We start from the raw sequence: 115,343 nt of genomic DNA, 5'->3' as shown, positions 1-115,343 counted from the left end.
TCCATGCAGGATTTCGGTCGCGAACAGGCGGCTCTCACGCGGCATATCGCGCGACATTTGCACCTTGCGCGACACATAGGTCAGGATCTCGTCCAGCGGATCGCCGTCCGCTGACATATCACGCAGTGGCTGCACCCACACCTCAAGCAGGCTTTCCAAAAGCTCTGCATAGATCGCGTCTTTGCCGTTGAAGTAGTAAACCACGTTCTGCTTGGACAGCCCGGCAGCTTTAGCAACTTGTTCTAACGTCGCGCCACGCAACCCTTTTTCCGAGAACACGTCCAGCGCAGCCTCAAATATCGCCTGCCGCTTTTCCAACTGATTGCGCGTCTTGCGCGCTGTTGTCCCCGCCCGCGCCATTACGCGTCCCCATGCTTTTCAACGCCACGCAGAAGCAGGTCTTTCACCGCCGTTTTGGACTCGACCCACTGGCGGTTCGTCAGCTCGACCCCTTCGTTCAACGTAGTAATCTGGTGGGTAAAATCTGCATAGTGCTGTGTCGTCGCCCAGATCGCATAGAGCAGATGACGCGCACTAATCGGGCGGATCTTTCCGTGTTCAATCCATGCCTCGATCACCACAATCCGATCTTCGGTCCAAGACCGCAGTTCGTCTTCCAGATAATCCTGCACAATCGGCGCGCGCTGAATGATTTCATTCGCCCAGACCTTCGAGCCATAGGGCCGCGTGCGCGCCAGATCCAGCTTCGTGTCGATATAGTCGCCCAGCGCTTGAATCGGGTCATTGTCGATGGTGATGCTGTCGGCCGCCGCACGCCAGATATCAAAGATCTCGCCCACCACGCGTCGATACAGAAGCTCTTTGGTCTCAAAATAATAGACCACGTTCGACTTCGGAATGCCCGCCTGCGCCGCGATCCTGCTGATCGAGGCTCCGGCATATCCGAACTCGGCAAACACGCGTTCAGCAGCGGTTAGAATCCGCGCCGTCACCTCTTGCCGATTGCGGCTTTGAATGCCTTCTGTCGCCATACTTACGTCAACACTTCACACCTAAGTTCTGCGTAGAATTAACGCAGTTCTTTACCTTTTCGCACGAGATTTCGTCAGAAAACAGAACAATTCGCACGATCGGTCAGAAAAATGTTGACCGATCGTGCAGAAATCATCCAGCCTAATGATCAAGACGGAATCTAAATTCCGCGAACACATTCATGTGTACCCAAAGGGAGATGAATATGACCAATCGCAAAAACCTGCGCATCAATCCTGATCGGCTGTGGGACAGCCTGATGGAGATGGCAAAGATTGGCCCCGGCATCGCGGGCGGCAACAATCGCCAAACCCTGACCGATGAAGACGCCGAGGGCCGCGCGCTGTTTCAGACATGGTGCGAAGCCGCGGGCATGACCATGGGCGTGGATACGATGGGCAATATGTTTGCCACCCGCCCCGGCGAAGACCCCGACGCCCTTCCCGTCTATATGGGGTCGCACCTAGATACCCAGCCCACTGGCGGCAAATATGACGGCGTTTTGGGCGTGCTGGGCGGGCTGGAAGCCGTCCGCACGATGAACGACCTGAACGTCAAAACAAAACATCCGATTGTCATCGCCAACTGGACCAACGAAGAAGGTACGCGCTTTGCGCCGGCCATGCTGGCCTCGGGCGTGTTCGCGGGCAAACACACGCAAGACTGGGCCTACGATCGCGAAGATGCCGAGGGCAAAAAGTTCGGCGATGAGCTGAAGCGCATCGGCTGGGTTGGTGACGAAGAAGTCGGCGCGCGCAAGATGCACGCAATGTTCGAGCTACACATCGAACAAGGCCCCATTCTGGAGGCCGAAGGCAAAGACATCGGCGTTGTCACTCATGGTCAAGGTCTTAACTGGCTGGAAGTGACCATTGTGGGCAAGGAAAGCCACACGGGTTCGACCCCTATGCCGATGCGGATCAACGCAGGGCGCGGTTTGGCGCTGATCACCGAACTGGTCCACGAGATCGCGATGAAGCACCAACCCAACGCAGTGGGGGCCATCGGACATATCGACGTCTATCCAAACTCGCGCAACATCATCCCCGGCAAGGTCGTCTGCACCGTCGATTTCCGCTCGCACCTGCAAGAGGTGATCGACGCAATGATCGCCGAGTTTGACGAACGCGCGCCGAAGCTTTGCGAAGGTATCGGCGTTGAGATGAGCTGGGAAATGGTCGGCACCTTCGACCCGCCCGCCTTTGACGAGACCTGCGTGAAAGCGGTCCGCGATGCTGCGGAAGAGCTAGGCTATAGCCACATGGATATCGTCTCCGGCGCGGGCCACGACGCCTGCTGGATCAACGAGGTTTACCCAACCGCGATGATCATGTGCCCCTGTGTGGATGGTCTAAGCCACAACGAGGCCGAGGATATTTCCAAGGAATGGGCAGCGGCGGGCGCGGATGTGCTGATGCATGCGGTGTTGGAAACGGCGGAGATTGTGGAGTGATTTTGCGAATAGATGTCGGGAAGGTTTCCTCGTGGAAGGACTTTCATGACCTGTTTGCACGCGAACTTGGTTTTCCGGAGCTCTATGGTCGGAACATGGATGCTTGGATTGACTGCATGACCTCTTTGGACGACCCAGAATACGGGCTAACGGCTACGCATGTAGAGCCAGGAAAAACAGTTACGCTCTATATTGAGAATGCTGCCAAACTGAAATCTGCCCAACCTCAGATTTGGGATGCGCTGACCGAGTGCTCGACGTTCGTGAATTTAAGTCGGATAGACGTTGATCTGCCACCAGTACTGTCGCTGGCATTTCAGATTTAGGGAGAGACAAAATGACCAAAGTCATCAAAAACGGAACCGTCGTCACGGCGGACCTCACTTATAAAGCAGACGTCCTTGTCGAAAACGGCAAGATCATCGAGATCGGGCCGGACCTGAAGGGCGACGAAGTGCTCGACGCCACAGGGTGCTATGTCATGCCCGGCGGGATCGACCCGCACACGCACCTCGAAATGCCGTTCATGGGCACCTATTCCTCGGACGATTTCGAAAGTGGGACGCGGGCGGCGTTGGCGGGCGGCACCACGATGGTCGTGGATTTTGCCCTTCCCAACCAAGGCGAAAGCCTGCTGGACGCGCTGAAACGGTGGGATAACAAATCGACCCGCGCGAACTGCGACTACTCCTTCCACATGGCCGTAACATGGTGGGGTGAACAAGTGTTTGACGACATGAAAACCGTTGTGCAGGAGCGCGGCATAAACACATTCAAGCACTTCCTCGCTTATAAAGGCGCGCTGATGGTGAATGACGACGAGCTTTTCGCCTCGTTCAACCGTCTGGCGGAACTCGGCGCGACCCCGATGGTCCATGCAGAAAACGGCGACGTGGTGGCGGAACTGTCGGCCAAACTGCTGGCCGAGGGCAATACCGGGCCAGAAGCACATGCCTATTCGCGCCCCTCTCAAGTCGAAGGTGAAGCCACAAACCGCGCGATCATGATCGCAGACATGGCCGGCGCGCCGCTGTATGTGGTGCATGTGTCCTGCGAGGAAAGCCACGAAGCCATCCGGCGTGCCCGCATGCAGGGCAAGCGCGTTTGGGGCGAGCCGCTGATCCAGCATTTGACGCTGGATGAAAGCGAGTATTTCAACAAGGATTGGGACCACGCCGCGCGCCGCGTGATGTCTCCGCCTTTCCGCAACAAGCAGCACCAAGACAGCCTGTGGGCCGGTCTGCAATCGGGCAGCCTGTCTGTGGTTGCCACCGATCACTGCGCCTTCACGACCGAACAGAAACGCTATGGCGTGGGCGACTTCACCAAGATCCCGAACGGGACGGGTGGGCTTGAGGATCGGATGCCGATGCTTTGGACCAATGGCGTGGCCACGGGCCGCCTAACGATGAACGAATTTGTCGCCGTGACCTCGACCAACATCGCGAAGATCCTGAACTGCTACCCGAAGAAGGGCGCAGTGCTGGTAGGCGCGGATGCGGACCTTGTGGTTTGGGATCCTGAAAAGGAAAAGACCATCGCCGCGGACAGCCAGCAATCGGCCATCGACTACAACGTGTTTGAAGGTCACAAGGTCAAAGGCCTGCCACGCTTCACGCTTTCTCGCGGACAGGTCGCTGTGCATGACGGCGAAATCCGCACGCAAGAAGGCCACGGCAAGTTCGTCGAGCGCGAACCGAATGCCACCGTCAACACAGCGCTGTCGAAGTGGAAAGAGCTGACGGCTCCGCAACCAGTCAAACGCACCGGCATTCCGGCAACAGGGGTCTGACATTGACTACAGAAACGGCGATCAAGGCCGAGAATCTCTCGCTGACCTTTCAGACCAATGACGGGCCGGTACATGCGTTGAAGGACGTGTCTCTTGATATCAACAAGGGCGACTTCGTCAGCTTCATCGGCCCGTCGGGCTGTGGGAAAACCACATTTTTGCGCTGCATGGCGGATCTCGAAGAGCCCACAGGCGGCTCGATCACCGTCAATGGCGTGTCTGCGCGCGAGGCGCGCAAATCGCGCGCCTATGGCTATGTGTTCCAGCATGCCGGCCTGTATCCATGGCGCACGATTGGCAAGAATGTCCGCCTGCCGCTTGAAATCATGGGCTACCCAAAAGAAGACCAAGACGAACGGATCAAGCGCGTGTTGGAGCTGGTTGACCTGGCGGGCTTTGAAAAGAAGTTCCCGTGGCAATTGTCGGGCGGCATGCAGCAACGGGCCTCGATCGCCCGTGCGCTGGCCTTTGATGCGGATATTCTGTTGATGGACGAACCGTTCGGTGCGCTGGACGAGATCGTGCGCGATCACCTGAACGAGCAGCTTTTGCAGCTTTGGGCCAAGACCGAAAAGACGATTGCGTTTGTCACCCACTCGATCCCCGAGGCCGTGTATCTGTCGACCAAGATCGTGGTTATGTCACCGCGCCCCGGTCGGATTTCGGACGTGATCGAAAATCCGCTGCCCAAAGACCGACCCTTGGACATTCGCGACACGCAAGAGTTTCTGGACGTTGCCCACAGGGTCCGCGAAGGGCTGCGCGCGGGGCATTCCTATGACTAAAACCGCGCTTTCAGTTCTAACGGTTTTGGCGGCAATCGTCGTCATCTGGTATCTGGCGGTCGCACCGATGAACATTCGCGTGGCGCTGGATCAGGCTGACCGGGCAGGTGAAACCGTCACGCCAGAAACACCCGTAGAACGGCGCGAGGTGTCCAGCTGGACGCTGATGGCAAAGAACAGCAGCCATATCGCGGCGGGTTATGATCTGGACCGGCCAAGGCTGCCGACCCCGACGCAAGTCGGAAAAGAGCTTTGGAAAACCACGGGTGCAATGGTTCTGAAAGGTCGCACATGGTCTAAGCGTTCGTTGATCTATCACGGATGGGTCACGCTTCAATCGACCTTCTGGGGGTTCCTTCTGGGCACCACCATTGGGATCATCGGGGCCATCGCGATCGTGCAATCCCGCGTGATTGAGATGTCCGTGATGCCCTGGGCCATCATCTCGCAAGCGGTTCCGATTGTTGCCCTTGCCCCAATGATAATTGTGCTGTCGTCCCAAGTCGGGATCGAAGGGCGCGGCTTTCCGAAAGCGCTGATCTCATCCTACCTGTGTTTCTTTCCTGTACTCGTCGGGATGGTCAAAGGTCTGCGCTCGCCAACCGGAGAGCAGTTGGACCTTCTGAAAACCTATAGTGCATCCGGTGTGCAACGTTTCCTAAAGCTGCGGCTGCCTGCTTCCCTGCCCTATCTGTTCACATCGCTGAAGATCGGGATTGCGGCAGCACTTGTCGGAGCCATCGTTGGCGAGCTTCCAACAGGAGCCATCAGCGGTCTTGGCGCCCGCATTCTGATCGGGGATCAATTCGGCACCCCGCTTGCCATCTGGTCCGCTCTCTTCGCGGCCGCCATTCTGGCAGGCGTGCTTGTCACACTGATTGATCGGACCCAGCATGTTCTTCTTCGCAAAATGGGGATGCGCTCATGAGCTGGTTGATAATTGCCCTTATCTTTTGGCTGGCCGCATGGGCTGCGAATGTTGCGATGGTGCGCTCAAAATGGGCCGACACGACGCTGGTGCGCTATCTGGTGCCAATCATCTTCGGCTTGACGCTCATCGTCGCGTGGGAGGCCTTGGTTCATGCCTTCAATGTCTCCGCCGCAATTCTTCCCGCCCCGTCTGACGTTGCAGAAACCTTTGCCAAGTCGACCGGCATGTTGTGGGAGGACTTCAAACAAACCGTCCTGAAGGGAGCGCTCCGCGGCTATTTCATCGGTGCGGCGGCAGCCTTTCTTGTCGCTATCCTGATCGACAAGTCGCCCTTCTTGACCCGTGGGCTTCTGCCTATCGGGAACTTCGTCGCAGCTCTTCCCATCGTCGGCGTCGCCCCCATTCTGGTCAGCTGGTTCGGCTTTGATTGGCATTCGAAAGCGGCCGTGGTGGTTGTGATGGTCTTCTTCCCAGTGCTTGTGAACACAGTTCAAGGTTTGCGCGAAACCGATGCGATGATGCGCGACCTGATGAAAACCTATGCGGCTGGCTATTTCTCGACCCTGATCAAGCTGCGCATTCCGGCAGCAATGCCATTCATCTTCAACGGATTGAAAGTTGCCGCGACCTTGGCGCTTATCGGTGCTATCGTGGCGGAGTATTTCGGATCCCCAACCCGCGGCATGGGGTTTCGCATTTCCACAGGCGTCGGCAGCCTGTCCATCGATTTGGTATGGGCTGAAATTGCCGTCGCAGCATTGGCAGGCACAGCGTTTTACGGCGCGGTGGCCTGGATAGAAAAGAAGGTGACGTTCTGGCACCCATCCCAAAGAGGCTGAGTAAACACAACAAAACAAACTAAAAAATGCATTCAACAAGGAGAGAGACATGAAACTCACATCGATGATCAGCGCAGCAGTGCTGGCAGCATCGTCCAGCATGGCAATGGCCGCGGACGAGGTGAAGCTGCAACTGAAATGGGTCACGCAAGCGCAATTTGCGGGCTACTATGTGGCGTTGGAAAACGGCTTCTACACCGAAGAAGATCTGAACGTGACCGTCCTACCCGGTGGTCCGGACATCGCCCCCACGCAGGTGATTGCTGGTGGTGGTGCCGACGTGATTGTTGAATGGATGCCCGCAGCTTTGGCTGCCCGCGAAAAAGGCTTGCCCTTGGTGAACATCGCACAGCCCTTCGCCTCTTCTGGCATGATGCTGACCTGCTGGGGGGACGTTGGAATTTCGTCGCCTGCCGACCTTGCCAACCGCACCCTGGGTGTCTGGTTCTTCGGCAATGAATTCCCATTCATGAGCTGGATGTCACAGCTGGGCATTGCGACGGACGGAGCCAGCGAAACAGGCGTCGAAGTCCTGAAGCAAGGCTTCAACGTCGATCCCCTGCTTCAGCGTCAGGCCGACTGCATCTCGACCATGACTTACAACGAATACTGGCAGGTCATCGATTCCGGTGTAGCGCCAGAAGAGCTTGTGACCTTCAAGTATGAAGACCAGGGCGTCGCCACGTTGGAAGACGGTCTTTACGTCATGGAAGAAAACCTTGGCGATGCCGCCTTCACCGACAAGATGGAGCGCTTCGTGCGCGCCTCGATGAAAGGTTGGAAATGGGCCGAAGAAAACCCGGAAGATGCGGCTATGATCGTTCTGGAATATGATGAAACCGGTGCGCAAACCGAAAAGCATCAGGTTCGCATGATGGGCGAGATTGCCAAGCTGACCGCAGGCTCGGACGGCGCATTGGACGAAGCTGCCTACGCACGCACCGTTGCGACGCTGCTGGGTGGCGGATCGGACCCAGTGATTACGGCTGAGCCATCAGGTGCTTGGACCAGTGCCATTACGGATGCTGCGCTGAAGTAATTCGCTGATATAGAAAAGAAAACGGCGCGCCAATCTGGTGCGCCGTTTGCGTATGGGCAGCTTGTCAGTTGCTTGGTACCCGCGGCCGGACTCGAACCGGCACGGCCTATCCGGCCTAGAGATTTTAAGTCTCCTGTGTCTACCATTCCACCACGCGGGCAAAGCGCTCTTTTCCTAGCGCCAAAGATCGGAAGGGGCAACGGCAGATCACACAGAAGTGCCATCTTCCTTCACGGCTTGCATCGCTACATGGGTTGAGCTTTGCGCCACATTGGGCAGAGAGCTGATTTTCTCGCCCAGAACCCGGCGATAATCGCGCATGTCCTGCGTGCGCACTTTCAGCAGATAATCGAAATGGGCCGCCAACATATAGCATTCTTCGACTTCAGGAATAGCCACAACACCTTCGTTGAAGGCGTTCAGTGCAGCCTCACGCGTGTCGGAAAGCTTCACCTCAACAAACGCGACATGGTCGCGCCCCATTCGAATGGGATCTACTTGGGCGCGGTATCCGGTGATTACGCCGGATTTCTCCAATTTTTTCAGGCGGGCTTGAGTGGGCGATTTTGACAGGCCGATCTGGCTGGCCAGTTCGGTGATCGATATCCGCCCGTCCGCAGACAGAATGTCCAGAATCAAGCGATCAAAGCGGTCAAATTCCATTCACTTTTTCCTGTCATTTTAGCTCTTTTAAGTCTCTTTGACTTTCATAGATCATTTCTTCGGTATTTTCGACCCATAAAATTGCGCTATTATGGTGATAACGATAACAGAAGGATTTCAGTATGCCCAAAGACCTGAGACAGCTGATCGACGACCTTGCCTATACGAACGAGGAGACGCACATTGCAGACCTCGTCCGCGACGCCAATCTGTCGAACACAGATCGTGCTCGCATTTCGGCCAGCGGCGCCTTGTTGGTTCAGGCCATCCGCGAATCCTCTGATCCCGGCCTGATGGAAGTTTTTCTGGCGGAGTATGGCCTGTCCACCGACGAAGGCATCGCGCTGATGTGTCTGGCTGAAGCCCTTTTGCGCGTCCCGGATGCCGAGACCATCGACGCGTTAATCGAAGACAAGATCGCACCGTCAGATTGGGGCAAACATTTGGGTCGGTCGTCGTCCTCCCTTGTAAACGCATCCACGTGGGCGCTTCTTCTGACCGGCAAGGTGCTGGAAGATCGTGAGCCGGGCATTGCTGGCGCTTTGCGCGGTGCCGTCAAACGACTTGGCGAACCCGTCATCCGCACGGCGGTTGGCCGCGCCATGAAGGAAATGGGCAGCCAGTTCGTGCTGGGTGAAACCATCGGGGCCGCCATGAAGCGCGGATCAAAGATGGAGGAAAAGGGATTCACCTATTCCTATGACATGCTGGGGGAAGCGGCGCTGACCGACAGCGACGCGCGCCGGTATCAAATGGCGTATGCAAAAGCGATTTCTGAGATTGCAGGGGCTTGCACATCCGATGACATCCGTTCAAACCCCGGCATTTCGGTGAAACTGTCCGCGCTTTTCGCACGGTACGAACGTGGTCAGCACAAGCGCGTCATGGAAACCCTTGTTCCACGCGTGTCCGCGCTGGCGCAGCTGGCTAAGTCCGCAGGAATGGGGTTCAACATCGACGCGGAAGAAGCAGATCGCCTTCAGATTTCCTTGGACGTGATCGAAAAGGTTCTGGAAGACCCCGCATTGGCTGGCTGGGACGGGTTCGGCGTTGTGGTACAAGCCTATGGCCACCGCGCGGGCGCCGTGATCGACTGGCTGCATGAAACGGCGGAACGTCTGGATCGCAAGATCATGGTCCGTCTGGTGAAAGGCGCCTATTGGGACAGCGAGATCAAGCGCGCGCAGGTCGAAGGGCTAGAGGGCTTCCCCGTTTTCACCCGCAAAGTTGCCACCGATGTCAGCTATATCGCCAACGCCAAGAAACTGCTTGGCCTGACCGACCGGATCTATCCGCAATTCGCCACCCATAACGCCCACACTGCTGCAGCCATTCTGGACATCGCGCAGACCTCTGGCATAGACACGCAAGCCTATGAATTCCAGCGCCTGCATGGCATGGGCGAACGCCTTCATCAGATCATCATGGATGCAAACAACACGCGCTGCCGCATCTATGCCCCCGTCGGGGCCCATCGTGACCTGTTGGCCTATCTGGTGCGTAGGCTGTTGGAGAACGGCGCGAACAGTTCTTTCGTGAACCAGATTGTCGACGAAAGCGTGACACCAGAAGAGGTCGCCGCCTGCCCGTTTGACGCGCTTGCCTTGGAGGCACCACATGTTCCCACCGGGCCCGAGCTTTTCGGCGCGCGCAAGAACTCGATGGGATTGGATCTGACCTATGATCCGCATCTGGAACAGATTGAAACCGCGCGTGGTACATTTGCTAAGGCTAGCTTTGAAGCCGCCCCTCTGATCTCTGGCACACCCAAAGGCGGCCCTGTCGTCACGGTCAAGAACCCCTCGACCCACTCTGCGATCGGTCAAATCACATGGGCCAGCGCGGCAGATGTGGAAACGGCCCTGTCCTCTGCCAAGCAATGGGATGCCGGTGCTGGCGAGCGGGCCGAAGTGCTGAACCGCGCCGCGGATTTGTACGAAGAGAACCTTGGCCTCTTCTTTGCACTTCTGTCGCGCGAGGCAGGGAAAATCTGGCTGGATTGCATGGGGGAACTGCGTGAAGCAGTTGATTTCCTACGATATTATGCCAGCCGCGCTCAGGACCATACACGTGATCCGGTTGGTCTGTTTACTTGTATTTCACCCTGGAATTTCCCGCTGGCGATTTTCACCGGACAGATTGCTGGCGCATTGGCCACGGGCAACGGCGTCCTTGCAAAACCCGCCGAACAAACAGGCTTGATCGCCCATGCCGCGGTGAATCTTCTGCATGAAGCCGGCGTTCCGAAAGATGTGCTTCAATTGTTGCCCGGCGATGGCGCGACGGTTGGCGCTGCATTGACCTCTGATCAACGGATCGGAGGCGTTGCCTTCACAGGGTCAACCGAAACCGCGCAAATCATCCGCCGCGCCATGGCGGCGAACATGGCCCCGTCGGCGCCGCTGATCGCAGAAACAGGCGGGTTAAACGCGATGATCGTCGACAGTACCGCCCTGCCCGAACAAGCCGTGCGCGATATCGTGGCCTCAAGCTTCCAGTCAGCGGGACAGCGATGCTCGGCTCTGCGCTGCCTCTATGTGCAGGAAGATGTGGCCGAAGCCGTCACGGAAATGCTGATCGGCGCAATGAACGAGTTGAAGCAGGACGATCCATGGTACCTGCACACCGATCTTGGCCCAGTGATTGATGACGAGGCGTTTCAGGGCATTAAAACCTATGTAGACGCAGCCCGTACTGAGGGGCGCATTGCGCATGAACTAACAGCCCCAGAAGGCGGCTATTTCGTTGCGCCGACCCTTGTGCGCGTATCCGGCATCGAAGACATGAAACGCGAGATCTTCGGCCCGGTCCTGCACCTTGCCACCTTCAAAGCCGACGAGCTGGATCAGGTGATTGATGATATCAATGCCACTGGGTACGGCCTGACCTTCGGTCTGCACACGCGCATTGACGACAGGGTGCAGCATGTCTGCGATCGCATGCATGTGGGCAACGCCTATGTGAACCGCAATCAGATCGGCGCTATCGTGGGCTCTCAGCCCTTTGGCGGGGAAGGCCTGTCTGGCACCGGCCCCAAGGCGGGTGGACCAATGTATATGGATCGGTTCTGCAAAGCGGATGCAGCCCCACAAGCTGCGCCTGCTGACAAGGTTGCAGCCCCACCCGTTCCGGTACTGGAAACCGAGATCGCAGCCATCAACTGCGATGTCACCTTGTCCTCGGAACGTCTGCCGGGACCGACAGGAGAACTGAACCAGCTCTCGGTCCACCCGCGCGCGCCCTTCCTGTGCATGGGTCCTGGGCAAGCCAATGCGGAGGCGCAGAAAAAGGCGATTGAACAGCTTGGCGGCACCGCCGTTCTTGCACCGAATGCCGCTACAAAAAATGCCGGAACCATTCAGGGGATCGGCGGCGTTGTGTTTTGGGGGGACGAAGGCTCCGCAAGGCAGATCGTGACGGCTTTAGCCAATCGACCGGGGGCTATTCTTCCGTTGATCACTGGCGCGCCGACTGCTGAAACGGTGACCCATGAACGCCATCTTTGCGTCGACACGACCGCATCAGGCGGCAATGCGGAGCTGTTGATGCTGGCCCAAACCAAAGCCTGACGGGCCTTTGGCTTGACCCGGTGGCATGCATCGGGTCAAGTCAGCGCATGTTTCCATTACGCGATCACAATCCTTCGGAACGTCGCCCGGTCGTCACGTATGGCCTGTTGGCGGCGAACACTCTGGTTTTTCTGTTTATGCTGCCGCTCTACGGCAGCTCTGCCGCGTCCGAGATCTTTGTCAGTTACGGCATGATCCCAGCGCGCCTGTCGCAGGGCGCAGAGCTGGAAACGCTTATAACATCCATGTTCCTGCATGGCGGCTTCATGCATTTCGCAGGCAATATGCTATTTTTGTGGATCTTCGGCGACAACCTTGAAGACATGTTGGGACATGTCAAATTCCTTCTGTTCTATCTGGCAACCGGCATTGCAGCGGCACTGTTGCAATATGTGACCGACCCCAGCAGTGCGGTTCCGATGATTGGCGCGTCGGGGGCAATTGCCGGCGTTATGGGGGGATACTTACTGCTGTTTCCAAAAGCGCGTGTGGATGTGCTGTTCATCATTGTGATCATCATCAGGGTTATTCCAATCCCTGCTTGGGCCGCACTGCTGGTATGGTTTGGATTGCAACTTTTCAATGGCGTAGCATCCTTCGGGGCAGAAGGAGGCGGGGTGGCCCATTGGGCGCATGCAGGTGGCTTTATCGCTGGCTTTGCAATTGTGCTTCCGCTTTGGCTTCGATTGGGAGCACAAAGATTTTGGGAACGCACAGACGGGCATCCCGATCATCCAGAAGCCAAATACAAGCTCACCCGATCCAGCATTCCCCGGACCGGGCGTCGTAGACGGTAGTCAAGTTGTGCTTAGGGGCCGACGGACATTACGGAAATGGCATCTCCAATGTTCTGAGCAAATCCCGGGATATTCGACGTAACCAGCCAGGCAGAAACGGATCCGACGCCGGCAACAATGGCGGTCAAAACCACCCAATCGACTGTAATTGCGCCTTCCTCTTCAGAAATGAAAAGTGCAAAGCGGCGAGAGATATGTGACATTGTGCTCATGGCCCATTTTATTCGCGACGTTTGCGGCACGAATGTGTCATGGTTGGGGAAATTTAGGCTCAGATCCTATTTGCTTGAGTCACTACGAACCAATCCAGTGAATTTCTCAAATACTGGTTCGTTTCCAGCAACAATACTGCCGCTGTCCAGAATCGACTCGCCTTCAAACGGGGCAACCATGCCACCGGCTTCGCGCACAATCAGCAGGCCCGCTGCAATATCCCAGGCATTGAGGCTGCGTTCCCAATAGCCGTCATAACGGCCAGCGGCGACATAGGCCAAATCCAATGCAGCCGATCCAAAACGGCGCACACCGGCACAGGCAGGCAAGATACGTGCCAAATCCTGCAGCGTTTCAGGAAGGTCTGAGCGACCACCAAACGGCAGACCTGTTGCAAAGATGCATTCGATCAAGCGTGAACGGCCTGATACACGCAGGCGGCTTTGGTTCAACCAAGCGCCTTCGCCCCTTTCGGCATAGAACATCTCGTCCTTGGCGGCATCATAAACCACACCAGCGATAATTTCGCCTTTGTGTTCCAACGCAATCGAGATTGCCCAGTGCGGTAGTCCATGCAAGAAGTTCGTGGTGCCATCCAACGGATCGACAATCCAACGGCGTGTTGGGTCTTTGCCTTCTGCCGCACCACCTTCTTCGGCCAACCAGCCATAGTTCGGGCGGGCTTCCATAAGTTCTTCACGGATGATCTGTTCCGCAGAGATGTCGGCTTTCGATACGAAGTCACCAGCGCCTTTCATCGAAACCTGAAGGTTCTCGACCTCGCGAAAGTCTTTCACAAGGCTGCGGCCAGCTTTGCGGGCTGCCTTGATCATCACGTTCAGATTTGCACTGCCTTGCATTGGAAAGGACTCCTGATGTTTCAAACGGCGCGTATACGCCTGTGCGCCTTGTTTGCCAAGACTGAAAGGACGTCAGTTGCGCTGAAGTTTCACGGGTTCAGACCTACACAGACGGATCATATGCGCCATAAAGGGCACCATGGTATCTTCATCCCGGGTTGCGGCATACATTTGCTTGCGCAGGCCACCTTCGGTCAGGGGCTTGGTGATGAAATCCGCATTGTCTTTCACGTCCCCCAAAACCCAATCTGGCAGCACCGCGACGCCGCGCCCAGCCGCTACCAGCATCAGGATTACTTCGGTCATTTCAACTTGCCTGATCCCACGCGGTTCAATGCGTTCTGGGGTGAGCAATCCGGTAAACACATCAATCTTCGAACGTTCTACCGGATAGGTCAGCAGCAGCTCTTGTTCAAAATCTTCCGCAACGATGAAATCCTCCCTCGCTAATCGATGCGCGGATGAGGCAACAAACCGGGGCTCATACGCGAAGAGTGGAGAAAAGGTGATCCCCGGCACCTCAACCGGATCGGATGAGATCACGAAATCAACTTCCTCGCGGCGCAAAGCTTCGATCGCGTCAAAGGCAAGGCGCTGGCGAATATCCAGATCCACGTCGGGCCATGCATGGCGCAGCTTATCAAGCACCGGAAAGAGCCAATCGAAACAGGCATGACACTCAATGGCGATGTGTAACCTGCCAGAGCGCCCTGATTTCAAAGCCCTGAATTCCTCTTCCAGCCGGTCAATTTCGGGCAACACCTGCTCGGCCAGCCGCAGCAGCTTCATCCCTGCAGGGCTAAGGCGCATGGGCTTGGTGCGTCGGTGGAACAATTCCATACCGACTTGTTCTTCCAGCCCTTTGATCTGGTGGCTCAGCGCCGACTGGGTGATGTGCAAAATATCCGCTGCGCGGGCCAGAGACCCCGATTGGTGAATGGCTCGCATTGTGCGCAAGTGCCGGAATTCAATATACATGCACACACCTCATGTTTAATGTGAGTATTATGAATTTGTCTCACAATCGAAGATGAGGCACAAGAGGGCCAAATCGCCATATGTCCGCCGAGGGTGCCATGACCACGCCAAGTATCTCATTCGAATTCTTTCCCCCGCAATCGCTGGACGCTTCGTTCCGGCTTTGGGAAACCGTTCGTCAGCTAGCGCCGCTGGACCCTAACTTTGTATCCGTCACCTACGGAGCGGGCGGAACCACGCGGGAGCTTACCCATGACGCGGTTGGCACGATCCACAAGCATTACGGTCTAAACGTTGCAGCACACCTGACTTGCGTTGAAGCCACGCGAGATGAAACCCTGGCAATCGCAAAAAGCTATGCCGAGGTCGGCGTGAAAGAGATTGTCGCCCTGCGTGGCGATGCACCGAAAGGCGCAGATCGTTTCATTCCCCGCGAAGACGGGTTTGCGAACTCGGTCGAGCTTATCGAAGCGCTCGCCACCACTGGTGATTTCCACATTCGTGTTGGCGCTTATCCTGATCCGCATCCTGAAGCGTCGGATATGGATGCTGACGTCGAATGGCTGAAACGCAAAGTGGACGCCGGTGCTGGATCGGCCATCACTCAATTCTTTTTCGAGGCCGAGACCTTCTTCCGTTTCCGCGACAAATGCGAACAAGCTGGCATTGATGTACCGATCATTCCGGGCATTCTGCCCATTGAAAACTGGAAGGGCGTGCGCAAGTTTGCTGAACGCTGTGGCACCAACATCCCCAAATGGCTGGATGATGCATTCGTAAAGGCGGAGCGGGATGATCGCACCGATCTTTTAGCCACTGCCCTGTGTACAGAGCTTTGTTCCGATCTGATTGATGAAGGTGTGCACGACCTTCATTTCTATACGCTGAACAAACCCACTCTGACGCGTGATGTGGCCCATGCGCTGGGCGTCACGCCGCAAATCAGCCTGGCAAATGTCGCCTGATATCAGTTTATTGCAGCGGCACCCACTTTGTGACCTAGCGTAAGTCTTGCACCTTGGGGTGCCGCCCTTAGCCTTCCCGAGCATCAGATCGGAAAGGCCTCCTTATGAGCATCATCGCAACCTCATACGAACAGCTGCCAACATTGGACGTCACCACGTCCATGTCTGGGTTGGATTTCATGCAAGGGATCTTGGACGGGACCATCTCTGGGCCGCCGATTGGGGCCACTTTGAACTACCACCTTCATGCGGTCGAGGATGGGAAAGTCAGCTTTCGTGGAACGCCGCTTTTTGAGCATTGCAACCCAATGGGCACGGTACATGGCGGCTGGTACGGGACACTTCTGGACAGCGCCATGGCTTGCGCAGTTATGACCCGCGTGCCGAAAGGCTCGGTCTATACGACCTTGGAATACAAGGTGAATATCCTGCGCCCCATTCCGCGTGGCACGTTGATCGAGGCCAACGGGCACATCCAACACGCTGGCCGTTCAACCGGAATATCGAACGGAGAAATCCGAGGCGTCGAGGACGGGAAGCTTTACGCCACCGGCTCGACCACCTGTATCATTATGAAGGCGACTTAAAGCGCCAAGGACTGCACGGTCACGGTTTCAATTGCCCCATAGCCGTTGAACCGGGTGACCGTTGCAAGGCTGTAGGCTCCCATACCTGCCAGCAGTAGATAGTCTTCTTCAGCCAAGTCTGAGGGCAGCGACAATGGGTCAGGCAATTGGTCGATTGAATCGCAGGTCGGCCCAAACACCGTGCGCTTTTCTTGTTCGCCCTCATGCGGATCACCATCCGCGCGCACTGTTTTCAAGCGATCAGGAACACCAATAGACGGCGCTTCTGACAATGCGCCGTAAATCCCATCATTCAGATAGATCGCACCATCTTCGCGGATGGCTTTGACACAAGTGGCAAGGCTGAACGCTTCGGCCACCATGGCCCGACCCGGTTCGCAAACCAGTTCCGGCGCATCATCTCCGAACTCGATCACGACGGCAGCATGAATGGCATGGAATATTGCCTCGAGGTCTGGTGCAACTCCGCGGTTGGCGGCGAATCCACCTCCAACGTTCAGGCGACGCAACTTGATCCCTGCCTGCTGTGCCACCTTGGCACACTGGGATATGTAAGCCACCCATGCAGACGGTTCGGCACATTGCGTTCCGGGATGGAACGTCATCGATGGGATAAATCCAGCGGCCTTAACTTGTTCAAGCAGTGAAACAGCCAAATCGGGATCAGCACCAAACTTCGCCCCGAAGTTATAGGCAGCCCCTTCAATCGGAAGGGCCAATCGTACAGAGATCTCAACGCCTTCCGGCGGCACTTGCGCGATCAGCTTTTCAAGCTCGCGGGTGCTGTCTACGGAATAGGAACGGACGTTTAGGGACACGGCCTCGGCGATCTCAGCGCGCGATCGGACGGGATTGTTGTAATGCATCTCGACATCACGAGACACGGCGCGCAGTGCCTGCATCTCAGCCGGGCTTGCCACATCAAAGGCCTGCAGCCCTGCTGTGACAAGGTTCTCAAGCACCATCGGCGTATCGTTGGCTTTCACTGCATAGGTCACCAATCCGTCAAACCCGGCGATGAAACGACGTGCAGTGGCCTGCAATACGGCGGGTGCAAAATACATGACGGGCTGCATGGGGCGCTCTGTCTTCAGATGAGACAGCGGTGTCAGCCAGATTGAGGGTTGCCTGCTCATTGCTATTTTCCGTGATCCTGTTGTCGCTAAACTAAGAATCACAACTCGCGCCGTCGATTTCCAGTGGCACTCCGGTCAATATGTCGCTTATATATCGTCAAATTGAACGAGAGATCAGACAAATGGACGACACGGACCGAGAATTACTTGTCCAACTTGAAAGCAATGCGCGCCTTCCAGTCGCCACGCTGGCCCGACGACTGGGGCTTGCGCGGTCTACGGTACAAGCCCGCATCGAGCGTCTGGAAGAAAAGGGGATTATCGCGGGATATGCCCTTCGGCTGGGGGACGCTGCGCGCAGTGATCGTATCCGTGCCACCGTCCTGATCTCGATCGAGCCACGCTCAACCCCCGCAGTATTGGCACGCCTGAAAACTCTGACACAGGTCGAAGCTGCCCATACTGCGTCAGGTCGTTGGGATATGGTGTTGCAACTGGCAGCCCCTTCAACGGCACTTTTGGATGAAGTTCTCGATGCGATAGGGGAAATTGACGGCGTTAAAGGATCGGAAAGTCTGATCCACCTCTCGACGCGGATCGACCGGTTGGGCTAAGACTGTCCCAATATTGATTATTGCATTTCAAGGGGACTGATTGTGAACTCCACCGCCTCGACGACCTTTAAAACCGCCCCGATTGATGGCCAAGTGCCGGGAACTTCAGGATTGCGCAAGAAGGTCGCCGTGTTCTCCGAGCCGGGCTATCTGGAAACCTATACGCAGGCCACCTTCAACGCCATTGAACCGGCTGGAAAGACGCTGGTACTGGGCGGTGACGGGCGCTATTTCAATCGTCCCGCGATGGCCACGATCTTGCGCATGGCTGCGGCCAATCAGGTTGCACGGGTGATCGTTGGGCAGAATGGTATATTGTCCACCCCTGCCGCCAGCCATTTGATCCGAAAACGCAATGCCGATGGCGGCTTGATCCTGTCTGCCAGCCACAATCCCGGCGGCCCAGACGGAGATTTCGGGCTGAAATACAACATCGCAAATGGCGGCCCAGCGCCCGAAGCCGTCACGGACGCAATCGTCGCCTGCGCACAAGATATCGACGCCTACCACATCACCGACGCTGCCGCACCGTCCCTATCAGAATGCGGCGAAGCAACTCTGGGCAACATGGTGGTTGAGGTTGTCGATCCCGTTGCGGACTACGCATCCTTGATGGAAGAGCTGTTTGATTTCAATGCTATCCGCAAAATGATCGCGGACGGATTCACCCTACGATTTGACGCGATGCACGCGGTCACTGGTCCTTATGCCACTGAAATTCTGGAACGCCGCTTGGGCGCCCCAACTGGTAGCGTTGTGAACGGCAATCCCAGTGAGGATTTCGGCGGCGGGCACCCTGACCCGAACCCTGTGTGGGCAAAAGAGCTTTTTGATCATCTTCATGGGCCGGATGCGCCGGATTTCGGCGCGGCATCCGACGGGGATGGAGACCGCAATATGATTGTCGGAAACGGCATCTATGTTGCCCCCTCTGACAGCTTGGCTGTTCTGGCTGCAAACGCCCATCTTGCGCCGGGCTACGCCCAAGGGATTGCAGGGGTTGCACGATCCATGCCGACATCTGCTGCATCAGATCGTGTGGCGGAAAAGCTTGGGGTTGAAGCGTTCCAGACCCCAACCGGGTGGAAGTTCTTTGGCAATTTGCTGGACGCTGGCCGCGCCACATTGTGTGGCGAGGAAAGCGCAGGCACCGGATCAGATCACGTACGTGAAAAAGATGGGCTTTGGGCGGTACTTCTGTGGCTGAACATCTTGGCGGTGCGCGGCGAAGGTGTTGCCCAGATCCTGAAGGAGCATTGGCAGACTTATGGCCGCGACTACTATTCACGGCATGACTATGAAGGACTGGACTCCAAATCGGCTAATCACTTGATGTCAGAACTAAAATCCAGACTGTCCACCCTGCCCGGACAATCGGCCGCTGGATTGACCCTTACCGGTTCCGAAGATTTTGCCTATACCGATCCGATTGATGGCTCCCTTACCACGGGCCAAGGTGTAATCTTGGCATATGAAGGCGGTGCGCGGGCCATGCTAAGGCTGTCGGGCACAGGAACTGAAGGTGCGACTTTACGGGTCTATTTGGAACAATACGTAGATCCGACCGGTGATCTGACGCGTGATGCACAAGAAGCGCTGTCAAAAGTGATTACCGCAACTTCACAGTTTGCCGGCATTCAAGACCTGCTTGGACGCACGGCCCCAGATGTCATCAGCTAAAGTGCTGCAAATCTGCGTCCTTTGATCGCAATTTTGGTTTCAAAGCCTTATTTTCTTGCATTTACAGCTCTGTTTGGGGGATAGGTTAATCAATTGTTAAAACTTCGCTTCGCGCGGTCTTCCTTGCTTGCTATGACCGCAGAAATCTGTTTCTGCCACTCCGCGCGTTTGCGACCGAAGATCCTGATGGGCAGCAGTTGACCTGGGCTGTGCCCTTTGGGTGGGGTGGAGGCTCAAATGGCGCGTCGTTCTTCTTTATCAACTGACCTTAGGCTCAGTTCGCTGTCCCGATATGCCATCGGTGCTGTACTCGCTGCTCCCATTGCTGGATCAGCAATTGCGCAACCTACCTTCGAACAAGTTGATCCCTTCCCCAGCACTGTCGGATCCCCGATCGCCGAAGCACACGGGATATCCGGCAACGGTCAGGTTGTTGTCGGCACAGCCTCTTCCGGAACGGTGACAGAAACGGCGTTCATATTCGTCAATGGCACACTGACCGCATTGGACCCATCGGGCTCGATGCCGCGTAGCGTTGCTTATGATGCAAGCGAAGACGGTTCGGTTGTCATCGGGGATATGGATCTTTCCGGCGGCGGTGGAACACGCGCTTTCGTCTGGACACAAGCCACCGGAATGGTCGCCGCACCGCCGATGTTGGGCGGGAATAGCGAAGCCAATGCCGTCAGCGGAAATGGACGGATTATTGTCGGGCAAATGAGCTCGGGCGCCTTGCCGCAACGAGCCTTTGTTTGGGATCGGATCAGTGGCAGCGTGACAGATATCGGGACTTTGCGGACCGACCTTGCCGGTTTTGCGCGTGCAAACGGAGTGAACGGAGACGGTAGCGTTGTTGTAGGCGGCGCGGCTGCCAGTTCAGCATTTCACGCCTTCCGCTGGACCCAGTCTGGCGGGATGGAAGATTTGGGGACAATCGGTGGAGTAAACGGGTTCAGCGAAGCATTGGCCGTCAGCAAAGACGGAACCACTGTGGTCGGTCGTTCAGCCACCCCACTTCCCGTCGACAACCGGGCCTTCCGCTGGACACGCGCCACAGGCATGCAGCATCTGGTCGCGCCTGATGAAGCTGATCGTCGGGAAACCCGCGCAACCGCTGTTAGTGAGGATGGCAGCTATGTTGCTGGCTTCACCATTGGACAATCACCGAAACAGTTCAAGGCCATCCGCTGGGACGCAAACGGCGACGGTTTGTATATTGGCGACCTGACAACAAACAATGATGGCAACGCACGTGCCACTGGCATCAGTGATGACGGAAGTATCGTCGTTGGCATGTCCACAACAGATACAAGCAGCAACATGCGCGCCTTCATCTGGCGTGAGAACCGTAAAAACCCCACAACACCAACAACGGGCACCATGCTTGACCATGTGAACACCCTTAAGCAGGTGACCACGGGTGCCGCACAGCAGGCGGCAGGTGTCTCAATGCTTGCCGAACAATCGCAGTTCGTACTGGGACAAGAGGTAACAGGGGCAGCGGGCGGTGCATCCGACGGCTTCCTGTCTTCCAGCGGCAAAGGCCGGTCTCCGATTTCGTTGCGCATTGCCGCAGGTGCAAGCCATTCACCAGACGGCAAAGAGCTGATTATCGGCGGCCTGTCAGGCTCGACCCGCATTGCCCAGAGTCTGACCTTCGGCGGATATCTTGGTCTTGGCACAGATCGCGATGAACTGGCTGACTTTGGCATCGACGGCAATTTCACTGCGCTAGGGCTTTACCTGCGTGGCGGTCAGATCGGTGCCGAGGGGCTAAGCTGGAAAGTTGCGGCCTCGCAGGTGGCAGCTGATGTGACAATCACCCGCGCCACGGCGCTGGCCAATACAGAACGCGGGACTGGTGACAGCTCTATGCGTGCTCGCTCGGCTTCAGTCGAGCTTGGCTATGGCTTCACACAGGGCAATATGATGATCACCCCCTATGCGCGTCTGGCACGGACCGTGTCAAAGCGCGATGGATATGTTGAGACCTCGAACGCAGCCTTCCCTGTAAGCTATGACGACTACGAGATTTCTGAAACCACAGCGACCATCGGGGCCAATATTGGCACAACAATCGGAGATAACGGGTTTTTGACCATGTCTGCGGGTGTCGAATGGGATCTGTCGCGCAAAGCGGGTGATGTCACCGGAACAAGCGACATTCCCGGAATGACCGACTTTTCCATCGCCGGTCCAGAACTGGAGCATGAACAGCGCCTCTTTGCCGAGGCACGTTATGTTCACCAATTGGGGAATGGCCGTGCTTATGACGTAGGCCTCGGACTGCGCCAAACCGCCTATGCTGAAAAGCCAAGCGTGATGGCGACAATTGGCTACACGATGAGCTTCTAAACACAGCTTGCCAAACAAGAAACGCCCGGAAACTCTCCGGGCGTTCTTACGATTTGGAGTTAGCTCATCACCTCAGTACAGGTTCCACGCCCCCAACCTGACTTGGCCCCAGAGGCCGAGAAGTCAAAATCGCCATTTTCAAGATTCATATTGTAGTGCAGCGTGTAGCTGTAGTCATCGCTGAACATTAGGAACGTGATCGAGTCGAGGCCGGGATAAACGCTGGCCTCTTTTTGCTCGCCGTCCATGATAATATGGCCAGCCTTGCCGTCGTGGAGCGTGACCAAAGTCACCGCCATTTCGGGCAGCGCTCCTTTCGGAACCTCGCAGTTATAGGTACGTTCCTGTGCCAGTGCCATTGAGGGGGTGAAGGCCAGAAGAAGAAGTGCTTTTTTCATGAGTTTTCGCTTGTTGATCCGGTTTTCTTTTCGGACAGCATAGATTGATCCGTCGCGTGGGCCGCACTGCTAAGGGTTGAATATGGCATCAATTTGTCGAAACTCCTTCCAACCCTTTCCAAAGTCCATCCTTCTTCTTTGATGCACCACGCATCACTTAAAGACGTTTTTGCGCATCCTGAGGCTTGCGAACGATGCCGGGGTTTCCCTTTGGCGCCCACTTGGGTAAACGGTCTTTGATTTATAGGATTTGGGACGACCACCATGGCCATGGACAAGACCTTCGACGCAGCCTCTGCCGAAGCACGCATATATAAGACCTGGGAAGAGGCTGGCGCCTTCAAGGCCGGCGCGAATGCCAAGCCGGGGGCTGACAGCTTCACCATCATGATCCCGCCGCCCAATGTGACGGGTGCGCTGCACCTTGGCCATGCGTTCAATAACACGCTGCAGGACATTCTGATCCGTTGGCACCGCATGCGCGGCTTCGACACGCTGTGGCAGCCCGGTCAGGACCACGCGGGCATCGCCACCCAGCTTCAGGTCGAAAAGATGCTGGCCGAGACGCAGCAGCCCGGTCGCCGTGATCTGGGCCGCGAGAAGTTTCTTGAGAAGGTCTGGGAGTGGAAAGGCGAATACGGCTCGACCATCATTGAACAGCTGAAACGTCTGGGCTCCACCTGCGACTGGTCGCGCAACGCCTTCACCATGGCCGGTGCGCCGGGCGATCCGCGCGTCGGGCACGAAAACTCGGCCAACTTCCACGACGCCGTTCTGAAGGTCTTCGTCGACATGTACGACAAGGGGCTGATCTATCGCGGCAAGCGTCTGGTCAACTGGGACCCGCATTTCGAAACCGCGATTTCCGATCTGGAGGTCGAGAACATCGAGACCCCCGGCCATATGTGGCACTTCAAATACCCGCTGGCCGGTGGCGCGACCTACACTTACGTCGAGAAGGACGAGGATGGGAATATCACGCTTGAAGAAGAGCGCGACTATATCTCGATCGCGACGACCCGCCCGGAAACCATGCTGGGCGATGGCGCGGTTGCCGTGCACCCCGATGACGAACGCTATGCGCCAATCGTGGGCAAGCTTTGCGAAATCCCCGTGGGCCCGAAAGAGCATCGCCGCCTGATCCCCATCATCACCGACGAATATCCGGATATGAATTTCGGCTCGGGCGCGGTGAAAATTACCGGCGCGCATGACTTCAACGACTATCAGGTCGCCAAGCGCGGCGGCATCCCGATGTATTCGCTGATGGATACACGCGGCGCGATGCGGGCCGATGGTCGCGCTTACGCGGAAGAGGCCGAAATTGCCCAGCGCATTGCGAATGGCGAAGAGGATTTCGACGAGGCAAAAATCGCTGCGATGAACCTTGTGCCGGATGAGTATCGCGGTCTGGACCGGTTCGAGGCCCGCAAGCTGGTGGTCGATCAGATCACCGCTGAGGGTCTGGCCGTGATGCATGACGTCACGCGGACCGAGAAGGATGACGAAGGGAACGAGACCCGGATCACCGAGACCGTGCCTTACGTCGAAAACAAACCGATCATGCAGCCCTTCGGCGACCGTTCGAAAGTCGTCATCGAGCCGATGCTGACCGACCAATGGTTCGTGGACGCCGAGAAAATCGCTGGCCCCGCGCTGGACGCCGTGCGAAATGGCGACGTGAAAATCCTGCCCGAAAGCGGCGAGAAGACCTTCTATCACTGGCTGGAAAACATCGAGCCGTGGTGTATTTCCCGCCAGCTCTGGTGGGGCCATCAGGTGCCGGTGTGGTATGGGCCGAAAGTCATCGATAGCACTGAAACACAGTACGATAAGGTTGACGACCAGCTCATTAATCCACGCGAAGTTAAGACCAAATACTTGGATTATTCGCAACCTGTCGCCTTCTGTGCTCCCGATTGGGAAACTGCATGGCAAAAGGCTAACGAAGAATACTATTCACAGTTCGAAAGCGATAGCTTTGGCGGCGGTGGCTTCTCCGAAGTTGATCAAGACGCATTCAGATGTTTCTCCGACGTCGGAGACGAAGGTCACTGGGAAGGACAAGCATACATTTGTTTCTACCGCGACCCCGACGTGCTGGACACATGGTTCTCGTCCGGCCTCTGGCCCTTCGGCACGCTGGGCTGGCCGCAGAACACGGACGAGCTTAACCGCTTCTTCCCCGGTGACGTGCTGATCACTGGTCAGGATATCCTGTTCTTCTGGGTCGCGCGCATGATGATGATGTCTCAGGCTGTCTGTCACAAGAACCCGTTTCACACGGTCTATCTGCACGGGCTTGTCCGTGACGAGAAGGGCAAGAAAATGTCCAAGACCACGGGCAATGTGATCGACCCGCTCGAGATCATTGACGAATACGGCGCGGATGCTTTGCGGTTTACCAACACCGCCATGGCCTCGATCGGGGGCGTGTTGAAAATGTCCAAGGATCGTGTCGCCGGATACCGGAATTTCGGCACCAAACTTTGGAATGCGGCAAGATTTGCCGAAATGAACGACTGTAAACCGGTCGCGGATTTCGACCCGAAAAGCCCGACGCAGACGGTGAACCGCTGGATCATCTCGGAAACCGCGAAAATCCGCGAGGATGTGGACGCAGCCCTGATCGCCTACCGTTTCAACGACGCAGCCCATGGTTTGTATGCCTATGTCTGGGGCAAAGTTTGCGACTGGTATGTCGAATTCTCGAAGCCGCTATTGAACTCGGAAGACGAGGCTGTTTTGGCCGAAACTCGCGCGACTATGGCATGGGTCATCGATCAGTGTCTGATCATGCTGCACCCGATCATGCCATTTGTGACGGAAGAGCTGTGGGGTCAGATCGCCGAGCGTCCAAAGATGCTGATCCACGCTGATTGGCCGACTTACGGCGATGAGCTGTTGGACGAAGCCGCTGCGCGCGAAATGAACTGGGTGATTTCGCTGATCGAAAACATCCGCTCGGCCCGTTCGCAGATGCATGTTCCCGCCGGTCTTAAAATCCCGGTTATCCAGCAAGAACTGGATGCAGCTGGTCGTACCGCGCTGGACAACAACCAAGCGCTGGTGATGCGCATGGCTCGCGTGGACTCGATCACGGAAATGGCGGAGTTGCCCAAGGGCTGCATCACGGTCGCTGTCGCAGGTGGCATCTTCGCCCTGCCCTTGGCCGAGATCATCGACGTGGACGAAGAGATTGCGCGGCTTGAGAAGTCGTTGGGTAAGCTGGCCAAAGAATTGGGCGGTCTGCGCGGGCGGTTGAAGAACCCAAAATTCGCGGAAAACGCGCCACCCGAGGTGTTGGCCGAGACTCAGGCGAACCTTGCCGCCCGCGAAGAGGAAGAGGCGACGCTGAACGCCGCGCTCGATCGACTGAAAGAAATCTAAAGGACAGGCCGGGGCGACCCGGCCTTTTCTTTTGTGCGGGGTGTTATGGCACCAGCCGCTCAACGGCGCGCATCATCCCCATGGATTTGTCATAGACCAGCGTCAGCACCCGGCGCATCGGTGGGGTTTTGGCGGCCTGCACAGCCACCTGCGGCAACCGCGTGGCGGCCCCGGCGGCAGCGGCAGTGACAAGAAAACTGCGTCGGTTCATCTGGGGCATAGTGTGCCCTCCACTTGTTAAGAACCATTCTTAACTAATCACGATCCGCCTGATTTCAACCTTGCCGACCTCCGCGCGCCCTGCTCTAACCAACATATGACCAAGACCCATGCCCGCCTGACCCCGCTTGCCGACAGCCTTCCCGCAACCGTGCCCTTCGTCGGCCCCGAAACGCAGGAACGCGCCCGTAGACGCGAATTTGCTGCGCGTTTGGGCGCGAATGAGAACACCTTTGGCCTTTCGCCCAACGCCATCGCCGCGATGGCAGATGCCGCACGCGACGTCTGGATGTATGGCGACCCAGAGAACCATGATTTGCGGCAGGCGCTCGCTGCGCATCACCGTATTTCAGCCGAGAACATCATGGTTGGCGAAGGCATCGACGGGCTGTTGGGATATTTGGTGCGGCTGTTGATTGGACCGGGCGACAAGGTTGTCACCTCGCAAGGCGCCTATCCGACCTTCAACTATCATGTGGCTGGATTTGGCGGAGCGCTGGAAACGGTACCCTACAAGGGTGACCATGAAGACCCAGAGGCTTTGACTGCCAAGGCTGCCGAGGTGGGTGCGAAGCTTGTCTACATTGCCAATCCAGACAACCCGATGGGCACATGGCATGATGCTGCAACGATCCAGCGGATGATCGACAGCGTGCCTGAAGGGTGTCTGCTGGTCTTGGATGAAGCCTATGTCGAGTTTGCCCCTGAAGGCACCGCGCCTGCATTGAACACGGACGACCCCCGCGTGATCCGAATGCGCACGTTTTCAAAAGCTTACGGCATGGCAGGCGCACGCGTAGGCTATGCGATTGGCACGTCCGACCTGATCACCGCCTTCCACAAAATCCGCAACCATTTCGGCATGTGCCGCATTAGCCAAGCTGGCGCATTAGCGGCACTTGAGGATCAAACCTATCTGCGCGAAACCGTCCAAAACGTGTCTGATGCCCGCGCGCGGATCGATGAAATCGCGCGTGAGAACGGCCTGAGCACCCTGCCCTCGGCCACGAACTTTGTTGCGGTGGATTGTGGAAAAGATGCTGAGTTTGCCAAGGCTGTTCTGGATCAGCTCATCGCACAGGATGTGTTTGTCAGAATGCCTTTTGCCGACCCACAAAACCGCTGCATCCGAATTTCTGCGGGGACCGCTGAAGAACTGGACGTCTTCGCAAAAGCGCTTCCATTGGCATTGAAAGCTGCCCGCGCTTAAGCCTGCGCGATTACATCAGCAGCGGCGGACAACGCTCCGGCCCCTTGGGGAATATCCAGCGCCGTCAATCCGGACTGAATGGCCGACAAAGCGCCCATCACCATTGCGGCGTTCAGATGTCCCATATGGCCCAAACGAAAGAACCCGTCGCCTTTTGGGTCATCTGGGGTCGACATCCCCAGGCCAATTCCAAGGGTTACACCCGTGTTCTGCTCGGTCCAGTTGCGAAGGGCCGTTCCGTTTGGCGCTCCGATCTGCAGAGAGGTCACCGCGTTGGAGCGGTGCATCGGATCAACTACATTCATTTGCAGCGGTCCCTCTGCCCCCCATGCATCGAAGGCGGCCCAAATGGCGCGGGCCAGATGAGCATGGCGGGACCAAACTTTCTCGACCCCGCCCTCTTCTTCGATCATCTTCAAAGCTTCGCGCAATCCAAATAAATGGTGCGTCGGCGCGGTGCCTCCGAAGTACTGATAGAAGATCTCGGGTTTGGCACGCGGTGCCCAGTCCCAATACCGCGACACGCGTGGAAGCTTGTCGCGAACGGCGGCGGCCTTGTCACTGAAGAACACAAACCCCATTCCGGGCGGGACCATCAGCCCCTTTTGCGAGGCCGCGACGGCCACGTCCACACCCCATGCATCCATCTCGAACCGGTCACAGCCAAGCGAGGCAATGCAATCGACCATCAACAGCGCTGGGTGGCCCGCCGCGTCGATCGCTGCGCGTACGACCTCAACATCATTCAGGATCGAAGTCGAAGTATCCACATGCGTCAGCAAAACGGCTTTCAATTCGTGCGTAATATCCGCGCGCAAAAGCTCTTCCACCCGGCTGGGATCAACAGGCGTTTTCAAACCAAACTCTTCGATCACAGTGTTGACGCCCAACGCCGAAGCCATTTCGTGCCAGCCATGGCCAAATCGTCCGGTACAAAGCGAAAGAACCTTTTCGCCCGCCGCCAGCGTGTTCGACAAAGCTGCCTCCCACGCACCATGGCCATTGGCGACATAGATCACAGCATGGTGCCGTGTTCTGGCGACTGATTTCAGCCCGCCAATCAAGCCGGGCATCATGTCCACAACCTCGCCCGCATAGATATTGGGCGCGGCGCGATGCATCGCTTGCAATACCCGATCCGGCATGACGGACGGACCAGGAATAGCAAGATGGGTGCGGCCATGTGATAGCGTCATGGGAAGCCTTCATTGTTCTCAAGCCATAAGCGGTAAAGCGACAGACCGATTGCGTCAACGGGGTCAGGACGCCCCCTTCTTGTTTGTAGCGCTCTGACAAGTTACATCCCGGTAAGAGCCTTTCACTGGGTTTGGGTCAGCACCGGACAGGAACCGAATGTTCAAATCACTGTTTGCCGAGATCAAGAGGCGCGAGCGTGCGTGGAAACACGGGTTCGGGATGGATATCTCGACCCCGGAAGGGCGGCGTGCAGCACGTCGCCACAATAACCTTGTGGATCATGCATTCCTTCGCCGCGTGTTGCCGAACCGCTATCAGCTTTCCGATGACGCATGGCGTTCAAACCAACCTGATCCAGTGCATTTTCCGGCGCTTGAAAAAATCGGGATCAAGACCGTGATCAACCTGCGTGGGGCGGACAAGTATTCGTATTACCTGTTCGAGGTCGAAGCCTGCCAGGACTTTGGCATGAAGCTTATCGACCACCCCCTGCTGGCACGCGTGTTGGGCACGGCGGAGGAATATCTTGAGCTTCTCGACATCATGCAAACGGCCGAAAAACCCTTTCTGATCCACTGTAAATCCGGTGCAGATCGGACAGGCATAGCCTCGGCCCTTTATCTTTTGGATCAATGCGGTGCGAGTTTGGACGAGGCGCGCGCGCAACTGTCTTTGAAATACGCGCATCAACGTTGGTCGAAAGCTGGTATTTTGGACGCGTTGATCGAAGCTTACGCAACGCATTGTGAAACTGATCCAATTTCCATTCGGGACTGGTTCGCAAATCACTATGACCCGGACGCCATCACACAGGCCTTTCAAGCCGAACGGAAGAAGCGATGACCTCAGACACGGCCAAAACCGACCAGAAAGAGATGATCCGCTGGCTTTGGAAGGGCTACATGCGCGCCTATCGGTTGCCGCTGATGCTGGCGATGCTTCTGATGCTGGCAGAAGGTCTGGCCCTGGGCGGCCTGAGTTACATGATCAAACCGATGTTCGATGTGGCGTTTTCATCGGGCAGTACGACCTCGATCATTTGGGTGGCCGTGGTCGTAGCAGGTATCTTCATTGTCCGCGCCTTTGCCGCATTCGGCCACCGCGTCCTGATGGTGCATGTCGGCCAACGTGTCGGGGCCAATCTTCAGTCGGATATGGTGGCCCATATGCTGACATTGGACAGCAACTATTTCCGCGACAACTCACCCGGCACGCTGATGGAGCGGGTGCGCGGGGATGCCCAAGCCATCGCCACTATCTGGGAGGTCGTCCTGGCCGCCGTCGCCCGCGATGTCGTTTCTTTGCTTGCGCTTCTGGGTGTTGCCCTGTCGATCGATTGGCTTTGGGTGGTGGTCGCTGTGGCAGCGGCCCCCTTGTTGACCTATCCAATGGGCATTTTGCAAAAACGCGTACGCAGAACGACGACAGACAGCCGATCTGCTGCGGCGCAAATCTCGACCCGACTGGACGAGATCTTTCACGGCATCAACTCGATCAAACTTTCCGGCACGGAACGTCACGAACAATCGCGCGTAGATCGCGAGATCAGCGCCTTCGCAAAGACCCACCTGCAAAGCCAAGCCAACCAAGGGGCGATTGTCGCCATGGTCGACATTATTGCTGCGGTCGGCTTCTTCGGCGTGCTGGTGTATGGTGGGCTTCAGATCAATTCCGGCGTGAAGACTGTGGGCGAGTTCATGAGTTTTTTCACGGCCATGGCGCTGGTCTTTGATCCCTTGCGTAACTTGGGCAAGGTCTCGGGCGGGTGGCAAGCCGCGATTGCCAGCCTGACGCGCATTCGCGACGTGTTTGCCCAGCGCCCAACAATTCTGTCCCCCGCCAAACCGGCAGCCCTTCCCGCCAAGGCAAGTGCTGCTGATATTGTTTTGAAAGACGTGAACTTTGCCTATGGCGACACGCCGATCCTGCGCGGAACGTCGTTGGTCGCGGAGGCCGGGAAAACCACTGCGCTGGTCGGTGCTTCCGGCGCTGGCAAGAGTACGATCTTCAACTTGCTGACCCGGTTGGCCGATGCAAAGTCAGGTGAGGTCTCGGTTGGTGGGGCAGATGTCGCAAGCCTGCCACTGGATCAGTTGCGCGGTCTGTTTTCGGTAGTCAGTCAGGAAGCCCTTCTGTTTGACGAAACCCTGCGTGACAACATCCTGATGGGGCGCAAAGGCGTGGATGAGAAAGCCATGAAACATGCGCTGGATACGGCCCATGTTTCCGATTTCTTACCGCGCATGCCAGACGGGTTGGACAGCCCGGCCGGCCCACGGGGTTCAAACCTGTCAGGTGGACAACGGCAACGGATTGCAATTGCCCGCGCGGTACTACGCGACGCGCCTGTTTTGTTGCTGGACGAAGCGACATCGGCACTGGACGCCAAGTCAGAGAAGCTGGTGCAAGAAGCCCTGGATACGCTGTCAAAAGGTCGCACGACTTTGGTGATCGCACACCGCCTGTCCACCGTCCGGGATGCCGACAAAATCGTCGTGATGGATCAGGGCCGTGTGGTCGATCAGGGGACCCATGATGAGCTCTTGGCCCGTGGTGGGCTCTATGCGCAGCTCTATAACCTTCAGTTTCAAGACGGCTCAGGCGGAGCGCAACACAGCATTGGGCAAAATGAAAGCACGCCTGCCATGCCCGCTGAACGCCCCACCCCAGACCGCTGGTCCTTCCGCCGGCTATTCACCGGTGGGTTTTGGGGCCGCAAACGCGACTGATCCTTTTTACCGCCGCATCACGCACCTATATTGGTCCGGCGACAGGAGACCATGATGACCGATCGAACCGTCCTAAAGATCAGCGGCAGCGACCGCGAAAGCTTCCTGCAGGGGCTGGTCACTAACGATATTGCACGGCTTAAAGACGGGCTGGTCTATGCGGCGCTTTTGACGCCGCAGGGCAAGTATCTGGCGGACTTTTTTATGGTCCCAGCGGATGACGCCATCTTGATCGACGTGGCGACTTCACTGGCTAAATCGCTGGCTCAGCGGTTGTCTATGTACAAGTTGCGCGCGGATGTGGCGATCGAAGCCACCGAGATCACGCCTGCATTGGGGCTTGGGGATACGCCCGACGGCGCCTTTGCTGACCCCCGCCATCCCGAGCTAGGCTGGCGTGCCTATGACGGACGTGACGGGGAAACGCGCGTGGATTGGAAGGCGCTCCATGTCGCGCATCTGATCCCCCAAACTGGGATCGAACTGACGCCTGACACTTACATCCTTGAATCAGGCTTTGAGCGCCTTAACGGTGTCGATTTTAAAAAAGGCTGCTATGTCGGGCAAGAGGTCACCGCCCGGATGAAGCACAAGACCGAGTTGAAGAAAGGATTGGCGTTGGTGTCAATCGACGGCGCAGCCCCCGCTGGCGCGCCCATCACGCGCGACGGAAAGCCGGTCGGTACGCTCTTTACACAATCGGGGGGGCAGGCCATCGCCTATCTTCGATTTGATCGCGCGGGTACAGGCATGAAGGCCGACGACGCAGAAGTGTCGTGGTCGGCTCAGGCGTAGCGCCACTTCCCCTGCCCAATTCCATCCAGCGTATATGCACCAACCCCATAGCGTATTAGGCGAAGGGTCGGATGACCGACCGCAGCTGTCATCCGACGCACCTGGCGGTTTTTGCCTTCGGTGATCTTCAATTCAATCCAGCTGTCCGGCACGGATTTTCGCACACGGATGGGGGGATTACGCATCCATAGGCCCGCTGGTTCGTCCATTTGCCGAACCTTCGCAGGTCGCGTGCGCCCATCTTTCAGATCAACGCCATCGCGCAAAGCTTGCAACGCGGCCTCGTCCGGAATGCCTTCGACCTGAACCCAGTAAGTTTTCGCAAGCTTATGCTTCGGATTTGCAAGTTTCGCCTGAAGCTTGCCATCATCTGTCAGCACCAGCAGCCCTTCGCTGTCACGATCAAGGCGCCCAGCTGCATAGACACCCGGCAGATCAATGTAGTCTGACAGGGTTTTCCGGTCGCTGCCTTCAGTCCCTTTATCAGTGAACTGGGACAACACGTTGTATGGCTTATTGAACAGGATCGTGGTCATTGCGATCGCCTTTGGACATGATCAACCGGCACGCGGTTTGGCCGAGTCGATTACTTCGGCAGAACCTCAATAATCCGAGGAAGTTGTTTTTCCAACCACCCAATCCGACCATCATTCATGACCATGGCCAGTACGGATTGACGAGCATCTGATACAAACAGCATCGCGCTCCACATCGTGTTGGAGCCGTTGTGAAACAACACATCCCCGTCGTCACGCGGCAAGATCACCCAGCCCAGCGCATAGCTATCTTTCACTGGCGTCACCAATCGCGCACAGCTTTCTTTCGACAGGAAACTCGGGTTAACACCTGTACACTGGTTCAAGTGCGCGGCGCCCCAGTGCATCAGATCCGATAAGGAAGGATGAACAGTGCCCGCCGGCCCCATCCAAGCAGGGTTGTCAGCCGTACCGGCTGGGTTCACAGGCCATGAAAACCCAAGCAAGCGGCGGTGCCCCCAAGCATCCTCCACCCCGTCAGGCGCTCCGAACCCTAGGGTGGCTAACCCAAGTGGACTGGCGATTTCTGCGCGGATCAATTCCTCCCAGCTTTTGCCTGTCACCTGCTCGGCCACCAATCCAGCCAGCACATATCCCGTGTTGGAGTATTCGAAGGATGGGTCTGCGTTCTTGAGCGGCTCGGACCAAAGCTGCCGCATCAACGCCAACCGCGCTTTGGATGAGTCTTCAGGTAACCCGTCCCGGCGCGCATTTGCCGGCAATCCAGCAGTATGGCTTAGTAAACCCGACAAACGGATGCTCTGCCAGTCCGTGTGCATCTCGGCCTGAAACGCAGGCAGCAAATCACCAACGGGTGCGTCAATGTCCAACACGCCCTCATCATGCAACCGCAATATCATCGCAGATGTCATCGACTTGGTCAGCGACCCAATATGCCAGCGGGACTCAACAGACACCTGACCTTCCCGTATGTAACGGGGGCCTGCTGTAACGATCTGAGGGGGCTCACCCAATCTTTGAAACCCAACACCAATTGCACGGCCGCGTTCTTGCTGGAGTGATTTGACGAGAGCATCAAGCTTAGTAGTTTCACCAATCATGGATGCCTCTTGCGCGGTCGAAGCCTTGTTCAAAGTTAGAAAGCAGACCGCTGAGAGAGCTGACAAAATCCAAACTATGCGTTTCATCGGTCAATTCTCTGCGGCCAGCACGATTAAACAATAAAAAACGTGCCCAGCATTCCGCATGGGCACGTTTTAAATGGTCATCGCTGGGGCGCGGATCAAGCGCGCTCGGAATATTCCATCGTTTCGGTGTTCACGACGATCGCTTCGCCTTGACCAACAAACGGCGGCACCGAAATCCGCACACCATTGTCCAACAGCGCTGGCTTAAAGCTGTTGGCGGCTGTTTGGCCTTTCACAACCGGCTCGGTCTCTTCGATCGTGCAAGTGACTTTCTGCGGCAAAGTCGCGTTCAGCGCCTCGGTATCGTAAAACTCGACCACGATGGTCATGCCATCCTGCAAAAACGGGCGGCGTTCGCCCAGAAGATCGGCTGGGATCTGGTTTTGCTCGTAGGTTTCGGTGTCCATGAAGATGAGCATGCCGTCATCTTCGTAAAGGAACTGCTGGTCTTTCTGCTCAAGACGCACACGCTCTACTTTGTCGGCAGAACGGAAACGTTCGTTCAGCTTGGAGCCGTTGCGCAGGTTCTTCATCTCGACCTGTGCAAACGCGCCGCCTTTACCCGGCTTCACGTGGTCGACTTTGACCGCAGCCCAAAGGCCACCATTATGTTCCAGCACGTTGCCGGGACGAATTTCATTACCGTTGATCTTGGGCATATCCTGAAACCTTCGCAAAAGGTTGAAATTTGTTGGTTTGAACCTATATCTTGGCGGTCTCTATCTGACAAGACGAGCGTGAAACGACCAAGTTATGTAACAGCCATGCAACAGGCGCATGGCAGCCATGTAATTAGGGGGATACCGAATCGCTCGGAAACTGCCATATTGGCCGCTACGCCAAAAACCGCAAGAGCAAGAATAATAAAGGACGACCATGCTGGACTCCGTAGACGGTACTGCTTTCAATAACGAACAAGGCAATCGCGCGCGCAAACTGTTTGCTGCTGTCGTATTGGCTGCCTTGGATGATGCTATCGCTGACGATAAAAAGTACGGCAATGGCCCGGATCAGATTGCCCGCTGGGCGCGTTCGCGCGACGGCCGTGAGGTTCTGAGCTGCGCTGGCATCGACCCGAACGAACGTGTTGTTGGTGGCTTGATGGACTTTGTGTCCAAAGGCGTCCGCACGTCGGTTGCGCTGAGCCGCGAAGAGAGTGAGCGTCGTAACGCCGCCACCGCAGAAGCTGCATAAGCTTTTCTAACCATATTCCATGAATTGCGCGTCCCTTGGGGCGCGTTTTTCGTCCGGTGACATGTGATGGTCGGTTCAGGGCTGGAGCCAGCCCAGAAAACCGCCTAATGATTTGGCCATGACCAAATCGATCATGATACAGGGCGCGGGCTCGAACGTTGGAAAATCTCTGCTTGTGGCAGGTATCGCGCGTGCAGCCGTGAAACGTGGGCTCAGCGTGGCCCCTTTTAAACCGCAGAACATGTCCAACAACGCAGCCGTGACCGTCGATGGGGGCGAAATCGGACGCGCCCAAGCGCTTCAGGCGCGGGCCTGCCGACTGGATCCGGTTGTGGATATGAACCCCGTGCTTCTGAAGCCCGAGACCGATACGGGCGCGCAGGTCATCGTACAGGGCAAACGCTTTGCCACAATGAAAGCGCGCGACTATGGCAAGGCGAAGGCCGATTTGATGCCGCGTGTGCTGGAGAGCTTTCACAGGCTTCGTTCACAACATGATCTTGTGTTGGTCGAGGGCGCTGGTAGCCCTGCCGAGATCAACCTGCGTGCAGGCGACATCGCCAATATGGGCTTTGCAGAAGCTGCGGATATTCCCGTCGTCCTAGCCGGTGACATTGACCGAGGGGGCGTGATTGCGCAACTGGTCGGTACGCACGCCGTCCTTCCTGAAGGTGACCGCACCCGCATCAAAGCTTTCTTGGTCAATAAGTTCCGGGGTGACCCCACATTGTTTGCGGATGGAGCGGCCGAGATTGCCCGCCTGACCGGTTGGACCGATCTGGGCACCCTGCCCTGGTTTACCGATGCGTGGCGCCTGCCTGCTGAAGACGTGATGGACATCACAACCCGCAAAGGGGGCCAATTCAAGGTGGCTGTTCCGCGCCTGAACCGGATTGCCAATTTCGATGACCTTGATCCGTTGGTGAATGAACCAGATGTCACGGTCGAAATCATAGAACCCGGCCGCCCCCTGCCCGGCGATGCAGATTTGGTCCTTATCCCCGGATCGAAATCCACCATCGCGGATCTGGCCGATTTCCGGGCCCAGGGATGGGACATTGATCTAAGCGCGCATATTCGGCGGGGCGGTCATGTCATGGGAATTTGCGGCGGATATCAGATGCTCGGGAAAGAGATCATCGACGCCGACGGGATCGAGGGCCCTGCCGCACAGGTGCCGGGATTGGGGCACCTTGACGTCGTGACCCATCTGGAACCGCGCAAAACGTTGGCCCTGACGCAAGCCATCCACTTGCCGTCCGATGAGGCCGTTGAAGGGTATGAAATCCATCTTGGGCGCACCGAAGGATCGGACACAGACCGCGCTTGGTTGTCCGTTCAGGGCCGTCCAGAAGGCGCGAGCAATTGCGATGGGCGTGTTCTGGGGTGTTATCTGCACGGCCTGTTTGCGGCAGATGGCTTCCGTCGGCATTTCCTAAGGGGATTGGGCGCAAAGGTCTCTGACACAAGTTTCGACACACAGATTGAAGCCAGTCTGGATGCGCTCGCCGATCATCTGGAAACGCATTTGGATTTAGACGCGCTATTGGCTCTGGCCCGCTGATAGGGCGAAGTCATGCGCCCGCGTTATTAAGATATCTTGCCGCGTTTCGTCTTTCCCCTGTCTCAGAAAAAGTCGAAACGCTTTAGTCGAACTTCTCGATTGAAAGGGCACGTGTCACCTCGCGGCGCACCATACGGCGCACGGCTTGCGTGATCTTGACCCCCATCTGACCCTGCAGTTCATCACGAACAATACGCGATACGATCTCTTGCAAATGGTCTTCGTCAATAAAGTCAGTATCGTCGTCTACGATTTCGGCTTTCGGAGCAGAGTCAGGAACCAATACCGTAACAGTCTCTTCGGCGATCGTTTCAGTGTTCAAGGCGCCTTCAGCTTCCAGCTCAACCGAGCTTTCATCTTCTTCGGCCTCATCAAAGGCATTGTCTGTGTCTGCAATGACTGCTTCGACGGCGGCGTCCAGATCATTTTCCTGTTCGGCCACTTCTTCTAGGTCATCCGTTTCACTGGGTACCTCTACCAACTCGGCTTCCACAGCTTCAATTAGCTGTGCCTCTAGAGTGTCGGCGATCTCGGCATCAGTGTTGGCAATGTCGGCGTCCAAGTCGGCAACCTCAGCTTCCAAAATATCTTCAGAAGCGTCCAGACTTTGCTCTTCTTGCAGATCAACCGCCGTGTCTTCGGACAGATCTTCATCCTCAGTACGAGTCAGCCGTTGATGTAGGAAAGCGACCTGCGCGGTTTCGCCCACACTGTCATCATCCCAATTGTCTTCATAATCTACCGGAGGATCGTTCGAAACGACGGATGTACCAGGCCCGGACTGCAACTCAGCGTTGCCACCGAAGGTTTCAGCCAACTCTCCGATAAGCTTGCCCTGATCGACTTCTTGAAGGTCCGTTTCCAGATCTTCGTGCCCAAGCTTCTCAACAGGAATGTCCCGCCCGTCATACGCGCGCTTGTTCTCGGCCCCAGCCTTATCCCCATCATATACGCGGAACGCCGGAGTCAGGATCAGCTTATTATCCGCCGTTCCTTGGGCATCCGCTCCGTCAGCTTTGTCTGTTTGACCTGCTGAGATGAGTTCACGGATCGAGGACAGAACATCTTCGATTTCTGCGTTCGAGACCGGGTCCGACATAAGGTGTTTCCTGTTTAACTGCACACACTAGCCGGTTATCCGGCGTTTCTGACTGACAGATTAGCCAGTTCAGACTGCCCAGACAACAGCCGGAAATGGAAACAAGCTGTGGATGTTGGAGCAAAACCCCAATCACACCGCGAAACGAACGATCGTTTACTTCTTGCCCAGTGCTTCCAGCACAAGGTCCAAACGCTTGCCCTGTGGGCTAACGCGATGAATCGGCGCCGATTTCACGGTGTTGTAATACGCTTCGGGATCATAAGTGACGACGCCAAGATTCAGATGCTCTGCCGTCAACAGACCCATCGCGGACAGCAACGAATAGACCGCAAAGTATTGATTCGACTGCGCCGTGATGCGCGAGGCTTCTGCATTCAGAAGTTCTTGTTCCGCATTCAACACATCCAAGGTCGTACGGGAACCAAGCGACGCTTCTTCACGCGCACCGCGCAATGCCACTCGGCTTGCACGAATTTGTCGGTCGGTCGCCTGCAGCGATGCAGATGCAATCGCCAACTGCGCCCAAGCGTTTGCCACCCCTTGGTCGACGGCTAAACGGGTCTGATGCAGTCCCGCCCGTGCGGCTTCGGATTGGGCAATGGCTTTACGGTATTCAGCCGACAGGCGGCCACCAGCGTAGATCGTACCTTGAAGGGCCACCCCAACTGAATGGGAATACAGATCTTCGGTATTCAACTGCCCATTTTGAAAACGAGTGGCTCCGTCCTGTGTCCAAGACGACTGAGCCTGCCCGACAAGCGAAGGCTTCATCGCCTTCTTCGAAATCTGAATACCCAGATCTGAAGCTGCAACATTGTGTTGCGCGGCCAGAATGTTCGGATGGCGTTCGCGCGCAATCGCTTGTGCCGCTTCAACGGTTTTGGCGGTCATGGGTGGTGCGGGCGGCGCAGACAACGTATGGGGATAGCCGCCGGTCACAGCCTTATATTCTTCGCGCGCAATCTCAAGATTTCCGCGGGCGGACGCTTCGTTCGCACGGGCTGCCGCAAGGCGGGCACGCGCCAGCGCGACATCTGTCTGGGTCACTTCCCCCACTTCGAAACGATCATTCGCCGCGCGCAGTTCTTGCGTCAGTACCCGGACCGAATTGCCCTGCAGCTGTGCATTTTCAACAGCAGAACGCACATCAAGATAGGCTTTCACAGCACGCAGAAGCACTTGCTGCTCTACTCCGACAAGGCTATCGCGCGTCGCAAGCACCAACTGTTTCTGAAGCTCGATCGCACTCTGACTGCGTCCAAAATCGAAGATCAAGATATTAGCCGTTAACGTCGCCGAAGTACGCCATCCCGCATTGTTCGGGATGCCTGCATCTGGATCCGAAAACCCATGGTTCAAAGCGTAAGTCAGCGACGGGCGCAGCGCTGAACGGGCAATCGCCACATCTTCATCCGCAGCGCGCAAGGTTGCACGGTTTTGCTCCAGAAGCCCACTGTTTTTGTAAGCCGACGCCATCGCGTCAGACAGGCTTTCTGCCATCGCTGCAGAGGACATGACCAAGGCGCAGGTCGTGGCTGCGGTCAATCTGGTCAGTTTTGCTTTCACTCCAGCACTCATAGCGCTCTCCTGCCTAAAATGACTTGCCCAATACAATGCCCCTGATCAAAGCGCGAATTCGCGAGGAGCCTCAAACCCAGTTACAACAGGTGCGCCAGCGCTAAATCCATGCCGCCACACCATTTCTCCGTCGATCTTATACCCGATTTTCGCAGTTCCCAACATACCTTCTGCAAAGATACAGGCCATGCGGCCACCATCTTTAAGTTGATTTAGTATCTGGGATGGTACGGATTCAACCGCCCCTTGCACCATAATCACGTCATACGGGCCGTTCTTTTCATTGCCTTCAGCCAGCGGGCCAGCAACAACAGCAACGTTGTCGACCCCCTGCGCAGACAGAATTTCCTGCGCTTCATTGGCGCGGCTTTCATCTTCTTCCACCGCAATCACGAAATCCGACAAGCTGGCCAGAATTGCTGCGCTATATCCAAGACCGCAGCCCAGATCCAACACCAGCTCATCTGGCTGAATATCCAGCGCATCCAACATCTTAGCAAGGGTGCGCGGCTCCAGGATCACACGGTTATCATCCAGCGCGATGTTCTCACCGACATAAGCCGCCTCGCGCTTTCCATCAGGCACATATTCCTCGCGTGCAATGGACAACATCGCATCAATGATCGGGAATTTTGTCACATCCGAGGGACGAACCTGCGTGTCCACCATAATGGTGCGGCGTGCGGCGAAATCTGTCATGGCTGGCCTATGTTTCTGAGGTCGTTGGTTTCTCTTGCCATAGTTATCATTTGGCGGCAATCCCACAAGGCTTTGGGGTATGATTGGTCGCACCGGCAACCGATTTGCAAAGCATGTGTCAGAAAATCACACAACTGACTGCGAAACCGGGCTGGACATCCCCCCAAGACCCGCGCTAGAGAACCCCCACACCACGGATGGCGAGTTGGCGGAGTGGTGACGCAGCGGATTGCAAATCCGTGTACACCGGTTCGATTCCGGTACTCGCCTCCACTAATTTCCCCCAACCCCTTATTAAAAATGAATAGTTCTGCAACCCTTCATTTCAAATACGCCATCTACCCACCCAAAATACCACAGGCCAAAAGCACCGAACTGAAGCGCCCGTTCCTAGTTTCTCATTTCAATAAACCACGCCAAACATTCATGTGAGAAAACTGTCTGCATCTTCAGTCACAAGATTTTTTGATTGCAACTAGACTAGCTCAATCTATTAAACCAACTGAGCAGTCGACAAACGATCCGCATGAGAGTTTGGAAATTTTGGATTCTTGAGATAGCTCGCAGCAACTTCATCGTTTGCAGCTGACGAAATGCGATCGATAGTTGTGTCTTTCCCGAGCGAGGTTGTTGATAAGTTCAAGAACCTGCTAGCCCTACGCATTACTCCCTCTTTATCAGGTAGGGTTGCGACGAAGCGATACCGCTTCGAACCATTCAGGTTTGGTTTAAGTCCGTCTGTACAATGCTGCATTGTCTCAACAAACGATGTATGGGGAGAACGGATCCCGTACAAAACTCATCGCCCAATTCTGGGATGAACTAAGGGGCCAAATGACCTTTTGCACATCATGGTTAGCGAGGACCATTGCCAAGAATTTCAGGAGGTGTAGGAAAATCTGACCTTTCACAATTGATCTATGTAGCGCCGAAGTGACGCAGAAAACGAACACTTAGTTGAAGATAAAATCTACCATTTGCTTGAGTTCAATCTACCTCGACTAGCTAACTGAGTCCTCGGTGACCTAAACTCACTTTTATGGTATTGTTTCAACCTTGGCTGTCGCATTCTCAGGACTTCACCGTACGGCTACCAACTATGGAAAGTTAAACAATCTCTGCCGGAAGGAGGTGAACATCTATTTGCTGGACGCTCCTCTATTGCTTCTAAACTCAATCGCTAAATATATATCAAAGACTACCAACGCATTGTTCGGGTACGATTTTTTCATTGCTTACAGCCAAAGTGATGGATCGGACTATGCAAAGTCACTTCATTCTGCGCTCAGCAAGGACTTTACGGTACATTTCGATATCGAAGACTATCACGCCGGAAACAACCTAGATCTATTAACAAAAGTCAGAGTTAAGAACTCCAGCCATTTGTTAGTTGTTGCTACGCCCGCGGCCCTTTCCGATTCAATCTGGGTCAAGAAGGAAACCGACCAGTTTCTGAAAATGGGAAAGATACCACTAATTGTAGACGTGGATGGATCCGTCGAAGAAGCCCTTCGCGCTCCGAACAACGATCGTCTAAGTGGTTGGGTACACAGCGAGATGATAAAGCAAAGCGATGGGGGAATAATTGACCCCATTCTAAAAATTCAAGACAGTAGCGGGTTACATTCAAACGGTTACCGGGCCGCAGATGTGGACGTGGTCCATGCGATCAAAGCGTCGTTCAAAGGAGCACGTATTGAACAGCGACGCTTGCGTATCGTCACAATTACGTCTGTCGTGTTGTTCGCGATGCTGCTGGTAACTGCATGGATGGCAAATACAGCATATCGGCAGTTGGTATCTTCGCTTGAAAGCAACTCTGAGGTCTCGGCAGTCGCTGCTATCAGTCTGACGGAACAGGGTCATATGCCTGAAGCTCTATCCAGGGCTAAAGATGCCTTACCAAAACCTGATGAATGGATACAAGCATACGACCCACTAGCGATATCGGCGGCCATTGCAGTTTTCAATGGTTTAGCAATCGGTTCGTCAGAAGAAATGAAGTTTCATATTAAGGACGCCGACACAAATTCAACTGGCGAACTGCTTGCTACAGTTGAGGTCGATTTTACGGAAGGAGGACGCAATTCGCCACGCTGGGGCAGACTTTGGTCGATGCAAACAGGCGCCCTTATCAATCAAGTTCAACTTCCGCGAAATACATCTTTTGCCGTAGAAGTCATCTCGGACCAAGACGCCTCACTTTACGGAGGGTTCGCTGGGGAACTTCTACTCTGGGATTTCGACACCGATACCGTCGAGACTTTTAGCACAAATCTAAATCTGACGGCGATTGAAGAAATTGTCTCAAAAGATGGCCTAGGCTTGGTCGGCGTTGCGAGCTCCAGGGGTGTCGACATTATTGATGTTGAATCTCGGCAGAGCGTTGGACATACATTTAGCAGATACGATACCGGGATGTCAGGAAAGCCGGATCATTCCTTCGACCTGCACCCGAATGGGACAGTCTTGGCAGCGCAGACCAAAACTGGTGTAGCTGTATTCAATTTCATCGAAGATGAGTTACTGTGCAACATTCATGAAGGCGATATCCATATTGTTTCTTTACGATTTTCGCCAAGCGGAAAACGACTGGGATTAATCGCTGACGACGGGGGTTTCTTCATTGCAGACTTCAACGTTGCAGAAGGCTGTTCGGAAATTCGCCCGTTGACACTTCCTGCAACAAAGGGCGCGTTCTTGTGTGGCCAGTATCCGGTACAGAAAGAAAGGCTCTCCTTCGTGGACAAAAGGCCCTGGGTCCTAAAAGTTACAAACGAACAGTATCGCCAGGAAGATTTGCATTGTGCGAGTTTGGTTGATTGGGAGCAGCAGAAAACTGTTTCTTCATCATTGTTGGGCCGTGACATGGCGACAATTGGGCGAAAATTCTTGGAGATTGATGATCCTCATCCTGCACAACGAGATCTTTCGTATTTGGGCCTGTTGGATAACATAATTGTAACTGATGGGCTTGACGTCTTCAGCTATCGACGGGAGCTCCCTAAAGGTTTCTTTATTCGAAAAAGATGGCTTCGTCTCGACATTGCGCAAGAGGCTGGAAATAAAGAGGTTCCCACTTCGCCAGCTCTAGATACCCGACCGAAAACATCAAATTCGAGCAACAGAAGTTGGGACTGTGTGGGCTATGCGTCCGGCAGAGACGCCGAAACTGTTGCAGTATCGAAAAGTGGTCGATTTGTCGTTGTGGCTGACCGATATGCACTTCGGATGCATGATCGCAAGACATGTGCCAGGATCGGAACGTGGCCGATTGATGGGCAGCAATCAGTCGAGTTTTCGAATGATGAAAGCGCGATCCTTGTAGGAGTTGGCCATCAGACCCTGCAATTACCTTTGCCTACGTCTTTGGATAGCGAGAACCTGGCTACGCGGTTACAAGCAGCACTGTCAAAAATTCGCTAATCAGAGAACAGGCTCGCTACATCATCTTGATATGGTAACCGAAATGCTTGGTTCCAATAGAAAGCACAGAGTTGTCCGCTTTTATGAACATCCCAGGTACTCGCAATATTAGCCTGACCATCATTGCGTGAACCAATATCTCACCCTCAGTGATGAATCCTGTCCGTAGGGTCGCCGTAGTGAATATAGTCAGCCCAATCTACATCTGAAACTTTAAAGGCTTCTTGCCGGCCGCGCATAACTGCTTCTCCGACAGCTCTACCGTCTAGAATGTACGTGTAAAATCCAATTGAGAAAGCCTTTGCTGCGGCATCGCCAACAGGCCAATAGGTACCAATAAAGTGATGCACGCCGCCCGACATAGACGCTTCTGCAAGACCGATGTTTCGTTCCATTCGGTTTGCAATCGTAGGCTCGGATTTGTTCGACCCATTGCGACCGCTTCTGATCCGTCCAGTTTCACATGCATTGAAGATTAACATGCGTGGTAAATTTTCAATGCCCGACAGGTCGTGACCCGTAACAACTTTATCGCCAGCGCATATCAAACCACTGCCTTCTCGGTTGGCTGGATCGTAAAAGGCATGGCCTGCAAAATGAACGATATCATGCTTTCGTGCTTGCAGCTCCTCAAGAACGCGTTCTCGTGTTGCTTCATCCTGCCCTAGAATGACAATGCCGACATCCGGTCGAGCTTGCAGCGCTCTCCGGACGTGGCCACCTTCTGACCTAGCGCCGGGCAAGTCGCATGTTGGATCGACAATCAACAACACGCTGAACTCCTGTTTTTTGTCATTAATTGAGGGATTAGCAATCTTTCTAGAAGTTAAGAAACGTCGACTAAATGACATTCTTGTAGCCGGGAAAGCCAGCTCAGGAAATGACATCGATTCCCACGGTACGATTGATGCGCCTGCGTCGTGCCACAGAACGATCGGCGGCCCATGATGATGCGCTTGTGCTAGCTCGGTCACCACATGCTCTCCAAGCAGAAATGTTGCTAGATTGACCCCTTCCTTGAAACCGATTGGAGTAGCGCCATTGAATTGATGAATGTGCTGCTGCAACAACGTGAGATCGACGGACCTGCGAACCGTAGTAGCTCCAGCTGGTGCGTTGGGGGGTATGTGAATCAGCTCCAACTCCACCCTGTTCGTTGTTTTTTGGGGAAATTCGCCCATCCTGATAAATAGATTGGACGCGTCTTCTGACAGCTCCATCATAACGCGGCTCGCTGCAACAAGATCATCAACGCGTGTTGACGTAAGACTCCAGCTGTAACTTTTGAGTCCTTTCTGCAGCATCGCGCGTTCGATTTCAGTGCGCAAATCCAGGCAATTGAATACAGAGAAGTCGCAGACATGTAGTTTTAGAGATGTTGTTGTTTTCGCATGCTCCGCATACTCTGATATTAATCCCGCTAGATAGTACCAAATCACGTCATGAGATGAAAAACCCGACCCAAGACCGATCGGGACCGTCGCAACATCAATCACCCCTTCATCAGCCAACCATTTTCCAAGCAGTTTTCCGACTTGCCACAGATCTTGTGGACGACGTTGAGAAATCGGACCAAGTCCTACAAATGCAATGCGGTCGGCGAGAAGGTCACTTGTTGTTGTATCGTGGGAAATAACCTGGCCCAAATGGCCGCCCAATGCACCCGCACGATACAGTTCCATAATCTCGCCTTCTAGCACGCCATCTAGCGTCGAGAAGGCCATCTTTGGGGCTATATCTTCGAAAAGGCCGATTATGTACAGGTCGGTCTCTACATTTGCCAAGTTTCCGCAAACGAGTTCGACAGAGATGTGGAAGTTTTGGCCAGTCATGTATGCACCTCTTACCTCAGCGAAGCATTGGTTGAACAATCAGGAGGCTCGGAACCAACGATTATGGCAAGCTGCTGTGCAAACACGCGCATCTCTTGGCGAACGTTCTCAAGCTCTATGTGAAAGGCAGTATGGTCGCTCCAACCCGCTTGATCAACATGCGCAATGGGCACTACTTGCAAGCTATATGCCTTAGCTAGCCGAAGACCAGTTTCCAATTCAAAGTCGCCGTAGGCTGTGTGCCACCTAGTCAGGAAAGGTCGCAAACCTTCGTTAAGGACGCGAATTGTCACAAGCCCAAGACTGTCAGGGCTATGTCCGATGTCCGGGCCGGCCTCCTTAAGTATCTCGCGTGTAATTCCAAACAAGGAATGCAACGAAGTAAGTGTCTCTCGAACTGATCCGGAACTGGGTGTGAGCGTTTGAGTCGAAATTCTCGTACTGAATTCGGGATAGAGTTTCCATCCCGCCTCTTGCTCTGCACGGCCAATGTCAACTGTGACCCCGCCAAGACCGAAGGGCAGGCTAATGTTAAGCTGTGAAATACGTCCGGGCACCTGAATTCTCCTCGGCTAGCCGTGTTCCGAGCGATCCTGAGCACCACTCTCATTGATGATATGGTCCCGGTTCCGTATCGTCCGGGCCACCCGTCCCAATCCTGTCAGAGTTAATCCAATTACTTCGGCCATACTGCGCGCATTAAATAGTTGTTGGTTTTCCTCGATGCTTAATCCGTTTTTTCTTGAAATCTCGCGGATCCCAAACTTACCAAAAATGTTAGCACGGTTATAAAACAGATCGTCAGTTTTCCCTTGTTCGACAAGCGCAGACGCAACCCCTCCAGAGGCCCAGAATGCTTCCAGTTCAATCGTATTCTTGCCCTCAATCGCCGCAATTACCTGGCTACTCGCACCACCGAAATGCCGGGTTACGTACAAAGGAAGTCCTGCAGTAAAGCAAAGCGCGGCCTCTTCAACGATCCCCGCGCAAAATCCACTTGAACCGCGAACGCGACCACCGATGCAGAGCCGCGCATTTGATCGCCTAGTGAGCTCAATGCGCGCCTGGGTAAGCGCATTTGCCTCTGCGATAAACTCGCTCATCTTACTGATTCCGTCTTGCGCCTCTACAGGAGGCATCTCGATGATCTTCAATACATCCCGATAGCGCTCTCGGAGGTCTTCAGGGATGCTCGTTCTGCGAGGCCAAGGTACAACGTTCGTCATTGGGATTTTCCCAAACATTGAGCCCGATTGTTGACTTTGATAATCCACTACCATCCGCATAACCTCGGCCATAACTCCATCTTCTCGCCAGTCATGTCCAAATGCGACATGACCACCTTGCGCCAAAACAGCCCGGGAGATATCACGCACACTGCGGTTCACTTCTCGCTTCGTGTAACCATTATCCTTTGCATCCTGGCTTTCCGAGATCGAAATGGAGAGGGTCAAACCCCGAAGCGGGTCGGTTTTCTTATATGGATCTCTCATCACAGCTTTCACTCCAGCCCTCCGACCATCAAGGTTTCGGGTGTCGTTAGTCGTAATTCTCCTGAGTACGAGGTCGCGAACGCATTGGCTGCCAACCTCTCAGCTTTGTGCAGCTGAGGATCTGGGTAAACAATTGTAGTTTGTGTGCCTTGTTCGGTGTCAGCGCAGGCAACTTTAATTGAGAGCATAGTTGGAAGGCGGGGCAAGATCTTTGTGTGGCTTCGACTTAGTATGTTTTGGCGAAAAAGATCTTCGACCAGCCGAGAGTGCATTCGCGCCTTCAATCCCTCTCGCAAAGCAATAAATACAACGCGATATAGATTGCCATCCGGTACACGAATGGTGGGAGCCCTGTCGAAATTAAACTGGCTGCTTGGTTCAATAAGACTATGGCGCAAGTCCACCACAATGTAGGGGGTGGAATATTCCTCAGCCCATAAGATTTCTTGGCGACACCAAGGGCGCAGCTCGTAGTTCGTGCTCCGCAAAACTATCATAATTGAATCCCGAACTCCTTCTTCAAGAACTTCACGCCAGTTCGATCCGATGGGAATATCCTGAGCATCATAGAACTTGGCAAACCCAGGAAGCTCCATGATTAGTCGCGAAAGTGCATCGGCAAATGGCTGTCCATCCAGTTTGGCATGACTTACGAAGAATATGATTTTGCCACCCATCTTTGCGCCACTACTGACGATTTGTAAGGCGAGGTGGATTGCAATGAGGCTTGCGATGACAGGACGCACGGCTTGTTCACCCAAACTTTCGCTTGCAAGAGACTGTGGCCAGCTGTCCGACGATGACATCTGAAAGAACTTGTCTAGTGAGCCATCAAGATCCAAAACAAGCAGACCTTGCGTTTCAGGCGATTGCTGGTTGAGAGTAGAGATGTAATCCGCCAGTCGACTTAGCCACTCCACCATTGACGTGTCATTCAATATGTCTCGGCTAACCAAAACGATATTGAGAGTATGTAGAGCGCTGGCCAACATAACCGCCGGCGGTTCAGGAGGCGTTTTCAGGAACTCACGTACAGGAACTCCGGTATCCGGTGCTCCCGCAAGGTAACCTGAGCCACCACCTTGAAATGCGTCGACAAAAGCTTTGCGGTAATCATTAGATTCCTGGTTTTTGCCACTTAAGAATATCGAAACCTGTAGGGGTGTTGAAAGCATGGGGTCTTGTTTCAATCCTTTAGCTGTTTCGATCTCAATTCTATCACAGTTTACGATCGCTCGCCGCTTACACACGCAGATGACAGAATCGCGCTTGAGCGAAGCGTCCCCGAGCGCTCAAATAGTTCGTCTGAAACTGAAATTTATTCCATTTTTGCTATTGAGCCAAATCGTTGTTGGGGCCGTCTACTAACGCGTCCAAAGCTTCCTGCCCGACCACCTTTAACAGGGTGCCTCGCGAGAATTCCTGTAGCGCACTAACTTTTTCAAAATACGGAATTACCTGAAGTTCGCCATTCTGTGATCCGGTTGCGATCAAAACACGGCCATTTTGATCTTTGGCGATATCAAGTGCAAAAATACTACTGGAGTGGCCAGGCATAACAGACAATGGTTTACCGTCTTCCATATCCCAGACAATTAAACGCTCATCAACTGAGACGGTCACAGCCGTCTGACCAGCTGGTGAAAGTCGAACGCCTGTCAAAGCAGATCGGTGTGGCCCGAGCAGCTGCACCACTTTACCGGTCTTAAGATTTTCAATGCGTCCGGACCAATCCGACGCGCCGGTTATTAGTTTTTCGTTGTCAGTGGAAAAATGCAGTGACGTGATCGAGCCAACGTGCCCCGTCACGAGCCCTTTAAACTTGGAATTTTCACCGTCGATTTCAAATAGGCGCACGACACAGTCTTGACCGGCTGCGGCTAAGAGTTTGCCATCTTTGGAAAACGCAAGTTCATTCAAGCGCGGCGGCTCGTTCGCGCATTGATCCGGCAGCAGTTCTGGATTCACCTGCTTGATCACAATTGGTGCCCCACAGCTTGGCTGCAGGCCATCAGCTGAAAGCGCGCAGATACGAAATCCAAAACTGTTCGTGTTTCCAGTGCTATCCAACACCGCGACTGCGACTGCGCTGCCTTCAGGGTGGACGGCAACAGGGCGTCGGCTCAGATCATCATCAAATTCGTCTACACTCAGATCCAGTGTGATGCTCTGAAGCTGACCTTCATCGCCTGTTGGCTTCCATAGCTGAACTTGTGGCGTGACGAGAGAAGCCGCGATATGGCCCGACATTTCGCCCACCGCAAGGTCAATAATTTCAGGCACGATGCCATCGAAGTTACGTGGCACCTCCAATAGCTGAACAGGGCCTTCTGCTGACTTTATGTAAACATCGTTTCGATCCGTGAAGGCAATCCAGCCAGCGTTAGGCCCAAATGCGAGATTGCGAATGGCGCGATGCCTTCGATCTGGATTGGAGCTTTCAAATCTGAAGCTAAACTTCTCGTCCGTTCCAAGAGACGCAAAAGGGGACCAGATACGCGCAGTATTGTCGTGCCCAGCACTGACAAGATACTGCCCTGTGGGATCAAAGCGTACAGTGCGTGTTGGAGGAGTGTGACCGCGGAAGGTTGAGAGCGGTTTCCAGTTCTCAGCATCAAAAACTTTGATCGCCCCATCCCATACAATGACCGCCATGTAGGTGCCGAGTTGATCAAAATTAACATCCCAGACATCACTATCGAACCAGATTCTTGGACCAAGTTCCACCGGCACAAACCCTAGAGCATTGCCTGGAGTTGGGCGGTAGGCCCACATCACTGCGGTGTCATCATTGCCAGCACTTACAAAGTATTCTCCACCAGGCCGAAAGCTTATGGCCTTGACAGCTTGTCCACTTACATGTCCGTTACCGTCGCAAACGCGGTCTGACCCAGAAATCTTTATTGCTGAAAGACAAACCATCCCGTTCTCAAGGCCAACGCCCAAAAGTGTCCCATCATCATTCAACCCAACCGAGTAGACAGGCGCTTGATGACGGATTTCAGTGTGGAGCTTCCATCCCTCCAGTCCATCCTGCGCAGAATTGCCCCAAACACGAACAGTACCATCCAGGGATCCTGCTGCCAAAGTATTCCCATCGGTGGAAAAAGAGACATCCAACACTGAAGCAGATGCATCCGGATCAGGGCCCGCGTATAGCTCAAGAACAGAACCAGTGTTGAGGTCAACCATCGCCACAGCGCCACGCCAAGTTCCAACGGCAACGGTATGCCCATCCGGAGCAACGCGCATTGATCTCCCTGCTTTGCGTTCGGGTTTTGTCAAGCTGTCCGCGAGACTGATCACGGTATCAGGTTTGGAAGAGTTCGACATCGACCAGATGCTCAGCTCCGGGACGTGCGTCCAAGTAATGATCTGCTCACCATCTCTGGCAAAATCTGCAGCGTATACATCACCATCCCTGCCCGATCCCAGCTGCAGACGCTGACGTTCAAAAGTATGGAAGTTTGCTAGCCAGAGTTTATTCTTAGCCAACGTCATCGTGTCTTCGCCCACACTGGCGGCACGTGCTGAGTTGATTACACCGATCCCCAGTGCGATAGTTTCAACAGGATTCTGGTCAAGTTCGCTAGGGTTTAGCGCTGCGACAGCATTCGCAACATTCGCGCGGTTCTTCTGCTCGGCCGCATCTTTTCGTTGCTCTTCCAACTCAAGACGCGCATGCGTGCTTCTAAGTTCAAGTGCTACTTTTGTCCTCTCGTCCTTTAGATCCTCATTAAAACTATAGGCTCCAAAACCGATCAGGCTGACCGTGGCAGCAGCCGCAACCCATGTCCTTCTGTTTGCGGCATTCATCGATTTATTCATAAAATCAAGAGTTCCCGCAAAGGTCACAGGTAGTGATCCCTTTGATGAAACACGCCCAGTTTCAGTATTAACCTCGTCTAAATACCGCCTTGCCCAAGCCCCATTTGGTCTGGAGCTGCGATCATTCCACCAACCGGCATAACGCTTCAGTTCAGCTCCACGGAACAAACCGTCTCCCATAAGGCGCGCCCGCCAGCCACCTGGTTTGTTCAACAACTCTTTACGACGTTGAGTTCGGCGAGCGATCTCCTTAAGAAACTGTCCGTTTTTTAGCTCTTTGGGTAACCATCTCTCCTGAAGGCGTCGCCACAATCGAAGAACGCATTCATGTGTAACGTCAATTTTGGGATTGTCAGTTCCGTCCAACTTGCCATCGCAGCGAAGATACCCAGTTTCGCCCTCAGCAAATCTGCGAACGAGTGCGACTGTTTTGTCGACAGGTTCGTTGATAATTTCTGCTAGTTCGTGCAGATCCAGCGCATTTCGGATATCGCGGCCTTGGCTTGACACATTTGTCAGCGCACAAAACGCCCGAGCAGTGACTCGTTTTAGATCCTTCGGAAGGTCCCGATAAATCGCATCCAATCTGTATGACATTGCCTCGCGCAGCGCGGACCGCGGTTCGCCTATGGATATCCGGCTCGAGATATTAAACTCTGCGGTGAAATCATCAAGGCCGATGATTGGAGCCTTATCTGGATCCGCTTGCTTTTTCTTACTATAGAGCAACCTAAGAGCGTGCTGCATCAACGGTAGCTTATCCATCTCCCTTTCAAGATCGTTCAGAATACGGACAGTCAACAATGGTTCGACCTCCCCCCCAAACAACCGGATTGGACCTTCAATGGCCTCCTGAAGCTGAAAGCGATCTAATGTGGGCGTGAGGAACTGGCTTTGGTTGATAGCTTCCGTCAATCCAGGATAGCGTGCACAGCGTGACAATTCTTCGGTGCGCACAGTGATAATCACAAATATGCGTCCAGCTGCTTTGGCGGTCTTAAGCAAAACATCTACAAAGCGTGCTGCCTCGTGGCGGTCTCGTTGCGCAAAACGAAACAGCTCTTCAAACTGATCTACCAGAATGGCTACTGGGCGATCTTTCAAGGTGGACATCTTGTCCGCTGCTAGGTTCAGATTACTTGATGCATTTTCTATGCTGCTATGGAAGTAGGCTGCAAGTTCATCAACTTCGGTTTGCTGCTTGGCATCCAACTCGTTCATCGCATCGCCAAGAACAATTCCACGTGCAAGTCCGCAAACCAATCGCGAAATCGGTTCATTTCCAGGGGAAAAGTCACAGATCACCCAATCGGATCCATACCCATGCAGAAAGCCGGATTCGAGTGCATTAAAAAGCCCGGTGCGGGCAAGCGAAGATTTTCCGCAGCCGGAGGGGCCCGTCACACATAGAAAATGAGATTCACTCAGTTTCTCCAACATTGCATCGATATGGTCGTCTCGACCAAAAAAGATGTCGTACTGATGACGTGAAAAGGACGCGAGACCTGGATAGGGTGTATCACTTAGTACCGCTTCCATTGATCAAGCCCCAGTATCAGTTGGCGATGAACCGATTCCGAGACTGTTGAGAAAAGCGTACACAGCTTTCGCATCCACTCCTTTGCGGACATCGATGCGCTGCACCCCAGGAGCACGTGGGCAAGGCGGATCCTCGCGACGAGCAGCGTCACCAATTGCCAGCTTGCAAACCTCCAACCTGTTGGTGCCGCTGAGTTTCCAGAACTGCCGAAAATGTGCTGTTGCACGTTTCTGGGCGCCTGGCTGACGACCATAAACTACAAGAATGGCATCGTGGTCATGAACGGCCTGCTTCATTCCAACGTGATCCGGATTATCCATAATGCTTTCACCGATCCCAACATGCTGTCCTAGAAGGTCAGCAAGAAGATCGAACCGGTCGCGGTCGCTTGGATCGAAATCGATCGCAATAACTTTACGCTCGCCATCTGGCATGTGTTTGCGCATGTCTCCTCGACGCAAAAGAGTCGCTGCCTTTGCCCGTGCTTCCTCAAGGTGCTTGACCAGAAACCCCTCGAAATCTTCGACGGTTGAGGACTGATAACCACAGTTATCCAAGAACTCACGATGAGCGGCGTCACAATCAGAAGGATCAACTGAAGGGCGCAACAGAATATGTGGCACCTTACCTGCACGGAGCGCTCCTTGGCATTGTGCCATTACCAACGGCCTGCCTGAGTTCAGTAAATCTGGCCTCCCCGGCGTACTACCAACGATCTGAGCAAAGTGACTACAGGATCTTATGAGCTCGACCAAATCCTCAAATGACCAGTTTTTAACTAGGTTCTCGTCGGTCAAATCAAAATGAGCGACAGTAAATCCTTTTGCTTCGATTGCGAGTTTTAGCCGGTTCGTGAGCTTTGCCTCTTCAGCTGTAGGGCTGGCGAGAAACAGATCGAAGTTTTCAGCAGAATCACCTTCTGGGAGGGATAGCGCTTCAATTGTGCTGGCCCCGCCGTTCCTGCCATCGACCTTTTCATTTTCTGATGCCAGAACCCGATTAGCATGATGACGTATAGCGACCTCTAGTTCGTGTACCTTCTGGTCGAATGCTGCTCTATTCTCGGAAATACTGGGAACAGGATAAGCAAGTCGTTTGGGATGCCCTCCATCCATTTCCCAAAAGAGTATTGCTAACTTGTCTTTACCTAATAGTTCACCGAGATCGTACAGTCGTGAATCCTGTATTTCGTGCCAATCCTTGAGAATTTCTACGACAATAATCGTCTTGTTTAACTCCACAAGAAGCCGAACCTCCCTTTCGCATTCTTCTGAAAGAACAAATGCTTCAGACATAAAAAGGACAGCTAGATCACAGCTATTGATCGCTTCGGCAACAGCGTCCGGGATGATATCCCCGCCGACGATCATACCATCTCGGTCGCGCAAAAACTGGTATGGGCTTCGAGTGTTACGAGCTCCTAAATTCTGTTCTATTGAGGCGTATAACTCGCCTAGCCAACTTGTTCTTAAGTTGGCATACTCTCGAATATCATCTTGCGCATAACTGCAAAAAATCTTTGCTTTTCTCATGGTGGGAAGGCCTTATTGGCTAGGAAAACACAATACTGCTCGCCCTCAGATTCCACTATGTAATAGTCGAGTACTATCTCAAATCTTGTTTCATTTCAACTTTGGGGCGGCATCCCAACGCACACAATGCCATTTCTGCGTGAACTTGCTTAAATCTCGCGCCACGTACTTTCGTGGTAGTCCTAATGCCTTAGAGGGCGAATTTCCGGCGCCAGTCCTTGGTTCCGAAACCAGGCAATGTCACGGTACATAGCGCACCGAACCTGGGAATCGTAGCCGATATCAAATGCAGCGCAGACTCTACTCTAGTCAGAAGCAAGATTAGGACGAGTCTAGCCAGGAACTGCCGTTGATCATAAGCTTTGTCCACTGCAGTGCAGACCGTTAGATCAGCCGTTCACTGCAAATGCCAATTTAAAGGCTTTATGAATTCAAGGTTCTATCTACACGAAAAGACAATCGGTTTTCCTCAAAACAGCAAACCAATTCAATGCCTTGTTCTTTGCCCCTGGGTTCTACTCTTAAAAACATTGTCAGCTTCTGATTTCTTTCGCAGTATTTCTGAAACGATCCGATCAACACTGACTTCCGAGATGCCGTCTTGGAGATCAATAAATTGAATATTGTGCAGAGAATCTGGCATCCAATCCAAATTCGCACCTGGCAATAGGACTGGAATTATCAAAGGATCCTGAGGGTCTTTATGGTCTAGAATATCGTCTAGATACTTAGATGCCTCAGGTGATGGCGAACTTCCAACACAGTACAAAATCGACGATATCGTACTCAACACGTCAGCTACTGCTTCTTGAACTCTGCTTCCAGGTTGTAAACTCCACTGGTCTAACCAAACCTTAACACCCCTACTTTCAACCCTGTGCGCGAGTTCACGGACGAACTTCGAGTCCTTGTGGTTATACGAAATGAAGACGTCAAATCGCAAATCTCTGGTGAGTGTTAGGGCTTCTTTTTCTCTCCCAACTACTGCCAAAAGTGTTGCTAAGTCCCTTTTGGTGTTGTCAGGGAAGACGTAGCCTTCTGGCCATCGCTCCTTAACAGCCGACATGAATGCGTCAAGAAGAATTATCTCCGCCTTTTGGACATCGCCTTTTTCGAGTAGGATTCCTGCGACAGTCATCAGTTGCATAACAATCGCAGGTGAATCACGCAGATCTCTTCGTGACAAAGGTCGCTCATACCACTCAAGTGCGTCATCCAAGCGGCCCATCTCATGATATGTCTTCGCAATGTTGTTCTGAGCTATCAAGACCGAAAAATGGGTGCTCGACCTACTCACCATCGAGTTCGAGTGAGACTGCTCTTCGAATACTAAAAGTGCGCGCTTATACCATTCGAGCGCGTCGTCTAGTCGACCCATCTCACGACAAGTATCCGCGATATTGTTGTACGTTGCCAACATAACTGGATCGTCGCTTCGCCCCCCCATCTTAGATTGCTCCAACGAGCGCTGGTACCATTGAAGCGCATCTTCAAATTGGCCCATTTCACGATGGATACCCGCGATGTTGTTGTACGTCGCAAAAATGGCTGGATCGTCGCGACGACCCCGTATCTCAGATTGCTCCAACGAGTGCCGGTACCATTGAAGCGCATCTTCCAAACGGCCCATTTCACGATAGATACCCGCGATGTTGTTGTACGTTGCTAATATGGCTCGATCGCCGCTTCGCCCCCCAATCTCAGAATGCTCCAAAGAGCGCCGATACCATTGAAGCGCATCTTCCAAACGGCCCATTTCACGATGGATACCCGCGATGTTGTTGTAAGTTGCTAAAATAGCTGGATCGTCGCGAAGACCCCGTATTTCAGATTGCTCCAACGAGTACTCGTACCAATAAAGCGCGTCATCGAAGTGGCCCAGTTCCCGATGGATGCCCGCAATATTGTTGTACGTTGCCAACATGGCGGGATCGTCACGACGCCCAGTTCTCTCATATTGCACCAATGAGCGCTCATACCATTGAAGCGCGTCGTCTAAACGGCCCATTTCACGATACATGCCTGCAAGACGCCGCATAGTGGAGTTCAACGTCGGGTGATCCGGCCCAAGCACATGATGATAAATATCAATAGCTTGAAGAAAGAAAATCTCCGCATCTAAATATCTCTGTCGGCGGGACAAAAATGTAGCTCCCTCAGACAAAGCCTCTGCAGCCTCGATAGAGTTACCGTTTTCGTTTTTTACTTGATCAATCAATCGTTCAATGGACGCATCATCAAGTGTACCATCGGACGAAAATGCTGAGCGGAGTAGTTTAGCATATCGATCAGAACTATCCGGATCGATGATTTGACGCGCTCCGCGAAAATCGCTTTCCAACAAGTCTGCAACATTCTGTAGATAAAATCCTGGAAATTCTGGATCAGTCGTTCCCTGGGTAACAACTGGTAAGGGCTCTCCGAAGCTGAATTTTGTGATATATGGTATTTTCGTTAGCTCCAGAATCTTTCGCGGGTTCATATCCTTCGGGAGCCAATCCTCGTAGAATGGTTTCAGATCCTTTGCGAATCGCGCCATCCACATCTGCGCATCATCGACTTCATCCCTTCCATCGAATTTTCCCGGCAATGGCAGCACCGCTAAGGGTGCTCTAGGAACGGACAGGTCTCGACGTGCTTTCTGAGCGCCCGTAACGACTTGAATGCCCCGAGATAAGCTCTGCTCATTGGCAGTAAAGGCAAGGACTAGGATGTCGGGAAGGTAAATTGTACAAACACCGCCAGCATCGGTGATGCCGGTTCGGCTGTCTACCAGAACAAAGTCATAATTCGATTTCCATTCTTCTCTCCATTGATCCAACAAAGTGCCGCCGCCCCCTTCCGCAAAGAAAGTGTTCCAGGAAAAGCTTCCTACAAGATCAACGTAGTCTGGTGCTTGATCGCCACTTTGAAGCAGATCAATCTGCTCACCATCTGGCATCCTGACCTTGGTGATGTATGACTGCCACGTGGCTTTTGGGTTCTTCTTAACTTCACATAGTAGATGTATAAGTCCTTGGTGACGATCGACAGATAAGTTTTGATATTTTTCAAAGTAGCGATGCAGCCCTGGGGCCTCTAAATCCCAATCCATTACCAACACGCGCTTACCCATTTTCGCGAGCAGCACAGCGATATTCGCTAGCGCAAAAGTACGCCCGACACCGCCTTTATAGGAGTAAAAGGTAACAATACGGTTCATACGATCGGCAGACTCAGCGATGGAAGAGTAACTTGAGATTCCATTTTAATCTTGAATGCCCCTTCGAATTGCTCGTGCGCAATCGTCTCCCATGAAGGATTATATGGGGGCACTTTTCCCATTGCCGTTTCGATTGAGTCGCACAGTTTCGTTCTCATCTGCTCTGCCATCTTTTCCTGACTCTCGCTATCTGGCCGCATGAAAGGATTTGCAAAGCAGTGGAGAGGCTCGGACTGCATTGCTTGAACTTCAGCAGGGAAACAATTGCCATCATCAATGGTAACGGGAACTATCACTCCCCAAGGGTTAGCGGCGCATCTCAAGTTTCCGCTTTTTTCCCTTTCGTGCATAAGGGCAAGTTCCAAACGACACCATTCGCTCTGGAAATAGCCTCTACTCAGTACTGCAACCATGACCTTGGAGCGTGACAAACTCATGGCAAGATGGTTCGGCCACGGAGCGCCATCATCAATTGTCTCGTCCAAAAACACACTCATGCCACCCAATCGAGGACGTAAGAGTGAGCTGAGCGCGCGCGCAAAATTGTCTCGCGTCCACCGCACCCAATCGGCATCTGACCGCCTATAACTAATGAATATATCGTGCTCGTAGTCGGCCATGTTTCAGATTTTGACTCCAGTTTTCATTCCTGCGCCCCACTGTCTATTAGTTTATGAAGACAAACAAATCATCGGCCTACATCAGCCGCAGCCTGTCGCACCCATGACGAAAAATTGGCGCCACCATTCTGAGTCTTGTAGCAATACAATCCGGCATAGCGGGACAACCTAATCACATTTGTGTCGTGCGGCTTAACCCAAGTGGCAGGAAGATCCACCGCCTGGGTGTAATCTTCATACCTCATCCATTTTCCATTCTCGATCTCCGCTACGCGTACCACGCCAGCCGCGTTGTAGACGCCCATGTAATCGAGAGGGTTAGGCCCCTCATGGGAAACATATCCTTGCTGGTTTCCCATAGGACTAATCTTCACAGCCAACAACCCGTTCCCTTTGATCACCGATCTTGCCAGCTCGTAGCGAACCCACCGACGCTCGTAGGTTTCAGCTCCGACAAGAACGCAAGTCACGGAAGTATTTTTTATCTCCTCGCGGATAAGGCTTTTGAGAGCATCTGGCCCTGTTCGCCTGGAGCTCTCCCAAATACTTCCATCAAAGAAGCCTTCCGACTCGCGCGTGTTTTCATGGTTGTATCGCCACGAGTTTCGAACCTGGTTCACCTTCCAAATGTCGTTTTGGTAATGGAATGAAAAGAAGACCCTGCGCTTGACGGTTTGAAAGGGCGTAGCCCCGAAAAAACTAGCCATTCAAACCCCGCAAAAAATCAACGAGGCGACCGCACCCAAAGACAGGAAAATCGCCATATAAAACCAGCTCACCGACCACGAAAGCGCCAGCTGAAGAACTGAAGACGTATCCTTCATGAACGGGGTTGCCTCAAGGGAATAGGCTTCGACGTCTTCTCCCTTCCGGACATGATCATAGAGCTTCCGATAGGCCCGCTCGAGGCGCAAATACTGTGCGTCCATGAGCCAAAAGATGATCATCGGAAATGTGGCTGCAACAGCATAGTATGGCGAGGGTGTTTCGACAGTGGCTAATACGGCAACAGCTGCGCTCCCAAACGTTGCGGCAAGTGCTTTGAGGGTAAACGAGTTTGCCCCCATCCTGGTTATCACGCCTTGCAGCATTGTTAGGTGAGCAATCCGAACACTCTCGTCGTGGCCTTCTACATTTCCCATTTTTCTCAAGAGCTTTAAGTATTGTTTCAATTCTGGCGTGCAATCAATATTGATACTACTCCTGCAAACTGAGACTTCCAGCAAAATCTGCGAAAGACTACAACTGCTCCGCTTCTAAGCCACTATCATCTTGCTTTCGCAGCGAATTACCGCCTTCCGCCCTTTTTCTAATGAAGCGAATGGCCTTTTCCGGGCTTTCATCTTACCCTCACGATGCTGCGTTCGCAGCTCAAATAGCCGCCATTCGCTGCAGTTGCAAACCTGAGGATCATCGAACTCACTTGTCGCAGGTTGCGGAGACACTCCCCGCAACCTCCAATCTAGTGGTCGTTATTCATTCGACATCTTTGTCAGCCCGTTGGCTGGCGTAGGCTTTGAGCATCATTTCCGTGTACTCAACGGTGCATTTAGTGTGCTCACCCAACCCGGGCCAAGCAAAGGGCAATTCCCGCAGACCTACATGTTGATCAACATTTATCCCGAGATGTGCTGCAACCGCGAGTGCAGAAATAGGTTCCTTGTTCTCCGGCCAAAGGTCTTCATCGAAGGTGATAGATACATCGTTGTCATCATGGACGAAGATATCTGCGAATAATGCCCCCAAGCGCTCGCTTACATTCAAGGCATCCTCGACGAGAGCGCTTCGTATCAATAAAGTCACCTTTTCTGAATCGAGCTCCAGCTTCAGCCGTGTATCAGCAACATCGACCACTAGCTCGGGCCTACCATGTATCTCTTTGTCAGCAATTGGTTCCGGCTGTGTATCTTGTTCTTCAAGCCACCAGGGAGTGTTGAAGATGTTAAGCGGAGAGGCGTCGCAACGTGGGCAATGCCAAAGACTCTTGGCGATCTGTTCACCAGTTATCGAAGTATCGCAATGCAAGCAGAACCACTTATCTGACTCAGCACCGTTAATGGGATGACGGACTCGACCGTCTTTGTCAGGCTTGGTGGAACGTCTTGGCCAATCTGATGCGATCCCCGCACGAACCTGTTCTGCACGCTTGACTGCGATGTTGAGCGCTTCTTGCTGAAATGTCGTTTCATAGACTGGAGCCTCATGCTCAATCTGTTTTGCGATCTCTAGACGAGGTTCCCCGTTTGGAGCTTCAGGTACATGAAGGTGCCAACCTGTCCCATGCATATGAACATCGCCCATTGAAACTGAGATAGTGTATTCGTGCTTACCAATGGTGCCGTGCTGAACATCTGTCTCGAAGATTGAGTCTCCAATAAATGACCCTAATTCAGGTCCACCAGCTTCATCGCCGGGCAGTGCTTCGACGAGCAAGCTTTCAATGGCAGAGACATGCTCCTTTGTTGGGGTCCAACCGGCTCGTTGTGCCTTAGTAACGTCGTTCCAGTGTGAAAAGCCCAGCACTTCAGCAACCGTATCACGCGCTTTGTGGAGAGGTACCTGTTGAGCTCGCGCGTAGCGTTTAGACAGTTCTTTCAGTTTCTTAAGGTAGTATGTCGGTTTCATGATCCATATCCGAACTGGATCCGAAAAGGTGCCCGCTGCTTATCGGACCCTGCCAACGGCATGGTATCCAAAAAATCAATTCGCGTTGCTTTGCTTCGCATGGCGGGCACACCGGCCTACGCGCTAGGCCAAGTACATAATTGCCCGCTCGACCAAAAAGGTCAAGCGGCCCACTCCGGATATTGGGAATACCGTCGAATGCAGCGGCGCAGCTTCTCGCAAGCGGACGTTGGCCAATCTTTCGTTTTCGATGCCAGTATTCTTCGGTGTCTCAGCGCGGTCGAGCGTTCTGAACAAAACATTTCATTGGATAATCTGTTCGGAGTCGCGACGGGCTTGGGCGTCGAAAGTTGGCAGTTTTTGAAGTGACTGCCAACAAGTTGGCTAACCCGGAATTTGTTCCGCCTCACTTAGGTGAGAAGCAATATTTGCAGACTGCGCAAAACTAAACGCTGGTGGAAGTGCGTTGCCAATCATCAGTGCCAAAGATTGTTTCCGTATATCCGCAGGGAAGACATAATCCTCTGGGAAGGATTGCAGAAGGGCTGCTTCACGGGGCGTGATAGCCCGGTTTTGATCTGGGTGAAGGAATCTTCCTTTTGAAGGGTTCAAACAACCACCAGTTATAGTCGTGGAAATCGTGTCCCATCGCAACCGGCCGTAAACATCATTGAAACCGATCTTTTCGTCTTTGTGGCAGTCCAAAGTATATTCTGCTGGCAAGTCTTTTCGACTACCACCGTCTTTCGGTGTCAGCGAAATACGCTTCATAATGGGATCGCTGTGCTTGGCAACAATTTTGTGGATGGGATCAGTCGTATCTTCCGGAGTAGGTAGGTGAGAGATAGCATCACGTACTGTGGTTTCCTCTTCAAAGCCTTCAGCAACCGAGATCGCCCCCAGCCGAGATCCAACCATTACAAGCCGTCGTCGACTTTGTGGCACACCGTAGTTCTTTACGTTCACTACCTGGACGTCGATCCAATATCCCATAGCCTTGAGCTTCTTAACTATCTGTTTGAACAGATAGTAGTCGGCCAAACCAGGAACATTCTCCATCATCAGTGTAAGTGGCTTCAGCTCTTCTACAAAACGGAAGTACTCTACGACCAACTGATTTCTCGGATCCCGAACGCTAGCCTTTTTGTTTAGCTTGCGTACACTGGAAAAACCTTGGCAGGGCGGGCATCCCGCAAGAAGATGCAGCGGCGCTCCCCCCAACATCCGTTTAACTTCTGAAATGTCTATCGTTCGAATGTCCTGCTCAATCAGGCTAGCCTCAGGATGGTTCAACCTGAAAGCGCGAGCAGGCTCCGCCTCCAGCTCAACCGCTACCTTTGTTTGAAAGCCAGCTTTTCGCATGCCCTCCGTAAGACCACCGCAGCCTGCGAAAAGGTCTATGCTATTGTATCTTAAGTCAGCCATTGGCTGGGTCCTTTAGGCTTTCAGAGAAGTGCTGCCCAAACTTACCAGAAAGCTCTCTGGGATAGTCTGCAACGCCCCAGCCGGATAGATTCGACAGAGTTGCTCCGATAATGGCTCCACAAAACGGGTCGCTCAGTTTCGTAACCCTACTAAATTCGAGATGATCATATCGAAGAGCAGCCTTGGGTAATGCTTCTGCAGGAGCGTCCGGCAACGGAACATCGATAGATGACAGACTGTGTGAATTTGCTCGGTAGTTACGCAGGGTGATTTCCAGGTCATTTTTTAAAGGAACTAATGGGATCAGAAATGATCGCCCCGGCAAAACGTTCAGCGGTTCACCATTAGTCAATGAGGATACACCAGGTTTAAGCTTCTTTCTTATTTCGCCAAGTTTTTTGAATCGTTTTGCACGCTCCCGCAATCCTTGGTTCTGATCATTCAGAAGCTCAAGTTTAACAACAGCTAATTTTCCGTCTGTTTTGTTCCAGAACTTAGCCAAGTCACAGGGTGGCGTTAGAACAAGAAACAGCTCCGACCCGTCTCCGTCTTTAGGCAAGATAATATCCCCGCCTCTTACAACATTGTCTGCTGGTCTATGGTACAGCCGATATGACCACAGCTGTTCCATTATCTTTATGTCGTTTTCGTCAAGTTCTTGGGGGTCACCACCATCATGCTCCAACTCTAGTGACGCAATGTCCGTTTTGATAACTTCCGCTACTATTTCTAGAAGTTCCGAAGACACCTCTTCTGATAATACCTGTTCATCAATAAGCTGTCGAAACTTGTCGCTACTCTTTACCTTCTCTTTGAGTTTTTCACCGATCATTTCCTTTAGATCGGCATCGATCGGATCATTGTCTTGAGCCGCGAGTATCTTGACTACCTTGTCGAGATCCAAGGCTGACAATTTGTGAAGCACTCCATCGAGGCTTCTATTCACAGATGACCTGAGAGATGAACCGAACTTGAAGGAAAAGTTGTTGGCATGCTTCTCTTCCAGCAATTCTTTCAGTTTTTGGTGCTGGCTAGCGCCATCCGTTTCTTTGTCGAGTAGCTCGATACGAGATGAATACTCGCTCAGCCCTTCTTCGAGTACCGCGCGAATTTCCTCATCTTTATCGGCACCTGTAAAAATGATTACATGAGCATGAGAATTCTCGAGAATGAACTTCAACTCACTCACTTGATCTACTTCGTCACCGTACTCCCAATCAAACACAATCAAGTCGGATCGGTACTTTCCTTCCTCGAATGCTCGCTTAAAGAACTCAGGTAGCCGAAAGCCAGCCACGCTCCAAACAGGCTCTTGATTCTCGTCACGTTGGTCGACAAGGGTATCACACAGCTCTTTCAAAGGGTGATCTTTGTCCCAATCCTGTGCAGTCAGAACCTTAAGAGCTGCTCCTGAGAAATAACTGTGAGATTGTAAATTTGCATCGACCGCTGGCAACATGAAGCCGTCGTCGATGATGCAGATATTCGTTCCGATCATATCACTTTTCTTTTTGGTACTTTGTTGAAATCCAACATAAATTGAGCTCCGTGGAACTCTCCGTCCCGCAACTTCGGGCTCTCAAGGCATAAGATATCGCCTTTCATGTCCTGCATGTAATGCTTGCTGATATATAGCCCCAACCCACTCCTTGGAACCTTCATGCTGTAGCCTGCAAGGAAGAGATGCGGCAAAATCGCTTCATGGATGCCAGGCCCATCGTCTGCAAACAAAATGGATCTATTTTCCTCGTCGACTTGAATTGAAATTCTGCGCCTACGAATATCCTCCGACTCAAGCCAGTAGCAGGCGTTGTCGAGCAAGTTCGAAAAAACCTGAACGACAGCTCCATATCGCGTGTAAACATCGAAGGACTTAGTCTGGTCGAAATCGATCGTGATATCGCGCTTAGCGAGCCGGCTACGATAGTTGTCGATCGCAAGACCAACCGCATTTATGACCGGAAACTCTCTACGTTTCTCTCCTCGTAGAGCCATAACTGGGGAAAGCCTCTTCAACTCGTTTCTCAGCGAAGACGACGTGTCCTTTAGCTGTTCCAACTTTTCTCGATCTGGCGTTTTCTTTTTCAGAACTTCGTTGATGCCATAAAAGAAGCTTGTAGTAATTTTATTGATCTCATGTATCGAAGCACCAATTGCCAACCCATACCCAGCTTGTTCCGTCAGCATCTCTTGCTGTTCGGTAATCAGGTCCAAGCTTTGTTGGAGATTGCGAAGCGAACGAGTCAAGTTACGATGGCCGTCAACTCGCTCCTCGGGAGTTTTTCCAATGGTCTCCAAAATGGCAAATGGATCTTCATCCACAGGATAATTTGTATCAATGCTCTTGTGTACAGTAAGCGACTGCTTTGCATAGTCTCGGAGCGCACTGGGAGTCCTGACCACATCTTTGGTAAGCGACGTGTACTCGTCTCGTTTAGCAATGAACTGGTTCTCAACGACGGTTTTTAAAACCGAGCGGATGAGTTCGACAAAATCCGCATTCGCCTCATTTTCAATCATGCCTTCACGATTGGTTTTATCGGTCAAGGCCAGGTTAGTCGCTTGGTCAATCTCGACGTTGCCAAACAAGTTATAGTAGGAGAGTAGCTTGCCCTTCTTGATATGTTCTTTTGAAAGTCGCAGCCAATCAACGTCAGCTCCCCATTCCGCAGGAAAAACGTTAATACCATCACGATAAATCGAGATACCACCAAATCGATCCAACCTTTTAGTGAAAGCGTCCTTGTCCGGACCCGTTATCCACGGGCTCACGCGGTACCAAACATTGAGACTTAAGAAGAACGCCCCACATTCGGTTCTTTCGCCTTCACGGCCTCGCCAAAAGCCTTTGTTTGCGGCCTTGAGATCATAGACTTCACTAATCTCGCTCTCTGGCATTGGCACGCTTTTGGGCGGTTTGAAGGTCAAAGTGTAGTCGAGTTTACCGAAGTCATCTACAAGCCCAACGAATTCGAAAACTGGTGTCGGATCACTAGGCGCCTGATCTTCTAAATCGGGAACTTGAGGGACTAACAGTTTGGCTTCGAAAGCGGACTGCGCTGCCTTTGGGTTGGGGTTTGGAGACCTTAACTGATTAATCGAGCGACTAAGGTCGGAAACCTTTTCTTGATCCCAGCGGAAGCCGTCGCGCCCCCCAAAAATCACTATTCGTGTGCCGGAACCAGAATCTCCGTAGTCGCGACTTTCTGGCCGGCGAGAGAGACCGACGCCAATCTCTGAAAGATCAACACCACGATCAGAGTAACGGTCAAACTGATCCCAATCGATAGATAGTACAAACTCATAATCATTGTTTGCCGTTTTTGTTGTCAGCTCTAAGAACCGACCAAGGCGATGTGTGGCAAACCGACCAACCCCTTTTTCGCCGAGCGGAATTCGACCTTTATTGGCCCTCTTTATTTCGGCGACAATCCCTTCAAACTGCGGAAGAGCTCCGCGCTCAGCAGCTTTTGCCCGTTCCAGTTTTAGACGTTCCTTAATATTTGTCTTAAGCGTTGAAGCAGGACGCAACCACCCTTTTTCGATGGTGTTTCGGTCCATGCCTATACCATCGTCCTCAATGACGATCACAGGCCCTTCGTAGCCCCCAAACTGGTAATCGGGAGACGTATCCTGAGGCAGAAAATCAGAATTCTCGATGGTCACTTTGCAATGCGTGGCGTGTGCATCATATGCGTTCTTGATCAGCTCGAGAATCCCCACCTTTTCGGAAGCTATTAGCTGCTCACCTAAGACACGGATCAAGTGGGCATCCGAGGTGAAGTTCAGTTGGACATTACCGTCGAGACAGATCTCATCCAGCAGCTTGCTAGGTATTTTCCGAACCGCGTTCTGATAATTGTAGTGAGGATTGTCTGCTTCTCTTAACTTACCGTCTTCATCCTTGTGGGGTACAGGCGACCCAAACGGCTTAAATGAAGCAATTTCTACAAAGAAGTGTTCAGGGTTCTGCTTGTCTTCAAAGGGCTCTTTTTCGATAACACCATAACCGAAGAACTCGCCTTTACCCCCATCTGCCTGCGGCTCATAGTAGACAAACTCCAACGGCAGTTCGTTAAATTGGCTGGCGTATGATTTCTTGGAAGTGGCAGGAAAGTGATAGAATTTCCCAATAAAATCATTGTACTCGCTTCGATTCTCACGATGCTGGGTAAGTACCAAACAAGGCCTGCGTTCAGTCATCTATTTAGACCCTCAAATTCATCATTCCGAGCCAAATGGGTTTGCAAGTCGCCCAAAAGCACCAGACTGGCCCGAACGTCGCTAAAATAAATCATTCAACAAAGCCCCGTATCCACCTTGCTGCAAATGCGCAGTTCCGCATCGAGGCAATTTAGCAATCTTAAGTATGTCTCGAGACTAGGTGTCACTGCCCCCGTCTCGATGTCAGATATCGAAGACTGAGCAACATTGGACAGGCGCGCTACTTCCAATTGCGTCATGCCCACTGCCTTCCTGTGCTGCTTGAGAGCCTGCCCCGCGTGCTCTATGCCGTTGATCAAAGGCAACTTTCGGTTGTCCATGACCATTGTTTAAGACAATCCATCAAAGTACACAATATAGCTTAGAGAGGATTCACTCGCTTGGATTGATCTTACTACTGGGTTGATCGCCCCCCCCCAAACAGCTTGGGTGCACTTTGTTCGGTAGCATCCAAAGTTGATAGCTGGCGGCGAGCAGCTTCATAAACAGAGCTGACGGCTTTCCGCCACTTAGCCGGCAAAACGGTGTGTAGAGCTTCTCCCAGCGCCTCGAAAGCGCGGCCTTGGAGAATATGGTCGCCACCATCGGCGATACAAACAGTTCCAGATCGGACGCGATTTGGCGGCTTGGCTGGGCCTAACGCCGCTCAACACGTCCAGTGGAGGCAAAGATCGTCTCGGACGGATCACCAAGAAGGTTGAGCGATATATCAGAAGGCTGCTCATCAATGGGATGACGGCGAGTGCACTGATGGCCAAGGACAAGCCAGAGAAGGCCGACATCTGGACAGCAAAGTTACTGGACGAGAAGCCCTTCCGTCTCGCCACCGTCGCGAAGGCGAAAAAATCAGCTCGGATCATCTGGGCAATGTTGACAAACAAGAGCAGTACCAGCAACCGATCACCTGATCCTGCTCCGAGATGCAAGACGCTTGGTGTGATGATGTGGAACGAAGTCAACCAAGAGTAAGGACATTCCGACCGCGGTCGCGGCCTTCTGAGGTCGATTACTGAACTTGTCTATAGACTTTGAATGACCGCATTCAGAGATCGGACCAGTTGCTCTCGCAATTGCGGCGAAGGGCAGCATTCCGCCCAAGATGACCAAAGCTGTTTGCCGACCCAAATCAATCCTTCAACAAAGAATTCTGCTGCGACACAGCGTCCCCAATGTATTCCTTAGCCGGATACTGAGATGTTGATGTTCAGCGCTTGAACTCTAGGTGCTGCTTTGGTGCGTTCGTCTTTCCGTCGTTAGATTATCCCGACCCAAAAATGGCTTGGTCTAATTGAACGCTATGATGTTTCGTTGATTTTGTGTTGTAGTGCGTCGCTTGTGAAACACCCAAAACAGCGACTGCAGTATCTCCAACCGAACCTAATCCCTGTTAACCTTGCGCCATCGTTCATTTTCGTTCACCTTCACAATACCTTACGGCAGCGGTTCCAATTCCGGCACAGCACCTTTACACGACAAAAATTTATTGGTGGACAGAATGCAAAAATGGATTTTTTCCGGAGAGCAACTCAGAGAGATATCAGAGAACAATCTATACCATTCTCCAAAAGTAAACGAGTATTTGGGAAGTGAGCGAAAGCTGCTTCTTTTAAGCTCGAAAGGAATGGGTAAAACCCATCTATTGCGAAAGAAGAGGGCAGAACTTTCCAACTCTGCAAAAGGTCGATCTGCGGTTTTTATTCCGAGATCTTCAGGAAGCGATGTTGATCGACAAAGTACCCTCCCAATGAATAAGGGTCCAAAGTTCTGGGGTCAGATTAAACAGGTTGATTGGGCCATCCTTTGGGAGATCTCAATCGCACTGTCAGTTCTAATAAACATAGATCAATCGGTGGAGAACGAACGGAGCGATTATGTGCTCAGGTTGGTAGACATCGCAGACAATGAGGACATCCCCAATGAAGTTTCCGAGTTGATTTTCCAAAGACTTGAAGGTGAAAACCCCAAGCTTGCAAACCCAACATTCATTCTGAACTGCCTATTGAGCCTCGAAAGCACACCGAGGCAACGCCTTATGAGTGTAGTCCAGAACTTGGTTCTGCAACTCTATAGTAACTATGTTTCTTCCGCGGTCTACGTTTTCATCGACAGCTTTGACCAAACTCTGTCTGATACCCTAATCGGAGAGATCGATCTATGGGTCAATGGTCAAACTGGGTTGGCGATTGCAGCCTACAATATTTTCGTGAACTGCAACCATATTCGTGTCTTTACATCCATTCGGCAAGAGGCATGGAACCATTTCGAGCACGAGAACAAGCAAGTTATTGAATCGTTTAGTACGCGCCTTGAATACTCCAAGCAGGAGTTGAAAGGCCTCATCAACCATCTTGCGCATCATTATGAAGGCGTTGCGAATTTGGATGGATTTCTTGGCACCGCGAAGAAAGGTGTTGTAAGAAACTTTGGAGTTTGCGAAGCGACGGGAGAATATCTCGAAGAGCAAGCTTTCGAATACCTTTTCAGGCACAGCTTGGGGACGCCCAGATCCTTATTGAATTTGATGAGTAGTGTTTCTTCAGAATGCGATCGCTCTCTTGCTCCTGACAAATATGAAAAACTCCTAAGAAAGGAAGTTAATCTTAAGTCGGGTACTATTGCGGAGACCAAGATCGAGTCAGAAATGGCGCACTTTCTGCGGTTTCTAGATTCCAAGGAGCGTCGAGCCCGTTTCTTTTCGCTGATTCATGGAAATATTCTAAGTTTGAACGAGTTGAAACGAATTTCTGATACTTTAGAGTTCGATGGGAGTGCCGCGCACCCATTTTGCGAGCTCTACAACCTCGGTCTTCTTGGAGTTTTGAAGAGGGATACCGACGGAGACATCATCCAGCATTTCAAAAGCCCACTCGAGTTTGATTGGCGCTTGGAGGGATGCCTGCCGAGGTCAAAATACTTCCTGCTTCACCCATCGTTTGAAGCATTCCTATCAAATACATACCGATTGGATGTTGAGCCTTCAGTTATTGTTTCCGACGGAGCTGACTGGCCAGCAAGCTGGGACGCCGAAATATCTAGACGTACGGTGAAGCTTTTTGTGTCGTATTCAAGGAAAGATCGAGAGCTTCGGGACGCAGTCATTTCTTCCGTATCACTTGTGTTGGGAAAAGAGGGCATTCGTCATGAGTATTGGATCGACGATCATGAGATAGAAGGCGGTGATTCCATCAATGGCGAGATAAGTAGAGGTATTGAATGGTCTGATTTCATGATTTCATTAATTACCGAGAATTACTTGAGCTCCCCATGGTGTATGTCCGAGTTTGAAGCGATGCACGTTGAGCAGCTTAACGGCGAGCAGAAAACGCTGCTACCTTTCTTGTTTGATGGAGTAGAAAGGGAAAGACTTGGCGCATTAATGAACGGGAAATCGACACCCGAAATTGAAGATTACGAGCCGTCAAGCCTTATAAAAATCGGACATGCAATTAGAAAACATAGTATGAAATGGAGAAAGGGCAATTAATAGTCTTGCTCTCCGTACACAATCCTCATCCATTGCGTGGCATTGGAGATTAACGCCTCATTGACCGCCAGCATGTCCTTTAGAAACTCATCGCATTCGGGAAGTTCTATCATGATGTCTTGAGGGAATGCTGCCTTCAATATTTTGAAATCGGAAGTATATCTGCTCTAAATCTTGATCACCAATTCCTAAGATGCGGGCGTACTCCTTTGTATAAAGCCATGGTCAACATCGAAGAATGGACGAGACACTGTATCTCCAATCGACGATACTTTGTTCTGGATTGGCGCCCGCTCCCCCCGGAAACCATCGATCCACTAGAGCAGGGGCCAGTTATTCGTCAAACAGTCAAACAGTTCCACTCAGGTGGGGCTGATCATTGTGCCATCATCCTTTTCCAGATTTCGGCTAAAGGACACTCCAACCTCTAGCCAGCTCTGCGTGAACGGGATCGGGCCTGGCTGATCCATTTTTGTCTCTCTTTCGGTATTCGCTTCCTACTGGACCTGTCACGGTTTGATGCCGCTCCTTTGGTGCAGTAAATGCTATGAAAGGAGCGGCATCAAACCGTGACAGGTCCATATCCAAGCGATCTAGGCAAACCTTGCCTCGCTTTTTCATCTTGCCATTTGAGTAGCGCCTCCCCGAGCTCGCGTGCCACGGGATCATCACTCGCTTGGAGCTCTCTAATAACTTCAGATGCCAATGTGCTTTCCTGAATTACCAATTGTTGAATTCGAACCACTTAAATCAATTTTAACCATTAATCGTACCGGTTTGAAAAGCCGCTTCTAATTGCACCATGTCAACTGATTAGGCTGTCACCCACACAAGCGCTGAAAAGCGCTAAACAAAGAAGGGGCACATTTGATAGAGACAACAACAATAACCTCAATCTCAACCCGGATTTAATCCAATGAGAAACGGAGACCATGGGGCGCGAAATACCCGCATGCAGAGGGTCGCTCAGAAGGACCCGCTAGAAAGCAGCGGCAGCCGTCAGCCGTACTGCGCCAAACGATCCTTCGACTGAACTTGATAAGTTCAGTACTCAATCAGCGCCATCGATAAAGCCAAGGTTGGGCACGATCTCTATGCCTCTCTCCAAATTGCAAGAAACCCCGAGCCCTACGACGAGTATTTATTGCATATTCTTCCTATAGTTGTGTAAGGCACTAGAGACGAAAGCAAGGTCATAGTTGAAGTTAGCAGGAAGTTTTTCGATGCGCACAAAAACCCAAGTTTACGTTTACACAGACGACGATGGAAACGAACGCTGGCTTGATGTGGACACCATGCGACGTTGGGCTGAAAGCAACTTAGAACTCACTAGGATCGCTATCGATAGCAGCCGTGTCGAAGAGCTCATATCGTCTGGAGACCTTGATAAGGAGCAAATACGAAAAAACATCGAAACGGGACACCCAAAGCCGGTTCTGATTTGCTTAGATCTAGTGAAAGAAGGATATCAAATCGTCGATGGAAACCACTCATACGTCACCTCTGCGCTTGCCGCAGGTTTAGCAAAGCAAATGGGAATACATAAAGAGCAGCATTCTGGTGTAGATGGTTGGGCGCTTACCCCTGACCAATGGCGACCCTTCCTAATCTCGCGCCAGATACAAAGTACTCAACAGAATGCTCAGACTTGATTTGCATGCGCTCCTTGCTCTTCAGCGGATAGTTGCCTCGATGGGTATTAACCATCGCGAGGGCAACCCTCTGTTGCTTAAACCAATAGCGGCAAGCCATCTGTACAAATGAAATCGTTACTCGAATACATTCAAAACCTCTATCCCGCCCCCTCCAAACGTTAAACAACTACACAATCGAGTAACAGCGAACCGTTATTCTTTGTTTTTCCCGCAAGAAACTCAGCCAAAGCGCGCGGCAGTCCGCCATCAATCTCCATGATTGCCGCCCGCTCCTCCGACAGATCCTCCTCCAATGGCAAAGGTTCCTTTGCGAGAGAGTGAGCCTGCGGCAACTGCGGCATTTGCGGCAAATCAAATCGCTGACTGGTGTGCTTCGACGCCGCAATAGAGCGAGACCCGCGAGGGGTGACGATCTCCTCCGCGTTTTCAAAAAGAGCTCTGATAAATTCGTGCGTTGGATTGGTCACTTGGCACCTGCCCTACGCACCACGTGCCAGAATGTCTTGCTATTGGCCCCATCGATGACTTGCGTCCCACTCCCTCGAACCAACCAGCCGTGAGCTTCAAGCTTCTGAATGCATTGCGACAAGGTATTTCCATCGCGTAAGTGCCCTGGTCCTTTCTTCATCAGTGTGCGTTTATCGATAAACTCTTCAGCCCAATTGCCTTCGAGCCAACACCGAATGGTTTCGGCGTCGCATAGGTTCTGATCAGGCCTCCCTGTATCTGTTATCCGAAGCATCTCAGACAGATACCATTCCATGATGGCAATGCCGTTCTCCATTACACGCAAGGAAACCTCGTCAGCCTCTTCGTCAGCAAAAACGCTCTGAATCCCAGCGAGACGAGCTGCCATTTCGGGGACCTTTGCCGCAAACCCAGACAAGTATTCGAAGGCGCCGCCCGCACCGGAAGCGCGCTCAACTCGATTGTAAAACACTTCCAGAGCCACGCGGGCCTCGCCTGATAGCTTGAGATGCTTTGGGTTAAGCTCTGAGCGTGTTCCTAGGTGTAAAGGCATTTCCAACTGCAAGAGACCTCCGACGCGCGTGTTAAAACGCTCCAAATGCCTTTGCGCCTGATCCTGCTGTTCTCTCTGTGCTGTATCTTTACAGATTATCCTCGACCCAATCTTGCTGTTCGGCCAAGCGATGAGCACCCGCGAGAGCAATCCTTGATCTTTCATCGTCGGATCGCCAACCACGTGCTGAGCAACACCAGGTTGTATCATCAGATGAAGTGAGACGCGTTTTCCACAAAGCCAGACGGGTTCTGCTGATGCTCTGCTTCGGCTCAAAGGTGCTCCATCCCAAAGTTTAGAGAATCCCGCAGCTGTCTTCAGGGCATTCTCCCGCTTCATACTGTGCCCACCAAAGAATTGCCCCCCTTCGTCAGTCATTACAGCTACGGATGGAGTTCCGTTCTCCAGCTGGCGGAAAAGCCCTTCAATCGTTGGATCGCTTATTCGTATAGCCGGAAATAGAGGTGGTTCTGGAGGGAGATCCGCGCGCTCCTTGTCGTGATCGGTTTCGATGACATCAAAGTCACTTGGTGTTGAGCGACGCCGGCGTTTCTGAAACTCAAGCTTTTCAGCTTCATGTTCTCGTATTTCACGGTGGAACACACGCACGCGTTCTTTGTCGATACGATCGATTTCAGACGTCGCCAAAGAGTCACAAGCAGACTTGCGTTCGCCTGATTGGGCCACCGTTAAGAAGAAACAGCTCAACGGCACGACGCCTTGAAGCGATTCCACATCTGCAATCGCTTGAGTTGCCACGCTCGCAACCGTCAGAATGCTTTGCATCGCGATCGCATCTGGCGCTTGTGTTAATGTCGAAATCGCTTGAACTGGGTTCGCGAAAGGACCAAGCGCATGGCTTGGAATGGGTTCGGCATCCCGCAACTCTCCAAACAATGGGGTGGGAGCCTCCCCATTTTGTTTGAAGGCATAGCTTTCCCATTTGCTCGACTTAGAAGCCTGCATTATTTCTCTCCGATAGTGTTTGGAATTGAGCTCTCCGAGCTCAGCCTGTTCTTATAGTAACCGCCTAGTTATTCGCTTGCGGAAACGGGGTCTGGCGAACTCTCGACCAAACCACTGAGTTTCATCAGGCGACCTCAGCAAGCCTGTTCTCCCAGATCTCGATTTCTGAGAGTTTCCAACGGGTGCATCCAGGCGACAGGCTTACAGCGCGCGGAAAACCGGAGTTCGATCGATGCCACCGCCACACTGTCTGGCGAGAGACGCTGAAGCGAACGGCAAGATCTGTGTCAGATAGAAACGTTTCATTCATGGATTTCACCTCTTGTTACTGATGAACCTAATATCGAAGGCATTTGCTCGATTTTCAAAGTAATAGAAATGCGCGCTATTTAATTTCCCGGAGTTCCTTCCTGTTTCGATAATGCCTTTCGAGATACTTCGCGCGGCTTTCTTCTTGGGCGAGGCCCTGCTTTTTAGCCACCTGACGCGCCGCTTCAAGAATGCTTACACCCTCTGCACACAAAATCCGCATTTCATCGAGCGCTGTCGCATATTTTCGCCAAGGAGGCCTTGGTCCTGGCGGACGGCCTTTCTGTTTCTTTGCGGGTTCAAGAGCTCTGATGAGATCGTGAGTTTCCGATAGTTCCCTGGTTTGAATTTGCGCGGTCTCGAAGAACTTCTGAAACCTCTCCCGTTGGACTTCGTCCGGGCTTTCCATTCCATCTCTCAGATTATGCCAGTTGCCGAGGAACTCCCGAAACTTGGGTGGGATTTCAAACCCTTCAAACTTGTATTTCTCCAATCCGAGTTCTTCAAAAAGACGCGCACGCACAGCTTCGTAATCACCCGAAACTTTGAGCCTATCGATCTCCACTAAAGCAGCCCGCATTGCAGCAGCGTGCTCAGGATCGCAACGCGGAAGGCTGGGAGCGTCGATTTTGCTGGCCCACAAATCCTGCTCGATATTCAATTCGTCCACATTGGCCAAATAGTAGTTTGCTGATTTCAATAGTTCATTGATACCCATGCCTTAGCCCCGGCCGAATTGATTATTTGATTTTGATTGGTGGTCGCCCTGCAAAAACAATGCCCAGGCTTCCATCATGCCTTTGCGCTTCACTAGCTGATCTGACCGGTCGTAAGCTTGTTGAACTTTCGTGCCAACTTTGTGCGCCAATGCAATTTCCGCCATGTCACCGTCAAACTGAGTACATTCAGCAACCCAAGTCCGAAACGTTGATCTAAGACCATGAGGAACGGCGGGACGACCGTGCTGCGCATCTAGATAGCCCCCCTCCCCTTCGCGCATGTCAGCTGCATGAATTTTTCGCATCACTGCGGCGAGCGAAGCATCCGACATGGGACCGCCTCGGGGCGCCAAAAACACAAGCGGGTTGTTCGTTTCTCGCGGCAACTCACTCAGTATCCTGAGGGCTTGGGCAGAAAGCGGCACGCGGTGAGGTTTGCCCGACGGAGGAATTTTAGACGATTGTCGACCTGGTTGTATCGTCCACAACCCTTTTTCTAAGTCCATCTCATCCCAGGTTGCGAACCGAACTGCGCCAGTGCGTGCAGCGGTCAGGGCTTGGAACTCTAAGGCGCGCGCGCTGGTGCCCGACCGAGCTTGCAACGCCCGAAACCAACGCGACGCATCATCTAAGCGCAGAGCCGGATAATTCTTGGCACCGGTGAGTTTCGTCGGCGCAGGCAAAACCATGTCGAGATTGCCACGCCACCTTGCGGGATTCTCGCCGCTTCGATAGCCGGCCACTGTGGCGTAATCCAACACACGCTCAATACGTTGACGAACTTTTGAGGCTGTTTCCGTCTTCTCTGTCCAAATCGGGCGAAGCGTTTCTAAGACATCCTGCAGCGACACATCCGTAACGGCTATTGCACCCAGCGTCGGAATTGCATGTCTTTTGAGTGATGCCTTCCATTGTTTGCGATGAAGGTGACTGTTAAATTCAACGGTCTTTTCTTCGGCGTAGCGTTCAACGGCTTCGGCGAAAGTGAGCAGCTTTCGACGCGCTGCCTGTCGCTCTGCGATTGGGTCCACACCATTGCGCAAAAGCTCACGTGCTTCGCGCGCATAGTCACGCGCCTTGGCCAAGGGAACGTCAGGATAGGGTCCGAGGCCTGCCTCGCGCCGCCTTCCGTTGTGTCGATAGCGAAAAACCCACGACCTTGCACCGGTGCTGGTGACTTGAAGCGCAAGTCCGGCGACACCCCCAACCGCATGCACGCCTGGCTTCGTCAGCCGCTTAACTTCTAAGGGTGCTAATTCTTTGGCTCTTTTCGGCACGGACCGTTCCTTGTTCAATTTGGGAATCGAACCGGTGCCCAAATTTTCTATCCCACTCATACCCACCCAAAAGGATGTGATATATTGCTATTTCATGCGACAGGCCGAGACAAGGGAAATCCGGCAACACCCTGTAAATAAAACATAAAGAGACAAATTGCGACAGCGGTGCATTAGCGGTACTCGCCTCCAAACTTCATAACAACTTTCCAGTGAAGTATTTTCACGCGTTCGCTGGCGGCTGGGTCGTCCTCGGTCTGGGCGGCATTGGGGCAATCCGGAAACCTCAGATGCTCGCGTGTCGAAACCAAAGCGAACATCTTTTTGACCAGGGGCCGAGAATGCGTCGCCTTTGGACTGCCCCCTTGGACGCTAAGTCAGCCAGGATCACGGAAAGAGCGCAACCGCCAGCATTGATTAACGTCTGGTGCGTCAATCAATACTTGGTTTGTCTGTACAACTGGGTGGTCGCTTCAAGACTTGGTGCGTTTTGGGCCTTTTGGCTTGTTGCGCTTTGGCGCGGCTTTCCCACCAGCGGCTAGTGCGCGGGCTTTGTTCTTTTTGCTGTTGGGCTTCCCGGCAGGCGGGAGCGGACCTTTTGGCTTGCCCCCTTTACGCGCTTTATGGTCCTGACCTGCGTCATGCTTCGGGCGCTTGGGGGAGGCGTCTGCTTGCGAGCCACCTGCGTCCGTCGTATCATAACGCGGCTTCGGTTTTCCGGATTTTGGTCCAGAGCCTGAACGCTTCTCATATGATCCGGATTTCCCCTTACGTTCGAACTTATCTTGTCGAGGTTTACCACCGGGTTTGCGATTTTTGCCGGGGCCAGCGGGACCCTTGCGACCGCCTCCTGAGGTCTCAAACGCGGGCGGCTCGGCCAGTTGAGTGACAACCGCGCCCTCTTCCAGCGTCATATCCACTCCGATATTCTTCAGGAACTTCTTGGCGCTCGCTTCAAGGATCTGTACGTAAGACTGGTCGAATTTTACACGGATCGCACCGACGTCTTCGCGGCTCAAACCTCCGGCCTTGCACAGCATCGGCAAAAGGCGACGAGGTTCAGCCCCCGCATCCCGCCCAACTGAAATCGAGAACCAAACAGACTTGCCGAACTCTTTGCGCTCAGGGCGAGCTTCCACATCTGCAAGGTCTTCAGGCGCGGAACGAGTCATCCGATACATCCGCAAATACGCGGCGGCAATTTGCTCTGCCGAGAACTTCTCTTGCAGTTTTTCGATCGTCGCACGTTCTGTTTCTTCGATCTGCGCATCCCAATCGGGATCCGCCAGCATCCGATCCTCATCACGGGCTTTGACGGCTTCAGCCGACGGGGCGTTGCCCCATTCTGCTTTCAGCTTGGCCCAGCCCAAGATACGCTCTGCTTTCTTGCGGGACCGCTTGGTCACGACCAAAGCCGACACTCCTTTGCGCCCAGCGCGGCCGGTGCGGCCAGAACGGTGCAACAATGTCTCGTGGCTCGATGGCAATTCAGCGTGCACCACCAGATCAAGATTTGGCAGGTCGATCCCGCGTGCGGCGACATCGGTGGCCACACACACGCGGGCTCGTCCATCGCGCATGGCTTGCAGGGCATGTGTCCGTTCGCTTTGCGACAGTTCCCCAGACAGGGCAACAACCTGAAACCCGCGGTTTGACAGGCGCGTTGTCAAACGGTTAACCATCGCGCGGGTGTTGGCGAATACGATGGCATTGGGCGCCTCATGGAAGCGCAGCGTATTAATCACCGCGTTTTCCGTGTCATGCTCCGCGACCAGCATCGCACGATATTCGATATCTGCGTGCTGTGCGTTCTCGGATTTTGCCACCACCCGGACCGCGTCCTTTTGATAGCTCGCGGCAAGCGACATGATCGACTTGGGAACAGTTGCCGAGAACAAAAGCGTCTGACGCTCATCGGGGGCTTCGCCCAGAATGAACTCCAGATCTTCGCGGAAGCCAAGGTCGAGCATCTCATCCGCTTCATCCAGTACGACAGCGCGAATAGAGGTCAGATCAATAGAGCCACGCATAATGTGGTCGCGCAAACGGCCGGGCGTTGCCACCACGATATGCGCGCCACGCGCCAAGGCGCGGCGTTCGTCACGCATGTCCATGCCGCCCACACAGGAAGCCACCACAGCTTTTGCGTTGGCATAAAGCCAGCTCAGTTCGCGCTTCACTTGCAACGCCAGTTCGCGGGTTGGGGCAATGACCAAGGCCAGCGGGGCCGAAGCGCCGTTAAATTGCTCACCATCCTCCAGAATGGTCTCAGAAATTGCGATCCCGAACCCAAGCGTCTTGCCCGATCCAGTCTGGGCGGACACCAACAGATCGCATCCTGTATGTTCGGGTTTCAGAACAGCCTGCTGCACGGGCGTCAGCGTGGTGTATCCACGATCTTCAATCGCAGCTCTTAGGGCTTCTTTCACAGCTTTTCTTCTTTGTATCTGGAGGGCGCATCCGAGATCCCGAAAGGGCCGAACGCGTTGAATTGGCGCATCTTGGTGCCTTTGACGGGCACAGAGGCTGCGGATAGGACATCAAAGCCCTAATGTATAGGCTTTTCTGCGATCTGACCATGATCCCTTAAGGGATGGGGTATCCGCGGATCACAAACCCACCTGCCCCACTGTCAAACTCCAGAAGACAGGCAAAACCCGCCTTAATCAGAGAAGAGCGCTTGGCTGAGTTTCCTAGCTGCATTCTGGATCAAGCTCACCTGAGAAACGAGAGTTTCAATCGAAAGCCGCTGTGTTGGGCCGTGCATCGCGATGACGGAGACAAACCTGCCATTTGAATCCGTGATCGGAACAGCCAAGGCGATCATTCCGTCAAGAAACTCCTCTCGGTCCAAGGAGTATTTCTGTTTCTTCACGTCGGCCAATTCTTCAAGCAAAGTATCTGCCGACACATGGGTCTGATCTGTCATACGTTCATAGTTCAGATTGTGGACTAGGCTTTCACGCTGCTTAGGTGGCAAGCTTGCAAGAAAGCACTTTCCACTGGCCGTACAGTGAAAGGGCACATTGGTCCCGATGGGCAGCTGAATGCGAAAGGCCCAATCGGTTTCAACCCGATCCAGATACCGCATTCCGTCATCCTCGGGCACAACATAGTTCACTGTCTCGCCAACACTGTTTGCAAGGTCTTTCAATATCTGCCGTCTGGTTATGTGGTCTCTTGAATTGTGAAGAAGGCCAGACCCAAGTTCACGCAGCCGGCGCGTGACCTGATAACGTTTCGAGCTGCCAATGCGCGCGATGAAACCTTCTTCTTCCAATGTGGCACACAAGCGATGGACCGTTTGTTTGGGCAATCCCAGCACATCGTTAATTTCAGTGGCCGTCATGGGCTGATCACTTCGCCCCAATACCTCGAGAATAAGCAGAGTCCTAAGGTTTGTCGGAATTCGATCTGACGACGTCATCAAAGTCCCCTGAAAAAAGAATGGTGCAATTCACACGAATCATCTTAGGCTCTTTTTTTACCAAAAACGAGACTTAAAGTCTCATTTTTTGATAATTTAGAGGGTCTGATGGAGTTTGACTTCATTGTTGTTGGGGCTGGGTCCGCTGGATGCGCACTCGCCAATCGTCTTTCCGAGAGCGGAAAGTACTCGGTTGCGCTGCTTGAGGCTGGGCCGAAAGACAGCAATCCGTGGATCCATATTCCGGTTGGCTACTTTCGCACGATGGACAATCCGCGCAGTGACTGGCGCTATAAAACTCAAAACGACCCAGGCATTGCAGGGCGTTCGATCCCTTGGCCGCGAGGTCGTGTGTTGGGCGGTTCGAGTTCCATCAACGGACTTCTATACGTACGCGGGCAACCACAAGACTACGATGGTTGGGCGCAGATGGGCTGCACAGGTTGGGGCTGGGATGAAGTCCTGCCTTTCTTCAAGCGCTCGGAAAGCTGGGAGGGTACAGACACAACGGGACTGCGTGGCGAAGACGGACCACTGTCAGTTCAGAACTCCCGGCTAAAGCGCGAAATCGTTGATACTTGGGTAGACGCAGCCGTAGCTGCAGGTTACCGCCGCAATCCAGATTACAATGGTGCCGACCAAGAAGGCGTTGGGCACTTTCAGCTGACGATGAAAGGCGGGCGGCGTTGTTCGTCGGCGGCAGCATATCTGACCCCTTACCGAGATCGAAAGAACCTGCATGTCATCACCGACATTCAAACCGAAAAGGTTCTGATTGATGACGGGCGTGCCGTCGGCATTCGCGCCCGCCGTAATGGAACGATGCAAGAGCTTAAAGCTCGGCATGAGGTGATCCTGAGCGCAGGCGCAATCGGATCGCCACAAATTCTGATGCTGTCAGGAATTGGCGATGCTGAGGAACTCAAGTCACACGGCATTGAGGTGAAAGTCGACTTGAAGGGTGTGGGTAAGAACTTGCAGGACCATTTGCAGGCGCGCCCCGTGTTCAAAACAAACCTCAGCACGATCAACACCGAAACCAGCAATATCTTCAAGCAAGCGATGATTGGCATTCAATATATGCTCACCCAGCGCGGTCCGATGACGATGGCAGCCAGCCTCGGCACCGGGTTTTTGAAAACAGAAGACCACCTTGCGACGCCCGACATTCAGTTCCACATCCAGCCTTGGAGCGCAGATAAACCAGCCGACGGACCACATAAGTTTTCGGCATTTACGGCATCTGTATTGCAATTGCGCCCTGAAAGCGCGGGTCATCTGACGCTGACCTCGGCCAACATGGATGATCATCCGGAAATCCACCCGAATTACCTGTCGACTGAAACCGATTGCAGGACAATCGTGAAAGGCATCCAGATCGCGCGAAAGATCGCGCAGACCGAGCCACTTCGATCACATGTCACCGAGGAGCACGCGCCGGGCGCACATGTTGCGTTTGATGATGAAGAGGCGACCTTGGATTGGGCGCGTCGTTCGTCTGTGACGATCTATCATCCAACCGGAACCTGTAAGATGGGCGTCGACCCAATGGCGGTTCTGGACCCTGACCTTCGGGTCAAAGGGGTTCGGGGACTGCGCGTGGCCGATGCCTCGATCATGCCGCAGATCGTCAGCGGTAACACCAACGCGCCCGCCATTATGATTGGAGAAAAAGCCAGCGATCTCGTGCTTAGGGACGCAGGCCAATGAGCTTCTCAGCCAAAAAGCCGGGACACCCCGCCAAGCGGATACATATTTCCGCGCGGCCAACAAACAACTGCCAGGATCATGCCTTCGCCTTCGGCAGCAATGAAAACCAACGTGAAGGCAACACAACTAGGGAGGAACAGAAATGTTCAAACTAAAACATGTAGCAGTAAGCGCTGCAGCACTGGCACTTTCGGTGTCCGCTGCGATGGCCGAAAAAGTGCTGCGTATTCAATCGGTTCTGCCGAACACTGCTGACGAAGTCTTTATGCTGAATGAATTCGGGAAAGACGTCGCGGCGCTGACCAACGGCTCGCTGAAGATCGAAGTTCTGCCTGCTGGTGCCGTTGTTGGCCCACGTGACATCATGGACGCGGTTGATGCCGGTCTTGTTGAAGGTGGCTTCGCCTGGACCCACTATTGGGGTGGTAAGCACGTTGCAGCCAACCTCTTTGGTGCACCGGTAGCGGGTGCTGGTGTTGGTCTCGACAACATCGCATTCCTGAGCTGGTTCCAATATGGTGGTGGCCGCGAGCTTTATGACCGTCTGTGGGATGAAATGGGCGTGAACGTTAAAGCCTTCATGTTGCAGCCTGTTGGCCCCGAGGCTCTGGGCTGGTTCCCGAAGCCAATCGAATCCATGGATGACTTCCGCCAGATGCGTTTCCGCGCACCTCCCGGAATGGTTGGTGCAGCCTATGCAGATATCGGCGTTCCTGCCGTTGCAATGGGCGGTGGCGACATCCTGCCAGCGCTTGAAAAAGGCACAATCGATGCGGCTGAATGGTGCTGCCCGAAGCCAGACTCTGTCTTTGGCTTCCAGAAGGTGCTTAAGCACTACTACCTGCAAGGTCTGCACCAGGTTGTCGTGAACGCCGACATGTACATTAACGGTGATTTCTATGACGGGCTGAGCGATCTTGAAAAGAAAGCTCTGGAAGTTGCTGCAAACGCATCGCTGTCCAAGTCCATGTCCTACCGTATCTATGAAAACGGTAAGGCGCTGAAGGATCTGACCGATAACCACGGTGTTATCCTTGAGGACACGCCTGCCGATTACTTCACCGAGTATATGGCAGCGGCCAAGAACGCGCTGCAAGCAGCTGCGGATGAGAACGAGTTCTTCGCAGAAGTTTGGCAGTCTCAGAAGGATTTCGCGGATGTCGCGGTTCCATTCTGGGCGGGCGCACAAGCCTCGAACGCAAGTTTGGGTAAAGCACACGCCGACACGCTGAAATAACACCAGCCTTTGGTGCGGGGCCCCCGTGGCCCCGCGCTTCATTTTCGATAAGGGCGTCGGCCTTTTTCAAAAATGAAGACCCAAAATGGGCACCGACAACAAGGGAGAGCGGGTATGGCCGCAGATGAGGTAAACCCCGAAGAGCTCGAAATCGCTGACGAGCTGATCGCGGAACGACGTGCTGAGGCACCCGGCGAGACGCCAGAGGATATGACACCTTGGCAGCGCCCAATCACGGCGGCGATTGACGTGATCAACTATCGCGCTGGTCAACTTATTGCGCTGCTGATGGTGCCGTTGATTATCGTGGTGGTGTTTGAGGTCCTGTCGCGGAACTCGTTTGCGATCCTGCAGAATGCTGGTTTTGCTGATTTCGCGCGCTCAATCGGTCTTGGCCCCACACTGTGGGTCTATGATACCAGCCGCATGATTGCTGGTGTCCTATTCATGGCAGCGGCAGGGTACGGCCTGATGCGCGGCGTACATATCCGCGCGGACTTCCTTTACCGGAATTGGACCGACAAGACCCAAGCGACCGTCGATGCGCTGCTCTACCTGATGTTCTTCATCCCTTCGATGATCTTTTTCACCGTGGTCTCCTGCGAGTTTTGGTGGCTTGCCTACTCAAGAAGCGAAACCATGCAAATCGACAGCGCGTGGGGGCCGCTTCTGTGGCCGGCGCGTTTGGCGATGCCCGTTGGTGGTTTCCTTTTGCTGCTGCAAGGTATCCCTGAGATCTTCCGCGCGTTCCACAAAATGGGCAAAGAGCGTGAACGCTGGTTCGTAAGGGCTTTGCCGATCTATCTGATCGGACTGGCTTGGCTCGTGATGGCGGTGTTCCTGCCTGATTGGGTGCCAGGTGGCGCATGGTTCTCGGACCTGATGGCGGCCCGTCCTGAGCTGTCAAAACCGACCATTGGATTGATCATGCTTGGCGCGATGCTGTTCGTGATTTTCATCGGTTTCCCAATCTCGTTCACGCTGATCTTCTTGGCCTTCGTGTTCGGCATTTGGGGCGCGAACTTCAAACTGACGACCCTTCTGATGACGCTCAACACGAACTCCACCATGCTGAATGATCAGCTAATGGCGGTGCCGCTGTTCGTCCTGATGGGGATCGTGATGGAGGCCGCTGGTCTGATGGAACGCTTGTTCGCATCCATCCAGATGATCATGGCACGCGTGCGCGGTGCGCTCTTTATCGCGGTCTTGATCGTTTCGACGATCTTTGCTGCCGCAACCGGAATCGTGGGCGCATCCGTGACGCTTCTGGGTATTATGGCGGGCGCCACGATGAGCCGTTCTGGCTACAACGTCCAATTGGCCGCCGGAACAATCACCGCAGGGGGAACGCTTGGCATTCTAATCCCGCCCTCGATCATGTTGATCGTTATGGGTCCGGTCTTGGAAGTGTCCACGCTGGACCTGTTCCGCGGGGCGTTCATCCCCGGCGCACTTCTGGCCTCGCTCTATCTGCTGTACACGCTTGGGCGTTGCTGGCTGAACCCAGAGCTCGGTCCGATCCTGCCGGAAGAAGATCAGCCGGATACGTCGAATTTCTATGGGGCTGAAGTGGCTTTGATTTGCCTAGGCGTCCTGACCGTATGCCGCGTCTTTGGGCATAGCATGGGCGGGACGTTCGGCGGGGTCATCCCATTCGGTGGGCTGATCGTCTTGGTCGCAACACTGTTCATCGCCTATCAGGCCTATCGGAAACTGAACATCCTTCGGATCGTTCTGCCGATCGCGGTGCTGTTCCACCTCTATATGGTCGTCGCGAACATGAGCGACGGTGGCGGTTTGCCAATCTGGTCGACCGTGTTGGCAGCCTTCATCTTGCTTTTGGCGTTCCTTGGACGTCCAATTTACAGCTCGGCAGCGGAAGGTGGCTTCTACTTCTCCGCCCTGTGGGACGAGTTCTTCGCCGGGCTGATGCCCCCGACGATCTTGATCTCATTCGCGCTTGGTTCAATCCTGCTCGGCCTTGCAACGCCGGCAGAGGCCGCCGCGATGGGTGCGTTTGGTGCGATCCTGCTGTCGCTGGCCTATCGCAAGTTCACCATCCCAAGCTTCTTTGACAGCCTGATCAAGGCGTTGGAGATCACGGTTCTGATCATGTTCCTTGTGGCTGCCTCGAACTTCTTTGGTGCACAGTTCAGTGCATTGGGCACGCCCAAGATGATGACCGAGCTGCTGCTGGGGCTGGACATGTCACCTTATCTGATCCTGATCCTCGTAATGTCTCTGATCTTCCTTTTAGGCTGGCCGTTGGAATGGGTTCCGATCGTGTTGATTGTGGTGCCGATCCTGCTGCCAACCGTGGAAGCTTTGGATGTCTATGGCTTGGATCGCTATGACATGATGGTTTGGTTTGGCATTCTGGTCGCGGTGAACCTGCAAACCGCGTGGTTGTCGCCACCGGTTGCATTGTCGGCCTACTTCCTTAAGGGCGTGGTGCCCAATTGGGATCTCAAGGACATCTACCTTGGCATGATGCAGTTCATGTTGGTCCAGCTGTTGGGCCTGATCCTTCTGTTCATCTTCCCCCAGCTGGTGCTTTGGCTGCCGGCGGTAATGTCAGGAAACTAGACCATGAGTGAGCATCGTAGTTCTCTTTCCTATCTGAAATGGCCATTGATCACGACCGTCATTGGTCTTGGCCTAACTGGCTGGTTAGGCTGGGCGACAGAAGGCAGTATGGCCGGTGTGTTGTCATTCCTGATGGTCGGAACAGTGCTGGCAGCGCTTGAGATTGCCTTGTCTTTTGACAACGCAATCGTCAACGCCAACAAGCTGGAGGAAATGACACCGGTCTGGCGGCAACGCTTTTTGACTTGGGGTATCTTGATCGCGGTCTTCGGAATGCGAATTGTTTTCCCGCTGGCCATCGTTGCCATCTTTGCGTGGATCAACCCATTTGCGGCGATGCATTTGGCACTTGCCGATCCGGACGAGTATTCCCGCATCATCGGCCACGCCCACGGCCCCATATCGGCCTTTGGTGGCACCTTCCTGATGATGGTGGCGCTGAAGTTCTTCATTGACGAAGACAAGTCGATTGACTGGATAACAGTGGTTGAAAAACGTCTGCGGAAATGGGGATCGATCCGAGGGTTCGAGATCGCATTGGTCCTGGTCATTGTCATGCTGATCTCTCAGTCCCTGCCCGGACCTGAGGTCGGACCCTTCCTGACCTCGGCCGTTATGGGTCTGCTGGTCTTCACCATGGTGGACGGGCTTGGGACTTACCTTGACAACATGGCAGGTTCGACTGCCGCGATTGGTGCCAAGGGTGGGCTAGGGGCTTTCCTGTACCTCGAAGTGCTCGACGCCAGTTTCTCGTTCGATGGCGTGATCGGTGCCTTCGCCCTGACCACCAACATCCTTTTGATCGCCATCGGTCTTGGCATTGGCGCGATGTATGTGCGCTCGATGACCATCATGCTGGTCGAGCGAGGCACCTTGGCCGAATTCAGATATCTTGAGCACGGCGCGTTCTATTCGATCTTCGCGCTTTCCATCGTGATGTTCCTTCAATCCCTCGTGCATGTTCACGAACTGATAACCGGCGGTATCGGCATGGCTTTGATTGCCTTGGCCTTCTACGCCTCCATTATTCACAACAAGCGTGAAGCATAGTCTCTCGCCAGTTTACAGGACCTTAAGATATGACACGCGAATACCTGAAAAAGGCGATCCTCACGTCCCGCTCGGACGAAGGTGAAACCGCAAAAATCGTAAGCGATATTCTTTCGGATATCGAAGCGGGCCGAGAAGAGGCTGCGCTTAAATATGCGACCAAATTCGACAAATACGATGGCAATGTTCAGCTGACCCAAGACGAGATTGACGCGGCCTGCGCTTTGGTTCCTCAGAAGCTGAAAGATGACATTCTTTTTGCCCATGACAATGTTCGCCGGTTTGCTGAAGTGCAAAAGGGAACCGTCGCGGATGTGGAATACGAGATCAATCCGGGCTTGATTGCAGGTCAAAAGGCGATCCCCGTTACGGCAGCCGGGTGTTATGTGCCCGCAGGACGTTATCGCCACATCGCCAGCGCGGTGATGACCGTGACAACGGCGAAAGTCGCTGGGTGTGAACACATTACGGTGTGTTCTGCTCCTCAGCCCGAGGTGGGAATTCACCCTGCGATTGTCTATGCGGCCCACGCCAGTGGCGCGGACAAGATCATGGCGATCGGTGGGGTGCAGGGCATTGCCTCAATGGCGTTTGGGCTGTTCGACCAACCTAAAGCCAACATCATCGTCGGCCCCGGCAACCAATTCGTGGCAGAAGCCAAGCGCACCCTTTATGGCCGTGTTGGCATCGACATGATCGCTGGCCCGACGGATAGCCTGATCCTTGCCGATAAGAACGCTGATCCTCATATCGTGGCCACCGATTTGGTCAGCCAAGCCGAGCACGGATATAACTCGCCTGTGTGGCTGGTGACGGATCATCGCCCATTGGCCGAAGACGTTCTGGCACAGGTGCCGGGACTGATCGCGGACCTGCCTGAATTGAACCGTGAGAACGCCGAAGCGGCGTGGCGCGATTATGCAGAGGTCATGGTGTGCGCAGATCGCGAGGAAATGGCGGCCACGTCCGACGAGTATGCGCCCGAGCATTTGACCGTTCAGGCCGACGATCTGGATTGGTGGCTGGACCGCTTGCGGTGCTATGGATCGCTGTTCCTAGGTGAAGAGACGACTGTTTCCTATGGCGACAAAGCGGCTGGCACCAACCACGTTCTGCCGACTTCGGGTGCGGCCAGCTATACGGGCGGTCTGAGCGTGCACAAGTATATGAAGATCGTCACGTGGCAGCGCGCCACGCGCGAAGGGTCGAAAGCGGTCGCCGAAGCAACGGCCCGTATTTCACGTCTTGAGGGCATGGAAGGGCACGCACGAGCGGCGGACGTCCGTTTGGAGAAATACTTCCCAGACGAAGTCTTCGACCTGACCGCAAATGGCTGATCCGCGATCTCTGTTTGACCTAACCGGCAAAGGTGCCTGCATCACCGGGGCCAGTTCTGGCCTTGGGCGGCAGGCGGCGATTGCATTGTCGGCGGCGGGTGCGCGTGTCGTGACCGTTGCACGGCGCGAAGATGCGCTTCAAAGCCTGACCTCTGAGATCGGGGAAGATGCGGCCTATGTCGTTGCTGATGTTGCGGATCGGGATAATCTTGATGCCTTGGCTTCTGCGATCGCAACGCCGTTTGGATCACCAGACATTTTGATCCATGCCGCTGGCGTGAACACGCGCCAACCCGCCGACGACGTGACGCCCGAGGGATGGGATCAAACACTGGCTCTGAACCTCTCGGCCCCGTTTTTTCTAAGCCAGGCGTTTGTGCCCGCTATGAAAAAGAAGGGATGGGGGCGGATCGTGAATTTTGCCTCTCTACAAACCACGCGCGCCTTTCCTGGCGGCATTGCCTATGGCGCAAGCAAGGCTGGGATCGGCCAATTGACCCGTGCGATGGCCGAGGCATGGTCGCCCCATGGCATCACGGCCAACGCGATCGGTCCCGGGTTCTTCCCGACTGAACTGACACAGGCTGTTTTCGATGACGAAGACCGTGCTGACCGCAACGCTGCCCAGACCTGTATTGGGCGCAACGGGCGGCTTGAGGATATGGATGGACCACTTCTTTTTCTATGCTCGGACGCATCGTCCTATGTTACGGGTCAGGTTCTGATGGTGGACGGAGGGTTCACAGCGAAATGAAAGCTCTGATTTACGACGGCATTGAAACGCTTGGGTATCGAGATGTCCCCAAAGCGGAAGCGCGTGATAGCGAACATCTGATCCGCATCATGGCATCGGGCATTTGCGGGTCTGACATGCATGCCTATTTGGGGCATGATGACAGGCGACCGGCACCACTAATACTTGGCCATGAAGCTGCGGGTATCATTGAAGGAGGCCCGGATGACGGCCGCCGCGTGACCATAAACCCGCTTGTGACCTGCGGTTCCTGCGCGGCTTGTGTCGCTGGGCGAGAGAACTTGTGTCCCCACCGCCAGATCATTTCGATGCCGCCGCGCGAAGGGGCTTTTGCACAATACGTGACGATGCCGGACAGCAATCTGGTGACTGTCCCAGATCATGTTCCTTTAACCAAAGCAGCATTGGCCGAACCGCTTGCAGTAAGCTGGCATGCCGTGCGCCTTGCACTGGAAGCGATACATCCAAAGATGGAGCGCACCGCGCTTGTCATTGGCGGCGGCGCGATTGGACTGGCGGCGGCGCTCGCGCTGCGTGCAATGGGCGTGGAAGACGTTACGATTGCAGAACCCAACGACAAACGCAGCGCGTTCCTTGCTGAACGGTGCGGTCAGACCGTCACCGACAAAACCACCCAGCCTGCCGCCATCGTTATTGATGCGGTTGGATACGCTGCCACGCGCGCTCTGGCCTCTGCCATCACAAATCCCGGCGGCGTGATCGCGCATGTTGGGTTGGGAGAGGATGCAAGTGGCCTCGATATCCGTCGGATGACCTTGCAAGAGATCACATTTATTGGGACGTATACTTATACCGCACAAGACTTTCGCGATACGGCGCAAGCCATTTTCGAAAACCGCCTTGGACCACTTGATTGGATTGAAGAACGCGCGCTGTCTGACGGTGCACAGGCGTTTCGCGACTTGCGCAGTGGCGCGGTCGCTTCGCCTAAAATCGTTCTCGACCCGTGGTCTTAACGTGACACGCCAGAAAGGAATAAACCATGTATACAAAGATACTCGTTCCCATGGCCCTTGATCATGGAATTTCCCAGCACACGCTGGAAATTGCACGCGCGCTTTGTGCTGCCAATGCGCAGATCACAGCTTTGCACGTTTATGAAGTGCCAAAGGGATCAGTCAGCACCTATATCGGCGAAGACACCGTGCGCCGTGGGTTTGAACGCGCCAATGAGATCCTTCAGGAAAAAGTGGCCGGGCTGGACGACGTAAATGCCGAGATCACACGAGGTCAAGCGCATCGGGCCATCATCGACTATGCCGTATCCCACAATTTCGACTGCATCGTAATCGGGTCACACAAACCTGGCTTGACGGATTACTTGATCGGGTCAACGGCTGCACGCGTGGTTCGACACGCTCCTTGTGCAGTACATGTGCACCGAGACAGCTAGAACTCTAATCAAACAGGACGCTTACCCATGAACATTGACAAAAAGATCGCAGACGATCTGGTGGCCAATGACATCTCGTTTGTCACCACGGTTCCCTGCAAGCAACTGGCTGGCGTGATCGAAGAGGTCGACCAACGCGACGACATTTTCCATATCCCTTCCAACAAAGAAGACGAAGGCATGGGCCTGTGCGCAGGTGCTTGGATGGGTGGCAAACGCCCCGCCATCATCATGCAAAACACCGCCATCGGCGTAACCATCAACACTCTGGCAACGCTGACCCAGTTTTACCGGATGCCCTTGCCCATGCTGATTTCCTATCGGGGCGAGCTGCGCGAACCCGTGGCCTGTCAGGTGGAAATGGCGGTGCATACCAAAGCGCTGTTAGCTCAGCTCAACATCCCGACCTATCACTTCCACAAGCAAAGCGATGTCGAGGAATTTGACAACATTCTGAAATACACCTTCATGTGCAACAAGCCCGTGGCGATCCTGACCGACGCCAACTTCTGGGGAGGCTATGGCGACCAATGATCCGTTCTGAAATCCTGCGCGAGATCGCGCCCATCCTTCGTGACCAACTGGTTGTCTGCAACATCGGCATTCCCAGCCAGGAACTGCATGCAATTGACGATCAGCCGTCGAACTTCTACATGCTCGGCACCATGGGACTTGCGTCCTCGATCGGTCTTGGCCTTGCTTTGGCACAGCCCAAAACGGTGATCGTGATTGACGGGGACGGATCGGTTTTGACCAATCTGGGCACGCTTCCCACCATTGGGAACAACGCCCCCAACAACTACATCCTGATGATCATCGACAATGGATCCTACGGCTCGACCGGGGACCAGCCCACCTATACCGGCATGAAGACCGATCTTGCTGGCATGGCACGCGCTGCTGGCAGCGACAATGTTGTCGAGGTTCAGGACGTCGACACCGGGAAAGCCCTGCAAGAGGCGATCGACGCTGGCAAACCCACCGTGATGGTCGTGAAGTGCGACAGCGGCAACGCGAAGATGCCGGTGATCACCATGGATCCGGTAATCATCCGTGATCGCTTTATGAAAGCGGTCGCAAGCTGATGGGCGCAAACGCCATCCACTGTGCGGAAGATGCCCGCCGCCTTGCCCGGCGCAGGCTGCCATGGATGGTGTTTGACTATATCGACGGCTCTGCCGGACAAGAAACAGGGGCGGCGCGCAATCGGGCCGCCCTTGATGCCGTTACTCTGCGGCCTCGGATCCTGAAAGACGTGAGCCGAAGGTCCTTGGCCACTGAAGTTTTTGGATCACCTGCAGAACGGCCTTTCGGCATCGCGCCAATGGGCATGTGCAACCTGTCACGACCGGGCGCAGACCTGATGCTGGCACGTCTGGCGGCCAAGTACCGCGTGCCCCATGGGGTTTCGACCGTCGCCTCGACCCCGATGGAGAAAATCATTGAAACAGCCGACGGCCATGCGTGGTTTCAGCTTTATTTCAGCGGGGACGGGGTGGACACGTTCAAGCTGGTCGAGCGGGCCAAAGCGGCAGGATATACCACACTGGTCCTAACAGTGGATGTCCCCGAAGTGGGGCGTCGCCCCCGCGAGCTGCGCCACGGGTTCAAGATGCCCTTCCGCATGGGTCCGCGCCAGTTCATCGATTTCGCGCTACATCCACAATGGTCCCTGCCAACGCTGTTCGCAGGAAAGCCGCAGATGGCGAATTTCGAAATGGACGGGTTCGAGTTCGATCGCACCGCGACACGCGCCAATGTCACATGGGACACGCTTGCGCGTCTTCGTGACGCTTGGCCCGGCAAGTTGGTGGTCAAAGGCGTTCTGGATGTCGAAGATGCCAAGCAGCTTGTCAGCGCTGGTGCCGATGCCATTCAGGTATCAAGCCACGGCGCACGACAACTGGAAAGCGCCCCTGCCCCAATAAAAATGCTCAAAGACATCCGCGTGGCACTTGGTCCCGAGGTTCCCGTTTTCTATGACAGCGGCATTCGATCCGGAGAGGATTCCCTGAAAGCACTGTCACTCGGCGCCGATTACACATTTGTGGGCCGCGTTCTTCAGTTTGCCATTGCCGCGGGAGGCGAAGCCGGATTGCACCGCATGTGGGACGTCCTGAGCGCCGAGATGAGCAACGCCATGGCACAGATCGGGGCGGAAACACTACAGAATCTAGAGCTGTCCCTTTCTGCGGACAGTCGCTGATATTAAACTGGCACTTCGAAGCTTCGTTTGACCTCTTTCAAAACCACATTGGTTTGCGCACTTTCAACGGCGGTCAGGCGAAACAAAAAGTCTTCCAGAAAAGCGTTGTAGGCTGTGATATCCCGGCACAACACTCGCAGATGATAGTCCGCTTGCCCGGTCGTCGCATAGCATTCCAAAACCTCTGGTCGCGCCTCAATCGCGGATATGAACTCCTGCAATCGCTCCGGGTTGTGTCGCGTCAGTTGCACGTGAACCAAAGCTTGAAACGTTAAACCAACAGCCTTCGGCGACACACTTGCGCGGTAGCCGTCAATGACACCGCTTTCCTCTAACGATCGTGTCTTGCGCCAGCACGCAGATGGGGAAAGTCCGGCTTGGTCGGCCAGGTCGGCGTTGGAAATTCGGCAATCGGTCTGAAGCTGCTTCAGAATCTGCCTGTCTCGGGCGTCCAGTTTCATTTGGTTATTCTATCCAGAATGCATGATCTTATAGACATAATTACCCGGACTTTTCTGAAATTGCGACCCTATTTGGTCACCTTATTCGCATTCACGGCGATAAATTGGGTAAATCTAACAAGGAACCCAAGATGACCGAGCAATCTCACCATTTCTCCTCCTATAAATTGTCAGATCGTTATGCGCGCGAAGACGGTCGCGTCTTTCTGACCGGAACACAGGCTTTGGTGCGGATCATGCTGGATCAAGCGCGCCGTGACCGCAAAGCGGGGCTGAACACGGCAGGCTTTATTTCAGGCTATCGCGGGTCCCCCTTGGGCGGTTTGGATCTGGAGCTTTGGCGCGCGCGCGACGAGACCGAGCGCAATCAAATTACCTTCATGCCCGCCGTGAATGAAGACCTGGGCGCGACGGCAGTTCTTGGGGCACAGCAAGCGGTCTTGGACCCCGATTGCACCGTCGAAGGTGTGTTTTCTATGTGGTACGGCAAAGGCCCTGGCGTTGATCGCTCGGGAGATGCCCTGAGACATGGGAACGCCTATGGTTCCTCGGAAAAAGGGGGTGTTTTGGTGGTTGCGGGTGACGACCACGGCTGCGTCTCTTCCTCTATGCCGCACCAGTCCGATGTCGCGTTTATGACGTGGTTCATGCCTACGCTAAATCCTGCAAGTGTGGGTGAGTATCTGAGCTTTGGTGAATACGGTTTGGCGCTCAGCCGATACTCAGGCACATGGGTTGGGTTCAAGGCAATTTCTGAAACCGTTGAGTCCGGTCAGTCCGTCGAAATTCCGCGTGATCGCGATTTCACCCTGCCTGACTTGGACCTTCCGCCGGGTGGGCTGCATGTCCGCAACTCTGACCTTCCCAGCCCCGAGATTGAAACCCGGATCGAACACAAGCTGCGCGCGGTTGAAGCCTTTGTCGAGGCGAACCCAATTGATCAGCGTATCTATGACATTGGCGATGCAGAATTTGGGATCGTCACCACCGGCAAAGGCCATCTGGATCTGATGGAGGCGTTGCGCCTTCTTGGACTGGACGAGGCCGCCTGCCGACGTCTTGGGATCGACATTTACAAGGTTGGCATGGTCTGGCCGCTGGCGCGGCGTGACGCGCTTGGCTTTGTGCGTGGCAAGAAAGAGGTCCTTGTCATCGAAGAAAAGCGCGGCATCATCGAAAGCCAATTTAAAGAGTATTTCTATGACTGGCCAGGCGACAAGCCGGACAAAATGGTTGGCAAACACCGCGCGGCAGGCGATCCGCTTCTGCCTTGGACAGGCGAGCTTAGCCCCCTGGATCTGGTCCCGGTTTTGGCAGAACGGTTGGATCACTTCTTTCCGGATGAAAACCTTCCTCAAAAGGCCAAGGCACTGACCGACACGCCACCGACTCTGCTCAGCGTTCCGGGCGCAAACCGCACACCTTATTTCTGCTCTGGCTGCCCACATAACAGCTCGACCAAACTGCCCGAAGGCAGCAAGGCGGCATCCGGCATCGGGTGTCACGTCATGGCAAGCTGGATGGATCGAGAAACTGTTGGTTACGCGCAGATGGGCGGCGAAGGCGTGCCGCAAGTGGTGGCCTCGCAATTCAATGGCGGCAAACATATCTTCCAAAACCTTGGCGAGGGAACGTGGTATCATTCAGGGTCTTTGGCAATCCGGCAAGCCGTCGCTGCTGGCACAAACATCACTTACAAAATTCTCTACAATGACGCCGTCGCAATGACCGGCGGGCAACCCGTGGATGGCCCTGTCAGCGTACATGGCATCGCACAGACCTGTCGCGCCGAAGGGATCGTGCGTATCGCGCTGATTTCTGACGACATCACCAAATTCGACCGTACTGATTTCCCTGCCGGGACAAGCTTCCACCCGCGCACGGATCTTGACGCCGTGCAGCGAGATCTGCGTGACATTCCCGGCGTGACCGTCCTGATCTACGAACAGACCTGCGCCACGGAAAAACGCCGCCGTCGCAAACGGGGCAAAATGGACGATCCCAAACGCTTTGCCTTTATCAATCCGGATGTGTGCGAGGGCTGCGGGGATTGCTCGGTCGAAAGCAACTGCCTGAGTATCGAACCGTTAGAGACAGAATTCGGTCGTAAGCGGAAAGTAAACCTATCCACCTGCAACAAAGATTTCTCGTGCCTAAACGGGTTCTGCCCAAGCTTCGTGACGGTTGAAGGCGCGGTGCGGCGCAAGAATGCGGGCAAGGCGCTGGATATGGCCGGCATGACAGCAGATCTGCCTTCCCCACCCCTGAACCGTTTGGAAAAACCCTTTGACCTGCTCGTCACTGGTGTTGGTGGCACTGGTGTTGTGACGGTGGGTGCGTTGATTACGATGGCGGCCCACCTTGAAGGCAAAGGCGCGAGCGTTCTGGACTTCACGGGATTTGCCCAAAAGTTCGGCACCGTTCTCAGCTATGTTCGGCTTGGTCGCTCACCTGCCGCGATCAATCAAGTGCGCATTGATCAGCGCGCCGCAGATGCCGTGATCGGCTGCGATGTAGTGGTGTCGTCTGCCCCACGCGCGTCGGTTCACTACAGAACGGGCACTCGGGTCGTTTTGAACTTGGCCGAGATGCCTACCGGAGATCTTGTCCTGCATCGCGATGCTAAGCTGAAGGTCGATCAGCGCGAGGCCGCAATCCGTAAGCTTGTTGGCGATGACACGGTTTGGAGCTTTGATGCCAATGAACTGGCTGAAGAGTTCCTTGGCGATAGCGTTTTCGCAAATGTCATACTGCTGGGCTATGCATGGCAAAAGGGATTGGTGCCGGTCAGCCTGTCTTCCCTGAAACAGGCGATCCAGCTAAACTCAGTCGCGGTCGAAAAGAACGGTCATGCATTTGATTTGGGCCGTCTGTTGGCTGAAAACCCGTCTGCGATTGCCAGTGAACCTGTTGCCTCTGCCGACACATCGCTTGCCGCATTAATGGACAGGCATGCGGAGTTTCTGACCGCTTATCAGTCGGCGGGCTATGCGAACCGATACAAAACCACTTTAGAGCAGTTTCGCGCGGCAATGCCGTCGGAGAACGCGGAAGAGCTGTGCACGCTGGCGGCCAAATCCCTGTTCAAGCTGATGGCATTTAAAGACGAATATGAAGTCGCCCGGCTGCACACCAAACCTGATTTCGCTGAGCGCCTTGAGGCTGAATTCGAACCGGGTTTCCGCATCAACTATCACATGGCGCCCCCGCTGCTTTCTTTGAAGAAAGATGCGCGCGGCCGCCCTGCCAAGCGCAGCTTTGGTCCGTGGATGACTGGGGCGATGCGGCTATTGTCCGGTATGAAAGGCCTGCGCGGCACGGCCTTTGATCCGTTTGGCTACACACAGGAACGGCGCGATGAGCGTGCGATGATCACTTGGTTTGAAGGGGTCCTGTCTAAACTGCCCGGCATGTCCGGAAATCTCGACATGGAATTGGTTCGCGAAGTCCTCTCCGCCCCACTGAACGTCCGCGGATTTGGCCCAGTGAAGGAAGAGGCTACTACATCGTGCAAGTCGCGCGTGGCAGATATCATGGGACAGGGCTGAAACGCCCTGCCCCGCAGGTTTATTCAGCGTTGAACACAAACAAAGTTTCGCCGTTGATTTTGTAGTCATTGATCAAGGCTTTGGCCGTGTCAGAGACAAGCCAAGCTTCAAGCTTGGCGGCCAATTCTGTTTTCACATGCGGGTGTTTGTCCGCGTTCACCGGCAGGAAGGCGTATTGATTGAACAACACGGGGTCGCCCGCATAGACCAGTGCCAGATCGCCTTTGTTGCCAAAGTTCAGCCAGCTTGCGCGATCTGCCATGATATAGGCGTCCAGACCAGCTGCTGTGTTAAGCGCAGCCCCCATGCCTGCCCCGACGGCGTTGTACCAATCCCCTTCTGGCGTGACCTCGGCGGCTGCCCATAAGCTGAGCTCTTTCTTATGTGTCCCGCTGTCATCCCCGCGACTGACGAAGGGCGCTGCGCTGTCTGCAATCCGCTTTAGTGCGTCTTTCGCGCTGGTGGCGTCACCCAATTTCGCGCCGTCATCAGAAGGACCGATGAACACAAAATCATTGTACATGATTTCGCGTCGATGGGTTCCGAACCCGCCCGCCAGAAATTTGTCTTCGGCTTTGCGTGAATGAACAAGGATCGCATCGACGTCGCCCGCCTCGCCCAGTTTGATAGCCTGCCCGGTTCCAACGACCAAAAGCTGCACCTCGATCCCTGTGTCCTGTTTGATTTGGGGTAGCAGAATGTCTGACAGGCCCGAGTTGTGGAACGATGTGGTGACAGCAAGCTTCATCTCGTCTGCCAGGGCTGACCCTGCCAGCAAGGTTGATGTGACAACGGCAAGGATGGTCCGTTTCATTCGACAATATCTCCTTTCAGGAAGGCTTGGGCTTGTGCGGTGGAGGCTCCGCCAAAGAAGGCTTCGGCAGGGCTGTGTTCGTGGATGTTTCCGTTCAACAGGAACAACACCTCGGTCGCCAAACGCCGCGCCTGCCCCATGTCGTGGGTCGACATGATCAAACGGGTTCCGCGTGCGGCGGCACGGGTTAGGATTTCCTCAATCTCGCGGGTGGCGCGCCCGTCCAGCGACGCGCAGGGCTCATCAAGAAAAAGCAGTTCCGGCTGGGTAACAAGCGCCCGCGCAAGGGCAAGCTTCTGGCGCTCTCCGCCTGACAAATACGGGGCGGGACGATCAAGCATTTCGCCCAATCCGACGTCCACGGCAGCTTCTGCCGCACGGGCGTTCGCTTCGGGTCGGGATAGCCCCGACAAGCGAAGAGGATAAGCTAGATTGCCCAAAACAGACCGGCGCATCATAATCGGTTGTTGAAACACAAAGGCCTGATGTGCGCGGGCTTCACTGGGGGGGCAAGCCCAATCAATTCGGCCCTCACCCAGCCGGGCGATGCCATGCATCATTCGCAGAAGTGAGGTTTTTCCAGCTCCGTTAGGACCAATCACGATGGCCACCCCTTTGGCGTGAAGCTCAAGATCCACAGGACCGATAAGCACTTTGCCAGCACGGCGCACCAATGCGCCTTCAAGTTTGACGGGGAAGAGATTGCTCACCAGCGGCCTCCTCGTTCCGTGCGGCTGATCACGTGGATCGCAAGGTTTACCGCGATGGCCATGGCGATCAGAACGAAGCCCAGCCCAAGGGCCAGCGCAAATTCACCTTTGCCGGTTTCAAGCGCGATGGCGGTGGTTAATACGCGAGTGTGGTGATCGATGTTGCCGCCCACGACCATAATCGCACCGACTTCACCAATCGCGCGTCCAAACCCGGCCAAAGACGCTGTCAGCAACGCGCGTCGCCCGTCCCAAAGCAGCGCCTGAACACGTTGGGTTTGCGTCGTATTCATCGAGATCAGCAGGTCGTGATAGTCGGACCAAAGCTCGCGCAGGGCTTGATGTGCAATCGATGCGATCAGCGGCACGATGATGATGACCTGTGCGATAATCATGGCGGTTGGCGTGAACAGTAGCCCTAACACACCAAATGGCCCCGAACGGCTGAGCATGACATAGACGATCAACCCAACCACAACTGGGGGCAAGCCCATCAACGCATTCAAAACAGCAATTGTGACCCGCCGCGCCCGGAACCGGCGCACGGCCAAAAGGGCCCCAAGCGGAAGGGCAATCGCCGACGCAATCACAAGCGCAGTTAGTGTAACATAGAGCGATCGCAGCGTGATCTCGACAAGATCCGCATCCAATGTGATCAGCAACCAGAAAGCCTCGGTTATCCCGGACCATATTTCCAAGACGTCATCCCTTAACGCGTTTTGCAGGACCGCGGCCCGTATGGCCAAATTGTCCGATCATCTTAAGACTGATCAACCATATCATGCGCAACAGAAAAACCGATTTCTTGGGCAAAAGCGGCGAACTGGACATTTTGACCGTCCAATTTGACGGCTTTCTCATAAAGCGCACCAATACGACCAAGCTTGTTGCTGAATACTGTCAATGGGCTGGTCAGGGTTATCGGGTCTGTTAAGCTCGGCTCAACTCGGTCACCTATGCCAGAAGGAAGCAGAATTGAATTCGGTCCGTTTGAAGCTTTTGGTGTTGGCTTTGGCGCCGCTTGGGATCTTGCTTCCGCTGTTGATGCTGTTGGCTATGGCCCGCTGGACCACGGATTATGACGAACTTCTGATTTCCAAGGTCGACAGTGATCTCAGAATTGCCGAGCAGTATCTTGGGCGCATCCTGACTGGCACTGGAGCGGGCGTTGAGGCAATCGCAGACTCGCGCGCTTTTGAGGCGGTTTTGGCGCAACCGGATGGCAACCGCACGGCGTATCTTGAGAAGATGCGAAAGTCGCAAGCACTTGATTTTCTGTATTATCTTCCCGAAGGCGATGCGTCACAAGCACGCCGATGGCCGGTTATTCAGTCGGCTTTAGAGGGTCAGAGATCTTCGCAAATCGACATTTTTTCGGGAACAGATCTGGCTGTCTTTCCCGAACTTGCCCAGCGCGCACGCATTGACTTGATTGAAACAAAAGCGGCCGTCCCGACAGATCGCACGGTTGAGGATCGAGGCATGGTGGTCCACACGGCTGCGCCCATCGATTTGCCCAATCACCGTGGTGTCTTGGTCGGTGGTATCCTTCTGAACCGCAACCTCGACTTCATCGATACGATCAACGCGCTGGTCTACTTGAATGCCGCGACCCCTGATGGTGACCGGCAAGGCACAGCAACCTTGTTTTTAGAAGACGTGCGTGTCTCGACCAATGTGCGTCTGTTCGAAGATGTACGGGCTTTGGGTACCCGCGTCTCTGCGGAAGTTCGTTCCGCTGTTCTGACCGATGGGCAGACATGGCTGAACCGCGCGTTTGTTGTGAATGACTGGTATATCTCGGGCTATTTGCCCCTGATAGACAGTTTCGGAAACCGGGTTGGAATGCTTTACGTGGGTTTTCTTGAAGCTCCGTTTTCCAGCGCCAAACGGGCAGCTTATCTGTCGATGTTGGCGGCGATGGCGGCTGTACTGGTCTTATCCGCACCCTTGTTCTTGTGGATGGCGCGGGGCATCTTTTCACCTTTGGAACAAATGACCCGCACAATGAAGCGAGTTGAGCGTGGTGATCTGGCCGCGCGAAATGGTGATGTTGGCTCAAAGGACGAGATTGGTCAGGTTGCAACACACCTCGATACCCTTCTGGATCAGGTTCAGGAACGTGATCAGGCATTGCGCAGCTGGGCGGAAGAGCTGAATGACCGCGTGGATCGGCGCACAGTCGAACTTCGCGCGGCCAAGGATCAGCTTGAAGAAACCTATCAACAGCTGGTTATGTCCGAAAAACTGGCATCGATCGGCGAAATCACCGCCGGCGTGGCACATGAGATCAACAACCCGGTTGCGGTGATTCAAGGTAATGTTGATGTGATGCGTCAGACCCTCGGCGCAAATGCAGAAGGTATTAAAACTGAGCTGAGCTTGATCGACCGACAGGTTCAGCGCATCGACAGCATTGTCGGGAAGCTTTTACAGTTCGCGCGTCCCACTGATTACTCCGCTTCTGGCGAAGGTGTAGAGCTATCGCAGCTGGTCGAGGATTGCCGGGGTTTGATTACCCATGTGCAGCCGCAAAAGGATGTTGATGTTACCACCGAGTTCTCGCCGGCGCCGAATGTGGCGATTAGTGCCGGTGAAATGCAGCAAGTTGTGGTAAACCTGATGATCAATGCGGTTCAGGCGATGGATGGAGCCGGAGAGTTGCGCCTGACGATCCGACAAGCCCAGCGTGACAAGCGTGACGGGGTTGAACTGATAGTTGAGGACAGTGGTCCCGGTATCGAAACCGAAAACCTGAACCGCGTTTTTGACCCGTTCCACACTACCAAACTGGGCGAAGGCACCGGGCTGGGCTTGTCGATTAGTCAGACCCTCATCCGGCAGGCGGGGGGGACGATATCGGTTAAAAACGGGACCAAGCGCGGAGCTGTTTTTACAGTCTGGCTTCCGGCGGTCGAACGCGAGGAGACGGGTTAGAAGTCCCCTCTACATCCCCCACGAAGCACATTTACGATCAATCGTTTTGCGCGAAACACCCAGACGACGTGACGCCTCAGCCCGATTTCCGCCACAGGTATCCAACACGTGAAGAATGTGCCGTTTTGTAACGAGGTCTAACGTCTCAATGGCGCGCACGCCTTTAACCTGCCCGCCGCCCGCAAACTCTTCCGGGAAGCTGCCAAGGATCACAGAACGCTCGATCATGTTGCGCAGCTCGCGCACATTCCCCGGCCAGTCATACCTGCTGATCTTCAACAGCGTATCTTCATCCAGATCCAGATCGGGCAGCGCTAGCGTTTTAGAGAACTGCCCCATGAACAGCGCAGCCAGTTCAACAATATCCTCGGAACGTTCCTTAAGAGGGGGCATATCGATACTGACGACATTAATCCGGTGATAAAGGTCGGCCCGGAATGTGCCATTGGCCACTGCCTCTTTCAGGTCTGCATTTGTGGCAAAGAAAAATCGCAGGTTAAGCGGGATATCACGCTCTGCCCCCACGGGGCGAATACGCTGATCTTCCAGCACACGCAGCAAGGCGGCCTGCATCTGCTCGGGCATTTGCGCAACTTCATCTAGGAACAAAACCCCACCATCGGCCAGCAGAAACAGCCCGTCGCGCCCCTGCCCGTCTTCGTTGATCACGCCAAACAAATCCTGCGCGCAATTGGTGGCGGATATGGCCGCACAGTTCACCGCGACAAAGGGCTTTTCGGCCCGATCTGACATAGCATGGAGCGTGCGCGCAGCAACTTCTTTGCCTGTGCCAGACGCGCCGGTGAAAAGTACCGGCGTGGGCATCGGGGCTAGGCGCGACATCATCTCGCGCACCTTGTTAATCGGGGCAGAGTTGCCCAACAAACGCCCGCGTGCGGTACTTCCTTCGGCTGACAGTTCATGCTTCAGAAGCGAGTTATCACGGCGCAGGATCTTTCGGTCCAAAGCGCGCGCTACAGCGTTCAGGATCTGATTTGCACGAAAGGGTTTCAAAACGAAATCGGCAACACCAATGCGCAATGCGTCGATCGCGGTCTCTAGGTCAGCATAAGCAGTGATCAGAATTGCGTCTGAAAACAGTCCGACCTTGCCCTGTTCGCGCAGCCAATCCAGCCCGGTCTTGCCGGGCATAATGTTATCAAGGATCACAAGGTCGAAATGGCTTTTGTCCAACGCAGCCGATGCCTCGGCCGCGGAGCTTGCTTGTTCGACCCGTTTACAGCGCGGCGTCAGGATTTTGGTCAGGAAGTTTCGCATGCCCGGCTCGTCGTCGATCACAAGGATGGACGCCCCGGCAAGGCTTTCTCCGTATTCGTCACGCATGATGTCGCCTTAGTTTCTGACAGCTGCGCCAGAATAGCGATCTGAAGAGGAATAGCCCAGCGTCCCCAATATATTGCTTGCGCCAATCGCAATCACGATGATTGCCAAAAACCCCAAAAGCATCGCTTTCATCTTTGCTTCTCCATCATGGCACCCTTCTGTGGGGTTCCAAGTTTCGCCAATGCCGCCGCCGAACCAACACCATTGTAAGATCGGCGGCGACCTTGTCATTCAGCGGCTGTTTTCGCCGCATTTCCGTTGGTGTCGCGTTCAGCAGCTTTGTATTCTTCCAACCAAATCGAATGGTGCTGTTCAGCCCAGGCTTCGTCAACTTCACCTGTGCCCATGGCATCATATGCGCCTTCCATCCCGACCGAGCCGATATAGATATGTGCAAACACGATGGCCATCAGGACAAAGGCAAGGATCGCATGCCAAGCCTGCGCCAGTTGCATCTCTTCTTGTGGCGCTAATTGAACGGGCAGCTCTCCCATCCCAATCATTTGCAGCAGGCCCGTGGCGTTTAGCATATGAAAGCTTTTCGCAAACAGCGGCAAATCGAAGGGGAAAAGAAGGGATACACCTGTAAGCGCAATCGACCCACCAAACAAAATAACCGACCAGAAAATCATCTTCTGGCCCGCATTGAACTTCTTGGCGGGCGGGTGATCGTGGCCAAACAGGATACCACCACCTTTTCTCAGCCAATGAAGATCGGTACGGTTGGGGATGTTGTGGACAACCCACATCACGAAGATCATCACGAGGCCAAGAATGAAGGCCCAAGCAACGTTGTTGTGGACCCATTTCGACCAGACAAGCAGGAAGGCATTAGCATCTTTGCCAAAGAGCGGCACAAGAAACACGCGGCCGAACAGGACCAATAGCCCAGTCAGTCCCAACACGATAAATGAGCCAGCCAATAGCCAGTGACCGAAACGTTCAATCGCTTTAAATCGGGTCACGGTGCGACCAGTACGGCCATCATCAATCTTGATCCGACCATGCAGGACATAAAATACCAGCAAGGCCACCAGCGTACCGATCAGAAGCCAGCCGCCATAGGTTCGAAGTGTGGTGTCGCGGAACTCATGCCAACGCATGCCGCCGTCTTGGACCAAAACCGTAGCGACGTCCCCGCCGGCAGAGACCTTCACGTTAGCTGATCCATAGCGCAGGGCGCGCCATGTCTCAGCGTCCGAGACCCCGCCCAGCGTGCCAAGCTGCGAAGCGATACCTGCCGCGTTGTCCGGGTCGCCCACGGCGCCTGAGCGGAAACTGTCGTCAAGTTTTTGCCCGGCCTGACGGGCCAGAATGTCTTCCAGCGTTTGCGCCCCACCAGTGGCCGAGCGGTCAATCTCGGCGGTGGTATCTGGTGTGCTTTCCTGTGCAAACCCAGCCGGAGCCAGTGTCAGCATCAGAACAAGTGCGAGTGCCATGCGCAGCATGGTCGCTCCTCCTTGTGTCAGAATTTCATGGGTTGGGCGGCCCGAAACTGTGTCGGGCCGCCCCAAGGTCAGCTGTGATCAGCCACCCTTTTGTTGATAGGCTGTACCCCAGCCCCAAGCGCCCGAACCGAAGCCACGGGCCACAACACGCTCGCGGTAGATGTTCGACACTTCGTCGCCATCTCCGGCCAGAAGCGCTTTGGTCGAACACATCTCAGCACAGATGGGCAGCTTGCCCTCGGCCAGACGGTTGCGACCGTATTTGGCGAACTCGGCGGTCGAGTGGTTTTCTTCAGGGCCACCGGCACAGAAGGTACATTTGTCCATCTTGCCACGGCTGCCGAAGTTGCCAGCCTGCGGGTATTGCGGTGCGCCAAACGGGCACGCGTAGAAGCAATAACCACAACCGATGCACAGGTCTTTCGAATGCAGCACCACACCGTCTTCGGTCTGGTAGAAGCAATCGACCGGGCAAACGGCCATACAGGGTGCATCCGAACAGTGCATACAAGCAACCGAGATCGACCGCTCGCCGGGTTTGCCATCTTCGATGGTCACAACACGGCGCCGGTTGATACCCCAAGGCACCTCGTGCTCGTTCTTACATGCGGTCACACAGGCGTTGCATTCAATGCAGCGCTCGGCGTCACAGAGAAACTTTGCTCTTGCCATTCTCTTTCCTCCTTACGCTGTCCAGATTTTGCAAAGGGTCGTCTTAGACTCTTGCATCTGGGTCACTGAATCATAGCCATAGGTCTGCGCTGTGTTCGAGCTTTCCCCCAACACATAAGGGTCTGCCCCGTCGGGATACTTGTCCCGCAGATCTTCCCCTTGGAAGTGACCGCCGAAGTGGAACGGCATGAAGGCTACGCCCTCGCCAACCCTTTCGGTGACCATCGCCATGACCTTCACTTTGCCGCCTTCCGGGCCTTCGACCCAGACTTGTTCCCCATCACGCAGGCCAAGGTTATTGGCGTCACGCGGGTTCACTTCGACAAACATGTCTTGCTGAAGCTCGGCCAGCCACGGGTTTGAACGGGATTCTTCCCCGCCACCCTCGTATTCGACCAAACGCCCGGATGTCAGAATGATCGGATACTCTTTCGAGAAATCATTCTTCTGGATCGAGGCATAGAGCGTCGGCAGACGATAGGATTGACGATCCTCATAGGTCGGATAATCCGCCACGAGATCACGCCGAGGTGTGTAAAGCGGCTCGCGGTGCAGCGGCACCGGATCCGGGAAAGTCCACACAACCGCACGGGCCTTGGCGTTGCCAAAAGGCGCACATTCGTGCTGGATCGCAACCCGCTGAATACCGCCCGACAGGTCGGTTTTCCAGTTGGTCTTGGGACCTGCCACGGCCTCGATCGAGGCACGTTCTTCATCCGTCAGATCACCGTCCCAACCAAGGTCCATCAGCATCTGCATCGTGAACTCGGGATATCCGTCTTGGATGTCCGAGTTTTTCGAATAGACGCCTTCGGCCAGAAGGTTGTCACCGTCACGCTCCACACCGAAACGGGCGCGGAATGTCAGGCCACCTTCGGACACTGGCTTGGACATGTCATAAAGGTTCGGCGTTCCGGGGTGCCCCATCTCGGCCGTACCCCAGCAAGGCCAAGGCAATCCGTAATAGTCGCCATCCGCTGGACCACCCACAGCTTTAAGCGTGGTGCGGTCAAACGTATGCTGGTTTGCCATGTGCAACTTGATGCGTTCCGGGCTTTGTCCGGTATAGCCAATGGTCCACAGACCTCTGTTGAACTCACGCGTGATGCTTTCAACATTGGGGGTGACATCGTCTTCCATCTCGATGTTCCGGAACAGGCGATCCGCCCAGCCGAACTTCTTGGCGAACATGGCCATGATCACATGGTCAGGCTTGCTTTCAAACAACGGTTCGACAACCGCATCACGCCACTGGAACGAGCGGTTCGAGGCCGTGACAGAACCACGGGTTTCGAACTGCGTCGCCGCCGGCAACAGATAAACGCCATCGGTACGGTCATGCAAAACAGCCGAAACTGTTGGATACGGGTCGATCACGACCAGCATGTCCAGTTTCTCCATCGCCGTTTTCATTTCCGGCCCGCGGGTTTGCGAGTTTGGCGCGTGACCCCACAAAACCATAGCCCGCACATTGTTGGGCTGGTCCATGTTGTCCTTGTCTTCCAACACACCATCGATCCAACGGCTTACAGGAATACCCTTCAAATTCTGAAGACTCTTTTCCTTGCCATCGGCACCGGTGAGCTTGTCGAATTGGCCGTTCAGCCAGTCGCCATCCTCGCCCCATACACGCGCCCAGTGGGCCCATGCACCTGCTGAAAGGCCATAGTAGCCCGGCAGTGTGTGGCTGAGAACTCCAAGATCAGTTGCGCCTTGAACATTGTCGTGGCCGCGGAAGATGTTGGTCCCGCCACCCTCGGTGCCCATGTTCCCCAGCGCAAGCTGAAGGATGCAGTAGGCACGGGTGTTGTTGTTACCGTTGGTGTGCTGCGTACCACCCATGCACCAAATCACAGTGCCGGGTCGGTTGTTGGCCAAAGTATACGCCACGCGGCGAAGCTGTTCACCGGGGGTTCCGGTAACGCGCTCTACCTCTTCTGGTGACCACTTCTTTACCTCGTCGCGGATTTCATCCATGCCCCAAACACGGGTGCGAATGAATTCTTTGTCTTCCCAACCGTTCTCGAAGATATGCCACAGAAGGCCCCAAACCAGCGCCACATCGGTGCCGGGACGGAAGCGGACATATTCGTCAGCATGGGCGGCCGTGCGCGTGAAGCGCGGGTCGCAAACGATCAGAGGCGCATTGTTTTCTTCTTTGGCTTTCAACACATGCAAAAGCGACACGGGGTGTGCTTCGGCCGGGTTACCACCAATGATGAAAATCGCGCGACTGTTATGGATGTCATTGTAGCTGTTGGTCATGGCGCCGTAGCCCCATGTGTTCGCCACACCTGCAACGGTGGTCGAGTGACAGATCCGTGCCTGGTGATCCACGTTGTTCGTACCCCAGTAGGCTGCGAACTTGCGGAACAGGTAGGCCTGTTCATTCGAGTGTTTGGCTGAACCCAACCAGTAGACGCTGTCCGGGCCACTTTCGTCCCGAATTGACATCATGCCGCCGCCGATCTCGTCGATCGCCTGTTCCCAGCTGATGCGCTTCCACTCACCGCCTTCTTTCTTCATCGGGTACTTCAGGCGACGTTCGCCGTGGGCATGTTCGCGAACCGAAGCACCTTTTGCGCAGTGTGCGCCAAGGTTGAAGGGGCTGTCATAACCGGGTTCTTGACCAGTCCATACACCGTTTTGGACTTCTGCCACGACCGTACAACCGACCGAGCAGTGCGTACAGACCGACTTAATGGTCTCAACCGCGCCTTCGGCAGCCGTGGCTGCCGTGGCTTGCGTCACCGTTCCTCCGGTGGCGCTGATTGCGGCAAGACCACCAATGGCCAGGCCGCTGCCACGCAAAAACGCGCGGCGGTCGACAGATTTCTCTGCGACATCGGAAAGGATACTTGTCCGCTGGGGGCGTCTCGCTACCCCGTTGGTCTTTTTCCTCAGCATGTTAACCTCCCTTGCTACCCCACTGGGGCTGGCTGGGTTGATGAATACCTTTGGCAGTCGGGCCTATCGCAACCAGTCGCCGCAGGTGCGGGTCGCTTAGCCTGTCAGAAACGGGCCGACGCGAAATAGGCGCGGGTCTGCGCCGTGTCCTGCAATTTGGTTGATTGCAGATCAGGCTCGGCGGCTGCTTCAGCCTCTTGCCCGCTGGCCATTACAGTCACTGCAGCCGCTGGGGCTGCCGTTCCGGCCAGTTTCAGAAAGTCGCGGCGGCTTGTCGCTTCCTTGTCCTTCTGGGTCATGAGAGTTCCTCCTCTCTTGTGAAGGGTGGTTTCCCACCCGATTTGCGGATCACTCCGCGCTCATCCGAAAGCCTTCCGCTTCGATTTCCATGAACACCCGACCCACTTGGCCGACGGCGGCATAGAAAACCGAGTTCTTGGCGGCTTCCAAATCCGTGAAAAAGTGACCGGCCCAAGGGCCGATATGCGTGTTGAAAAACAGTTTTTGATCGGACACGTCATGACCGCGCCCGAAACGGCCGGCGATCATGGCGCCCATCATCTCCATCAAAGATGCGATGTTGTCTTCGGGCTCGTACACGTTCTCGGCGCGAGTCAGCCCGCGTGCCGCCATGTCCTGGCGCAACTTTGCCAGCGGCTTTTCGTTCAGGAAGCCGGTTAGATAATAACTGGCATAAGGCAGCAATTCGCCCCGGCCCAAGCCGATGAACAACTTGTTGAACTCACTTTCCACACCAGCAGGTTTTGACAGTTTGGCAATCCGGGCCAGCGCATTGATCGCTGTACCAAGGGGCGTGTCGTCACCTGTTAGACCCGCTGTCATCGACAGGGTTTCTGTGCTTGGTGGATTGGCCAGCAGAAGCCCAAGAAAGTTGTATAGATCCGCCCGCATCCGATCTTCGTCGATGATAGGCGAGCTGTTGGTGGCGCTCATGGGCCTCTCCTGCAAATGGGGCTGTGTCATGTATGCGGCTCCGGTTGGGGCGTATCGAATGCAAACCGCATGCGGCGCGGTGCGGCGGCGGCCAGATCCTCGGCCGGGTAAGGTTCATGGATTGCGGTTTCACCTGTGGAGGCATCAGCCGGAGCAATGTCCAGCTCTTGCACTTCTGTTGGGTCGACCTGTGCCTGCAAGACGGGCTCGTCTTCCTCAGGCATGTCTTCATCAGGCGTGCTTTCAAACGGCGTATCGTCTTCCGCCTTACGTGCCATTTCCAGCACGTGCTGTGTCATGCCTTTGCCAACCTGATAGGCGGTCTGCAGGTTCTCAACGACGCAAGAGGCATCGGTAAAGTCTTCGCCGTAATCAACCAGCCCGTCGACATTCGCCAGAACCGGGTTCAACCGCCACAAACGGCGCAAAGCACGGGTGCGAATGCGCGCGGGCACGGCTTCGGTTAGAAACACCTTGAAATCATCGCCCTCTTCCATCGTGTCGGGATCGGGCAGATCCAGTTCGGCCAGAATGTCTTCATCCGTGCGCTCAGCCATATCTGCTTCACGCTCTGACTGAAGCTGGGCTTGCGCCAAACGGACGCTTTCCTTTTCCTCGGCCAGAACGGCAGCTTTGCGGCGTGCCCAGAAGTCGCTCATTGCAGACGCTCCTTCTTGGCTTGCACAGGCGAACGATACACATCCGCCATCTGCGCAATACGGGCATCCCCGATGCCATCCTCAACTGCGCCAATGTCTTTCTTGTCGCGCTTTCGCTTCTTGAACACCTCTTCGCGGTGATGGGTGTCGACAAAGTCGCTGACCCAAGCGTGTACGGCGGGTGGCATAGTGATCTTTTCGATTATATCCTCGCCGTTATCCGCGTAATCCTGTGCCTCATAGGGCGAGGCCGTCAGCAGCACGAGGTCCAAGGGGCGGGCGTCATCATCCGTTTCACGCATCACGGCATATAGGGCGGGTGTCTGGGCATTCAGGCCGTGCAGGTAGGCTTCAGTATCTGCACCATGCAGCTCAAGCGACGCTGTGGTGGCATGAAAATCCGTCACGTCGTTTTCTTCACGCAAAACGCGCCAATCCGCAGGACCAGCGCCCGGTAAGACATCCACAGCTTTCCATATCCAAGCCGCCCACCGGGTCACACCCGGAGCGCGTCGCAAAACGATACCGATGGGCATCGTATCAAATCTGTTCGGATCATGGATCACGTGGTGACAGTCCTCCCTGCCGGTATCCTGCCCCAGCGGTTATGACCCGAAAACGGTTTTTCACGGCTGCACAGCCATTCAGGACAAAATGTCGAACCCTCGTTCGACGGTTTTGGGGCGGCGGACGAATTGTCTAACCCGATCAAATCAATCGGATTTACAAACGCGCCCGTTTCGGACGAATCACTAAGCCTCAATCGGCCCGAACTGCCGAGGCGCTGGAAAACAAAACCGGTTTACGGCCAACAGTTTTCGTGGCTAGTTGAATGTCGAATGAAGGCTTGAAACGGGTCTGAAACGCACCAGTTTCCAATGGGGGTAATGTTGGATAAGACACTGATATTATGTGATTGTTCTGGAAGTCAGGACATTGACACTCCCGCCCTTTCCAAAGCAACAGGCGCTCCTGTATCTCAGCTGCATTCTACGCTGTGTACCACCCAAGTTGACCTGACAGCAGCAGCCATTTCGGGGGGCGACGCAATTATTTGTTGCGCGCAAGAACACCGTCTTTTCGAAGCCCTCGCCGAGGAATTAGAAGCCCATGCACCTCAGGTTCTCGACTTACGTGATCGGGCAGGATGGTCAGATGACCCTGCCTCGAAACTACCCAAAATGGCCGCTCTGGTCGCAGAGGCCGCCCTGCCTGCGACTGCCGAAAAGGTCGTTGATGTGCGATCCGAAGGGCTGTGTCTGATCATCGGGGCTGAACCTGTCGCGATCCCAGCCGCAGAGGCGTTGAAAGATCATCTTGGGGTTACAGTGTTGCTCACTGACGGTGCTGATTTGCCGGTCACCCGTTCCTATGACGTAATCCGTGGGACGCTTAAACGGGCGCAAGGTGCCCTAGGACAATTCAGTGTCGAGATCGACGCGCTAGAGCAGCTTGATCCGACAGGTCGTGGCGCTCCGCGCTTGACCCCGCCACGCGATGGCGGGCGGTCGGAATGCGACATCCTTCTGGACCTGACAGGTGACACACCTCTGTTCCCTGCCCCTGAAAAGCGCGAAGGTTATTTGCGTGCTGATCCCAGCCATGCGCCGTCGATTGCAGAGGCTGTGATGCAGGCCTCCCACCTTGTCGGCACGTTCGAAAAGCCTTTGTATATCAAAGCAGAACCGTTGCTCTGCGCCCACTCGCGCGCCAGTCAATCCGGCTGCTCCCGGTGTCTGGACGTGTGCCCTACAGGTGCAATCCAACCCGATGGGGATCACGTCGTGATCGACCCCATGATCTGTGCGGGATGTGGGGCATGTTCATCACTTTGTCCGTCCGGTGCGATCAGCTACGATGCACCGCCGGTCGATTTGACGATCCGGCGCACACAAACACTGGCGCGTGCTTACCTGGAGGCGGGAGGTAAAGCCCCGCGTCTACTGGTGGTGAATGATCATGGGTCCGAGATGATCCGACTGTCAGCCCGGTTTGGGCGCGGCCTTCCTGCTGACGTGATCCCGCTGGAATTGTCCGCGCTTGCCGCCTTTGGCCATGCCGAGATGTTGGCCGCAGCCGCAGCCGGCTTTGCTGACGTGACACTTGTGATGGGGCCCGGCGTGGACGCAGATGTCATTGCCTATGAGGCAGAATTGGCCCGCGCAATGGGTGCGCAGATCACACTGCTGGACACAAGCGATCCCGACGCGATGTCGGATGCTCTTTATGATGCGGACACCTCTGCGCCCATCACATCACCCGTGCGCCCTGTGGGCAGCCGTCGTCAGGTCGCGCGGCAGGCAGCCATCGCGCTGAACCCTGATGCCGAGGTGCTGCCCCTGCCAGATAAAGCACCCTATGGCGCGACGCTGATCGACACCGATGCCTGTACGCTTTGCCTATCTTGTGTATCGCTTTGTCCGTCGGGAGCTTTGGGTGACAACCCCGATCTGCCGCAACTACGCTTTCAGGAAGACGCCTGTTTGCAATGCGGTATCTGCGCCTCAACTTGCCCTGAAAAGGCAATCACGCTTGCGCCACAGATGAATCTGACAGCAAGTGCGCTCGATCAACAGGTGCTTCACGAAGAAGAGCCATTTGCTTGCATCGAGTGCGGTGCGCTATTCGGTGTGAAATCAACCATCGAAAAAATCACAGAGAAGCTTGCAGGCAACCACGCCATGTTTGCCAACCCGGAAGCCGCACGGATGATCCAGATGTGTGACAATTGCCGTGTGAACGCGCAGTATCATTCTCAAAACAACCCCTTTGAAGCAGGTGACCGTCCCGTGCCGCGAACAACGGCAGACTATCTGTCAAAACGACGCGATCACTAATCCAAAACAGGAGCCACCCATGAGCGATGATTTCAACATGTCGATGCGTAAATTTCTCAAGCAAGTTGGCGTGACCTCGCAACAAGCCATTGAAGAGGCCTTGCGGAGCTCTCCCGAGACCGAGGGCAAAAGCTTCAAAGCGCGCGCGGTCATCACCATCGACGAGCTGGGCATGACCCATGAGGTCGAAGGCGACATCAAGGCACAGGAGTAATACGTGACCCGAGAACAGGTTCTGGACGCGCTCAAGGGCGTGAACGATCCCGCTGGTGGCGACATCGTGTCTTCGGGCACGATGCGGGCGCTGAATGTGGACGGAGACGCGGTGCGGTTTGTGCTGGAGATCGATCCGGCACGCGCGCTGGCCTACGAGGCTGTGAAGTCGCAAGCCGAGACGGCGTTGGCCGCCATCGGCGTCACCGCAAACATCGTGATGACAGCTCATAGCAGCCCCGCTGCCCCACCCGACTTGAAACCGCAATCCGCAGCCGCTGCCCCCAAGGGGCCGGAAAAGATCCCCGGCGTGGATCGCATTCTGGCTGTGGCCTCGGGCAAAGGTGGGGTTGGCAAGTCAACCGTCTCGGCCAACTTGGCGTGTGCATTGGCTACCGAAGGGCGGCGGGTTGGGCTTTTAGATGCGGATGTTTATGGACCGTCGCAACCCCGAATGCTGGGTGTCTCCGGTCGGCCCTCCAGCCCGGATGGGAAAACCATCCTCCCCCTGCGCAATCACGGGGTCACGATGATGTCGATTGGTCTTATGACCAACGATGATCAGGCTGTGGTCTGGCGCGGTCCCATGCTGATGGGCGCGCTACAACAAATGATGACACAGGTCCAATGGGGCGCTTTGGATGTTCTTATTGTCGACCTGCCACCGGGTACCGGCGATGTACAAATGACTCTGGCGCAAAAAGCCCCTGTTGATGGCGCGGTGATCGTGTCGACACCTCAGGACGTAGCGCTTCTGGACGCGCGCAAGGGGATCGACATGTTCAATCAGATGAATGTGCCGATCCATGGTATGATCGAAAACATGTCCACCCATATCTGCTCGAATTGCGGCCACGAGGAACACACGTTTGGCCATGGTGGCGTCGCCGCTGAGGCCGAAAAGCTTGGTGTGCCGCTTCTGGCAGAGATCCCTTTGGACCTGCAGATCCGCTTGGCCGCTGATGGCGGCGCACCGATTGTGACCAGCCAGCCTGACAGCCCACAAGCTGAAGCTTTCCGCAAAGTTGCGCGCACCCTGATTGACGGGGGGCACGCATGACCGACGCCGTGGTCTTTCCACCAATGATGTCAGGCCATGATGCCACGGGATCCGGTGACGCATTCAATGTAGCGGTGTCCAAGGCAGCGATGGGCTGTGATGCTGGATTGATCGTCTATGACTTGGGCCAAAACACGCTTTCCGCGGCCCTGGTTTTCGCCCCCGAGGTGCCTTTATCTCGCGCCATGTCCATGTTGCCAACCTGCGGGATTGGGTTTCAGAACGCCCTAGGCGCGCTGGCCCCGCCCGAGGTTGCGGTTCATTTGGAATGGGGCGGCGGTATCCGCGTGAATGGCGCGCGCTGCGGCAGATTTCGCGTTGCAGCTTCAGACCCAGACGTCAATTCTGTGCCCGACTGGCTTGTCGTGGGATTCACTCTGCCGCTTTGGCCCGAAGGGGACCGCCCGGGGGATACGCCCGATGACACCGCACTATATGCCGAAGGCTGCGTGGAAGTCGAAGCCCCGCGCCTTCTTGAGGCATGGGCGCGCCACACGCTGAACTGGATTAACCGCTGGGAAAACGAAGGTCCGCGCGCACTGCATGAAGAATGGCGTGGATTGGCGCATGGAATGGGCGAGGATATGAACCAAGGCGACCGTACTGGCAGTTTTATGGGTGTGGACGAGGACTTCGGCATGCTGTTACGCGATGGCGAAGGCAAAACCCATCTTATACCTCTGACCAATCTGCTGGAGATCACCTGATGAAACTTGCGATTGCCACCCATCTGGATGACAGCGACACGCGTGTCTTCGCCAACCACGCCCGTACAGGGGAATGGTGCATTGCTGGCGGGTTTGAATTCTCAAACTGGGCCGAAGGTGATTTGGTCGGCAAAGCACGTCAGGCGTTTTCAAATGGTTGGCTTGGTTTGGACACCGGCGGTCGCGTCACTTTCGTCGCGGTGACAGCGGTGGAACCAAGTGAAGTACAGCGCCTGACCGATCAGCTGGCCGAACACTTTGTCACCTATTACGGCGCTCCGGATGTCGCAGCGGCGCGTCCTGTCGCAGCCGAGGAAATTGCCCACATGGCAGACCTATGCGACGAACATGAAGATGGTACTCTGTTAACCGTTGCCCGCGAGCTAACTAAATCCGGTGTGCGCGAGAGCTTTCGGGCGATCAAACCCCAGCAAGCCCAGCTTGATCAATTTGCGGTTCACGGATCTCTCGACGACTGAAACCCTATTCGCATGAGGTGGCTGATTGACGTAACGGCCCCGTTCTTGCACTCCTGCAGCCCCTCAGGGATGCGTTGATCGCAAGCCTTTCAACCCATGATAGGCTCTTACCTAAAAAACTACATCCTTAGTCTGTAAATTTCCGTGATCTGTGTTGGCGGACTGTCCCGCATCGGTAATGGTTAACGTGATTAACTAAAACGAGTTTTGTAACGATCGCGAACAACCACCATATTTTTGGGGACACAGGGATGGAAAAGCAGAAAATTGCCGTGATTGGCGGCGGCGTGGGGGCTATGACAGCCATCTACGCGATCACGCAAACCGCGGATTGGGACAAAAAATACGATATTACGGTTTATCAACTTGGATGGCGGACAGGCGGCAAAGGTGCCAGTGGACGCAATGCTAAGCTTGGCCAAAGGATTGAAGAACACGGGTTGCACGTTTGGGCGGGATTTTACCAAAACGCCTTTCGCAACATGCGCAGTTGCTATGAACAGATGGTCGAGCTTGGGTTGCGCAAGGAAAGTGACCCGCTTGGCACGATGGACAAGGCGTTCAAGCCTCTATCGCACCTGTTTCTGGCCGAGAACGTCCCCACAGACGATCCCAACGAAAACCCGTGGCGTCCTTGGGTAATTGATCTGCCCGAGAATGACGAGGTCCCAGGGGAGGAAACCGAAGTCCCATCCCCGTTCGAGATGATGATGCGGATTCTGCAAATCATGCTCGAGTTCCTACGTAGAGGAGAGCTTGAAGGAGGTGCAGATGGCCCGCTGGGAATCGAAGTCCCAGATGGCCTTTTGGATCGACATGAAAGCATCCTGTCGCATCTGAAATCCCTGCCGGGCGCCGGTCTTCCCGTAGGTCCTCATAATTCAGATTTGCTGCTTGAGATCATCGAAGATGCGCAGGCCGAGGTTCACAAACAGCAAACCCCGGAAAACATGGCACGGGACAGCGTGCGCCGGGGCTTGAACCTGATGGATATCGGGCTGGGGTACATGCATGGGGTGGTCGGTTCGGACACGTTCACCAGTGGCTATGACATACTGGACCAGTGGGAGTTTTCAGACTGGCTACGAATGAACGGCGTCAGCGATCAGGCACTCAAATGGGTATCGATCCGGGGCTGCTATGACTTCGTCTTCGGCTTCCCGTTGGGCAACACCGAACGCCAAGGCGATGCCGGTGCTGGAACCGCGCTACGTGCCATGACACGACTGATCTTCACTTACTCCAAGGCCATCTTCCACAAGATGCAAGCCGGGATGGGGGACACGATCTTTGGCCCTTACTATCTGGTTCTGAAAGAGCTGGGCGTGAAGTTCGAGTTTTTCAACGCCGCCCGCAATCTGCATCTGGACGAGGACCGCACCCATATCGATCGCATCAGCATGGTGCGGCAAGCCAAAGTTAAATCCGGCAGCTATGACCCGTTGGTCGATGTGGATGGCCTGCCCTGCTGGCCGTCGGAACCGCTGTGGGATCAGCTGGAAGATGGCGCGCACTTGAAAGACAGCGGCATCAATTTCGAAAGCGAGCGCACGCCGCCCAAAGGCGAGGCTTACACTCTAAAGCGGGGCGAGGATTTCGACCTTGTGATCCTTGGCGCGTCGATCGGCTCCCTACCCTACATGTCGCAAGAACTGTCCATCGCGTCCGAGCGTTGGCGCAACATGCTGGACCGCGTGAAAACGGTGCCGACCCACGCGTTGCAATTGTGGATGAACAAGACCCCAAAACAGATGGGGTGGGAGAAACTGGTAAAAGCGCATAACTCGCAGAAATCCCTTCCGAAATCTCCTATGCGCACTGTGATCACGGGATTTGCGGAACCTTTAGACACTTGGGCCGACATGTCCCACCTGATCCCGCACGAAGAATGGGGGGCGAACAAGCCCAGCTCCATTGCATATTTCTGCTCTCCTGCGCCGGATGGCGAGGACATGCGTGACTTCAACGAGAGCTTTGGCAAGTGGATGGACAAGGATCTGGTCAAGATTTGGCCAGGGGCCGAGAAAGACGGCAAGTTTGACCGAAGCCTCCTGCATGAAAACGAAGAGGCCGGAATCTATTCCCGCGTGAACATGTTCGGCTCGGAACGCTATGTGCTCTCGGTCGCCAACAGCGTTTATCACCGGCTGGCACCGTCGCAGAGCGGCTTTGCCAACCTGTACTTGGCAGGGGACTGGACCCGTTGCGGGCTGAACGCGGGTTGCGTTGAAGGGGCAACCATGTCGGGGATCGCCTGTGCCTCGGCCCTGACGGGCGAAACGCTTTTGAATGTGGGTGCTGAAGACATTGCCCGCGAGGAAACGGTGTCTGAAAAAGCGATGTTCCAGACGAATTCGGTTTCCGGAACCAAGTGGCCACTGACGCCCTTCTTTGCGCGGGGCGAGATGAGTGGCGTCTTCCTATTTTACGAACTGCCGCGGGCCGAGGTTCAGGCCATGTTGCCACCGGGTATTGAACTTGGACCGAGCCCCCTAAGCCGCCCGGGCTTTCATCCCGTTGGCATGTCCTTTTGCCACTATCACAATGTGCGCGGGTCATTCGTACCGGATTTTCTGGCCATGTCCCCTTATGGAGAGGCAACTTTCGCCATCCCTTACACGCGCACGGCCGAGGCACGAGAGGCGCCTCTGCTTTATCCCCGCAGGCTCTACGTCAACAACAAGTCCGCGATCATGGCTGGGAAGGTGTTCTATGCGATGCCGAAAGTCTGGTCGGACATCAA

96 protein-coding genes and 2 tRNA genes (2 of these 98 running past the window's edge) are annotated in these 115,343 nt (G+C 54.4%); 46 read left to right on the top strand and 52 right to left on the bottom strand.

The window, feature by feature from the left end; translation table 11 throughout:
- Positions 1-360, bottom strand: the 5' portion of a protein-coding gene (locus tag MWU55_RS11495) for a TetR family transcriptional regulator C-terminal domain-containing protein (RefSeq protein ID WP_246936315.1). It extends 267 nt beyond the left edge of the window; the window shows 360 of its 627 coding nt (coding positions 1-360); its start codon is at positions 358-360; the stop codon falls past the left edge of the window.
- Entirely contained in the window at positions 360-992 is a 633-nt protein-coding gene (locus tag MWU55_RS11490; RefSeq protein WP_246936314.1) for a TetR family transcriptional regulator C-terminal domain-containing protein, read from the bottom strand. The genes MWU55_RS11495 and MWU55_RS11490 overlap by 1 nt, the downstream gene beginning before the upstream one ends.
- Before the next feature lie 206 nt (positions 993-1,198).
- Between MWU55_RS11490 and MWU55_RS11485 the strand changes: the two genes are divergently transcribed.
- Genes MWU55_RS11485 through MWU55_RS11455 form a run of 7 tightly spaced genes read left to right on the top strand, consistent with a single transcriptional unit; the run spans position 1,199 to position 7,832 of the window.
- The gene (locus MWU55_RS11485) at positions 1,199-2,446 is read left to right on the top strand and encodes a Zn-dependent hydrolase (RefSeq protein WP_246936313.1); all 1,248 of its coding nucleotides are present in this window, start codon (positions 1,199-1,201) and stop codon (positions 2,444-2,446) included.
- Positions 2,443-2,772, top strand: coding sequence for a barstar family protein (locus MWU55_RS11480; protein ID WP_246936312.1), 330 nt, complete (start codon positions 2,443-2,445; stop codon positions 2,770-2,772). The genes MWU55_RS11485 and MWU55_RS11480 overlap by 4 nt, the downstream gene beginning before the upstream one ends.
- 11 nt (positions 2,773-2,783) lie before the next feature.
- Positions 2,784-4,238 carry a dihydropyrimidinase gene (hydA, locus tag MWU55_RS11475; protein ID WP_246936311.1) on the top strand — a complete coding sequence of 485 codons (1,455 nt, stop codon included), beginning with the start codon at positions 2,784-2,786 and terminating at the stop codon, positions 4,236-4,238.
- A gap of 2 nt (positions 4,239-4,240) precedes the next feature.
- Positions 4,241-5,023 carry an ABC transporter ATP-binding protein gene (locus tag MWU55_RS11470; RefSeq protein ID WP_246936310.1) on the top strand — a complete coding sequence of 261 codons (783 nt, stop codon included), beginning with the start codon at positions 4,241-4,243 and terminating at the stop codon, positions 5,021-5,023.
- Positions 5,016-5,951 carry an ABC transporter permease subunit gene (locus tag MWU55_RS11465; RefSeq protein ID WP_246936309.1) on the top strand — a complete coding sequence of 312 codons (936 nt, stop codon included), beginning with the start codon at positions 5,016-5,018 and terminating at the stop codon, positions 5,949-5,951. The genes MWU55_RS11470 and MWU55_RS11465 overlap by 8 nt, the downstream gene beginning before the upstream one ends.
- Positions 5,948-6,793: an ABC transporter permease gene (locus MWU55_RS11460; RefSeq protein WP_246936308.1), complete on the top strand. Its 846-nt coding sequence runs from the start codon at positions 5,948-5,950 to the stop codon at positions 6,791-6,793. The genes MWU55_RS11465 and MWU55_RS11460 overlap by 4 nt, the downstream gene beginning before the upstream one ends.
- 49 nt (positions 6,794-6,842) lie before the next feature.
- Positions 6,843-7,832, top strand: coding sequence for an ABC transporter substrate-binding protein (locus tag MWU55_RS11455; RefSeq protein WP_246936307.1), 990 nt, complete (start codon positions 6,843-6,845; stop codon positions 7,830-7,832).
- A gap of 73 nt (positions 7,833-7,905) precedes the next feature.
- On the opposite strand, the gene MWU55_RS11450 is transcribed toward MWU55_RS11455, so the two are convergent.
- Together MWU55_RS11450 and MWU55_RS11445 are read right to left on the bottom strand one after the other, a co-directional pair.
- Positions 7,906-7,992, bottom strand: a tRNA-Leu gene (locus tag MWU55_RS11450).
- A gap of 47 nt (positions 7,993-8,039) precedes the next feature.
- Complete coding sequence (locus MWU55_RS11445) at positions 8,040-8,495, bottom strand: Lrp/AsnC family transcriptional regulator (RefSeq protein WP_246936306.1); 456 nt, start codon at positions 8,493-8,495, stop codon at positions 8,040-8,042.
- Between the two features lie 122 nt (positions 8,496-8,617).
- On the opposite strand from MWU55_RS11445, the gene putA reads away from it, so the two are divergent.
- Together putA and MWU55_RS11435 are read left to right on the top strand one after the other, a co-directional pair.
- On the top strand, positions 8,618-12,064 hold the full coding sequence (gene putA, locus MWU55_RS11440) for a bifunctional proline dehydrogenase/L-glutamate gamma-semialdehyde dehydrogenase PutA (protein ID WP_246936305.1): 3,447 nt from the start codon (positions 8,618-8,620) through the stop codon (positions 12,062-12,064).
- Between the two features lie 47 nt (positions 12,065-12,111).
- Positions 12,112-12,861, top strand: a complete 750-nt coding sequence (locus MWU55_RS11435) for a rhomboid family intramembrane serine protease (RefSeq protein ID WP_246936304.1) — start codon at positions 12,112-12,114, stop codon at positions 12,859-12,861.
- An 11-nt stretch (positions 12,862-12,872) separates the two neighbouring features.
- Here MWU55_RS11435 and MWU55_RS11430 read toward each other — a convergent pair whose 3' ends face one another.
- From MWU55_RS11430 to MWU55_RS11420, 3 genes are all read right to left on the bottom strand, one after another.
- A complete protein-coding gene (locus MWU55_RS11430) occupies positions 12,873-13,064 on the bottom strand; it encodes a hypothetical protein (RefSeq protein WP_246936303.1) in 192 nt (63 codons plus the stop codon).
- 75 nt (positions 13,065-13,139) lie between these two features.
- Positions 13,140-13,934, bottom strand: coding sequence for an inositol monophosphatase family protein (locus MWU55_RS11425; protein ID WP_246936302.1), 795 nt, complete (start codon positions 13,932-13,934; stop codon positions 13,140-13,142).
- Positions 13,935-14,006: 72 nt separating this feature from the next.
- Positions 14,007-14,912, bottom strand: a complete 906-nt coding sequence (locus MWU55_RS11420; protein ID WP_246936301.1) for a LysR family transcriptional regulator — start codon at positions 14,910-14,912, stop codon at positions 14,007-14,009.
- Positions 14,913-15,010: 98 nt separating this feature from the next.
- On the opposite strand from MWU55_RS11420, the gene metF reads away from it, so the two are divergent.
- Positions 15,011-15,877, top strand: a complete 867-nt coding sequence (gene metF, locus MWU55_RS11415) for a methylenetetrahydrofolate reductase [NAD(P)H] (RefSeq protein ID WP_246936300.1) — start codon at positions 15,011-15,013, stop codon at positions 15,875-15,877.
- 104 nt (positions 15,878-15,981) lie between these two features.
- Positions 15,982-16,464: a PaaI family thioesterase gene (locus MWU55_RS11410; RefSeq protein ID WP_246936299.1), complete on the top strand. Its 483-nt coding sequence runs from the start codon at positions 15,982-15,984 to the stop codon at positions 16,462-16,464.
- On the opposite strand, the gene MWU55_RS11405 is transcribed toward MWU55_RS11410, so the two are convergent.
- Positions 16,461-17,600 (bottom strand): type III PLP-dependent enzyme, encoded by a 1,140-nt coding sequence (locus tag MWU55_RS11405; protein ID WP_246936298.1) that lies wholly within the window; start codon positions 17,598-17,600, stop codon positions 16,461-16,463. The genes MWU55_RS11410 and MWU55_RS11405 overlap by 4 nt on opposite strands.
- A 122-nt stretch (positions 17,601-17,722) precedes the next feature.
- On the opposite strand from MWU55_RS11405, the gene MWU55_RS11400 reads away from it, so the two are divergent.
- The 3 genes from MWU55_RS11400 (at position 17,723) to MWU55_RS11390 (ending at position 22,189) form a co-directional block, all read left to right on the top strand.
- Positions 17,723-18,154, top strand: a complete 432-nt coding sequence (locus MWU55_RS11400; RefSeq protein ID WP_246936297.1) for an Lrp/AsnC family transcriptional regulator — start codon at positions 17,723-17,725, stop codon at positions 18,152-18,154.
- Positions 18,155-18,196: 42 nt separating this feature from the next.
- Entirely contained in the window at positions 18,197-19,834 is a 1,638-nt protein-coding gene (locus tag MWU55_RS11395; RefSeq protein ID WP_246936296.1) for an alpha-D-glucose phosphate-specific phosphoglucomutase, read from the top strand.
- A 237-nt stretch (positions 19,835-20,071) separates the two neighbouring features.
- Positions 20,072-22,189 carry a hypothetical protein gene (locus tag MWU55_RS11390; RefSeq protein ID WP_246936295.1) on the top strand — a complete coding sequence of 706 codons (2,118 nt, stop codon included), beginning with the start codon at positions 20,072-20,074 and terminating at the stop codon, positions 22,187-22,189.
- 59 nt (positions 22,190-22,248) lie between these two features.
- Here MWU55_RS11390 and MWU55_RS11385 read toward each other — a convergent pair whose 3' ends face one another.
- The gene (locus tag MWU55_RS11385; RefSeq protein ID WP_246936294.1) at positions 22,249-22,587 is read right to left on the bottom strand and encodes a hypothetical protein; all 339 of its coding nucleotides are present in this window, start codon (positions 22,585-22,587) and stop codon (positions 22,249-22,251) included.
- 264 nt (positions 22,588-22,851) lie between these two features.
- Here MWU55_RS11385 and MWU55_RS11380 point away from each other — a divergent pair, with 264 nt between their 5' ends.
- Positions 22,852-25,977 (top strand): valine--tRNA ligase, encoded by a 3,126-nt coding sequence (locus MWU55_RS11380; RefSeq protein ID WP_246936293.1) that lies wholly within the window; start codon positions 22,852-22,854, stop codon positions 25,975-25,977.
- A 43-nt stretch (positions 25,978-26,020) separates the two neighbouring features.
- On the opposite strand, the gene MWU55_RS11375 is transcribed toward MWU55_RS11380, so the two are convergent.
- Positions 26,021-26,197, bottom strand: coding sequence for a twin-arginine translocation signal domain-containing protein (locus MWU55_RS11375; RefSeq protein WP_246936292.1), 177 nt, complete (start codon positions 26,195-26,197; stop codon positions 26,021-26,023).
- A 96-nt stretch (positions 26,198-26,293) separates the two neighbouring features.
- Here MWU55_RS11375 and MWU55_RS11370 point away from each other — a divergent pair, with 96 nt between their 5' ends.
- Complete coding sequence (locus tag MWU55_RS11370; protein ID WP_246936291.1) at positions 26,294-27,406, top strand: pyridoxal phosphate-dependent aminotransferase; 1,113 nt, start codon at positions 26,294-26,296, stop codon at positions 27,404-27,406.
- Here MWU55_RS11370 and MWU55_RS11365 read toward each other — a convergent pair.
- A complete protein-coding gene (locus tag MWU55_RS11365) occupies positions 27,403-28,602 on the bottom strand; it encodes an aminotransferase class V-fold PLP-dependent enzyme (protein WP_246936290.1) in 1,200 nt (399 codons plus the stop codon). The genes MWU55_RS11370 and MWU55_RS11365 overlap by 4 nt on opposite strands.
- Positions 28,603-28,759: 157 nt before the next feature.
- Between MWU55_RS11365 and MWU55_RS11360 the strand changes: the two genes are divergently transcribed.
- From MWU55_RS11360 to MWU55_RS11350, 3 genes are read left to right on the top strand one after another with little or no spacing between them, the layout of a single operon-like run.
- Complete coding sequence (locus MWU55_RS11360) at positions 28,760-29,446, top strand: tyrosine-protein phosphatase (protein WP_246936289.1); 687 nt, start codon at positions 28,760-28,762, stop codon at positions 29,444-29,446.
- The gene (locus tag MWU55_RS11355; protein ID WP_246936288.1) at positions 29,443-31,332 is read left to right on the top strand and encodes an ABC transporter ATP-binding protein; all 1,890 of its coding nucleotides are present in this window, start codon (positions 29,443-29,445) and stop codon (positions 31,330-31,332) included. The genes MWU55_RS11360 and MWU55_RS11355 overlap by 4 nt, the downstream gene beginning before the upstream one ends.
- Before the next feature lie 54 nt (positions 31,333-31,386).
- Positions 31,387-32,127, top strand: a complete 741-nt coding sequence (locus MWU55_RS11350) for a folate-binding protein (RefSeq protein WP_246936287.1) — start codon at positions 31,387-31,389, stop codon at positions 32,125-32,127.
- On the opposite strand, the gene MWU55_RS11345 is transcribed toward MWU55_RS11350, so the two are convergent.
- From MWU55_RS11345 to efp, 3 genes are all read right to left on the bottom strand, one after another.
- Positions 32,118-32,663, bottom strand: coding sequence for an rRNA large subunit pseudouridine synthase E (locus tag MWU55_RS11345; RefSeq protein WP_246936286.1), 546 nt, complete (start codon positions 32,661-32,663; stop codon positions 32,118-32,120). The two genes, MWU55_RS11350 and MWU55_RS11345, sit on opposite strands and share 10 nt — an antisense overlap.
- A gap of 50 nt (positions 32,664-32,713) precedes the next feature.
- On the bottom strand, positions 32,714-33,724 hold the full coding sequence (locus MWU55_RS11340) for a serine hydrolase domain-containing protein (RefSeq protein ID WP_246936285.1): 1,011 nt from the start codon (positions 33,722-33,724) through the stop codon (positions 32,714-32,716).
- Between the two features lie 182 nt (positions 33,725-33,906).
- Positions 33,907-34,470, bottom strand: a complete 564-nt coding sequence (gene efp / locus MWU55_RS11335) for an elongation factor P (RefSeq protein WP_246936284.1) — start codon at positions 34,468-34,470, stop codon at positions 33,907-33,909.
- Positions 34,471-34,687: 217 nt separating this feature from the next.
- Here efp and MWU55_RS11330 point away from each other — a divergent pair, with 217 nt between their 5' ends.
- Both MWU55_RS11330 and MWU55_RS11325 read left to right on the top strand, forming a co-directional pair.
- Positions 34,688-35,005, top strand: coding sequence for a DUF6280 family protein (locus MWU55_RS11330; protein WP_246936283.1), 318 nt, complete (start codon positions 34,688-34,690; stop codon positions 35,003-35,005).
- 118 nt (positions 35,006-35,123) lie between these two features.
- Positions 35,124-36,569, top strand: coding sequence for a cobyric acid synthase (locus MWU55_RS11325; protein WP_246936282.1), 1,446 nt, complete (start codon positions 35,124-35,126; stop codon positions 36,567-36,569).
- A gap of 82 nt (positions 36,570-36,651) precedes the next feature.
- Here the strand turns inward: MWU55_RS11325 and MWU55_RS11320 are convergent, their stop codons facing one another.
- From MWU55_RS11320 to MWU55_RS11310, 3 genes are all read right to left on the bottom strand, one after another.
- On the bottom strand, positions 36,652-37,668 hold the full coding sequence (locus MWU55_RS11320) for a hypothetical protein (RefSeq protein ID WP_246936281.1): 1,017 nt from the start codon (positions 37,666-37,668) through the stop codon (positions 36,652-36,654).
- Positions 37,669-37,824: 156 nt separating this feature from the next.
- Positions 37,825-39,249, bottom strand: a complete 1,425-nt coding sequence (locus MWU55_RS11315; RefSeq protein WP_246936280.1) for a TolC family outer membrane protein — start codon at positions 39,247-39,249, stop codon at positions 37,825-37,827.
- A gap of 45 nt (positions 39,250-39,294) precedes the next feature.
- Positions 39,295-39,948 (bottom strand): protein-L-isoaspartate O-methyltransferase, encoded by a 654-nt coding sequence (locus MWU55_RS11310; protein WP_246936279.1) that lies wholly within the window; start codon positions 39,946-39,948, stop codon positions 39,295-39,297.
- A 199-nt stretch (positions 39,949-40,147) separates the two neighbouring features.
- Here MWU55_RS11310 and MWU55_RS11305 point away from each other — a divergent pair.
- A tRNA-Cys gene (locus MWU55_RS11305) sits at positions 40,148-40,221 on the top strand.
- A gap of 858 nt (positions 40,222-41,079) precedes the next feature.
- Positions 41,080-43,374, top strand: coding sequence for a WD40 repeat domain-containing protein (locus tag MWU55_RS11300; protein ID WP_246936278.1), 2,295 nt, complete (start codon positions 41,080-41,082; stop codon positions 43,372-43,374).
- Positions 43,375-43,520: 146 nt separating this feature from the next.
- Here the strand turns inward: MWU55_RS11300 and MWU55_RS11295 are convergent, their stop codons facing one another.
- The 10 genes from MWU55_RS11295 to MWU55_RS11250 all read right to left on the bottom strand — a co-directional run bounded on the left by MWU55_RS11295 (position 43,521) and on the right by MWU55_RS11250 (position 60,046).
- On the bottom strand, positions 43,521-45,206 hold the full coding sequence (locus tag MWU55_RS11295; protein WP_246936277.1) for a CHAT domain-containing protein: 1,686 nt from the start codon (positions 45,204-45,206) through the stop codon (positions 43,521-43,523).
- Between the two features lie 572 nt (positions 45,207-45,778).
- On the bottom strand, positions 45,779-46,711 hold the full coding sequence (locus MWU55_RS11290; protein ID WP_246936276.1) for a hypothetical protein: 933 nt from the start codon (positions 46,709-46,711) through the stop codon (positions 45,779-45,781).
- Entirely contained in the window at positions 46,708-47,874 is a 1,167-nt protein-coding gene (locus tag MWU55_RS11285; protein ID WP_246936275.1) for a toll/interleukin-1 receptor domain-containing protein, read from the bottom strand. Before MWU55_RS11285 ends, MWU55_RS11290 begins: the two co-directional genes overlap by 4 nt.
- Before the next feature lie 157 nt (positions 47,875-48,031).
- A complete protein-coding gene (locus MWU55_RS11280) occupies positions 48,032-52,066 on the bottom strand; it encodes an AAA family ATPase (protein ID WP_246936274.1) in 4,035 nt (1,344 codons plus the stop codon).
- Positions 52,067-52,069: 3 nt separating this feature from the next.
- A complete protein-coding gene (locus MWU55_RS11275; protein ID WP_246936273.1) occupies positions 52,070-53,599 on the bottom strand; it encodes a toll/interleukin-1 receptor domain-containing protein in 1,530 nt (509 codons plus the stop codon).
- A 487-nt stretch (positions 53,600-54,086) separates the two neighbouring features.
- Positions 54,087-56,801, bottom strand: coding sequence for a tetratricopeptide repeat protein (locus tag MWU55_RS11270; RefSeq protein ID WP_246936272.1), 2,715 nt, complete (start codon positions 56,799-56,801; stop codon positions 54,087-54,089).
- On the bottom strand, positions 56,798-57,421 hold the full coding sequence (locus MWU55_RS11265) for a toll/interleukin-1 receptor domain-containing protein (protein ID WP_246936271.1): 624 nt from the start codon (positions 57,419-57,421) through the stop codon (positions 56,798-56,800). Before MWU55_RS11265 ends, MWU55_RS11270 begins: the two co-directional genes overlap by 4 nt.
- 68 nt (positions 57,422-57,489) lie before the next feature.
- A complete protein-coding gene (locus MWU55_RS11260; protein WP_246936270.1) occupies positions 57,490-58,128 on the bottom strand; it encodes a TIR domain-containing protein in 639 nt (212 codons plus the stop codon).
- On the bottom strand, positions 58,129-58,593 hold the full coding sequence (locus MWU55_RS11255) for a hypothetical protein (protein ID WP_246936269.1): 465 nt from the start codon (positions 58,591-58,593) through the stop codon (positions 58,129-58,131).
- 304 nt (positions 58,594-58,897) lie between these two features.
- On the bottom strand, positions 58,898-60,046 hold the full coding sequence (locus tag MWU55_RS11250) for a hypothetical protein (protein ID WP_246936268.1): 1,149 nt from the start codon (positions 60,044-60,046) through the stop codon (positions 58,898-58,900).
- A 60-nt stretch (positions 60,047-60,106) separates the two neighbouring features.
- Between MWU55_RS11250 and MWU55_RS11245 the strand changes: the two genes are divergently transcribed.
- Positions 60,107-60,415 carry a hypothetical protein gene (locus MWU55_RS11245; RefSeq protein WP_246936267.1) on the top strand — a complete coding sequence of 103 codons (309 nt, stop codon included), beginning with the start codon at positions 60,107-60,109 and terminating at the stop codon, positions 60,413-60,415.
- A 15-nt stretch (positions 60,416-60,430) separates the two neighbouring features.
- Here the strand turns inward: MWU55_RS11245 and MWU55_RS11240 are convergent, their stop codons facing one another.
- The 3 genes from MWU55_RS11240 to MWU55_RS11230 are packed head-to-tail and all read right to left on the bottom strand — an operon-like array spanning position 60,431 to position 65,674.
- Entirely contained in the window at positions 60,431-61,471 is a 1,041-nt protein-coding gene (locus tag MWU55_RS11240) for a DNA cytosine methyltransferase (protein ID WP_246936266.1), read from the bottom strand.
- Complete coding sequence (locus MWU55_RS11235) at positions 61,464-62,969, bottom strand: hypothetical protein (protein ID WP_246936265.1); 1,506 nt, start codon at positions 62,967-62,969, stop codon at positions 61,464-61,466. The genes MWU55_RS11240 and MWU55_RS11235 overlap by 8 nt, the downstream gene beginning before the upstream one ends.
- Complete coding sequence (locus MWU55_RS11230) at positions 62,966-65,674, bottom strand: sensor histidine kinase (protein ID WP_246936264.1); 2,709 nt, start codon at positions 65,672-65,674, stop codon at positions 62,966-62,968. Before MWU55_RS11230 ends, MWU55_RS11235 begins: the two co-directional genes overlap by 4 nt.
- A 639-nt stretch (positions 65,675-66,313) precedes the next feature.
- Here MWU55_RS11230 and MWU55_RS11225 point away from each other — a divergent pair.
- The 3 genes from MWU55_RS11225 to MWU55_RS11215 all read left to right on the top strand — a co-directional run bounded on the left by MWU55_RS11225 (position 66,314) and on the right by MWU55_RS11215 (position 70,831).
- Positions 66,314-66,664 (top strand): transposase, encoded by a 351-nt coding sequence (locus tag MWU55_RS11225; protein WP_246936263.1) that lies wholly within the window; start codon positions 66,314-66,316, stop codon positions 66,662-66,664.
- Positions 66,665-67,190: 526 nt separating this feature from the next.
- Complete coding sequence (locus MWU55_RS11220; protein ID WP_246936262.1) at positions 67,191-69,179, top strand: toll/interleukin-1 receptor domain-containing protein; 1,989 nt, start codon at positions 67,191-67,193, stop codon at positions 69,177-69,179.
- Positions 69,180-70,402: 1,223 nt separating this feature from the next.
- Positions 70,403-70,831 (top strand): hypothetical protein, encoded by a 429-nt coding sequence (locus MWU55_RS11215; RefSeq protein WP_246936261.1) that lies wholly within the window; start codon positions 70,403-70,405, stop codon positions 70,829-70,831.
- Between the two features lie 161 nt (positions 70,832-70,992).
- Here the strand turns inward: MWU55_RS11215 and MWU55_RS11210 are convergent, their stop codons facing one another.
- The 8 genes from MWU55_RS11210 to MWU55_RS11175 all read right to left on the bottom strand — a co-directional run bounded on the left by MWU55_RS11210 (position 70,993) and on the right by MWU55_RS11175 (position 78,553).
- Entirely contained in the window at positions 70,993-71,301 is a 309-nt protein-coding gene (locus MWU55_RS11210; RefSeq protein WP_246936260.1) for a hypothetical protein, read from the bottom strand.
- Positions 71,298-72,821, bottom strand: coding sequence for a YfjI family protein (locus MWU55_RS11205; RefSeq protein ID WP_246936259.1), 1,524 nt, complete (start codon positions 72,819-72,821; stop codon positions 71,298-71,300). Before MWU55_RS11205 ends, MWU55_RS11210 begins: the two co-directional genes overlap by 4 nt.
- A gap of 124 nt (positions 72,822-72,945) precedes the next feature.
- Positions 72,946-73,131 carry an AlpA family phage regulatory protein gene (locus MWU55_RS11200; protein WP_246936258.1) on the bottom strand — a complete coding sequence of 62 codons (186 nt, stop codon included), beginning with the start codon at positions 73,129-73,131 and terminating at the stop codon, positions 72,946-72,948.
- 75 nt (positions 73,132-73,206) lie between these two features.
- Positions 73,207-73,848 carry a hypothetical protein gene (locus MWU55_RS11195; RefSeq protein ID WP_246936257.1) on the bottom strand — a complete coding sequence of 214 codons (642 nt, stop codon included), beginning with the start codon at positions 73,846-73,848 and terminating at the stop codon, positions 73,207-73,209.
- A 3-nt stretch (positions 73,849-73,851) separates the two neighbouring features.
- Positions 73,852-75,186, bottom strand: coding sequence for an integrase arm-type DNA-binding domain-containing protein (locus MWU55_RS11190; RefSeq protein WP_246937882.1), 1,335 nt, complete (start codon positions 75,184-75,186; stop codon positions 73,852-73,854).
- Between the two features lie 113 nt (positions 75,187-75,299).
- Positions 75,300-75,446 carry a hypothetical protein gene (locus MWU55_RS11185; RefSeq protein WP_246936256.1) on the bottom strand — a complete coding sequence of 49 codons (147 nt, stop codon included), beginning with the start codon at positions 75,444-75,446 and terminating at the stop codon, positions 75,300-75,302.
- 153 nt (positions 75,447-75,599) lie between these two features.
- Complete coding sequence (locus tag MWU55_RS11180) at positions 75,600-77,555, bottom strand: DEAD/DEAH box helicase (RefSeq protein WP_246936255.1); 1,956 nt, start codon at positions 77,553-77,555, stop codon at positions 75,600-75,602.
- Positions 77,556-77,788: 233 nt separating this feature from the next.
- A complete protein-coding gene (locus MWU55_RS11175) occupies positions 77,789-78,553 on the bottom strand; it encodes an IclR family transcriptional regulator (RefSeq protein WP_281501860.1) in 765 nt (254 codons plus the stop codon).
- A gap of 108 nt (positions 78,554-78,661) precedes the next feature.
- On the opposite strand from MWU55_RS11175, the gene MWU55_RS11170 reads away from it, so the two are divergent.
- The 11 genes from MWU55_RS11170 (at position 78,662) to MWU55_RS11120 (ending at position 90,850) form a co-directional block, all read left to right on the top strand.
- A complete protein-coding gene (locus tag MWU55_RS11170; RefSeq protein WP_246936253.1) occupies positions 78,662-80,263 on the top strand; it encodes a choline dehydrogenase in 1,602 nt (533 codons plus the stop codon).
- 142 nt (positions 80,264-80,405) lie between these two features.
- The gene (locus MWU55_RS11165; protein WP_246936252.1) at positions 80,406-81,500 is read left to right on the top strand and encodes a TRAP transporter substrate-binding protein; all 1,095 of its coding nucleotides are present in this window, start codon (positions 80,406-80,408) and stop codon (positions 81,498-81,500) included.
- Between the two features lie 114 nt (positions 81,501-81,614).
- Positions 81,615-84,089 carry a TRAP transporter large permease subunit gene (locus MWU55_RS11160; protein WP_246936251.1) on the top strand — a complete coding sequence of 825 codons (2,475 nt, stop codon included), beginning with the start codon at positions 81,615-81,617 and terminating at the stop codon, positions 84,087-84,089.
- 3 nt (positions 84,090-84,092) lie between these two features.
- Positions 84,093-85,139 (top strand): DUF475 domain-containing protein, encoded by a 1,047-nt coding sequence (locus tag MWU55_RS11155; RefSeq protein ID WP_246936250.1) that lies wholly within the window; start codon positions 84,093-84,095, stop codon positions 85,137-85,139.
- 29 nt (positions 85,140-85,168) lie between these two features.
- Complete coding sequence (hisD, locus tag MWU55_RS11150) at positions 85,169-86,476, top strand: histidinol dehydrogenase (protein ID WP_246936249.1); 1,308 nt, start codon at positions 85,169-85,171, stop codon at positions 86,474-86,476.
- Complete coding sequence (locus tag MWU55_RS11145; RefSeq protein ID WP_246936248.1) at positions 86,469-87,230, top strand: SDR family oxidoreductase; 762 nt, start codon at positions 86,469-86,471, stop codon at positions 87,228-87,230. The genes hisD and MWU55_RS11145 overlap by 8 nt, the downstream gene beginning before the upstream one ends.
- Positions 87,227-88,207 (top strand): alcohol dehydrogenase catalytic domain-containing protein, encoded by a 981-nt coding sequence (locus MWU55_RS11140; protein ID WP_246936247.1) that lies wholly within the window; start codon positions 87,227-87,229, stop codon positions 88,205-88,207. The genes MWU55_RS11145 and MWU55_RS11140 overlap by 4 nt, the downstream gene beginning before the upstream one ends.
- Before the next feature lie 26 nt (positions 88,208-88,233).
- Positions 88,234-88,644 carry a universal stress protein gene (locus MWU55_RS11135; RefSeq protein WP_246936246.1) on the top strand — a complete coding sequence of 137 codons (411 nt, stop codon included), beginning with the start codon at positions 88,234-88,236 and terminating at the stop codon, positions 88,642-88,644.
- 27 nt (positions 88,645-88,671) lie between these two features.
- On the top strand, positions 88,672-89,178 hold the full coding sequence (comD, locus tag MWU55_RS11130) for a sulfopyruvate decarboxylase subunit alpha (protein ID WP_246936245.1): 507 nt from the start codon (positions 88,672-88,674) through the stop codon (positions 89,176-89,178).
- Entirely contained in the window at positions 89,175-89,729 is a 555-nt protein-coding gene (gene comE / locus MWU55_RS11125) for a sulfopyruvate decarboxylase subunit beta (protein ID WP_246936244.1), read from the top strand. Before comD ends, comE begins: the two co-directional genes overlap by 4 nt.
- Complete coding sequence (locus tag MWU55_RS11120; RefSeq protein ID WP_246936243.1) at positions 89,729-90,850, top strand: alpha-hydroxy acid oxidase; 1,122 nt, start codon at positions 89,729-89,731, stop codon at positions 90,848-90,850. The genes comE and MWU55_RS11120 overlap by 1 nt, the downstream gene beginning before the upstream one ends.
- Positions 90,851-90,852: 2 nt before the next feature.
- Here MWU55_RS11120 and MWU55_RS11115 read toward each other — a convergent pair whose 3' ends face one another.
- Complete coding sequence (locus tag MWU55_RS11115) at positions 90,853-91,311, bottom strand: Lrp/AsnC family transcriptional regulator (RefSeq protein ID WP_246936242.1); 459 nt, start codon at positions 91,309-91,311, stop codon at positions 90,853-90,855.
- Positions 91,312-91,442: 131 nt separating this feature from the next.
- On the opposite strand from MWU55_RS11115, the gene MWU55_RS11110 reads away from it, so the two are divergent.
- Positions 91,443-94,859: an indolepyruvate ferredoxin oxidoreductase family protein gene (locus tag MWU55_RS11110; RefSeq protein ID WP_246936241.1), complete on the top strand. Its 3,417-nt coding sequence runs from the start codon at positions 91,443-91,445 to the stop codon at positions 94,857-94,859.
- 19 nt (positions 94,860-94,878) lie between these two features.
- On the opposite strand, the gene MWU55_RS11105 is transcribed toward MWU55_RS11110, so the two are convergent.
- The 4 genes from MWU55_RS11105 to MWU55_RS11090 form a co-directional block, all read right to left on the bottom strand.
- The gene (locus MWU55_RS11105) at positions 94,879-95,673 is read right to left on the bottom strand and encodes a substrate-binding domain-containing protein (RefSeq protein WP_246936240.1); all 795 of its coding nucleotides are present in this window, start codon (positions 95,671-95,673) and stop codon (positions 94,879-94,881) included.
- A complete protein-coding gene (locus MWU55_RS11100) occupies positions 95,670-96,383 on the bottom strand; it encodes an ATP-binding cassette domain-containing protein (RefSeq protein ID WP_246936239.1) in 714 nt (237 codons plus the stop codon). The genes MWU55_RS11105 and MWU55_RS11100 overlap by 4 nt, the downstream gene beginning before the upstream one ends.
- Positions 96,380-97,081, bottom strand: a complete 702-nt coding sequence (locus tag MWU55_RS11095) for an ABC transporter permease (RefSeq protein WP_246936238.1) — start codon at positions 97,079-97,081, stop codon at positions 96,380-96,382. Before MWU55_RS11095 ends, MWU55_RS11100 begins: the two co-directional genes overlap by 4 nt.
- A 62-nt stretch (positions 97,082-97,143) precedes the next feature.
- Positions 97,144-97,287 carry a hypothetical protein gene (locus tag MWU55_RS11090; RefSeq protein WP_246936237.1) on the bottom strand — a complete coding sequence of 48 codons (144 nt, stop codon included), beginning with the start codon at positions 97,285-97,287 and terminating at the stop codon, positions 97,144-97,146.
- Positions 97,288-97,358: 71 nt separating this feature from the next.
- On the opposite strand from MWU55_RS11090, the gene MWU55_RS11085 reads away from it, so the two are divergent.
- Positions 97,359-99,320, top strand: a complete 1,962-nt coding sequence (locus tag MWU55_RS11085; protein WP_246936236.1) for a HAMP domain-containing sensor histidine kinase — start codon at positions 97,359-97,361, stop codon at positions 99,318-99,320.
- A 9-nt stretch (positions 99,321-99,329) separates the two neighbouring features.
- Here MWU55_RS11085 and MWU55_RS11080 read toward each other — a convergent pair whose 3' ends face one another.
- The 9 genes from MWU55_RS11080 to MWU55_RS11040 form a co-directional block, all read right to left on the bottom strand.
- Positions 99,330-100,664: a sigma-54 dependent transcriptional regulator gene (locus MWU55_RS11080; protein ID WP_246936235.1), complete on the bottom strand. Its 1,335-nt coding sequence runs from the start codon at positions 100,662-100,664 to the stop codon at positions 99,330-99,332.
- 9 nt (positions 100,665-100,673) lie between these two features.
- A complete protein-coding gene (locus MWU55_RS11075; RefSeq protein ID WP_246936234.1) occupies positions 100,674-100,895 on the bottom strand; it encodes a hypothetical protein in 222 nt (73 codons plus the stop codon).
- On the bottom strand, positions 100,892-102,112 hold the full coding sequence (locus tag MWU55_RS11070) for a formate dehydrogenase subunit gamma (RefSeq protein ID WP_246936233.1): 1,221 nt from the start codon (positions 102,110-102,112) through the stop codon (positions 100,892-100,894). Before MWU55_RS11070 ends, MWU55_RS11075 begins: the two co-directional genes overlap by 4 nt.
- Before the next feature lie 78 nt (positions 102,113-102,190).
- Complete coding sequence (fdh3B, locus tag MWU55_RS11065; protein WP_246936232.1) at positions 102,191-102,784, bottom strand: formate dehydrogenase FDH3 subunit beta; 594 nt, start codon at positions 102,782-102,784, stop codon at positions 102,191-102,193.
- A 12-nt stretch (positions 102,785-102,796) separates the two neighbouring features.
- Positions 102,797-105,691 carry a formate dehydrogenase subunit alpha gene (locus MWU55_RS11060; RefSeq protein ID WP_246936231.1) on the bottom strand — a complete coding sequence of 965 codons (2,895 nt, stop codon included), beginning with the start codon at positions 105,689-105,691 and terminating at the stop codon, positions 102,797-102,799.
- Positions 105,692-105,795: 104 nt separating this feature from the next.
- Positions 105,796-105,990, bottom strand: a complete 195-nt coding sequence (locus tag MWU55_RS11055; protein WP_246936230.1) for a twin-arginine translocation signal domain-containing protein — start codon at positions 105,988-105,990, stop codon at positions 105,796-105,798.
- 49 nt (positions 105,991-106,039) lie between these two features.
- Positions 106,040-106,645, bottom strand: coding sequence for a molecular chaperone TorD family protein (locus MWU55_RS11050; protein ID WP_246936229.1), 606 nt, complete (start codon positions 106,643-106,645; stop codon positions 106,040-106,042).
- 26 nt (positions 106,646-106,671) lie between these two features.
- The gene (locus tag MWU55_RS11045) at positions 106,672-107,304 is read right to left on the bottom strand and encodes a DUF3306 domain-containing protein (protein ID WP_246936228.1); all 633 of its coding nucleotides are present in this window, start codon (positions 107,302-107,304) and stop codon (positions 106,672-106,674) included.
- A complete protein-coding gene (locus MWU55_RS11040; RefSeq protein WP_348646233.1) occupies positions 107,301-107,870 on the bottom strand; it encodes a DUF3305 domain-containing protein in 570 nt (189 codons plus the stop codon). Before MWU55_RS11040 ends, MWU55_RS11045 begins: the two co-directional genes overlap by 4 nt.
- A 312-nt stretch (positions 107,871-108,182) precedes the next feature.
- On the opposite strand from MWU55_RS11040, the gene MWU55_RS11035 reads away from it, so the two are divergent.
- From MWU55_RS11035 to MWU55_RS11010, 6 genes are all read left to right on the top strand, one after another.
- Complete coding sequence (locus tag MWU55_RS11035; RefSeq protein ID WP_246936227.1) at positions 108,183-110,141, top strand: 4Fe-4S binding protein; 1,959 nt, start codon at positions 108,183-108,185, stop codon at positions 110,139-110,141.
- A 19-nt stretch (positions 110,142-110,160) separates the two neighbouring features.
- The gene (locus MWU55_RS11030; protein ID WP_246936226.1) at positions 110,161-110,355 is read left to right on the top strand and encodes a DUF6494 family protein; all 195 of its coding nucleotides are present in this window, start codon (positions 110,161-110,163) and stop codon (positions 110,353-110,355) included.
- 3 nt (positions 110,356-110,358) lie between these two features.
- Positions 110,359-111,414, top strand: coding sequence for an Mrp/NBP35 family ATP-binding protein (locus MWU55_RS11025; RefSeq protein ID WP_246936225.1), 1,056 nt, complete (start codon positions 110,359-110,361; stop codon positions 111,412-111,414).
- A complete protein-coding gene (locus tag MWU55_RS11020; RefSeq protein ID WP_246936224.1) occupies positions 111,411-112,121 on the top strand; it encodes a biotin/lipoate--protein ligase family protein in 711 nt (236 codons plus the stop codon). The genes MWU55_RS11025 and MWU55_RS11020 overlap by 4 nt, the downstream gene beginning before the upstream one ends.
- Complete coding sequence (locus MWU55_RS11015) at positions 112,121-112,600, top strand: DUF6505 family protein (protein WP_246936223.1); 480 nt, start codon at positions 112,121-112,123, stop codon at positions 112,598-112,600. Before MWU55_RS11020 ends, MWU55_RS11015 begins: the two co-directional genes overlap by 1 nt.
- A 251-nt stretch (positions 112,601-112,851) precedes the next feature.
- Positions 112,852-115,343, top strand: partial view of an acetoacetate decarboxylase family protein gene (locus tag MWU55_RS11010; RefSeq protein ID WP_246936222.1) — the 5' portion only. It continues 427 nt past the right edge of the window; 2,492 of the gene's 2,919 nt are visible here — the first part of the coding sequence; the start codon lies at positions 112,852-112,854; the stop codon falls past the right edge of the window.

This window comes from Aliiroseovarius sp. F20344, assembly GCF_023016155.1.
In the GTDB taxonomy this organism is placed as follows: Bacteria; Pseudomonadota; Alphaproteobacteria; order Rhodobacterales; family Rhodobacteraceae; genus Aliiroseovarius.
The sequence above is the reverse complement of the archived record's forward strand: the minus strand, read 5'-3'. Positions and strand labels throughout refer to the sequence as shown.

Coding starts and splice junctions, on each gene's coding strand:
- comD (WP_246936245.1), top strand. CDS start 88,672: ATGAACATTGACAAAAAGATCGCAGACGATCTGGTGGCCAATGACATC.
- MWU55_RS11375 (WP_246936292.1), bottom strand. CDS start 26,197: ATGCCCCAGATGAACCGACGCAGTTTTCTTGTCACTGCCGCTGCCGCC.
- MWU55_RS11070 (WP_246936233.1), bottom strand. CDS start 102,112: ATGCTGCGCATGGCACTCGCACTTGTTCTGATGCTGACACTGGCTCCG.
- MWU55_RS11280 (WP_246936274.1), bottom strand. CDS start 52,066: ATGGAAGCGGTACTAAGTGATACACCCTATCCAGGTCTCGCGTCCTTT.
- hydA (WP_246936311.1), top strand. CDS start 2,784: ATGACCAAAGTCATCAAAAACGGAACCGTCGTCACGGCGGACCTCACT.
- fdh3B (WP_246936232.1), bottom strand. CDS start 102,784: ATGGCAAGAGCAAAGTTTCTCTGTGACGCCGAGCGCTGCATTGAATGC.
- MWU55_RS11195 (WP_246936257.1), bottom strand. CDS start 73,848: ATGGGTATCAATGAACTATTGAAATCAGCAAACTACTATTTGGCCAAT.
- MWU55_RS11345 (WP_246936286.1), bottom strand. CDS start 32,663: ATGACCACGATCCTGTTCAATAAGCCATACAACGTGTTGTCCCAGTTC.
- MWU55_RS11485 (WP_246936313.1), top strand. CDS start 1,199: ATGACCAATCGCAAAAACCTGCGCATCAATCCTGATCGGCTGTGGGAC.
- MWU55_RS11140 (WP_246936247.1), top strand. CDS start 87,227: ATGAAAGCTCTGATTTACGACGGCATTGAAACGCTTGGGTATCGAGAT.
- MWU55_RS11400 (WP_246936297.1), top strand. CDS start 17,723: ATGGACGACACGGACCGAGAATTACTTGTCCAACTTGAAAGCAATGCG.
- MWU55_RS11270 (WP_246936272.1), bottom strand. CDS start 56,801: ATGAACCGTATTGTTACCTTTTACTCCTATAAAGGCGGTGTCGGGCGT.
- MWU55_RS11260 (WP_246936270.1), bottom strand. CDS start 58,128: ATGGCTAGTTTTTTCGGGGCTACGCCCTTTCAAACCGTCAAGCGCAGG.
- MWU55_RS11080 (WP_246936235.1), bottom strand. CDS start 100,664: ATGCGTGACGAATACGGAGAAAGCCTTGCCGGGGCGTCCATCCTTGTG.
- MWU55_RS11165 (WP_246936252.1), top strand. CDS start 80,406: ATGTTCAAACTAAAACATGTAGCAGTAAGCGCTGCAGCACTGGCACTT.
- MWU55_RS11390 (WP_246936295.1), top strand. CDS start 20,072: ATGGCGCGTCGTTCTTCTTTATCAACTGACCTTAGGCTCAGTTCGCTG.
- MWU55_RS11490 (WP_246936314.1), bottom strand. CDS start 992: ATGGCGACAGAAGGCATTCAAAGCCGCAATCGGCAAGAGGTGACGGCG.
- MWU55_RS11420 (WP_246936301.1), bottom strand. CDS start 14,912: ATGTATATTGAATTCCGGCACTTGCGCACAATGCGAGCCATTCACCAA.
- MWU55_RS11425 (WP_246936302.1), bottom strand. CDS start 13,934: ATGCAAGGCAGTGCAAATCTGAACGTGATGATCAAGGCAGCCCGCAAA.
- MWU55_RS11190 (WP_246937882.1), bottom strand. CDS start 75,186: ATGAGTGGGATAGAAAATTTGGGCACCGGTTCGATTCCCAAATTGAAC.
- MWU55_RS11310 (WP_246936279.1), bottom strand. CDS start 39,948: ATGACAGATTTCGCCGCACGCCGCACCATTATGGTGGACACGCAGGTT.
- MWU55_RS11240 (WP_246936266.1), bottom strand. CDS start 61,471: ATGGCTGACTTAAGATACAATAGCATAGACCTTTTCGCAGGCTGCGGT.
- MWU55_RS11355 (WP_246936288.1), top strand. CDS start 29,443: ATGACCTCAGACACGGCCAAAACCGACCAGAAAGAGATGATCCGCTGG.
- MWU55_RS11035 (WP_246936227.1), top strand. CDS start 108,183: ATGGGGGTAATGTTGGATAAGACACTGATATTATGTGATTGTTCTGGA.
- MWU55_RS11015 (WP_246936223.1), top strand. CDS start 112,121: ATGAAACTTGCGATTGCCACCCATCTGGATGACAGCGACACGCGTGTC.
- MWU55_RS11020 (WP_246936224.1), top strand. CDS start 111,411: ATGACCGACGCCGTGGTCTTTCCACCAATGATGTCAGGCCATGATGCC.
- MWU55_RS11030 (WP_246936226.1), top strand. CDS start 110,161: ATGAGCGATGATTTCAACATGTCGATGCGTAAATTTCTCAAGCAAGTT.
- MWU55_RS11145 (WP_246936248.1), top strand. CDS start 86,469: ATGGCTGATCCGCGATCTCTGTTTGACCTAACCGGCAAAGGTGCCTGC.
- MWU55_RS11250 (WP_246936268.1), bottom strand. CDS start 60,046: ATGAAACCGACATACTACCTTAAGAAACTGAAAGAACTGTCTAAACGC.
- comE (WP_246936244.1), top strand. CDS start 89,175: ATGATCCGTTCTGAAATCCTGCGCGAGATCGCGCCCATCCTTCGTGAC.
- MWU55_RS11055 (WP_246936230.1), bottom strand. CDS start 105,990: ATGACCCAGAAGGACAAGGAAGCGACAAGCCGCCGCGACTTTCTGAAA.
- MWU55_RS11460 (WP_246936308.1), top strand. CDS start 5,948: ATGAGCTGGTTGATAATTGCCCTTATCTTTTGGCTGGCCGCATGGGCT.
- MWU55_RS11285 (WP_246936275.1), bottom strand. CDS start 47,874: ATGCTTTCAACACCCCTACAGGTTTCGATATTCTTAAGTGGCAAAAAC.
- MWU55_RS11405 (WP_246936298.1), bottom strand. CDS start 17,600: ATGAGCAGGCAACCCTCAATCTGGCTGACACCGCTGTCTCATCTGAAG.
- MWU55_RS11295 (WP_246936277.1), bottom strand. CDS start 45,206: ATGACTGGCCAAAACTTCCACATCTCTGTCGAACTCGTTTGCGGAAAC.
- hisD (WP_246936249.1), top strand. CDS start 85,169: ATGACACGCGAATACCTGAAAAAGGCGATCCTCACGTCCCGCTCGGAC.
- efp (WP_246936284.1), bottom strand. CDS start 34,470: ATGCCCAAGATCAACGGTAATGAAATTCGTCCCGGCAACGTGCTGGAA.
- putA (WP_246936305.1), top strand. CDS start 8,618: ATGCCCAAAGACCTGAGACAGCTGATCGACGACCTTGCCTATACGAAC.
- MWU55_RS11185 (WP_246936256.1), bottom strand. CDS start 75,446: ATGTTCGCTTTGGTTTCGACACGCGAGCATCTGAGGTTTCCGGATTGC.
- MWU55_RS11205 (WP_246936259.1), bottom strand. CDS start 72,821: ATGCAGGCTTCTAAGTCGAGCAAATGGGAAAGCTATGCCTTCAAACAA.
- MWU55_RS11215 (WP_246936261.1), top strand. CDS start 70,403: ATGCGCACAAAAACCCAAGTTTACGTTTACACAGACGACGATGGAAAC.
- MWU55_RS11060 (WP_246936231.1), bottom strand. CDS start 105,691: ATGCTGAGGAAAAAGACCAACGGGGTAGCGAGACGCCCCCAGCGGACA.
- MWU55_RS11315 (WP_246936280.1), bottom strand. CDS start 39,249: ATGAGTGCTGGAGTGAAAGCAAAACTGACCAGATTGACCGCAGCCACG.
- MWU55_RS11350 (WP_246936287.1), top strand. CDS start 31,387: ATGACCGATCGAACCGTCCTAAAGATCAGCGGCAGCGACCGCGAAAGC.
- MWU55_RS11245 (WP_246936267.1), top strand. CDS start 60,107: ATGGTATCCAAAAAATCAATTCGCGTTGCTTTGCTTCGCATGGCGGGC.
- MWU55_RS11370 (WP_246936291.1), top strand. CDS start 26,294: ATGACCAAGACCCATGCCCGCCTGACCCCGCTTGCCGACAGCCTTCCC.
- MWU55_RS11410 (WP_246936299.1), top strand. CDS start 15,982: ATGAGCATCATCGCAACCTCATACGAACAGCTGCCAACATTGGACGTC.
- MWU55_RS11360 (WP_246936289.1), top strand. CDS start 28,760: ATGTTCAAATCACTGTTTGCCGAGATCAAGAGGCGCGAGCGTGCGTGG.
- MWU55_RS11200 (WP_246936258.1), bottom strand. CDS start 73,131: ATGAATGAAACGTTTCTATCTGACACAGATCTTGCCGTTCGCTTCAGC.
- MWU55_RS11120 (WP_246936243.1), top strand. CDS start 89,729: ATGGGCGCAAACGCCATCCACTGTGCGGAAGATGCCCGCCGCCTTGCC.
- MWU55_RS11380 (WP_246936293.1), top strand. CDS start 22,852: ATGGCCATGGACAAGACCTTCGACGCAGCCTCTGCCGAAGCACGCATA.
- MWU55_RS11045 (WP_246936228.1), bottom strand. CDS start 107,304: ATGAGCGACTTCTGGGCACGCCGCAAAGCTGCCGTTCTGGCCGAGGAA.
- MWU55_RS11135 (WP_246936246.1), top strand. CDS start 88,234: ATGTATACAAAGATACTCGTTCCCATGGCCCTTGATCATGGAATTTCC.
- MWU55_RS11430 (WP_246936303.1), bottom strand. CDS start 13,064: ATGTCACATATCTCTCGCCGCTTTGCACTTTTCATTTCTGAAGAGGAA.
- MWU55_RS11075 (WP_246936234.1), bottom strand. CDS start 100,895: ATGACAAGGTCGCCGCCGATCTTACAATGGTGTTGGTTCGGCGGCGGC.
- MWU55_RS11170 (WP_246936253.1), top strand. CDS start 78,662: ATGGAGTTTGACTTCATTGTTGTTGGGGCTGGGTCCGCTGGATGCGCA.
- MWU55_RS11175 (WP_281501860.1), bottom strand. CDS start 78,553: ATGACGTCGTCAGATCGAATTCCGACAAACCTTAGGACTCTGCTTATT.
- MWU55_RS11435 (WP_246936304.1), top strand. CDS start 12,112: ATGTTTCCATTACGCGATCACAATCCTTCGGAACGTCGCCCGGTCGTC.
- MWU55_RS11455 (WP_246936307.1), top strand. CDS start 6,843: ATGAAACTCACATCGATGATCAGCGCAGCAGTGCTGGCAGCATCGTCC.
- MWU55_RS11465 (WP_246936309.1), top strand. CDS start 5,016: ATGACTAAAACCGCGCTTTCAGTTCTAACGGTTTTGGCGGCAATCGTC.
- MWU55_RS11320 (WP_246936281.1), bottom strand. CDS start 37,668: ATGTCGGACCCGGTCTCGAACGCAGAAATCGAAGATGTTCTGTCCTCG.
- MWU55_RS11330 (WP_246936283.1), top strand. CDS start 34,688: ATGCTGGACTCCGTAGACGGTACTGCTTTCAATAACGAACAAGGCAAT.
- MWU55_RS11220 (WP_246936262.1), top strand. CDS start 67,191: ATGCAAAAATGGATTTTTTCCGGAGAGCAACTCAGAGAGATATCAGAG.
- MWU55_RS11340 (WP_246936285.1), bottom strand. CDS start 33,724: ATGATTGGTGAAACTACTAAGCTTGATGCTCTCGTCAAATCACTCCAG.
- MWU55_RS11275 (WP_246936273.1), bottom strand. CDS start 53,599: ATGAGAAAAGCAAAGATTTTTTGCAGTTATGCGCAAGATGATATTCGA.
- MWU55_RS11230 (WP_246936264.1), bottom strand. CDS start 65,674: ATGACTGAACGCAGGCCTTGTTTGGTACTTACCCAGCATCGTGAGAAT.
- MWU55_RS11385 (WP_246936294.1), bottom strand. CDS start 22,587: ATGAAAAAAGCACTTCTTCTTCTGGCCTTCACCCCCTCAATGGCACTG.
- MWU55_RS11235 (WP_246936265.1), bottom strand. CDS start 62,969: ATGATCGGAACGAATATCTGCATCATCGACGACGGCTTCATGTTGCCA.
- metF (WP_246936300.1), top strand. CDS start 15,011: ATGACCACGCCAAGTATCTCATTCGAATTCTTTCCCCCGCAATCGCTG.
- MWU55_RS11105 (WP_246936240.1), bottom strand. CDS start 95,673: ATGAAACGGACCATCCTTGCCGTTGTCACATCAACCTTGCTGGCAGGG.
- MWU55_RS11050 (WP_246936229.1), bottom strand. CDS start 106,645: ATGAGCGCCACCAACAGCTCGCCTATCATCGACGAAGATCGGATGCGG.
- MWU55_RS11365 (WP_246936290.1), bottom strand. CDS start 28,602: ATGACGCTATCACATGGCCGCACCCATCTTGCTATTCCTGGTCCGTCC.
- MWU55_RS11160 (WP_246936251.1), top strand. CDS start 81,615: ATGGCCGCAGATGAGGTAAACCCCGAAGAGCTCGAAATCGCTGACGAG.
- MWU55_RS11325 (WP_246936282.1), top strand. CDS start 35,124: ATGACCAAATCGATCATGATACAGGGCGCGGGCTCGAACGTTGGAAAA.
- MWU55_RS11115 (WP_246936242.1), bottom strand. CDS start 91,311: ATGAAACTGGACGCCCGAGACAGGCAGATTCTGAAGCAGCTTCAGACC.
- MWU55_RS11265 (WP_246936271.1), bottom strand. CDS start 57,421: ATGGCCGACTACGAGCACGATATATTCATTAGTTATAGGCGGTCAGAT.
- MWU55_RS11445 (WP_246936306.1), bottom strand. CDS start 8,495: ATGGAATTTGACCGCTTTGATCGCTTGATTCTGGACATTCTGTCTGCG.
- MWU55_RS11155 (WP_246936250.1), top strand. CDS start 84,093: ATGAGTGAGCATCGTAGTTCTCTTTCCTATCTGAAATGGCCATTGATC.
- MWU55_RS11110 (WP_246936241.1), top strand. CDS start 91,443: ATGACCGAGCAATCTCACCATTTCTCCTCCTATAAATTGTCAGATCGT.